At 48.4% G+C, this 115343-nt stretch carries 94 protein-coding genes and 1 pseudogene (1 of these 95 running past the window's edge); 50 read left to right on the top strand and 45 right to left on the bottom strand.

Annotated elements, in window-relative coordinates; translation table 11 throughout:
* Both hisF and FIM25_RS10060 read right to left on the bottom strand, forming a co-directional pair.
* Positions 1-411, bottom strand: the 5' portion of a protein-coding gene (gene hisF, locus FIM25_RS10065; protein WP_139448831.1) for an imidazole glycerol phosphate synthase subunit HisF. Its footprint begins 339 nt before the window's first position; 411 of the gene's 750 nt are visible here — the first part of the coding sequence; its start codon is at positions 409-411; the stop codon falls past the left edge of the window.
* Positions 412-474: 63 nt separating this feature from the next.
* On the bottom strand, positions 475-2592 hold the full coding sequence (locus FIM25_RS10060; RefSeq protein ID WP_179953295.1) for a PocR ligand-binding domain-containing protein: 2118 nt from the start codon (positions 2590-2592) through the stop codon (positions 475-477).
* A 257-nt stretch (positions 2593-2849) separates the two neighbouring features.
* Between FIM25_RS10060 and FIM25_RS10055 the strand changes: the two genes are divergently transcribed.
* From FIM25_RS10055 to FIM25_RS10000, 12 genes are all read left to right on the top strand, one after another.
* On the top strand, positions 2850-3902 hold the full coding sequence (locus FIM25_RS10055; protein WP_246052138.1) for a 3-oxoacyl-ACP synthase III: 1053 nt from the start codon (positions 2850-2852) through the stop codon (positions 3900-3902).
* A gap of 118 nt (positions 3903-4020) precedes the next feature.
* The gene (locus tag FIM25_RS10050; RefSeq protein ID WP_139448827.1) at positions 4021-4914 is read left to right on the top strand and encodes an alpha/beta fold hydrolase; all 894 of its coding nucleotides are present in this window, start codon (positions 4021-4023) and stop codon (positions 4912-4914) included.
* Between the two features lie 115 nt (positions 4915-5029).
* Complete coding sequence (locus FIM25_RS10045; RefSeq protein ID WP_139448825.1) at positions 5030-5689, top strand: hypothetical protein; 660 nt, start codon at positions 5030-5032, stop codon at positions 5687-5689.
* 46 nt (positions 5690-5735) lie between these two features.
* A complete protein-coding gene (locus FIM25_RS10040) occupies positions 5736-7382 on the top strand; it encodes a fatty acid CoA ligase family protein (protein ID WP_139448823.1) in 1647 nt (548 codons plus the stop codon).
* A gap of 337 nt (positions 7383-7719) precedes the next feature.
* The gene (locus FIM25_RS10035) at positions 7720-10845 is read left to right on the top strand and encodes an ATP-binding protein (protein ID WP_179953294.1); all 3126 of its coding nucleotides are present in this window, start codon (positions 7720-7722) and stop codon (positions 10843-10845) included.
* A 42-nt stretch (positions 10846-10887) separates the two neighbouring features.
* Positions 10888-11556, top strand: a complete 669-nt coding sequence (locus FIM25_RS10030) for a hypothetical protein (RefSeq protein WP_139448819.1) — start codon at positions 10888-10890, stop codon at positions 11554-11556.
* An 88-nt stretch (positions 11557-11644) separates the two neighbouring features.
* Positions 11645-12457: a hypothetical protein gene (locus FIM25_RS10025; protein WP_139448817.1), complete on the top strand. Its 813-nt coding sequence runs from the start codon at positions 11645-11647 to the stop codon at positions 12455-12457.
* Complete coding sequence (locus tag FIM25_RS10020; RefSeq protein WP_139448814.1) at positions 12450-13196, top strand: hypothetical protein; 747 nt, start codon at positions 12450-12452, stop codon at positions 13194-13196. The genes FIM25_RS10025 and FIM25_RS10020 overlap by 8 nt, the downstream gene beginning before the upstream one ends.
* A 196-nt stretch (positions 13197-13392) precedes the next feature.
* The gene (locus FIM25_RS10015; RefSeq protein ID WP_139448812.1) at positions 13393-16539 is read left to right on the top strand and encodes a hypothetical protein; all 3147 of its coding nucleotides are present in this window, start codon (positions 13393-13395) and stop codon (positions 16537-16539) included.
* 237 nt (positions 16540-16776) lie between these two features.
* Positions 16777-18129, top strand: coding sequence for an AAA family ATPase (locus FIM25_RS10010; protein WP_139448810.1), 1353 nt, complete (start codon positions 16777-16779; stop codon positions 18127-18129).
* Between the two features lie 268 nt (positions 18130-18397).
* Positions 18398-19405, top strand: a complete 1008-nt coding sequence (locus tag FIM25_RS10005; protein ID WP_139448808.1) for a helix-turn-helix transcriptional regulator — start codon at positions 18398-18400, stop codon at positions 19403-19405.
* A gap of 18 nt (positions 19406-19423) precedes the next feature.
* On the top strand, positions 19424-19675 hold the full coding sequence (locus tag FIM25_RS10000; protein WP_139448806.1) for a hypothetical protein: 252 nt from the start codon (positions 19424-19426) through the stop codon (positions 19673-19675).
* Between the two features lie 77 nt (positions 19676-19752).
* Here the strand turns inward: FIM25_RS10000 and FIM25_RS09995 are convergent, their stop codons facing one another.
* From FIM25_RS09995 to FIM25_RS09980, 3 genes are all read right to left on the bottom strand, one after another.
* Complete coding sequence (locus tag FIM25_RS09995; RefSeq protein ID WP_139448804.1) at positions 19753-20796, bottom strand: Lcl C-terminal domain-containing protein; 1044 nt, start codon at positions 20794-20796, stop codon at positions 19753-19755.
* Positions 20797-21314: 518 nt separating this feature from the next.
* Entirely contained in the window at positions 21315-21794 is a 480-nt protein-coding gene (locus FIM25_RS09985) for a hypothetical protein (protein ID WP_139448800.1), read from the bottom strand.
* 78 nt (positions 21795-21872) lie between these two features.
* Positions 21873-24002, bottom strand: coding sequence for a UvrD-helicase domain-containing protein (locus FIM25_RS09980; protein WP_139448798.1), 2130 nt, complete (start codon positions 24000-24002; stop codon positions 21873-21875).
* A 326-nt stretch (positions 24003-24328) separates the two neighbouring features.
* Here FIM25_RS09980 and FIM25_RS09975 point away from each other — a divergent pair, with 326 nt between their 5' ends.
* The 12 genes from FIM25_RS09975 (at position 24329) to FIM25_RS09920 (ending at position 42539) form a co-directional block, all read left to right on the top strand.
* A complete protein-coding gene (locus tag FIM25_RS09975) occupies positions 24329-26152 on the top strand; it encodes an AAA family ATPase (protein WP_139448796.1) in 1824 nt (607 codons plus the stop codon).
* A gap of 304 nt (positions 26153-26456) precedes the next feature.
* Positions 26457-27860 (top strand): dynamin family protein, encoded by a 1404-nt coding sequence (locus FIM25_RS09970; RefSeq protein ID WP_139448794.1) that lies wholly within the window; start codon positions 26457-26459, stop codon positions 27858-27860.
* A gap of 85 nt (positions 27861-27945) precedes the next feature.
* Positions 27946-29028, top strand: a complete 1083-nt coding sequence (locus FIM25_RS09965; protein ID WP_139448792.1) for an Lcl domain-containing protein — start codon at positions 27946-27948, stop codon at positions 29026-29028.
* Positions 29029-29345: 317 nt separating this feature from the next.
* Positions 29346-30323, top strand: coding sequence for an RpnC/YadD family protein (locus FIM25_RS09960; RefSeq protein ID WP_139448790.1), 978 nt, complete (start codon positions 29346-29348; stop codon positions 30321-30323).
* Positions 30324-30619: 296 nt separating this feature from the next.
* The gene (locus tag FIM25_RS09955) at positions 30620-32107 is read left to right on the top strand and encodes a dynamin family protein (protein ID WP_139448788.1); all 1488 of its coding nucleotides are present in this window, start codon (positions 30620-30622) and stop codon (positions 32105-32107) included.
* An 84-nt stretch (positions 32108-32191) separates the two neighbouring features.
* A complete protein-coding gene (locus FIM25_RS09950) occupies positions 32192-33265 on the top strand; it encodes an Lcl domain-containing protein (protein WP_139448786.1) in 1074 nt (357 codons plus the stop codon).
* A 131-nt stretch (positions 33266-33396) separates the two neighbouring features.
* Positions 33397-35523 (top strand): dynamin family protein, encoded by a 2127-nt coding sequence (locus tag FIM25_RS09945; RefSeq protein WP_139448784.1) that lies wholly within the window; start codon positions 33397-33399, stop codon positions 35521-35523.
* 359 nt (positions 35524-35882) lie between these two features.
* The gene (locus FIM25_RS09940) at positions 35883-37541 is read left to right on the top strand and encodes a dynamin family protein (RefSeq protein WP_139448782.1); all 1659 of its coding nucleotides are present in this window, start codon (positions 35883-35885) and stop codon (positions 37539-37541) included.
* On the top strand, positions 37538-39112 hold the full coding sequence (locus FIM25_RS09935; RefSeq protein ID WP_139448780.1) for a dynamin family protein: 1575 nt from the start codon (positions 37538-37540) through the stop codon (positions 39110-39112). The genes FIM25_RS09940 and FIM25_RS09935 overlap by 4 nt, the downstream gene beginning before the upstream one ends.
* A gap of 35 nt (positions 39113-39147) precedes the next feature.
* Entirely contained in the window at positions 39148-40599 is a 1452-nt protein-coding gene (locus FIM25_RS09930; protein ID WP_179953293.1) for a PD40 domain-containing protein, read from the top strand.
* A 657-nt stretch (positions 40600-41256) separates the two neighbouring features.
* A complete protein-coding gene (locus FIM25_RS09925) occupies positions 41257-42255 on the top strand; it encodes an NAD-dependent epimerase/dehydratase family protein (RefSeq protein WP_139448776.1) in 999 nt (332 codons plus the stop codon).
* On the top strand, positions 42252-42539 hold the full coding sequence (locus FIM25_RS09920) for a c-type cytochrome (protein ID WP_139448774.1): 288 nt from the start codon (positions 42252-42254) through the stop codon (positions 42537-42539). Before FIM25_RS09925 ends, FIM25_RS09920 begins: the two co-directional genes overlap by 4 nt.
* A gap of 6 nt (positions 42540-42545) precedes the next feature.
* On the opposite strand, the gene FIM25_RS09915 is transcribed toward FIM25_RS09920, so the two are convergent.
* Together FIM25_RS09915 and FIM25_RS09910 are read right to left on the bottom strand one after the other, a co-directional pair.
* Positions 42546-43124 carry a hypothetical protein gene (locus FIM25_RS09915; RefSeq protein ID WP_139448772.1) on the bottom strand — a complete coding sequence of 193 codons (579 nt, stop codon included), beginning with the start codon at positions 43122-43124 and terminating at the stop codon, positions 42546-42548.
* An 81-nt stretch (positions 43125-43205) separates the two neighbouring features.
* Positions 43206-43667: a hypothetical protein gene (locus FIM25_RS09910; RefSeq protein WP_179953292.1), complete on the bottom strand. Its 462-nt coding sequence runs from the start codon at positions 43665-43667 to the stop codon at positions 43206-43208.
* 290 nt (positions 43668-43957) lie between these two features.
* Between FIM25_RS09910 and FIM25_RS09905 the strand changes: the two genes are divergently transcribed.
* The 5 genes from FIM25_RS09905 to FIM25_RS09885 all read left to right on the top strand — a co-directional run bounded on the left by FIM25_RS09905 (position 43958) and on the right by FIM25_RS09885 (position 49399).
* A complete protein-coding gene (locus FIM25_RS09905) occupies positions 43958-44965 on the top strand; it encodes an alpha-hydroxy-acid oxidizing protein (protein ID WP_139448768.1) in 1008 nt (335 codons plus the stop codon).
* 164 nt (positions 44966-45129) lie between these two features.
* Positions 45130-45921 carry an exodeoxyribonuclease III gene (locus FIM25_RS09900; protein ID WP_139448766.1) on the top strand — a complete coding sequence of 264 codons (792 nt, stop codon included), beginning with the start codon at positions 45130-45132 and terminating at the stop codon, positions 45919-45921.
* A 57-nt stretch (positions 45922-45978) separates the two neighbouring features.
* Positions 45979-46941, top strand: coding sequence for an ATP-dependent zinc protease family protein (locus FIM25_RS09895; protein WP_139448764.1), 963 nt, complete (start codon positions 45979-45981; stop codon positions 46939-46941).
* Positions 46941-48452: a UUP1 family membrane protein gene (locus tag FIM25_RS09890; RefSeq protein WP_139448762.1), complete on the top strand. Its 1512-nt coding sequence runs from the start codon at positions 46941-46943 to the stop codon at positions 48450-48452. Before FIM25_RS09895 ends, FIM25_RS09890 begins: the two co-directional genes overlap by 1 nt.
* Positions 48449-49399, top strand: a complete 951-nt coding sequence (locus FIM25_RS09885) for an alpha-L-glutamate ligase-like protein (RefSeq protein WP_139448760.1) — start codon at positions 48449-48451, stop codon at positions 49397-49399. Before FIM25_RS09890 ends, FIM25_RS09885 begins: the two co-directional genes overlap by 4 nt.
* Before the next feature lie 5 nt (positions 49400-49404).
* Here FIM25_RS09885 and FIM25_RS09880 read toward each other — a convergent pair whose 3' ends face one another.
* The 5 genes and pseudogenes from FIM25_RS09880 to FIM25_RS17885 form a co-directional block, all read right to left on the bottom strand.
* A complete protein-coding gene (locus tag FIM25_RS09880; protein ID WP_139448758.1) occupies positions 49405-50097 on the bottom strand; it encodes a DUF554 domain-containing protein in 693 nt (230 codons plus the stop codon).
* A 107-nt stretch (positions 50098-50204) separates the two neighbouring features.
* Positions 50205-50393 carry a DUF362 domain-containing protein gene (locus FIM25_RS09875; protein WP_139448756.1) on the bottom strand — a complete coding sequence of 63 codons (189 nt, stop codon included), beginning with the start codon at positions 50391-50393 and terminating at the stop codon, positions 50205-50207.
* Positions 50394-50604: 211 nt separating this feature from the next.
* On the bottom strand, positions 50605-51288 hold the full coding sequence (locus FIM25_RS09870) for a hypothetical protein (RefSeq protein ID WP_139448754.1): 684 nt from the start codon (positions 51286-51288) through the stop codon (positions 50605-50607).
* A 5-nt stretch (positions 51289-51293) separates the two neighbouring features.
* Positions 51294-52118: a tRNA pseudouridine(38-40) synthase TruA gene (gene truA / locus FIM25_RS09865; protein ID WP_246052136.1), complete on the bottom strand. Its 825-nt coding sequence runs from the start codon at positions 52116-52118 to the stop codon at positions 51294-51296.
* Between the two features lie 17 nt (positions 52119-52135).
* Positions 52136-52243: pseudogene (locus FIM25_RS17885) on the bottom strand (dual CXXC motif small (seleno)protein); the annotation flags it as partial.
* A 216-nt stretch (positions 52244-52459) separates the two neighbouring features.
* Here FIM25_RS17885 and argJ point away from each other — a divergent pair.
* The 5 genes from argJ to FIM25_RS09840 are packed head-to-tail and all read left to right on the top strand — an operon-like array spanning position 52460 to position 57900.
* Complete coding sequence (argJ, locus tag FIM25_RS09860) at positions 52460-53641, top strand: bifunctional glutamate N-acetyltransferase/amino-acid acetyltransferase ArgJ (RefSeq protein ID WP_281279318.1); 1182 nt, start codon at positions 52460-52462, stop codon at positions 53639-53641.
* Positions 53592-54398 carry a pseudouridine synthase gene (locus tag FIM25_RS09855; RefSeq protein ID WP_246052134.1) on the top strand — a complete coding sequence of 269 codons (807 nt, stop codon included), beginning with the start codon at positions 53592-53594 and terminating at the stop codon, positions 54396-54398. The genes argJ and FIM25_RS09855 overlap by 50 nt, the downstream gene beginning before the upstream one ends.
* Positions 54398-54877 (top strand): SH3 domain-containing protein, encoded by a 480-nt coding sequence (locus FIM25_RS09850; protein ID WP_139448752.1) that lies wholly within the window; start codon positions 54398-54400, stop codon positions 54875-54877. Before FIM25_RS09855 ends, FIM25_RS09850 begins: the two co-directional genes overlap by 1 nt.
* On the top strand, positions 54874-55782 hold the full coding sequence (locus tag FIM25_RS09845) for a M48 family metalloprotease (protein ID WP_139448750.1): 909 nt from the start codon (positions 54874-54876) through the stop codon (positions 55780-55782). The genes FIM25_RS09850 and FIM25_RS09845 overlap by 4 nt, the downstream gene beginning before the upstream one ends.
* Positions 55783-55791: 9 nt before the next feature.
* Positions 55792-57900, top strand: coding sequence for a CHASE2 domain-containing protein (locus FIM25_RS09840; RefSeq protein ID WP_139448748.1), 2109 nt, complete (start codon positions 55792-55794; stop codon positions 57898-57900).
* 6 nt (positions 57901-57906) lie between these two features.
* Here FIM25_RS09840 and folE2 read toward each other — a convergent pair whose 3' ends face one another.
* The 14 genes from folE2 to FIM25_RS09770 all read right to left on the bottom strand — a co-directional run bounded on the left by folE2 (position 57907) and on the right by FIM25_RS09770 (position 72107).
* On the bottom strand, positions 57907-58692 hold the full coding sequence (folE2, locus tag FIM25_RS09835; protein WP_139448746.1) for a GTP cyclohydrolase FolE2: 786 nt from the start codon (positions 58690-58692) through the stop codon (positions 57907-57909).
* A complete protein-coding gene (locus FIM25_RS09830; protein ID WP_246052132.1) occupies positions 58689-59480 on the bottom strand; it encodes a tRNA lysidine(34) synthetase in 792 nt (263 codons plus the stop codon). Before FIM25_RS09830 ends, folE2 begins: the two co-directional genes overlap by 4 nt.
* Positions 59481-59482: 2 nt before the next feature.
* The gene (gene rpoZ / locus FIM25_RS09825) at positions 59483-59698 is read right to left on the bottom strand and encodes a DNA-directed RNA polymerase subunit omega (protein WP_139448744.1); all 216 of its coding nucleotides are present in this window, start codon (positions 59696-59698) and stop codon (positions 59483-59485) included.
* Positions 59699-59723: 25 nt separating this feature from the next.
* Positions 59724-60191, bottom strand: coding sequence for a transcription elongation factor GreA (greA, locus tag FIM25_RS09820; protein ID WP_139448742.1), 468 nt, complete (start codon positions 60189-60191; stop codon positions 59724-59726).
* Between the two features lie 177 nt (positions 60192-60368).
* Positions 60369-61391 carry an aspartate-semialdehyde dehydrogenase gene (locus FIM25_RS09815; protein WP_139448740.1) on the bottom strand — a complete coding sequence of 341 codons (1023 nt, stop codon included), beginning with the start codon at positions 61389-61391 and terminating at the stop codon, positions 60369-60371.
* A gap of 210 nt (positions 61392-61601) precedes the next feature.
* Positions 61602-62366: a CDP-diacylglycerol--serine O-phosphatidyltransferase gene (gene pssA, locus FIM25_RS09810; protein ID WP_139448738.1), complete on the bottom strand. Its 765-nt coding sequence runs from the start codon at positions 62364-62366 to the stop codon at positions 61602-61604.
* The gene (locus tag FIM25_RS09805) at positions 62363-63034 is read right to left on the bottom strand and encodes a phosphatidylserine decarboxylase family protein (RefSeq protein WP_139448735.1); all 672 of its coding nucleotides are present in this window, start codon (positions 63032-63034) and stop codon (positions 62363-62365) included. Before FIM25_RS09805 ends, pssA begins: the two co-directional genes overlap by 4 nt.
* Before the next feature lie 289 nt (positions 63035-63323).
* Positions 63324-63968: a class I SAM-dependent methyltransferase gene (locus FIM25_RS09800; protein ID WP_246052130.1), complete on the bottom strand. Its 645-nt coding sequence runs from the start codon at positions 63966-63968 to the stop codon at positions 63324-63326.
* Positions 63969-64065: 97 nt separating this feature from the next.
* Entirely contained in the window at positions 64066-66315 is a 2250-nt protein-coding gene (locus FIM25_RS09795; RefSeq protein ID WP_139448733.1) for a DNA translocase FtsK, read from the bottom strand.
* Positions 66316-66327: 12 nt separating this feature from the next.
* Positions 66328-67977: a ribonuclease J gene (locus FIM25_RS09790; protein WP_139448731.1), complete on the bottom strand. Its 1650-nt coding sequence runs from the start codon at positions 67975-67977 to the stop codon at positions 66328-66330.
* Positions 67978-68223: 246 nt separating this feature from the next.
* Positions 68224-68556, bottom strand: coding sequence for a hypothetical protein (locus FIM25_RS09785; RefSeq protein ID WP_139448729.1), 333 nt, complete (start codon positions 68554-68556; stop codon positions 68224-68226).
* 470 nt (positions 68557-69026) lie between these two features.
* A complete protein-coding gene (locus tag FIM25_RS09780) occupies positions 69027-70598 on the bottom strand; it encodes a Na+/H+ antiporter NhaC family protein (RefSeq protein WP_139448727.1) in 1572 nt (523 codons plus the stop codon).
* 18 nt (positions 70599-70616) lie between these two features.
* The gene (locus FIM25_RS09775; RefSeq protein ID WP_139448725.1) at positions 70617-71291 is read right to left on the bottom strand and encodes an amino acid ABC transporter permease; all 675 of its coding nucleotides are present in this window, start codon (positions 71289-71291) and stop codon (positions 70617-70619) included.
* 60 nt (positions 71292-71351) lie between these two features.
* Positions 71352-72107 carry a basic amino acid ABC transporter substrate-binding protein gene (locus tag FIM25_RS09770; protein ID WP_179953291.1) on the bottom strand — a complete coding sequence of 252 codons (756 nt, stop codon included), beginning with the start codon at positions 72105-72107 and terminating at the stop codon, positions 71352-71354.
* Between the two features lie 368 nt (positions 72108-72475).
* Here FIM25_RS09770 and FIM25_RS09765 point away from each other — a divergent pair, with 368 nt between their 5' ends.
* From FIM25_RS09765 to moaA, 4 genes are all read left to right on the top strand, one after another.
* Positions 72476-73027 (top strand): hypothetical protein, encoded by a 552-nt coding sequence (locus FIM25_RS09765; protein ID WP_139448721.1) that lies wholly within the window; start codon positions 72476-72478, stop codon positions 73025-73027.
* Positions 73028-73162: 135 nt separating this feature from the next.
* Positions 73163-73528: a molybdenum cofactor biosynthesis protein MoaE gene (locus tag FIM25_RS09760; RefSeq protein ID WP_246052128.1), complete on the top strand. Its 366-nt coding sequence runs from the start codon at positions 73163-73165 to the stop codon at positions 73526-73528.
* 61 nt (positions 73529-73589) lie between these two features.
* A complete protein-coding gene (gene moaC, locus FIM25_RS09755) occupies positions 73590-74072 on the top strand; it encodes a cyclic pyranopterin monophosphate synthase MoaC (RefSeq protein ID WP_139448719.1) in 483 nt (160 codons plus the stop codon).
* Positions 74069-75058 (top strand): GTP 3',8-cyclase MoaA, encoded by a 990-nt coding sequence (moaA, locus tag FIM25_RS09750; RefSeq protein ID WP_246052126.1) that lies wholly within the window; start codon positions 74069-74071, stop codon positions 75056-75058. Before moaC ends, moaA begins: the two co-directional genes overlap by 4 nt.
* A gap of 6 nt (positions 75059-75064) precedes the next feature.
* Here the strand turns inward: moaA and FIM25_RS09745 are convergent, their stop codons facing one another.
* From FIM25_RS09745 to murJ, 6 genes are read right to left on the bottom strand one after another with little or no spacing between them, the layout of a single operon-like run.
* A complete protein-coding gene (locus tag FIM25_RS09745) occupies positions 75065-75727 on the bottom strand; it encodes an endonuclease III domain-containing protein (protein WP_139448717.1) in 663 nt (220 codons plus the stop codon).
* A gap of 30 nt (positions 75728-75757) precedes the next feature.
* Positions 75758-76084 (bottom strand): AzlD domain-containing protein, encoded by a 327-nt coding sequence (locus tag FIM25_RS09740; RefSeq protein ID WP_139448715.1) that lies wholly within the window; start codon positions 76082-76084, stop codon positions 75758-75760.
* On the bottom strand, positions 76074-76967 hold the full coding sequence (locus FIM25_RS09735; protein ID WP_218961372.1) for an AzlC family ABC transporter permease: 894 nt from the start codon (positions 76965-76967) through the stop codon (positions 76074-76076). Before FIM25_RS09735 ends, FIM25_RS09740 begins: the two co-directional genes overlap by 11 nt.
* Positions 76948-77154 carry a hypothetical protein gene (locus FIM25_RS09730; RefSeq protein ID WP_139448713.1) on the bottom strand — a complete coding sequence of 69 codons (207 nt, stop codon included), beginning with the start codon at positions 77152-77154 and terminating at the stop codon, positions 76948-76950. The genes FIM25_RS09735 and FIM25_RS09730 overlap by 20 nt, the downstream gene beginning before the upstream one ends.
* A gap of 50 nt (positions 77155-77204) precedes the next feature.
* Positions 77205-77513, bottom strand: a complete 309-nt coding sequence (locus FIM25_RS09725; protein WP_139448711.1) for an FtsB family cell division protein — start codon at positions 77511-77513, stop codon at positions 77205-77207.
* Positions 77510-79078: a murein biosynthesis integral membrane protein MurJ gene (gene murJ / locus FIM25_RS09720; protein ID WP_139448709.1), complete on the bottom strand. Its 1569-nt coding sequence runs from the start codon at positions 79076-79078 to the stop codon at positions 77510-77512. Before murJ ends, FIM25_RS09725 begins: the two co-directional genes overlap by 4 nt.
* Before the next feature lie 281 nt (positions 79079-79359).
* Here murJ and rpsT point away from each other — a divergent pair, with 281 nt between their 5' ends.
* Entirely contained in the window at positions 79360-79623 is a 264-nt protein-coding gene (rpsT, locus tag FIM25_RS09715; RefSeq protein ID WP_139448707.1) for a 30S ribosomal protein S20, read from the top strand.
* Positions 79624-79734: 111 nt separating this feature from the next.
* Here rpsT and lptE read toward each other — a convergent pair whose 3' ends face one another.
* Both lptE and leuS read right to left on the bottom strand, forming a co-directional pair.
* Positions 79735-80256, bottom strand: a complete 522-nt coding sequence (lptE, locus tag FIM25_RS09710; RefSeq protein WP_139448705.1) for an LPS assembly lipoprotein LptE — start codon at positions 80254-80256, stop codon at positions 79735-79737.
* An 80-nt stretch (positions 80257-80336) separates the two neighbouring features.
* On the bottom strand, positions 80337-82925 hold the full coding sequence (gene leuS / locus FIM25_RS09705) for a leucine--tRNA ligase (protein ID WP_139448854.1): 2589 nt from the start codon (positions 82923-82925) through the stop codon (positions 80337-80339).
* 525 nt (positions 82926-83450) lie between these two features.
* On the opposite strand from leuS, the gene FIM25_RS09700 reads away from it, so the two are divergent.
* The 8 genes from FIM25_RS09700 to topA all read left to right on the top strand — a co-directional run bounded on the left by FIM25_RS09700 (position 83451) and on the right by topA (position 93397).
* A complete protein-coding gene (locus FIM25_RS09700; RefSeq protein ID WP_139448703.1) occupies positions 83451-84914 on the top strand; it encodes an Rne/Rng family ribonuclease in 1464 nt (487 codons plus the stop codon).
* A gap of 115 nt (positions 84915-85029) precedes the next feature.
* Positions 85030-85785 carry a hypothetical protein gene (locus tag FIM25_RS09695; protein ID WP_139448701.1) on the top strand — a complete coding sequence of 252 codons (756 nt, stop codon included), beginning with the start codon at positions 85030-85032 and terminating at the stop codon, positions 85783-85785.
* Positions 85786-85984: 199 nt separating this feature from the next.
* Positions 85985-86314, top strand: a complete 330-nt coding sequence (gene yajC / locus FIM25_RS09690) for a preprotein translocase subunit YajC (RefSeq protein WP_139448699.1) — start codon at positions 85985-85987, stop codon at positions 86312-86314.
* A gap of 111 nt (positions 86315-86425) precedes the next feature.
* Complete coding sequence (gene secD / locus FIM25_RS09685; protein WP_139448697.1) at positions 86426-88006, top strand: protein translocase subunit SecD; 1581 nt, start codon at positions 86426-86428, stop codon at positions 88004-88006.
* 110 nt (positions 88007-88116) lie between these two features.
* Positions 88117-89175, top strand: coding sequence for a protein translocase subunit SecF (gene secF, locus FIM25_RS09680; RefSeq protein ID WP_139448695.1), 1059 nt, complete (start codon positions 88117-88119; stop codon positions 89173-89175).
* Between the two features lie 61 nt (positions 89176-89236).
* Entirely contained in the window at positions 89237-89962 is a 726-nt protein-coding gene (gene ybgF / locus FIM25_RS09675; protein WP_139448693.1) for a tol-pal system protein YbgF, read from the top strand.
* A gap of 35 nt (positions 89963-89997) precedes the next feature.
* Entirely contained in the window at positions 89998-91089 is a 1092-nt protein-coding gene (gene dprA, locus FIM25_RS09670; protein WP_139448852.1) for a DNA-processing protein DprA, read from the top strand.
* Between the two features lie 10 nt (positions 91090-91099).
* Complete coding sequence (gene topA, locus FIM25_RS09665; protein ID WP_139448691.1) at positions 91100-93397, top strand: type I DNA topoisomerase; 2298 nt, start codon at positions 91100-91102, stop codon at positions 93395-93397.
* Positions 93398-93481: 84 nt separating this feature from the next.
* Here topA and FIM25_RS09660 read toward each other — a convergent pair whose 3' ends face one another.
* From FIM25_RS09660 to FIM25_RS09640, 5 genes are all read right to left on the bottom strand, one after another.
* On the bottom strand, positions 93482-94231 hold the full coding sequence (locus FIM25_RS09660) for a DUF4412 domain-containing protein (RefSeq protein WP_139448689.1): 750 nt from the start codon (positions 94229-94231) through the stop codon (positions 93482-93484).
* Between the two features lie 117 nt (positions 94232-94348).
* Complete coding sequence (locus tag FIM25_RS09655; RefSeq protein WP_246052121.1) at positions 94349-95734, bottom strand: FAD-binding oxidoreductase; 1386 nt, start codon at positions 95732-95734, stop codon at positions 94349-94351.
* Between the two features lie 104 nt (positions 95735-95838).
* A complete protein-coding gene (gene dnaA / locus FIM25_RS09650) occupies positions 95839-97212 on the bottom strand; it encodes a chromosomal replication initiator protein DnaA (RefSeq protein WP_139448687.1) in 1374 nt (457 codons plus the stop codon).
* A gap of 850 nt (positions 97213-98062) precedes the next feature.
* On the bottom strand, positions 98063-98416 hold the full coding sequence (locus FIM25_RS09645) for a type II toxin-antitoxin system PemK/MazF family toxin (RefSeq protein ID WP_139448686.1): 354 nt from the start codon (positions 98414-98416) through the stop codon (positions 98063-98065).
* Positions 98417-98671: an AbrB/MazE/SpoVT family DNA-binding domain-containing protein gene (locus FIM25_RS09640; protein ID WP_139448684.1), complete on the bottom strand. Its 255-nt coding sequence runs from the start codon at positions 98669-98671 to the stop codon at positions 98417-98419.
* A 169-nt stretch (positions 98672-98840) separates the two neighbouring features.
* Here FIM25_RS09640 and FIM25_RS09635 point away from each other — a divergent pair, with 169 nt between their 5' ends.
* Entirely contained in the window at positions 98841-99437 is a 597-nt protein-coding gene (locus tag FIM25_RS09635; protein ID WP_139448683.1) for a hypothetical protein, read from the top strand.
* Positions 99438-99454: 17 nt separating this feature from the next.
* Here FIM25_RS09635 and FIM25_RS09630 read toward each other — a convergent pair whose 3' ends face one another.
* Genes FIM25_RS09630 through FIM25_RS09615 form a run of 4 tightly spaced genes read right to left on the bottom strand, consistent with a single transcriptional unit; the run spans position 99455 to position 106879 of the window.
* Positions 99455-101116 (bottom strand): diguanylate cyclase, encoded by a 1662-nt coding sequence (locus tag FIM25_RS09630; protein ID WP_139448681.1) that lies wholly within the window; start codon positions 101114-101116, stop codon positions 99455-99457.
* The gene (locus tag FIM25_RS09625; RefSeq protein WP_139448680.1) at positions 101113-101496 is read right to left on the bottom strand and encodes a response regulator; all 384 of its coding nucleotides are present in this window, start codon (positions 101494-101496) and stop codon (positions 101113-101115) included. Before FIM25_RS09625 ends, FIM25_RS09630 begins: the two co-directional genes overlap by 4 nt.
* Positions 101493-103874: a PAS domain S-box protein gene (locus FIM25_RS09620; protein WP_139448678.1), complete on the bottom strand. Its 2382-nt coding sequence runs from the start codon at positions 103872-103874 to the stop codon at positions 101493-101495. Before FIM25_RS09620 ends, FIM25_RS09625 begins: the two co-directional genes overlap by 4 nt.
* On the bottom strand, positions 103871-106879 hold the full coding sequence (locus FIM25_RS09615; protein ID WP_139448677.1) for an ATP-binding protein: 3009 nt from the start codon (positions 106877-106879) through the stop codon (positions 103871-103873). The genes FIM25_RS09620 and FIM25_RS09615 overlap by 4 nt, the downstream gene beginning before the upstream one ends.
* A 413-nt stretch (positions 106880-107292) precedes the next feature.
* Here FIM25_RS09615 and FIM25_RS09610 point away from each other — a divergent pair, with 413 nt between their 5' ends.
* Positions 107293-113211 carry a beta-ketoacyl synthase N-terminal-like domain-containing protein gene (locus FIM25_RS09610; RefSeq protein WP_179953290.1) on the top strand — a complete coding sequence of 1973 codons (5919 nt, stop codon included), beginning with the start codon at positions 107293-107295 and terminating at the stop codon, positions 113209-113211.
* 69 nt (positions 113212-113280) lie between these two features.
* Here the strand turns inward: FIM25_RS09610 and FIM25_RS09605 are convergent, their stop codons facing one another.
* Positions 113281-113520 (bottom strand): hypothetical protein, encoded by a 240-nt coding sequence (locus FIM25_RS09605; protein ID WP_139448674.1) that lies wholly within the window; start codon positions 113518-113520, stop codon positions 113281-113283.
* A 241-nt stretch (positions 113521-113761) separates the two neighbouring features.
* Complete coding sequence (locus FIM25_RS09600) at positions 113762-114442, bottom strand: superoxide dismutase (RefSeq protein ID WP_246052120.1); 681 nt, start codon at positions 114440-114442, stop codon at positions 113762-113764.
* Positions 114443-114873: 431 nt separating this feature from the next.
* Here FIM25_RS09600 and FIM25_RS09595 point away from each other — a divergent pair.
* The coding region (locus FIM25_RS09595) for an enoyl-CoA hydratase-related protein (protein WP_179953289.1) at positions 114874-115343 on the top strand (470 nt) is incomplete at its 3' end.

Here is a 115343-nt window from a genome sequence, read left to right as displayed (position 1 = left end):
TGAAGGATTCTTATCCACGTCAATGGCAACTGTAAGTCTTTGAGCACCGATAGCCCGAATCAGATCCGGAATAAGGGCCGGGTTCTTAAAGGCTGCACTGCTTACAGAAATTCTGTCTGCTCCGGCCTTCAGTACGGCCTCTGCGGATGCAGCATCCGTTATACCCCCTCCCACGGTAAAGGGAACTGTGGTAACGGCGGCAACCCGGCTGACCACATCCAGCATGGTTTCCCTGCCCTCCACCGTGGCTGTGATATCCAGAAGCGCCAGCTCATCGGCACCATTTTCGCAGTAAGCTCTGGCACAGGCAACGGGATCGCCAGCATCTTTGATATCCACAAAATGAACCCCCTTCACCACACGGCCATTCTGCATGTCCAGACAGGGCATGATACGAATTTTCTTCGTCATTCTGATTTTTCTCCCATATTATTCAATATAATTAATTTTTTATAACTTATGCTATCACTACATTCATGAATCAAGGGCCTTCCTGACACTGACAGCCATTTCTTTCATGGAAAAGGGCTTCTGGATAAAATGAACACTCTCATCCAGCACACCATTTTCTGCAATATAGTTGGCTGTATAGCCGGACATGAACATGCACTTCATACCAGGGTATCGGGAACGAAGTTCCGCAGCCAGATCCCAGCCATTCATTTCCGGCATCACCACATCCGTCAACAGAAGGTCAATCCCTGAATGATGCTCCGCAGCAAGGCGCAGGGCCTCAACTGGCAAACCTGCCTCCAGTACCTTATATCCCTGACGCTCAAGCATGATCCGCGCCATTTTCAGCAAGGCGGGCTCATCCTCCACCAGAAGAATGGTTTCACCAACGCTGCCCTCTTCCCTGATCTTCATGCTTGCCGAAAGATCTTTCTCTTCATCAGAGTGGCGGGGGAGGTAAATACGAAAAGAGGTTCCATCGCCGGGTTCACTGTAAACATGGATAAAGCCCTTATTTTGTTTTACTATGCCATACACCATGGCAAGCCCCAGCCCGCAGCCTTTTGCCACATCTTTAGTTGTAAAAAAAGGTTCAAACAGATGTAAAAGCATATCCTGTTCCATGCCACAGCCATCATCACTGACCGCCAGCATGACATAGTCACCGGGAATAAAATCCGCATGCCTTGTACGAATATCCTCATCAAAAACCACACGACCCGTTTCAATGATTACCCTGCCTGCACTAGAGATGGCATCCCTTGCATTGGTACACAGATGCACCAGTATCTGATCAAGCTGGGATGGATCAACCTTTACCTTTACCGGTTTTTCAGCAGGACACCATGAAAGCTTGATATTTTCTCCCATAAGCCGTTGAAGCATATGAAACATATCCGACACAAAAGCATTCATGTCCAAAACCTTAGGGGATGCAGGCTGCCTCCGGGCAAAGGCCAGAAGCTGTTTTGTGATATCCGCCGAACGCCCTGCAGCCTTATGAATACTTTGCAGATGCGAATACAGAGAATCCGATGACCCAAGCTGATCCATGGCCAGCTCAGCATGACCTATAATCAGCCCCAGCATATTGTTATAATCATGGGCAACACCTCCTGCCATCCGTCCGATGGATTCCATTCTTTTGGACTGATGCAGTTGCTCCTGCAGAATTTCCCGCTCTTTCTGAGCCTTTACCTGTGCAGATATATCCCGGATAACACCAAAAAATCCCCAAAGTTCACCATCAGGGGTACGAAGGGATGCCACCCGTGTTTCCGAAGGAAAAATTTCTCCATTTTTTCTTACATGATTCAATACTTTTACAAAATGGAGCTTTTCTCCATTTTCTTCCATTACTTTACCCACATGCAGAAAATCTTCCTCATTCTCATAAAGGAATCTCGATTTTCTACCCTTTATATCTTCAGTGGAATACCCAAAAAGCCTTATAAATGCCTCATTTGCATCAATTATATTGCGTTGAGCATCCACCACAACGATGGCATCCTGTATGCACTCAAAAAGACCATGATATCTGGCCTCGCTTTCCTGCAGCTTTGTCAGCACGCTTTCCTGTTCAAAGAGAGCCTTGGAAAAACGTATACCTGAAAAACTCAAAGAGGCAATCATTTCTGCAAGCCGGACACAAAATCCCATGGCCCCATGGATAACTTCCTTTTTCCAGCGGGGAACCCTGTCAATGGCTTCCAAATATTGCTTTTCATCAAAACCGTACTTACGGGCCTGCTCCCGGAAAAAATCAAGGTCCACCAGATCATCTTCATAAAAGAACTGACCCAGATAAAGATTGCCAAGATGCCTTCCTTCAACTTCTATGGGTGTCACCATATCCCAAAGATGGTTTTTGCACCTGTAGGCTTTAAAACTGCCCGAAGAGACATTTCCCGCCAGAAAGAGGTCGCTTTCCTTACAGTTTTTCAGGGTTTCAGGATGCGCCCTGTGAAATTTCCGGCAGACATCCTGCCATCCGAAGGAAAGAAGGATCTTGCCTGATATATCGAGAATTGCGCCTCCGATACCCGTCACCCGATGGAATTCCTCCATCATGGTCTGCAAGGTCTTCTGATCAACCAGAATATCACTGAGGGTAAGGGTATCCATATCTTTTTTCTGCATGGTATTTTCCATGTTACATGACCTTAAATCAAGGCCGGATTCATTTTTAAATGGTCAGTAAATTACCAGTATCAGTTACCACAGGGTCATACCACTGGCAACAGTCAGACTTTAAAAAAAGGCTTTTCTTGCCAAAGAAAGAGTCAGAGGCTATAAAACCTCATCATTTAACAGGTTCTGGCAAGCGATGAAGTTTACTATAGCCCGGACAGACCTGATCCACCCGAATCCATGACACGGCCCTATACCGGGTATTTATGAGGATCTACTTGCATTACTCCCTTGTTGACATTAAAGCCATCGGCTATGAACTGCCTTCCCATGTGCTTACTTCCGAAGATATTGAAGAACGCCTTGCCCCCCTCTACAAAAAACTCCATATCCGGCCGGGTCAGCTAGAAGCACTGACGGGCGTAAAGGAGCGCAGGCAGTGGGGAAAGGGTATGCCCCTTTCAGAAGGCGCTATTGCCGCAGGCAGAAAAGCTCTGGATCTTGCTGCAATGGGACCTGAAGACATGGATATGCTCATTTACGGAGCCGTATGCAGGGAAAATCTGGAACCTGCCACGGCCTGCACCGTTGCCCACGGCCTCGGCCTGCCGGATCATGCCCATATATTTGACCTTTCCAATGCCTGCCTCGGCATGATGAATGGTCTTATCCTCATCGCGGATGCCATTGAGTCGGGCCGTATCCGAAGTGGCATGGTGGTGGCATGTGAGTCCTCAAGGCAGATCATGGATATCACCATGGATACCATGCTGGCCGATCCCACCATGGCAAGCTTCACAAAAGGTCTTGCCACCCTCACTGGCGGCTCCGGTGCCGCAGCCATTGTACTTGGCAGAAAAGATGAGGGTAACCGGGGTCATTCCCTGCTGGGCGGCATTTTAAAAAACAGAAGTGCCTGCCATGATCTCTGCGTCTGGGGACCGGACACGGGCATACCTGCATCCGCTCCTATGAAAATGCGGACAGATGCCGCAGCCGTGCTTCGCCACGGAGTGGAACTGGGCAGGGAAACCTTCCATGCTTTCCTTAAAGAAATGGACATGACAGGCAAAGATCTGGATCGCATCATCTGTCATCAGGTGGGAGCCGCCCACAGAGAAACCGTACTTTCTGCCATTGGCATTCCCATGGAAAAGGATTATGCCACCTTTCCTTTTCTGGGCAATATGGGCACCGTCTCCCTGCCCATCACCGCCGCCGCAGCCTCTGAACAGGGCTTTCTTCAGCCCGGCCACAAGGTGGGCTTTTTCGGCATAGGTTCCGGACTCAACTGTCTTCTGCTGGGTCTGGACTGGTAAATAAAATCTTACTCCTTTAGTTAGCCTGCCAGCTTACTTCAGGACAAAATGCTCCAATGATACCCTTAGAATGCTTACAACAAAAAATTTCAGCCATCCATCACACAAAGGAATTCTTATGCAAGACCTTCCTGCAGATATACGTGCCCTTTACCCCTTCACTTCCAATTATACAGAGATCAACAACCATTCCATGCATTATCTGGATGAGGGCAAAGGTCCCCTTGTCCTCTGCCTCCACGGCAACCCAACCTGGAGCTTTTACTTCAGAAATGTCGTAAAAACCCTGTCACCTGAATTCCGTGTTCTGGTTCCGGATCACATGGGCATGGGCCTTTCCACAAAACCCAGTCCTGATCAATACCCCCACACCCTCATGCAGAGGGTTTATGACATGGAAGCCTTCCTTGATGCCGTGGCACCGGGACAAGCCTTTCATCTCATCGTCCATGACTGGGGCGGGATGATCGGCACCCTTCTGGCCCTGCGCCAGCCGGAACGGATTTCAAGTTTTATCATTACCAACACCGCAGGCTTTTTAAAACCATCCCATAAAAAACTTCCCCTGCGCATACGCCTTGCAAGGGACATTCTACCCCTTGCCGCTGCTGCCATTTCAGGACTCAACCTCTTCTCCAGGGGCGCTCTTTTATTCTGTGCAAAAAAAAGGCTTTCCCCGGCCATTCGCAAAGGGTATCTTTTCCCCTATGGCAGCCCTGCAGAAAGGAAAGCCCAGCTTGCGTTTGTCCGGGATATTCCCCTTGAACCGAAGGATCCTGCCTTTGATGCAGTCAGCTGGGCGGAAAAAAATCTTCAAAGGCTTGGAGATATCCCGAAATGCATTCTATGGGGAGAAAAAGATTTTGTTTTTGATACAGACTACAGGGATCTTTGGAAAAAACATTTTCCTGCTACTCCCTGTCACAGTTTCCCCGAAGCAGGCCATTACCTTTTTGAAGACGAAACAAAAGCCTGCATGGAAATCATTCAGCGTTTCCTAAAGACCGGATAAACCATGCCTCCATGGCAGGCAGTAAATACAGTAGCTGTTCAACAAGGACTACCAGCCTTGCATTCTTACAGATAAAGGTCATGAATGGTTACTAAACACAAAAGAGGTATCTTCCTTGGAAAAAAATGATGCAGGGAAAAAACCAGCCCCTAAAAAAAAAGGTAAAAAAAATGAGCCTGAACCTCCACCTCCGCCACCGCCACCAAAAAAATCCAGAAAAAAAATCTTTCTGATGGTATTTATGGGCGGTGTCTTTGCCATTGGCGGAGCCTTTGCCCTTCTGTACCTGCTTAGCGGCGAAAAGGAGGAAAAACCAGCGGAGTACCCTGCCCTTGCACTTCCCTATATCCCCATGGAAGAAGAGCTTCTGAACTTCACCTGGCAGCACATCCCCCAAAGCTATGAGGCCCTGATAGGGCTGAATGCAGAAATATCTCTGATCACGGAAGAAATTGAACGCATTGAATCCATTGCCACACGTTTTCCTGAACAAAGACGCATCACCCAGGTGGAAATCCGGGAATGGGAAAGCCTTAAAAGGGAAATTGAAACCGGTCTTTCAAGGTCTGCGACGGCCCTTCAGGCCCTCCATGTAACCTTTCTAGTCAATCCGGAAAAAGGAAAAAGCTCCATAGCTGCAGAAGCCGGGGCCATAACATCCAACCTTCAGAGCATGCATCAAACGTCAAGGGAAAAAACCCTGCGCCTGAACCCCGATCCCCTTCGGCCAGACCCTTCATTCTTTAAAAAAATCACCAAATGGCTGCCCTGGTAAAATACCCGAGGGCTTTTTTAAACCAATCTTTTCCCAAGGTGCCACCATGGAAAATGCCAATATAGCCTGTCTTCTCACAAAAAATGCAGCTAGAACCCCTAACAAACGGGCCGTTGTAATGCCTGCGGGCAAAGATGCCATGGGACGCCTGAAAACCACCCAGCTTTCCTTTGCCCAGCTTGATGCCTCCAGCACAAAGGTTGCGGCGGGTTTTTCTGCCATGGGTATGACTCCGGGTACTCGGACTGTACTCATGGTGCCGCCGGGGATGGATTTTTTCATCCTGACCTTTGCCCTGTTCAAGGCGGGGCTCATTCCCGTTGTGGTGGACCCCGGCATGGGACTCAAGCGCATGGCGGACTGCCTGGCATCCACCCGTGCCGAAGCCCTGGTGGGCATACCCAAAGCCCATGTATTCAGAAAACTCTTTCCAAAGGCCTTTTCCCATGTGAGGCATACGGTAAGTACCCGGCCTGTGCCCCTTTTACGCACAAAAACCTTAAAAGAACTGCTGAAAAGCGATGTCACAGGTTTTGAAACCGTTTCCTGCGAATCTGAGACTACGGCGGCCATCCTCTTTACCACGGGCAGTACAGGCCCGGCCAAGGGAGTCATCTACACCCACGCCAATTTCCATGCCCAGATTCAGGCCATACGGGACCACTTTGAAATCAAAGAAGATGACAGGGATCTTCCCACCTTTCCCCTTTTTGCCCTCTTTGATCCGGCTTTGGGCATGACAGCCTTTATTCCGGAAATGGACCCCACAAAACCGGGCAAGGCAGACCCGCGCCCCATCCTTGAAGCCATTGACCAGCATGCCATCACCACCATGTTCTGCTCACCAGCCCTTCTGGACCGTCTCGGCCGTTACGGCAGCCGGGAAGGCATCCGCCTGCCGGGCCTCAGGCGGGTGGTCTCAGCAGGCGCTCCGGTAAGGCCGGATATTCTCCAGTCCTTTGTGCCGGTCATAGGCAATCCAGCCTTCATCCATACACCCTACGGGGCTACGGAAGCCGTACCCCTCATGAGCCTGACCGCTGGTGAAATCCTCTCGGAAACCCGCTCATTTACGGATCAGGGCATGGGAATCTGCGTGGGACGCCCCATAAAAGGCGTGGATATATCCATCATCCGTATCACGGATACAGCCATCAAAAGCATGGAAGAAGCCGATGAACTGCCCGAAGGAGAAATAGGAGAAATCATAGCAAAGGGCCCCATGGTAACATCCGCCTATTATGAAAACCCAGAAGCGGACAAAATGTCAAAAATAAAAGATAAAAAAGGTTTCTGGCATCGCATGGGTGATCTTGCATGGAAGGATAATTCCGGAAGGTTCTGGTTCTGTGGCAGAAAATCCCACAGGGTATGCACGGAAGAAGGCGAACTCTACACCCTGCCCTGTGAAGCCATTTTCAATACCCACAGGAAAGTCCGGCGAAGCGCCCTGGTGGGTATCGGCCCGGACAAAGAACAAACTCCTGTTATTATAATTGAAACTTCTGAAAAAATGAGCAAAGAAGAAAAAAATGAGCTTCGCAGCGAACTGCTGCAGCTTGCGGGAGCCTTTGACCACACATCGGGCATCCGCCATCTTCTCTTTCATAGGGAATTTCCCGTAGATATCCGCCATAACGCCAAAATCCACAGGGAATCTCTGGCTGCATGGGCGGGGGAAAAACTGCATTAAACAATCTGATCACTACCCTGACTCATCCATTTTTTGATGCCTTGGTTGCCATTATACCACATGGATGGACCTGAATTCCGGATACAGACAGACAACATACAAAATTAAAAACACCGGATTCAGGCCTCCTGTACAGGAATACATCACCAACCTGAAAGATTTTTTTCTGTGCCTGTTTTTAAGCGACTCAAACTGTCGCACAGATATTGTATGATGTCTCTGTGCTGAAAAGCATGCTGAACAGATACAAAATCTCAAAGCAATGCAAAATCAGTGGACAGCAGAACACATGTAATACTTATTCAAATATAAAACGGGGGGATATGGGATGCATCATATGAAAACCGATAAAAATATAACAAAAAATTTTGAAATGCCCGTCTTCGGTGAAAACCCGGGATTCAACTGGGATGCTCCGGATATTTTCAGCAGAAACAGTCTTTCCATAAGCTATGAAGAGAATATAAAGTATCGCCTGTTCAGGATTACGGAAGTAGGAAAAGAAAAGGCAGGGGCATATCGTCTCGCCATGGCCAATGTGCTTTCCATACTTAACGGCAGTGATGTTTCCGTTGTGTATATCCTTTCCGGTCACAGGGAAGGCGTAGAAATATACATGGGTGTAGCAGATGTAAACACAACAAATATTGCTGAACCGGGAGATCTGTTAAAAGGTGCGCTGGAAGGCAACTTTCCCGGTGTAAAACTTACGCCTGTTCCCCAGGATGATTTAAGGCTTCAAGAATGCATCAAAAACACAAAACACCTCGGCTGTGTCATGGGTGTACCCTCCTTCAATGAAGCCACTCAGGATGCAGAGCAGGAGGATTTTCAGGGTGTTGAACGCCTTGTTAACAGCCTGAACGGAGAAACATGGCAGCTTGTTCTTGTGGCTAAACCAGCTAAAGATCAGGAAATAAGAACTATTCTTCAATATCTTTACGAACTTTCCACAGAACTTTCCGTACATGCCAAACAGTCTGTCCAGGAATCCGAAAACCATGGCGACCAGAGAAACTACACAGCAGGCCAGCAGACAGGCAGCTCTGTGAGTAAAGGTGAAACCGATGGCATTACAAAAACAGAGGGCAGCAGCACAAATGAATCCAGAAGCGAATCAAAGGGAACAAGCCATGCGGAGGGAACTTCTTCCAATGAAGGCGGAAGTTCCAGCAGCAAAGGAAAAAGCACTACAAAATCAACAACAGATAATATCAATGATACAAAGGGAACCGGAACCAGCAATTCTGATGCTATCAGTAAAAACACAAGCAAAACAGAGAGCTGGAATAAAGGTGAAAATTTTTCCGCAAGCTATGGCACAACAGACAGTCGTGGCATTGCCCTTACACGGGAGAGAATCAATAAGCCCATAGAAGAAATGCAAAAGCATATCAGCGAAACCGTAATTGAGCGTTTCCAGCTGGGCAGAAGCAAGGGAATGTTCAGCACGGCTGTTTATCTCACGGCAGAAAACAAACTCACTTACCAGCGTCTTTCCCAGGGTTTTCTTTCTTTGTTTCAGGGCAATAAGGCGGCAGTTACCCCTTTGCGTATTCACAAAATACAAGGGGAAGCTGTCAGCCTCAGAAAACTCTTACAAATCAGGTCTTATACAGGAGGTGAATGGCTTGTAAAAAACCTGCCTTCCTTTCTTGCCCACGGCATTCCATTCAACAACAGCTTTGAATATGCCAGTGGGGCATGCTGGCTCAATACCAGTGAACTCTGCCTGCTTACCGGCCTTCCCAATCGGGAACTTCCGGGTATCAAGCTGCGTAAAAGCGTGGATTTTGCCGTCAACACCAGTGAAGATATATCAGATAATAATGGAAAAAAACTGGAGCTCGGTCACATGGTTCAATATGGCAGAGAGCTTAAAAATACGGTTAAACTGCCTGTCCGGGATCTTAACAAGCATGTTTTCATTACCGGCGTGACGGGCTCGGGAAAAACCACAAGCTGCATGAAGCTCCTGCTGGAATCAGGCCTGCCCTTCCTGGTGCTGGAACCTGCAAAAACGGAATACAGAGCCTTCTTTGCACAGGGATATGAAGATGTGGAATATTATATTCCCGGCCGCGAAGATATTACACCCTTCCGGCTGAACCCCTTTGAACTGGTGAGCAGCCGCCAGAACCTGTCCGGTCATATTTCCACCCTTACGGCAACCCTCACCGCTGTTTATCCCATGGAAGCAGCCATGCCCCAGCTTGTGGAAGAAGCCATCATACTGGCATACAGAAAACTGGGCTGGGACATTCAGGGTAACAGAAATTATCTGGAACGGGACCCATGGTCAAAATCAGCCGCTGGCAGGGTTTGGCCCACATTTACAGACATGCTGGGAGAGCTGGACGGTCTGATTCAGTCCAAGGGAATGGGTCGGGAGTTTGAGGAAAAATACAGAGGCTCCCTTGTGGCCCGGCTCAGCAATCTCACCGAGGGTATCAAGGGAAGGATGCTCAACACCCGCAGATCCATGAATTTTGATGCCCTTCTGGATCGCAGGGTGGTAATAGAACTGGAAGAACTGAAAAGTGAACAGGACAAGGCCTTGTTCATGGGCCTGATTATCAGTCGCCTTGGCGAGTGCATGAAGCAAAGACATAGGGAACAGCCTGATTTTCAGCACCTTACACTGGTGGAAGAGGCCCATCGTCTCCTTGCCCGACCTGAACCGGGTGAATCCGATGCCAAAAAAATGGGAGTTGAAATGTTTGCCAATCTCCTTTCTGAAGTACGAAAGTACGGAGAAGGCCTCATCATAGCGGATCAGATACCGAATAAACTGATTTCAGATGTCATTAAAAACACCCATACCAAAATTGTGCATCGCCTTTTTGCCGCAGATGACAGAAACAGCATGGGCGATGCCATGGGCCTTACAGATGATCAGAAGGATTTTCTTCCCCATCTGCAGACAGGCGAAACCATCATGTACTGCGGTGGCTGGCACGCCCCTGTCCGGGTGCAGATCATACCCGGTCCCTCAACGGATGAAGCGGACCTGCCTGAAGAAAGACTCAAAGAAAAGGGCTGGCAGCTTTTCTGGGAGCAGGGCAACCTGATGCTTCCCCAGGTTATGGATTCCAAAGCCATTGAAAATTCAGAAAATCTTTCTGTTTTCATGCCGGAAGGAGTGGCCCTTCTGAATCTTTTTTTGCAGATGCTGAAGGAAAAGGCCAGAGATCTCATAACAATACTGGAGCAACGATATAATGAAGATTTCCATAATCTGAAGGATAAGCTGAACTTCAGCGAAGAAAAGCTGGCAGAACTCCTTATCTGTCTTCTCTGGGATTCTGCCTGCATTCCCATGTCCTTTGCAATGGATGACCTTTTTCGGAAAAAAAGCCCTGAGCTTTTGATTGAAGGGCTGAAAGGACGCAAAGCCATTTCAGAAAAAAGTGCATTAAAAGAAATAGAAGACAGCTACAGGGACCATATCCCCTTTATATGAAACAAAAGTTGATATCATACCAAGTTGAAAGGAGAATAAAAAATGGGATTTTTTGCAGCAGCATTCAGCGCCGTATGCAGTGTTGCAAGCAGCATCGGCAGCGCCATCAGCTCCGCCTGCAGCCGGGTATGGCCATCCATAAGGTCTGCCATTGGCCTTGGTCTGGAGGTTTTTAACAAGGTGGTCAGCATAGCAGAAAACCTTATGCATGTTCTTGGTATTCTGAAACCCGAAGAAAAACTTGATGAGATGGGTGACAGGGCACTTCAGGCCGTAGAAAAAGGAATTGTGCCTGAAAAGTTTGAAAAATACGAAGAATATGTAAATGCCATCCGCAATTTTGAGCTGGACCCTGAAAAAAGCAAAAGCGTTGAACGGGAAGTGAAGGTGACCGTTGGTTTTGCCGTAGCAGGAAAAAGCATGGAAGAAAAATTCAATATGGCAAAGGGCGCATCAGAAGACCTGCTGAAGCTCATTGTATATTCACCGGAATTTTTTAATGAACACCGTTTGGAAAGGGTTGTGAAAACCGGTCACAACATCGGCCTGATAGTAGATTACTTTGATAACAGGCTATCCCCATCCCAGGCTGGTGAGCTGAAGGCTACCCTTTTCAACCTTGAAAAAGGCAGCAATCCCGGAGTACAGGAAAATGAATTTTATAAAGAAATACACGGGATCAAAGACAGCCATCCTTCCTTAAATGGCTGAGGCCTCCGTTTTCATCTGATACTGAGAAACAAAGTCTTTTTGCAGATCATGGAATTAACGGATATTTTAACCCCAACAGGAAAATATCATGACTCAGGACACCTTTGTTATTTTTTTGAACCACCAGAAACTCTCATGCTTCAGGTATAATCAGCAGAGCTGGCGGGTTTTCACCCTTAAAGGAGAAGAAAGCCTGCCCTGTAAAAATATAAATGATCTTGAAGGGGCCTTGAAAAAATTCAATGAAGACTACAATGCTTCCACACAGCTTGAAAATGTAAGCCTGCATATACTTCTGAAGGATGCGGAACCCGATGCTCCACAGACCATCTGCCGCATGGTGCAGCAGTTCCAATGCAAAAACTGGCAGCTTCTTCAGCTTTCCCTTTTTCTTGATGGTCTCAACCTGAAACCCTCCGATGAAGATCTTAATGATCACAACTGGCTCAATGACAATATTTTTTATCTTTTCAGCAACATATTGCCCTATGAAGACAAAAAAGCCAGAGCAGTGCATCAGAGCCAGGAAACTTCCCGTGAAAAACTTGAAAAAGAAATAAGACTTTTGCAGAAGGAAAAAAACAGGCTGGAGCAGGTGGTTTCTTCCTTAAACCGCATGGATATGGAGCAGCTTGTCACCTTTCTCCCTGCCATTTACCAGAATTTCTGGGGAAGCATACGGCCCGATGAACTGGCAGCCATGGCCCAGACCCTGCAGATTCCCACCATAGCATCACCTGTACAGGAGCCTTCCCCAGACACCCTTTTAATGCTGAAAAAAAGACTGTTTAACCTGCCCCCCAGAGAAAAGGAACGCTTGAAAAGTTTCTGTAAAGAACTACCCCACAAACTGCGCCTGAGACCGGAAATGCAATCCTTTCTGGAGGAAGAAAATGGATAGGGAAAAAAGACTTGCTGAAATTCTTGGAGACGACCAGCGTACCCATCCACGGGAAATGCTCAGCTACAGAGATTTACGGCTTCTCCTTCAATATGACCCCTGGATAAGGGAAGAGCTGAAAAGTCTGCTCTCAGTCCAAAACCTGACCGTAAAAACCACAGAAGAAGAAAAGCCAGAAGAAATTTCTGCTGAAAGCTTGAAAAGCCAATGCCCCCATGAAACAGTATACGATGAAACTGAGCCTGATCATTTTCATGAAGACCTTAAGGATACTGCCGATGCGCCGAAGCAGGAACCGGAACCCGACCCCCTTGTGCTAGAACTGGCCCCTGCCCTGATGCTGCTGCAAAGGATTCAAGAAGATGAAGGCCTTGCAAAATCATGGCTTAGACCGGATGAAAGCCGGGGCCAGAGCCTGATGCGGGTTATGGCCATTGCCTCCCAATGGGACAGGATTCTGCTTCTCTGGGATGATTTATGCGAGCGATGCAAAAAAAAGAAAAGACCCTGTACAGAAGGAGAGTCCCAGATTCTCGAAGGCTCCGTTGCCCTGCACAACCTGGGATGGAAAGACCGCAAAGCCGGGCTGGTTTATGTAAAAAACGGAGAAAAATATGATCATAAATCGCACATGGAAATAGCGTCATCAGGAAATAAAATTACAGCCTTGTTGCTGCCGGGACTTCAGAATGCATCCGGTGAGGTTCAGAAAAGACCACTGGTAAGCAAGGAGGCTTGATATGGGCTTCTGGAGTTCTGTTGGTTCTTTCGCTAGCAGTGTTGGTTCTGCCATTGAGTCTGCTACTGCATATGCGGAACAATACCAAGCAGATCAAGAAAAAAAAGAGCACATCCTTAGATTGATAAATATTATTAACAATTTGAAATCAAACAAGATTAAAAAGCAAGACCGCATTTTACAGGGAGCTGCCCATATGAATGATTCGGAAATAAAAAATCCCCATCCCCAAACGGCTGAAACAGAAATGGAAGAAACTGTTGAAAAACTATTGAAAAATTTTGTCCAGAAAGATCTGAATTTGGAAAATCCAGAAAAACTTTCGCCCTTTCTTCAGGATATTCTAAAAAATCATTTCAGAACGGCTTTAAATGAATCACAGAAAAAATTATCTTCTAAAGCCTTCTGGTGGATAGGTAAAGATGGAAGAAGAGAGATCCTTCTCGACACAAAAACCCTTTTCTTATGGGAAGGTAATATCAGAAGCGAAAAAACCTTCACAGTTCCTGAAGCAAAAGCGGATGCAAACCAAAAACAGATTTTGGGCCTTAACCCATGGCACCTTCCCGAAAGAGAAGAATTCTGGGGCTTTGTTTCCAATGAAAAAAACCCCATGCGTACGGGCACAAACAACGAGCTGACCGGTGGCTATTGCTATTTTTTAACCATTCAGGGAAGGGTGGATCTTGCTCATGTTAACCCAGAGCCTGTAGCAGACCAAAAATCAAAATATCTCGCAGTCAATCGGGATTTTAAAAAAAAGTCCCTGTCATCCCTTCTGTTTTATGCACTAGAAAATGGCTGGCAGGTCTGGCCGACAGAACTGGGCATTGAAGCAAGCAACGGGGATATTTTCAAAGATTTATACACCTTCTCTTTGAATACTGGCTCCCTGAAACGACTGGATTCCCAGAGCTGCCCCCTGCCGGAGCTGAAAGATGAGGACATTTGCGATGTGCACAAAGGGCTTTGGGAATTATGGGGAACAGATCCTGAAATCCTTAAAAAACTGGGTATCCGTGCAAAGAACCCCGCGGACGAGGTTAAAAAAGGCTATATTTCCATAGATTTCGGCACCAGCAGTACCGTAGTGGCCTATGAGGACAATACGCAGCACAAGCTTCTGCGCATCGGAGTCAGCGACCATTATGAAGCACCTAAGCCGGAACATTATGAAAACCCCACCATACTGGAAATAATTGATTTCAAAGCCTTCATAACACCCTGGCGGCAGCAGGCCTACAGGCCCGATGTAAAATGGAAGGATGTACGCTGTTCCCACGAAGCCCTTGCAACCCTGCGGGACAATGAAAGTGATCCCCGTGTAACAGCCAGTATTTTAAATAAACTGAAACAATGGGCACTCCGTGAAGATGAAAATACAAGAATCTTTCTTACGGATCGCAATAACGGTCATGAGCACAGACTGGAATCGCTGACCCTCAGGAATCCCGTAAAGGGGAAGGCTCTGGAAGTAGGGCCCGGAGATCCCTTTGACCCGCTGGAGCTGTATGCATGGTTTCTGGGGCTTTACATTAACTGGCGAAAATGGGGCATTCATTTAAAATATTTCATGACTTTTCCCGTAAGCTACCCCGCCCCTGTCAAAGAAAAAATTCAGTCTTCATTCCGCAGGGGGCTTCAGCGCAGCCTTCCCCAGAGTCTGATTTCCCATGACTGTTTTAACAGTTTCAGCGTTGATGAGCTTTATTCGGAACCCGCTGCCTTTGCAGCTTCTGCCTTTCCCTACTGGAAACTTGAAGCCACCAAAGAAGGCCTGGCCTACGGCGTGTTTGACTTTGGTGGGGGCACCACGGATTTTGATTTCGGGATTTACCGGGAACCCACGGAAAAGGAAGAGGATCAGGAAATAGAAGAGGTGTTTGAACATTTTGGTGCCGCCGGAGACAATTTTCTTGGTGGTGAAAATTTACTGGAAAACATGGCCTATATGGTTTTCCGCAACAATCTGGACCTCTGCCGCAAATATAAATTTGCCTTTACAAAACCTCTGGATGCCCATGATTTTCCCGGCTCAGAAATGCTTCTGGAAAAAACCCAGGCCGCCCATACCAACACCCAGATGATGATGGCAAGGCTCAGGCCTTTCTGGGAAACAGAAACAAGGAACAGTACGGGCGTAGAAAAAATAAAAATGGTAAACCGTGAGGGTGCAGAAACAGAATGTGACCTTGCCATACCCTATGAAGAGATGGAAGGCTATCTGAAACAGCGCCTCGCTCAGGGAATGAAAGAATTTTTCACGGCCATGCACAAGGCTTTTACGGATCAGGGCAAAACCCCAAAGCGCATTCACCTCTTTCTTGCGGGAAATGCCAGTCAGTCTTCAAGGCTGAAGGCCCTGCTCGATGGCAATGAAAACAGCCCCTGGATGCTGGGAGAAAAAAAGGCATCTGGCAAGGATGATCCCAAAAAAGATAGGGAAAACGCCGAAATTCTGGAGCAGGAAGTACAGGAATTTTTGAATAAAGTACCAACATCATTCGACAATGAGCTTATACTGTCAAAAATATATGATTTTTTTATATCGATAAGTGAAGTAAAAGTGGCCGACAATTTAGCATTATTAAAAACAGATGAAGACATCTTCGAATTTAATATAATGGGATTATTAAATACAAGTGCAGACATCCCCGATTTTAAAAAAGACATTATCAAACTGATGAAAGATGAGGCCATCGCCCCCAGAATCAGAAATGAACTTTACCCCCTTGTGGGCATGAATGCTCCCCAGACTGAAAGTGTTGCATCTGAAGCAACAGAAGAAAAAGCCCCCGTTTCTGAAATCATGGATTATCTGACTACTCTTTATGATGGCAATGCACCGGAAATTCTCATTTACCCGCCCATTCCAAAAAACATCAGCAATCCTGATCAGGCCACAGCTAAAACCGGTGTTGCCCTTGGGCTTTTGAGGCTTTCTCCGGGTAACAATATAAAGGTTATCAATTGCTCCACAGAAGAAAGCAAGGGCAATCCCCCCTTTGGATTTTATGTGGGACGCATCAGAAAAAAAATATTTTTCCCATCCATCCAAAACCATGCCCGTTACGGAGAATGGGAAGAAATGGGCACTGTTATGGATCGGGTATTCCGTATGGTTTACACCCGCTCCCCCAGCGCAGCAACCGGTGCAATGCCTTCATCAGACGCAGCACTGATTCAGGAAAGGCTTGAATTTGCAGGTGAATGCAATGGGCACAAGGTCTTTGCCCGGCCAGTTGATCCCCATAAACTTGAAATCTGCACAGCCCGCAATATGGAAGAACTCGAAGCAGGAAAGGCAGAAAACCTTCAAGAACTGCCCTTAAAAAAAGGGTAGCTTTTTAAGTTTTCATGTGTGCCGGGAGCTGCCCGGCACATTTAAATCCCGTCCAGCTCCGCTGATGGCTGCTGGTTTTTGGTGAGTTTGTTGAAGTTGAGTCTAAAAATGCATGGCTGTTTTTTGCCCATACCTGCACCAGCATAAAATGTTTTTTCTGTATGAAATAAAGACCATAAGTTTATTGTAAAAACACCTTTTACGGGTACAGATGGGCAGACCATCCGGGAGGAAAAAATGAAATATCCCTATGGAATTTCTGATTTTGAAGAAATCATATGCAATAATTATTTTTACTGTGACAGAACGGATAAAATCCTTGAGCTGGAAAAGGCCAAATCCCAGCTTTTCATCAGACCAAGGCGTTTTGGCAAAAGTCTTCTTCTGTCCATGCTTGAAAACTATTATGATATTGCCAGAAAAGATGATTTTCAAAAATTATTTGGCCATTTAAAAATTGGTCAAAGCCTGACCCCATTGAGAAACTCCTATTTCATTTTAAGATGGGATTTTTCCTGTGTGGATGCAGCCGGAGGCTATGAAGGGGTTAAAAAATCTTTATACAACCATATCAATGCCAGAATAGAGCGTTTTATATCCTATTATAATTTTAAGGGTTTCTCTCTGCCTGAAATTAAAATCAATCCCGATGATGCCATCTATACGATGGAGCGTCTTATTTCAGCGGTAGAGGTTTCTGAATACCCTCTCTATCTCCTGATTGATGAGTACGACAATTTCGCCAATACCATTCTCATGTCTTCTGCCGACAAAAAAGAAGATTATGAAAAGCTTGTTAAGGAAGAGGGCGTTTTAAGAACGGTTTTCAAGGCAGTAAAGGCCCTGACCTCCGGCACTATGATTGACAGGGTTTTCATTACAGGTGTTTCTCCCGTTGTTTTAAGTGATATTACAAGTGGTTATAATATTGCTGAGGCTGTTTATTCTGAAGCAGCTCTTAATRATCTCTGTGGTTTCAGTGAAATGGAGATAAGGGCCGAGATTGAGAACATTGTTAAAACCMAAAAATCAAAGGATTTAATTTCTGAAARTGAAGCAGCCATAGAAGATGCTGCCAATACCATGAGAAGTTTTTACAATGGCTATATGTTTTCCACTGAGGCAGATGAATTTATTTATAATCCAACCATGTGCCTTTATTTTTTCAAGCAGTTTGCTAACAAGGGCAAATACCCTAAAAGAATGCTGGACTCCAATCTTTCCACGGATCAGGCCAAGCTCAGCTACATTGCCAGCCTCAATGGGGGCCAGGCACTGATAATCAATCTCATGGAAAAGGAAGACAGTGCTGTCATTGAAAGTATAGAGCTATCCTTTGGGATAGAGGATATTCTTTTTGACAGCTCACAGGACAGGCAGTTTTTAACATCATTCCTTTATTATTTCGGGATTTTAACAATTGCCGAAGAAACGCCGGATCTGAAAACAAGGCTGAAAATCCCCAACATGGCAGTCAAGGGCCTGTATGCGGATAAACTATGTAATCTGCTGCTGCCCGATACAGAGGTAAGGGATGCGGGAAGGCTTGCAGCAGAAAAGGTTGGAGAAGCACCGCCTTTGCCGGAATAGGGTGTTGTAGGGGCAGGCCCCTGTGTCTGCCCCTACAACACCCTATTCCGCCACCCGGTAGGCAAGGGCCTTGCCCTGCACAGGTTACAAACCGGATTTGTTCCATACGCTGAAGCCTGTTGGCCTGAGTGCCGGGGTAAGGGAAGAAAACTGTAAAAAACACCTTGTCCATTGACTCTTGCTAAAGATTTTAAAAGTCGGCAAAAGTCAAAAAACCCATAAAGAACGCTGATACAGATTCATCATTTTAAAAAAGGCAGATATACCCATGAGCAGCACAATGCGCCAATGCCTGATGCTTCGCATGATTCCCTGGCATCCGAAAAAAATAGACACCGCCACCATTGAATACCGCCTGAAAGAAAATGACATCCATATTCACAGGCGAACCATACAGCGGGATCTGGAACATCTTTCCACCATTTTTCCTCTGGTATGCGATGACAGGGAAAAACCCTACGGCTGGTCATGGTCTGCGGAAGCTGAACTTTTTGACATCCCGCAGATGGACCCGCTGACGGCCTTTTCCTTCCGCATGATGGAAGAATTTCTTCTGTCTGCCATGCCGCCCGCATCCCTTAAAGCCTTAAAACCCCATTTCCGCCATGCATCCAAGGTTCTGGAAAGTATCCATGCAGATCAACTGAAATCCTGGCCGGACAAGGTGAAAATCCTGAGCCGATCCCAGCCCCTGACACCGCCTGCCATCAAAAGCTCCGTTCTGGATACTGTGTACGAATGCCTCATGGAAGGAAGAAAATTTTCTGCCTCTTACAGGCGCAGGGGCCAGAGTAATGCTGTGAGCTACACCATCAATCCCTTGGGCATTGTACTGCTGGACCGCATCATTTATCTGGTCTGCACCATGCGGGATTATAATCAGATGAAGGACATCCGCCAGCTCGCCCTGCACCGCTTTGTCTCAACGGAAAAAATGGAAGAAGCAGGCCTTGTTCCTGATGATTTTGAACTGCAGACCTACATTGACAGCGGAGCATTCAGCTATCTCAAGGGCGAAGAACCCATAGAGCTTGAAATTCTGCTGGATAACCCCGTGGCAGCTCACCTTTATGAAAGCCCCCTCTCATCGGATCAGATCATCACAGAATATGATGAACACCGGGTATGCATAAAAGCCACTGTGCTGGATACGGCACAGCTTCGCTGGTGGCTTTTGGGTTTTGGTGAGTTTGTGGAGGTAAGAAAGCCTGATAATCTGAGGGAGGAGTTTCGGCAAAAAAGTGCTAGAATGCATGCCATGTATCGGCTCATATAATCTGAAAAAGGAAAAAAGATGACCAGAGAAAAAGAACTGATCCTGTCCTTTCAACTGAACTTTGTCATGCCCCAACCCCTCAGCAAAGTTCAGAGCTTAGCAAAAGCCAGCGCATTGGAAACCCTGAAAGAAAAAGGTATAAAACCTGAGGATGCTGAAATTGTATTGATACCGTCAGGCTTTGAAAAACTTTCTACAATCATGGCCAAACTCCTGCCCCCATTTTTTCCCGTTGGCAGATGTACGGTGAATGTTTATTCCAAATCCTGATTTTGCTAAGGCCGCTAACGGGTCAGTTCTTGCACTGTTGTCAACTTATCTAGCCAATCACCCTAAAATACTAAAAATTACTGTCCGGCACGCACAAGGCGCACTTGGAGAGTGCAATTCTTGCTAACATTGTAGACATCGCCATAACCGAAATGAAAGTACCACGCACTGAGGCTACGGTTAGCATAAAGCGAGGAAGACCAAAAACCACCATTGGCGAAGTTAGGAAAAGCATCTGGATGTATTTGAGGTTTATATTTTTTATCAATCAAGGTCTTCAATTCCTCAATAATTGGAACCCGCCAATCTTTTTTTCTGGCAAAAGAACATGTTTTAGCTTCCTCCATGGCATCGTTCCAGGTAAACTCCTTTGCAACCCCATTACAGGTATTACCTTCCCATGTCTGTCCCAAGGCACAGCGCATCCACTGTAAACCTGTCTTTGTATCCAACACCGTACCATCTTTTAAATCCTTAAACCTGCCTTCTTTATCAATAAAAACAAATTTTTCAGCCTTTGCCAATTCTGTATCGTGATTTATTTCAATGACTGATACCTTAATATTTTTCATACTTACAGCAAGACTATCCGTCTCAAAAAGACAACCCAGTATTGCCTTGTCTGCACATACAACACCACTTGCCACCTCAATTTTTTCTTCAGTAACATTAAAACGCAATCCAATAATAAATTCTTTATCAGGTACATAAAGGCTGCGGGCTGCATCCCTTTCCAGGGTAAGAACTGGTACCCTTCCATCCATAAAAGGCTTTGCCCATTCAGCAGTTTCCACCCATTTCATATGAAAACGACCTGTTTTGATGTCATATTTTTCTTTTATCAAAACGGCCTTGCCAACCTTCCAAATCACATTTTTCAAACGACTAATCCGCTCTTCTTCGTACTCAAAGGGATCTCGCTCAAAATCAGGTTCATCATCCCGGTTCATCCACATTTCTGCCCATTTTTTACGGGCTTCTTCAAGTTTAGCCAGAACAGATTCGGGAAGATCCTCTTGATTACTTCCAGGAATCAAGGCAAATTCCCAGTCGCAGATTTTACAATGCTCAGATTCCTCATTTTGTTGCAGTCCACAGACAGGACAATTTTTTTCTTCCATAGACAAACTCCTTTACATATTCATCAGATAAAAAGGGAACTTAAACCCATAGCTTCCACCTTCAACTCCCCAATCTCGCCCGTGTCAGAGTTAAAATCTACACCAGCTAATCAGCCGCACGCATTTTGGGTAGGCTGCTTTAGTCTTGCTATGCTATCTTTCAAAAACCGCCCAAAGAGATAGAATCACATAGTCATCAGCATCAGAACGGCTTTTTCTTATTAATTCATCAACCTTTTCAGGAGATGTACCTATAAAATTTGTCTTTGCTAAAAATTGATATTCCTCTCTTTTGACACTCCTGCCTGCAATTTTAAAACAATCAATTGTTGCTTGGTATGATTGCCATATATTATCCAGAACATTATTACTCAATGTTCAAGTTTTTCGATTTTCCAATGGTTACATCAGGTAGTGCCAGCATCTAACCTATTGATTTTACAGTAGCGACACACTTGGCCTTCGTTGTTTTGCATGTAATCAAATCAGGGGCTTATAAAAAACTGGAACATCGAGTATTAGAACTCATAATCAGAAACCTCCGATAAGAGTTCAAAAAATAGTTCCTTGTCTAATAAATGAGCCTTTCCACGCCGTTTATCTTCAATCCAATACCATCCAGCTTGCTTTATTCCTTTATAAAATTGTTTTGTAGCAGTATCTTGATAATCTCCTGCTTTTACTGAAGGTGATTGCAGTAATCCATCTTTTTCTAAATTGACTATAATTACCTTATCAAGCTTACCTATTAAATCCACTCTCCCATTAGCAGCTATAACCCAAGCGCCAACAGGTATAATACTTGCGATTGTCTCATTTTTATCATCCTGAATTATAAACTTATTGGCTTTATATGTTCCAGAAGCTTCCTCAGCTATTTCAATTTCTTCTTGAAGTATGGATAATCCATAAGGGCTTAACCAGAAACGAATGTTATTATACAACGTATCTATACTTTTTAGAAATCTATCAAGGATAATGGTTCTGTCTTCATTCATCAATATTCCCTCATTTTATATTATTATGGTGGAGAGATTGAAAGAAAAGATTCTTCTCCATTCCTCTTAAGGATACACCTATGCCCGGCTCTCATTAAGCCAGGGGCTGATCTTGCCGTTTCCTGAAAGGAAAACGGATTTTTTAGCCCGTGTGACGGCCATAAAAAGAAGTGCCCTGTCCCTCATTTCCGCTTTTTTCCGAATCTCAGGATCTTCGGATTTCATGGCATGGCTCATCAGGGGCATGGCATCTTCGTTCATACCGCAGATCAGCATATGATCAAACTCAAGGCCTTTAACTCTGTGCATGGTGCCGATGCGCACACCCGGCTCATTCCTGTCATCGGGGCGGGAGGGGAGCAAGGGATAAAGTACCAGCCCCCGCTTTTCAAGTTCACTTGAATACAGTTGCAATAACCTGTGCGTCCGAAGCACCACACAGCAGGCATTGAGGGCACCATCATTTGTATTTATCATCTTCAGATGTGCTTCTATGGCATCGCACTCATCATCAAGATTTTCTGCGGCCAGTAAGTGCGGCTCTGTTCCGTGAATCAGGGAAATATAGCCATCTTCCAAATCCTCGCCTTCGTCCAGATCGTCCACAAAGACATCCTTCATTAAGGACATGGCCCATCGTCTTGTTTCTTCCGTGGTCCTGTAGTTGATGCGAAGTTTGGTGCTGCGCCCCACAATGCGGATACCGCACTGACTCAGTGCCCCATGAACACTGTAGATTCTCTGATGGGCATCGCCCACTATAAAAAGATCGTCAGGGCCTTCCGCAACCATGGCCCGTAAAAGCCTGAAGGCCTGCATGCCCATGTCCTGGGCCTCATCCACAATAATGTGCCTGAATACGAAATTGTTATCCTTTTCCAGATAAAATCTTGCATCCCGCATCATATCTGCGGGTTCCCTTATTTTTTCCTGATCCATCAGCGCCATGTAGCGTTCAAACACAGGCCAGAGCCCTTCCCTCTCCTGCCTGCCCAAGGCAATTCCCCGGCCCCGGCGTTCTGTCCGGACATAGGAAACAAGGTCAGAAATTTCAAAGGGCTGAATCACCTCTTCCCACTCTTCCCTTAAAAAACCCATGGAAAAATTCAATTCAGGGGGAAGAATTTCCAGAGCCTGCTGCCAGAGTTCTTTGGATTTTTCGCCATAATCAACGGTAAAACCATGACCCTGTTCCAAAAGAAAATCCACCACCCATTTGTCCAGATTAACAACCTCAATCCGGGCAAAATCTTCGGCTTCCATGATTTTTTCAAGGTTTGCCTGAATGTCTGCCGCAAGGTTTCTTGTAAAGGTGGTGAAAAGAATCCTGTCTTTGCTTTCTCTTTTCATGTTTTCCGCAAGCCATTTGGCCCTGTGCATGGCCACAACGGTTTTGCCTGTTCCGGCTCCTCCCAAAACCCGCACGGCTCCGCTCCAGCTTTTTTCCACAAGCCTGCGCTGGCTTGGATGAAGAAAGGTGCGCCAGTTTTCAAGGGGGGCATGGAGCATATCGAGGAGGGCTTTTTCCGTAGCAGCAATATAGAATTTGTGGCGTGAAACAGGATGATCCAAAGCGCTGGTAAAATCTTCCGTATCTACAACTTCTTTTTCCTGAATACCCTGCTCAGAAATTATGGAAAGAACATCCTCATAGCTTTCACCCTGACTCAGCCAGACAAGGGCTTCATACACATGCTCCGGGCAGCTTTCCTTAAAATCCTTCAGATCCTGCTGCGTCTCAAGGTTTCGCACTTCACCGAGTAGTTTTTCAGGAAGCCCCAGCCGCAAAAGGTCTTTGTCCCTAAGGCCTGAAAACATGGCAGAATCTTTTTTTTCTTCCGGTGTCTGGGGCGCTTCTTTTTCCGTTACCCTGTAAATCTGTACGGCCCCTAATTGCGGATTGATATCGCAGATGCGGTTTTTTGCCCATTCATAGGCCCTGTCGTGGTGATCCACCCATAAAAGCATATACACATTGCCTGATTTGGGCTGCAGCACAATCCCCCGGTAGGTCTGGTCGATGCGCACGGATCGGATGCGGGGATCTCTGCACTGATGAAGCTTTTCATAATTGATGCCACTTGCCGTAGGGTCCTGCTGGAATTTGGTTAAAAAATGCTGCACCTTGGTCTGCTGCTTCTGCGGGATACGGGCAAATGCGGAAAAAAAATCATCGGAGATGGCAACCTGAATGTCATTTATGGCCATAACAGTCCTTTCTGAAACAAAAAACTTCCAAAATCAGGTGGATGATAATGCAAAAAACCGGCCTGTTTATGCAAATGGCTTTTCTTAAAATCATATAGCATAAATGGATAAAAAAATGCAGTTACCAGACCGCAGCTATCCTCAAGCTCCTGCCTTTTTTCTCTGCCCATGATTAATTTGACCTCAGATGCTACAGCACTGTGCTACAATGGTTTCCTGGAAAAAACTGTTTGCAATGCTTGAAGAGGAAAAGCAATAAAAGGTATAAAGTTTTTCTAAAGACACCCTTTGCGGGTGCCTGATGGCAGACCATTCGGGAGGAAAAAATGAAATATCCCTATGGAATTTCTGATTTTGAAGAAATCATATGCAATAATTATTTTTACTGTGACAGAACGGATAAAATCCTTGAGCTGGAAAAGGCCAAATCCCAGCTTTTTATCAGACCAAGACGCTTTGGCAAAAGCCTTCTTCTCTCCATGCTGGAAAACTATTATGATCTTGCCAAAAAAGATACATTTGAAAAGCTGTTTGGTCACCTTGCCATAGGCAAGAATCCAACGGGGCTGAAAAACTCATACTTCATTTTAAGATGGGATTTTTCCTGTGTGGATGCTACTGGGAGTTATGCCGAAATAAAACAGTCCCTATACAATCACATCAATGGAACGATAGAAAATTTTATCAAATATTACAGGCAAAAGGGATTTACCTTTGAAGATGTCAATATAGATTATAAAGATGCTCTATATTCAATCAGTTCACTTTTAGGGTCAATCAGGGTCTATGAAAATGCAATGTATCTTCTGATCGACGAATACGACAACTTCGCCAACACCATTCTCATGTCTTCTGCCGACAAAAAAGAAGATTATGAAAGGCTTGTTAAGGAAGAAGGTATTTTAAGAACGGTTTTCAAGGCAGTAAAGGCCCTGACCTCCGGCACCATGATTGACAGGGTTTTCATTACAGGCGTTTCTCCCGTTGTTCTGAGTGATATTACAAGTGGTTATAATATTGCTGAGGCTGTTTATTCTGAAGCAGCTCTTAATGATCTCTGTGGTTTCAGTGAAATGGAGATAAGGGCCGAGATTGAGAACATTGTTAAAACCAAAAAATCAAAGGATTTAATTTCTGAAAATGAAGCAGCCATAGAAGATGCTGCCAATACCATGAGAAGTTTTTACAATGGCTATATGTTTTCCACTGAGGCAGATGAATTTATTTATAATCCAACCATGTGCCTTTATTTTTTCAAGCAGTTTGCTAACAAGGGCAAATACCCTAAAAGAATGCTGGACTCCAATCTTTCCACGGATCAGGCCAAGCTCAGCTACATTGCCAGCCTCAATGGGGGCCAGGCACTGATAATCAATCTGATGGAAAAGGAAGACAGTGCTGTCATTGAAAGTATAGAGCTATCCTTTGGGATAGAGGATATTCTTTTTGACAGCTCACAGGACAGGCAGTTTTTAACATCATTCCTTTATTATTTCGGAATTTTAACAATTGCTGAAGAAACCCATGAGCTGAAAACAAGGCTGAAAATCCCCAACATGGCAGTCAAGGGCCTGTATGCGAATAAGCTTTGTAATCTGCTGCTGCCAGATACAGAGGTAAGGGATGCTGGCAGGCTTGCGGCAGAAAAGGTTTTCCAGAAGGGGGATATGCAGCCCCTTTGTGACTTTGTGGAGAAAAAATATTTCAAGGTTTTCAGCAACCGGGATTACATCCTTGCCAATGAGCTGACCCTGAAAACCGCCTTTCTCACCCTTTTATACAATGACATCATTTTCCTGATGGATTCGGAATCAGAAATTTCCAGAAGATACTCGGACCTCACCATGATCATCCGTCCGGATAAGAGATACGGCAGGGTGTATGATGTTTTGATTGAATTCAAGTTTGTCAGCCTTAAAGAGGCGGGCCTGTCCGGCAAAGAAGCCCTGGCCTTAAGCGTGGATGAATTAAAAGTCCTTCCTCCTGTCCGGGAAAAGATAAAAGAAGGAATTGAACAGCTTGAGGATTATGGAGCAAGGCTTTGTAAAAAATATAAAAATTTAAGACTTCAGAAATTTGTGGTGACAGCCCTTGGGTTTGACAGAGTGTGTTTTGAAAAGGTTGGAGAAGCACCGCCTTTGCCGGAATAGGGTGTTGTAGGGGCAGGCCCTTTGTGCCTGCCCTGTTTTCGGGCAACCACGGGGGGTTGACCCTACACAAAAACCCATTTCTTGACAGCCCCGCAAACCCTCCTTGTCATCTCCCTCCCCTCTTTTTTTATCTCCCATGTTTTTAAGCGACCTGAACTGTCGCACACCTGTGCTACAAAGAGTTTCAGGGCAAAAAGTCAGAGCGGCCTTTGCCTTTTTCCACCTTTCAGGCCTATAATCCAAGCTTGCCAATATAAAAACCCACAGCCCGGCTGTAACCATAAATACCAGAGGGGAAAAAATCATGAACACACTGACTCCGGAACAAAGCCACAGCCTTATTTGCAGGGCSGTTTCCCAAAAGGGAGAWGAAAGCCCCATGGCAGCCACCCTGAGCAAGATGGAAAAAACCATCAATGAAGAAATGCACAAGGTRWSCCGCTACCACAGCCCTCCGGATCTTGTGCATTATTTCTTTGAGTTCAAAAAGGAGTTTGAGCGGTTCCGGGAGTTTTCAGAATTTCCTGAACTGGCCCGCAAGGTGATTGTGGGCTTTGGCGGAGCCTTTTCAGCAGGCAAGTCTTCCCTGCTCAACGCCATCCTTGGCCGTAAAATTCTTCCTGCSGAGGTGGACCCCACCACCACAGTGCCYGCCTTTATAATAAAGGGCAGTGAGGAAGCCATCAGCGCCTTCAATCTTTTCGGMAGAAAGATCAGCCTCAGTGCCCATGAATTTGTGGCCCTGACCCATGACTACGAAAAGGAGTACGGCACACCCATGGGCCATATCCTGAAGTCGGCCCACCTTGCCCTGCCGGAGTTTTCCTGGGAAAACCTCGCTCTTCTGGATACGCCSGGATATTCCAATGCCGATGATGAATCGGATACGGAATCAGCCGATGCCCGAACAGCCCGCACCCAGCTCAACACGGCYCAGTTYATTGTCTGGGTAATCCGGGCAGAGGCCGGAACCATTCCTGAAAAGGATCTGAAATTCCTTGCCAGCCTGCGCCCTGAAATTCCCAAACTGTTTATTCTCTCCCAGGCCGAYAAGCGGGACGAGCAGGACATMCGGGATATCATGGCCCTTATCCGCAACACCCTTGAAAAACGGGGGATCGGCTTCATTGATGTGCTGCCCTTTTCCGCAAGGAAAAAAAAGCTTTACCCCGCAGAAGCCATTACCGCCGTTCTGGATCAGTGGAACACAAARCCAAGGGAAGTKCTTTTTGCGAGAAACTTCAAGGTGCTTTTCATCCATTTTATCCGTTATCTGGATGAAAAAAAGCTGAGTGCGGAAAGAAGCCTCAACCGCCTGAACCGGGTGCTGGGCCTTGCCGATGATGAGGATATCCGGCAGGACATTGAGGAGCTTCAGAAAAAAACAAAACTGGAGATCAATCAACTGGACGGGGAAAGGGTGATACTCATGGGGCTTTCCAACACCTTTTTCCGGGAGTTGAAAAAGGAGGGGGATAAGGTTGGCATAGAAATGCCTGAGCCTTCGGAGATGGATCTTCTGGCACCGGATGGAGCCAATATTCTTGAGCTGCTGCGCTCTTATATGGAAAAGGAAAAAATCAGATCAAAGGGTTTGGAAAAACACCTCTTGCCCTTGATGCAAGCAGCAGAATGCAGGAATTATGACATCATCACAAGACAGGTAGGCGAAAAACTCAAAGACCTTCTCCTGAAAGCCTGTGCATAGAAAAACAAAGGGCTTCCGGGTTTCATTAAATTTGAAAAAACAAAACCCTCACCCAAAGGGAGAGGGAGCCAAAAGGAGAAAACTAATGACTACATCTACAAACCCCCAGCTATCCACCCTTCTGCAGCAGATTCACAACCTGAAAACAGAATTTCTGCCCCTGCCGGAGCACGCTGCCAAAGATTGCGACACCCACACCAAAGAACGTTACCTCACCCTTCTGGCCTCCCTTGCCATGGCGGATAAGGCCATTACGGAGGCTGAATCCCGCCTCATTTCCCTGCTTCGGGCATCCATGGGGCTGGAAGTAAGAAACTCTGCCCTTTATGAACAGGCAGGAAATCTTGATGAAGAAGGTTTGAGGGATTTTTTCAGGGCCATCAAAGAAGCAGACATTGCCAAAAGCTTTATCCTCGATGCCCTGATTCTTTGCAGGCTGGATGGCCCTTTGAACCCGGAAGCAGCAGAAGTTCTGGGGCATCTGGCTGAGCTGATGGGTATTGGGGAAGAAGATTTGAAAATTTTGGTGGGGCTGTCCTGCCATGTGTTGGGAATTCAAAATGAAACACTGAATCCTGTTAAATGGAATCCTGATTTTTACAGGCATTGGTATTTTTTATTGTTGAAGGGCAAGGGAAAGCTGACTTTGCAGGATATTGAGGCAGGTCAACGCTTGTCCTTTCCATTAAAAGACAGTGATATTATGGCTGCTGCAACGGTACTGGATGAAAAAACAGGCCTTGAGTGGATGCGCTGCTCTCTGGGCCAGACCTGGGACGGCAGCACCTGTGTTGGGGAAGCTAAGGCATATAATTTGGATAATGCCATGGCAGCCGCAGAAAAACTAAATAAAGAGGGTGGTTATTGTGGATACAGGGACTGGCGTTTGCCCACCATAGAAGAGCTGAATACCCTTGTCTATTGCAGTTCAGGTAAAAGAGCAGACTGGGAGCCTGGTAACGCGGGAGGAGAATGCGAAGGCGACTTTCAGAAACCAACCATAAACCTTGCAGCCTTTCCCAATACCCCGAAAAGCGGGTTCTCGTCTTCCTCGCCCCGTGCCGGCAACGGCGCCTATGCGTGGAGCCTCGCCTTCTCCAATGGTAGTGTCTACGGCGACTACAACAACCTGCTCCGCCTCGTGCGCCTCGTGCGCGGCGGACAGTGATTTTTTCCTTTGGCAACCATAGCCAATAAAAAAACTTTCACTTATTTTTTTTCAATCAGAACTGAATACAGAAATTTATATCAAGGGTACATAGCGCCCCGCCATATTTTTTTAAAAAAGGAACATCCCATGACCCACCCCCACCTTCAGCACCTTGAAACCCTCACCGCAGATCATGCACCAAGAAGACACTGGTACATTCCTTAATGTTATTTCTGACACCGTATTCATCCATCTTTCTTCTTTTTCTTTTCCAGTTTATGATGTTTCAAAGGAATCGCTCATTTCGACTTTTATCATCTGGGGAGGTATTTGATTTGGCGGCAAGGAAAAAGAAAAAAAATGACTATGACAGCCCCTGGAAAGAAATTCTGGAGAAGCGTTTTCCTGAATTTCTTGCCCTGCTCTTTCCTCAAATTTATGAAGAAATTGACTGGAGTCGGAAGCCGGAATTTATAGACAAGGAACTGCAGAAAATAGCCTGGGATTCAAATATCAAAAGGCGTTATGCAGACAAACTGGTAAAGGTCTGGACAAAAAAGAACCATGAAATTCTGGTCATCATACACATTGAGGTGCAGGGAGATCCCGAAGTTGATTTTTCAGAGCGCATGTATGTGTATAATTACCGTATTTTTGACCATCACAGAACAATGGTTGTAAGCCTTGGCGTTCTCACGGATAATCAGAAAAGCTTCAGGCCGGATTCCTATTCCAGAGAATTATGGGGATGCTCCCTTGACTTCCATTTTCCCATAGTAAAACTTATGGAGTGGGAAGACAGGTGGGATGAGCTTGAAAACAGTGAAAATGTGTTTTCCCTTGCGGTTATGGCCCAGATCAAGGCAAAATCAAGCAGCAGCAAGGATGAACTGAAAAGCTGGAAGATTCACCTTGTTCGTCTTATGTATAAACGCAATTATGACAAAACCACAATTCTTGAGTTTTTCAGGGTGATAGACTGGATGATGCGGCTTCCTGAAGTGCTTGATAAGGAATTTCTTCAGGAAATATATCAGATAGAGGAGGATAGAAAGATGCCATACATTACAAGCGCAGAGCGGTTCGGGATGGAAAGGGGTATGAAGCTGGGCATGGAAATGGCTATGGAAAAAAGCGTTGAGAAGCTCCGCAAAGAAAAATTTCAAACCATCATACGTTTAACCAAGCTGGATATAAAGCCGGAAATTATAGCTTCAGGTGTAGGTCTTAGTCCTGAAAAAGTAAAAGCTGTTCTTGCCGCAGGTGACAAAGGACTGGAACTGCTGACAGATAAAGAACTATTGGAAAACTGATTTTTCAGAATGCTGATAAAGGAAATTGGCCATTTCCGGGCTTGAATTTACCTTAAACCCCTTCCCCTTTTCCTGATATTTTGTCCTGCCCTCGCTGCATAAGGCTGCCAGGGCATTTTTTTTATCCCCATGTTTTTAAGCGACCTGAACTGTCGCACACCTGTGATACAAAGAGTTTCAGGGCAAAAAGTCAAAGCTGGCTTTGCCTTTTTCCACCTTTCAGGCCTATAATCCAAGCCTGCCCATATAAAACCCACAGCCCGGCTGTAACCATAAATACCAGAAGGGAAAAAATCATGAACACACTGACTCCGGAACAAAGCCACAGCCTTATTTGCAGGGCCGTTTCCCAAAAGGGAGAAGAAAGCCCCATGGCAGCCACCCTGAGCAAGATGGAAAAAACCATCAATGAAGAAATGCACAAGGTGTCCCGCTACCACAGCCCTCCGGATCTTGTGCATTATTTCTTTGAGTTCAAAAAGGAGTTTGAGCGGTTCCGGGAGTTTTCAGAATTTCCTGAACTGGCCCGCAAGGTGATTGTGGGCTTTGGCGGAGCCTTTTCAGCAGGCAAGTCTTCCCTGCTCAACGCCATCCTTGGCCGTAAAATTCTTCCTGCCGAGGTGGACCCCACCACCACAGTGCCTGCCTTTATAATAAAGGGCAGTGAGGAAGCCATCAGCGCCTTCAATCTTTTCGGAAGAAAGATCAGCCTCAGTGCCCATGAATTTGTGGCCCTGACCCATGACTACGAAAAGGAGTACGGCACACCCATGGGCCATATCCTGAAGTCGGCCCACCTTGCCCTGCCGGAGTTTTCCTGGGAAAACCTCGCTCTTCTGGATACGCCGGGATATTCCAATGCCGATGATGAATCGGATACGGAATCAGCCGATGCCCGAACAGCCCGCACCCAGCTCAACACGGCTCAGTTCATTGTCTGGGTAATCCGGGCAGAGGCCGGAACCATTCCTGAAAAGGATCTGAAATTCCTTGCCAGCCTGCGCCCTGAAATTCCCAAACTGTTTATTCTCTCCCAGGCCGATAAGCGGGACGAGCAGGACATACGGGATATCATGGCCCTTATCCGCAACACCCTTGAAAAACGGGGGATCGGCTTCATTGATGTGCTGCCCTTTTCCGCAAGGAAAAAAAAGCTTTACCCCGCAGAAGCCATTACCGCCGTTCTGGATCAGTGGAACACAAAACCAAGGGAAGTTCTTTTTGCGAGAAACTTCAAGGTGCTTTTCATCCACTTTATCCGTTATCTGGATGAAAAAAAGCTGAGTGCGGAAAGAAGCCTCAACCGCCTGAACCGGGTGCTGGGCCTTGCCGATGATGAGGATATCCGGCAGGACATTGAGGAGCTTCAGCAAAAAACCAAGCTGGAGATCGATCAACTGGACGGGGAAAGGGAGATACTCATGGGGCTTTCCAACACCTTTTTCCGGGAGCTGAAAAAGGTGGGGGATGAGGTTGGCATAGAAATGCCTGAGCCTTCTGAGATGGACCTTCTGGCACCGGACGGAGCGAACATTCTTGAGCTGCTGCGCTCTTATATGGAAAAGAAAAAAATCAGATCAAAGGGTCTGGAAAAACACCTCTTGCCCTTGATGCAAGCAGCAGATTGCAGGAATTATGACATCATTATAAGACAGGAAGGTAATCGTCTAAATGAAATTCTTATGGATACCATGCCAGCGGATGCCATCTGCCACAACTACACCATTATCACAAGGCAGGAAGGCGAAAAACTCAAAGACCTTCTCCTGAAAGCCTGTGCATAGAAAAACAAAGGATTTCCGGGTTTCATTAAATTTAAAAAACCAAAACCTCACCCAAAGGGAGAGGGAGCCAAAAGGAGAAAAATAATGACTACATCGGCAAATCCCCAACTTTCCACCCTTCTGCAGCAGATTCACAACCTGAAAACAGAATTTCTGCCCCTGCCGGAGCACGCTGCCAAAGATTGCGACACCCACACCAAAGAACGCTACCTCACCCTTCTGGCCTCCCTTGCCATGGCGGATAAGGCCATTACGGAGGCTGAATCCCGCCTCATTTCCCTGCTTCGGGCATCCATGGGGCTGGAAGTAAGAAACTCTGCCCTTTATGAACAGGCAGGAAATCTTGATGAAGGAGGCCTGAAGGATTTTTTCAGGGCCATCAAAGAGGCAGACATTGCCAAAAGCTTTATCCTCGATGCCCTGATTCTTTGCAGGCTGGATGGCCCTTTGAACCCGGAAACAGCAGAAGTGCTGGGGCATCTGACGGAGCTGATGGGTTTGGGGGAAGAAGATTTAAAAGCTTTGGTGGGGCTGTCCTGCCATGTATTGGGTATAAATAAAAAAAGCTTTATTCCTTTTTCATGGAAAACGGATTTTTATTGTCACTGGCACCCATTGCTGCTGAAAGACAATGTTATACTGACTATACAGGATATTGAGCAAAACTTACCTTCTCTTAAACCCAGCATAAATATGCAAAGAGCCACAGTTATGGATGAAAAAACAGGCCTTGAATGGATGCGCTGCTCTCTGGGCCAGACCTGGGACGGCAGCACCTGTGTTGGGGAAGCTAAGGCATATACCTGGGAGAATGCCATGGCAGCCGCAGAAAAACTCAATAAAGAAGGTGGTTATTGTGGACACAGGGACTGGCGTTTGCCCACCATAGAAGAGCTGAATACCCTTGTTTATTGTAGTTCCGGTAAAAGAGCAGACTGGAAGCCTGGTAGCCAGGGAGGAAAATGCGAAGACAACTTTCAGAAACCAACCATCAATCTTGTGACCTTTCCCAATACCCCAGAAAGCTGGTTCTGGTCTTCCTCGCCCAATGCCAACTACAGCAGCAGTGCGTGGGGCCTCCATTTCGGCAGTGGTGGTGTCGGCAGCAACTCCAAGCACTACAATGGCCAGGTGCGCCTTGTGCGTGGCGGACAGTGATTTTTTCCTTTTGGCAACCACAGCCAATAAAAGGTCTGTCACTGGTTTTTATTAAACAGAACTGAATACAGAAAGTTCCAATCAAGGGCGCGCAGCGCCCCTTCATATTTTTTTAAAAAAAGGAGCATCCCATGAACCACCCCCACCTTCAGCACCTTGAAACCCTTGCCGCAGACCTTAAGCCGTGGTCTGATTCCTTATCGAAGGAGTCTGATTCCTTATCGAAGGGGATCGAAAACCTGCAATCCCTTAAAGATGCATACCTCACCAAGCTTGATCGTTTTCAAAAAGAAGAGCAACGCTTAAGCATAGGCATCATGGGGCAGGTAAAGGCGGGGAAAAGCAGCTTTGTCAATGCCCTGCTCTTTGATGGTTTGCCCGTTCTGCCGGAAGCAGCCACCCCAAAAACCGCCAACCTCACGGCCATCACCTGGGGCGAAAGCCCCCTGCTGGAGCTGGAATACTATACAGAAATAGAATGGAAGGATCTGCAGGAAAGGGCCGCATCAAAGGACGGCAGCCCGGAAAGTAAAATGGCCTCTGAGCTTATGGCCATGGTGGAAGAAAACGGCCTTGATCCCCTGGAAAAAATCAGCCTTGGCAAAGAAAGCATTGAATTCACCAAGCCCGAAGACCTTGTTTCCATACTCAATGACTATGCCGGAGAAAATGGCCGTTACACCCCTGTCATCAAAACCATACATATTTTTCTGCCCCTGAATGAACTTAAAGGTTTAGAAATTGTGGATACACCGGGTATGAACGACCCGATTTTAAGCCGCACGGAAAAAACCAGAGAATACATGGCCCGCTGCGATGTGGTTTTTTTCCTCAGCCGTGCGGGTCAGTTTCTGGATGCTTCGGATACCAACCTTCTGGCCCGTCAGCTTCCGGGCAAGGGTGTCAAGCGCATGGTTCTGGTGGCAGGCCAGTTTGATGCCGCCATTCTGGACGATGGCTTTAACAGAAACAGTTTTCAGGAATGTGAAAAAAACCTCTGCACCCGTCTGAATCAAAGGGCAGAGGAAGAAATGGAAAAATTGGCCAAAGACTTTGAGAACAGGGGCAGGGCAAATATAGCAGAGCTGATGCGCAGCATGAAAACCCCTGTTTTATCCAGTACCTTTGCCCATGGCTTTGCCTCCTGGCCCGAAGATATGTGGGGAAAAACCATGAAGCACATCCACAATGAACTCACCGAGCTGGCGGAAGAAGAATGGAGCAGCAGCTTCAGCAAACAGGACTGGCAGCGCATCTCAGGTTTTGACCTTCTGCATGACCATTACAAAAAGGCCAGAGAAGATAAGGAAAAAATCCTTCAGCAGCAGATAAAAGGCATGATTCCCGAATCAAAGGAGCAGTTGATCCTGTATGTGGAAGAACTTACAGACATTGTGAATCAGCGGCTGGATTTTTTGAATCAAAACGATATTTCCGCCATAAAGGAACAAAAGAAGGCCTCTGAAAGCCGTATTCAGACCATTGCACTGGTTTTAAGCGAGGTGATAAGCCTTAACATCAACCAGATACAAAGGGCAAGGGCGCAAATTCTTGCGGATATTCAGCAGTCTTTGGCTGAATTTACCAAGCTCAGTACCCGCACCGGAACGGAAACCTACACCTCCTACACAACCGTCAGCACTTCCAAATGGTATAATCCCTTTTCATGGGGAAGCTCAACAACAGTCCCTACAACACGTAGCCGCTCTTACCAGTATGTTATGGCTTCCGATGCCGTAGAAAAGGTGACGGGCTACAGCAATGAAAGTGCCGCATCCATCAACCGTAAATTCAGTGAAAGCTTTAATCCCCAGAAAATTAAAACTGAGCTTCGCAAGGCCCTGTTAAAAGAAATGGAAACAGCCAGTGCGGATTTCAACCCAGGCTGGTTCCGCAGTGTGATAGATCATGGCATTCGCGAGCTTCAAATTCCAGTTTTTACAATGGATTACGGCAATGAGGCCGATGCCATTGTGCAGGAGTTTCAGGGTGAAATCCGTACAGACAAAATGGATAACCTGAACCTTATGCTGAGCAAGGCTTTACATAAAACCTTTGAACGCATCCAGAAAAATTTTATAGCTAAAGTAGAAGAATTATGCAGCCAGTTTGAAGATGCCCGAGAAAGCCTTACCCCAGTTCTTACGGAAAATCTGCACAAAGAACTGGCAGAGGTAGAAAAGGCCTTTGCGGATAAGACTGCACAGGTGGAATCTTACAAAAAACTCCTTGCAAGGCTGGAGGAAGAAAAAAAATGAGGGGCAACATCAAGGCTTTTTCCCCTCACCCCCGGCCCCTCTCCCTCTGGAGAGGTGAGAAAAACAGCCATCCTCAAGGCCCCTTCTGGCTCTGGAGAGGGGAGAAAAACAGCCATCCCCAAGGCCCCTCTCCCTCTGGAGAGGGGAGAAAAACAGTCATCCTCAAGGCCCCCTCTCCCTCTGGGAGAGGGCTGGGGTGAGGGTTACAAAGCCCTCGAAACGGTGGCTGACGCAAACCCGGTGGCTGAGGCTCTCGAAGCCATCGGGATAAAATGCCACCGAAATGAAGAAAAAACCACCGCCAAGGGCCAAAACCCAGCGGCAGAAAAATATACAACATCAAAAAAAGGAAACCACCCATGTTTACACAACAGGAATGGATTTTGAGCAGGCTCCCTGAAATCAAAAGCATCTTTGAAAAATATGAACGGCCTGCGGAAGAGCTTGATAACCTTGAAAAGGAAGTTCAGAACTTCAAGGTCAGGCTGCCCCTTATCGGCCCCTTCAGTGCAGGAAAAAGTACCCTCATCAACACCCTCTTAGGTCAGGATCTCCTTGCTATTGAAATAGACCCCACCACAGCCCTTCCCGCAGAAATCCATTACGCAGAGCAAAAGCGTTTCAGCCTCTGCCTTGAGGATGAAAGCCTTATTGACATTACAGAATCCGACTTAAAAGCCCCGCAAACAGAGCATCTCAATAAAAAACCCCTTTATGTCAAAGCTGAACTTACCAGCGAAAAACTGAAAAACTTTCCCCATCTCTGCCTTGTGGATATGCCGGGCTGGGATTCCGGAATCAAAGCCCATTCAACGGCCATAGACAATTACATCAGCCGCAGCCTTGCCTATGCCATTGTCATTCCTGCGGGAGACGGTACCCTTCGCGATAGTATTCGAGTCCTCCTTACGGAGCTGGATTTTTATTCCGTTCCGGTTTTTGTTTTCATTAGCAAATCCGAGAAAAGCCTTCCGGAAGACATCGCAGCCATAAAAGAGCAGATCCGCATTGAAATTGCGGGCATCATGAAAAATGCGCCTTTCCGTGTCGCCACTATCTCTTCCCGAAAAAAAGAAATAGCCCCTTTTCTGGAAAGCCTTCAGCAACTGGAAAATCAGTCTGAAGCCATTTTCAACACCAACTGCCACAGGCTTTTTGGTAAAAGGCTGCAAATGATGGATGATTATCTGAATACCCTTTTGAATGAAGAAAATCTGAGCGCAGAAGAGATCTCTTTAAAGCAGGAAGATATGAGAAATGAGATGGATGCCTTCAAGAAAGACATGAAAAGGCAAACCAGAGAACTTAATGATCAGATAGAGCCATCGGCCCGGCGGATTCTTGATCTGATAAAGGCAGATCTTCATAACAGTCTTGAAAGACTGACGGATGCCAGCCTTCACAACGGAGACATGGAAGGCATTGTGGGACAGATTGTAAGGAATGCCACAACAAAGGGTATGGAAACAGAATTTCATCCCAAGCTTAAAAAATACATTAAAAAGCTTGGAGACACCCTCTCCTCAACTATACCAAGCTCCTTCAAAGCAAACTTCGGTGAGATGGAAGAAGGGCATAACCTGGATTCCTTGCATACGGGTGTTCAAGGGTCTATGGCATTATTATTATTGGTTAAATCTTTACCAGTCATAAACATTATTGCTCCACTTCTTGTGGGGCTGGTTACTTTTCTTTTCGGTAAAACTTCCCGTGAAGAAAAATTAGCCATCAAAAGAGAAGAAGCAAAGCAGCAGATACTGCACAACCTCATCCCCGGTGTTCTCCAAAAACTGAACATTTCTCTGGTTCAAGCCCTTGAAGAGTTAACGGAAAAAGTGGAAAGGGACTTTAAAAAAAGGCTGGACGAGCAGCAGGAGAATATGAAATCCGCCTTTGAAGCCCTCAGCCGTGATCTTCAGCAGAGTGAAGAAGCTTTTAAAGCGAAGCAGAAGGCAATCATGCAGGACAGGGCCACCCTCCATGAAATCATGTCCCGCCTTGAAAGGGCCGCAGCATGAATGAGCTTTCCCTTGAAAAACGCTATGAACTTGTCTGCAATGCCATCACCCGACCTGAAACCGAAGGGAAAACGGCAGCCAGCCTGAGCAGCATGGAAAAAGCTCTGGATGAGGAAATGCTCAAAATAACCCGGCATCACAGCCCGCCGGATTTTGTGCATCTTTATTTCAATTTCAGAAAAGAGTTTGATCGCTTCCGGGAGTTTGCCCGTTTTCCTGAGCTTTCCACCAAAAATACCGTGGGTTTTGGCGGAGCCTTTTCCGCAGGAAAATCTACCCTCATTAATGCCCTTTTAGACAAAAAGGCCCTTTTGCCCGCAGAAACAGACCCAACCACAACGGTGCCGGTCTATCTTATGCAGGGCGAAGAGGAAAAGGTTCATGCCATAAACCTTTTCGGCCACAGCATGGATCTTTCCACCGATGATTTTGTGGTTCTTACCCATGATTTTGAAAAGGAATACGGCAGGCCCCTGGGCCACATGCTGAAATCCGCCCACATTGCCCTGCCGGAATTTGCCTGGGACAACCTGGCCCTGCTGGACACTCCGGGCTATTCCAATGCAGAAGATACCGCCAGCCAAGAAAGCACAGATGCTAAAGTTGCCCGCAGCCAGCTCAACGGAGCATCCTTTATTGTATGGGTGGTTTCCGCTAAGGCCGGAACCATACCGGAAAACGATCTTCGTTTCATCGCTACCCTAAGGCCGGAAACCCCAAAGCTCTTTGTTGTGTCCAGGGCTGATTATGTTCCGGAAGAAGACATTCAGGCCATTGTGGATCTGGTCAGAAAAACCCTACAAAGCCGGGGCATTGCCTTTGTGGATGTGGTTCCCTACTCTTCCAAGAAAAAAAAGCGATACCCAAAGGAAGCCATCACCACACATTTTGATCGCTGGAACCAAAGCCCTGCGGAAGTTCTCTTTGCAAGAAACTTCAAGGTGCTCTTTGCCCACTTCATCCGTTACCTCGATGAACGCAGGCGGGACACGGAAAGAAGCCTCAACCGCTTAAACCGCATCCTTGCCATCTCGGAAGAAAGCGACATTACAGAAGATGTTAAAGAGCTTAAAACCCGCACCATTGATGCACATAAAATGCTGGTGGATGAAAAGAAAACCCTGCTGGAACTTTCTGCGAGATTCTTCCGGGAACTTAAAGATGTGGGGGATCTTGTGGGCATCAAAATGCCCGAACCTTCGGAGATGGATCTGCTGGAGGGGGAAGGTATAATCCTGCTGGACATGCTGCTTGAAATCAAAAAGGAACGGGGGAAAAAAGACAGGGATATGGCAAGGTTTTTTCTGCCTTTGCAGGCAGATGCGGAATCCGAGGAAATTCCCTACATGATACACCGCAGGGCCAGAACCCTGCAAAGCACCCTGAAAGATACCCTTCCCGATGGCAGAATTGTTTATATGGAAGATCTGTTGCAACGCAGGGGCAAAAGCCTGCAAGGTATTTTTAAAGAAAGCATTCCGACCAAGGGCCTGCCGGAAAAACTCCCCGGTCTGACACTGCGCAGAGGCCCGGAGTACAGGGCGTTGATACAAGAGTTCAACAACCTTTAAATTCTGAATAATTCCGACAAATAAGGAGTATGTATATGAGTTCCGATGTACCTGCCATAAGAGATGCCAAGCTACCCGCAAAGGGCATGGACAATGCCGCAGTACAATTGCTGTTGCAGCAGCTTGACCAGCTAAAACCAGACCTTCTGCCCATGCCTGCCCATTGCATAAGTCGTCTGGATGAACACACGAAAAATATTTACATCACCATGCTGGCAGCCATGGCCATGGCAGACAAAAGCGTAACGGACAACGAAGCCCGGCTTCTGCACCTGCTTCAGAAAAGCCTTGGCATGGACCCTGCCGCCACAAGGATTTTTGAGCAGGCCCATCAGTGGGAAAGCTCAGACCTTAAGGATTTTTTCAGGGCCATCAGGGAAGCAGAACTGGATAAAACCTTCATGCTGGATGCGATAATTCTTCTCCGTCTGGACGGACCCATTAATGATGCGGCCACTGCCCTTCTCGGTGAAATGGCAGAACTCATGGAAATGGAAGAAAGTGATATCCGGGGTCTTACCGGCCTTGCCTGTAAAATTCTGGGGCTGCCGGGAAAAACAGATATGCCCTTTGCCTGGAATCCCTATTTTTTCGGGCACTGGCATCCTTTTCTCTATAAACGCAAAAAAATTGAGGCAAGTCTTGTTCATACCTTCACTGGGCATAGCGATAGTGTAAATTCTGTGGCCTTCAGCCCGGATGGAAAAAACATTCTTTCGGGAAGTGCGGATCAAAGACTCATGCTCTGGGATTTGGTCTCAAATGCCAATACTAAAACTTTCACAGGACATAGCGGGCAGATTTATTCCGTAACCTTCAGCCCGGACGGAAAAAGTATTCTGTCAGGAAGTTGGGATGATACCATCAAGCTTTGGGATCTTGCTTCCGGGAAAGCAATAAAAAGCATTGCTATTGGAAGCGATGTAAATGATGCTGCTTTTAGCCCTGATGGGAAAAGCATCCTGTCAGGAAGTGATAACTCTTTAAAATTATGGGATAGTGCATCAGGTAAGAATGTCAGCAATTTTAGTGGGCATAGCGGATACATTTTTTCTGTTACCTTCAGCCCGGACGGAAAAAACATTCTTTCGGGAAGCCAAGACAATAGTATCAAACTCTGGGATACGGCTTCGGGAAAGGAAATAAAAAGCTTCACAGGCCATGGAGGATATGTACAAACCGTTACCTTCAGTCCGGATGGCAAAAGAGTTCTTTCTTCAAGCAATGACGGCAGCATCAGGCTCTGGGATATTGACTCAGGAAACGAGCTGGGTAACATCATAAGTAATGGCAGCAAAATCGCTTTTAATGGTATTCTTATTCTATCCTTCACAGATAAAATATTAAAAGTATGGGATATTCAAAGTAAAAAGCTGCTGCATAGTTTTGAAAGTGATAATCCTGTAAACTCCGTATCCCTCAGCCCTTTAGGAGATTATGCTCTTTCCGGCCATCATAATGGAGAGGTCAAGCTCTGGAAACTCTGATCCTAAGCAGATAATCCGATAAACATGCCCCGGCACCATCCCCATGGTTCCGGGGCAAGGAATCATGCTTTCCATGGATGTGAGGCTCTTTTTCATCTAACCTGATGCTGTCCCAAGGCCTTGCCCGGAAAGAAAAGAAACCTTATTCCAGACAGGTAAAAACCATGAAAAAACGCATCCTCTACGGCGAAGCCAATTACCCGGCCCTTGTCCGTGAAAACGGCTACTTTGTTGACAAGACCGCCTATATCCAAAAGCTGGAATTGATGGAAAAAATGTAATTATTCAGCACAATTTATTTCGAACTACCAATGCTGTAATTGCAGCAGCTTCGTACTGTTGCAAGGCTCCGAGGCTATTTGCAAGTGACATTGCAATCGTTTCGGATCAGAGCTTCGCAGGCCTGTGCGAAAGAAGCGGCAAACTGTCTGAGCCGCCACAAAGGCAGCATGTTCAAGCCTGCTATGGAAATCATAAAGCTTATCCTGCCTGTGGCGGGGAGTTTTTGCCGCTTCCGCACAGGGCAAGAAGCTCCCGAATAAGATTGCGTCACGGGCAAATAGCCTGGAGCCTGTGCATCTGTCTGGAAGTTATGGTATCTGGAAAACTGTTCTGAATAATTACAAATAAAATATGTTTCAAAGTTACGGAGAAAACATGGAAAAGAAAAAAGCACTGGTAACGGGCGGCAACGGCTTTCTTGGTTCAGCCATCACCCGAAAACTCCTTGAGACCGGATGGGAAGTCCGTATTCTGGCCAGAGGACAGACAGGCATACCGGAAAAAAAGGAAAACCTTTCCTGGATTCAGGCAGATATTCGGGACAAAGAGAAGGTCATGCAGGCAGTGGCAGGCGTTGAAACCGTCTTTCATACGGCAGCTCTGGCCGGTGTCTGGGGGCCTGAAGAAAATTACCGCAGCATCAATGTGGAAGGAACAGAAAATGTCCTTAACGCATGCATATCCGAAGGCTGCCGTTTGATCCACAGCAGCTCGCCTTCAGTTATCTTTGACGGCAGTGACATGGAAGGAGTGGATGCAGGGCACCCCTACCCGGATACCTACAGCGCCGCCTACCCGAAAACCAAGGCGGAAGCGGAAAAAAAAGTAAAAAAAGCCGCAGGAGACGGGCTTTCCTGCATCATACTGAGGCCCCACCTTATATGGGGACCGGGTGACAACCACCTTGTACCGAGAATCCTTGCCCGCTCAAAAAAACTGGCCCGCATCGGCAGCAAAAATCCCCTCATTGATACCGTTTATATTGACAATGCAGCCCATGCCCACATCCTTGCGGATGCAGCCCTTGCCGCCAAACCTGAGCTTTCCGGCAAAATTTATTTTATTTCAGATAAAGATCCGGTTCCCCTCTGGGATATGGTGGATGCCATCCTTGCAGCCGGTGGAAAAGCTCCCGTATCAAGGCAGGTCCCCCTGCAACTTGCCATGGGACTGGCAGTTTTCCTTGAAAAAATCTATACTTTTTTCAATCTTCCCGGCGAACCAATGCTGACTGGCTTCACCGTTAAAGAACTCAGCACGGCCCACTGGTTTGACATTGAAGATCTCTGCCGGGATACCGGGTATGAGCCTCTGGTTTCCAGAGAAGAAGGCCTTAACCAACTTGAACGCTATCTGAAAGGAGATTCATTATGAAAAAGAAAAAAGCCTTGTTTCTTTCCTTTGTCATGGCTGTTGCCATGGCCTTTTCCCTTGCCCTGTCTTCTCCTGCCACATCTTCCGATGCAATGGCCGAAGGGGAAAGCCTGCTCCAGAACCGCTGCACTTCCTGCCATGGGGCAGGCAAAATTACCCGTGCTAAAAAAGACAGAAACGGATGGGAACGCACGGTTCGGCGAATGGAACAGAAAGGAGTTCAACTGACGGATGCCGAAAGAACCCTTCTCTTAAACTATCTTGCCACAAGCTACGGCAAATAATTTTCTTCAGTACTTTTTTTCAAGCTTTGCAAGCTGCCCGTGCAGCCGCTGCTGACGGGCAGCATCCATGAAGGGCAGGTGGGCCTGAACCTCCGTCAGAACCTCCCTCAAAGCCCCCTTTTTCTGAACAGGATGGGGCATCCAGCTTCCATCCACCGGATGCTGCATTTCCACACTCTCCCAGATAAGAGCATCCAGCGGACTAAAAGCAACCCGCCAGAATCGTGGATCTGCGCCACAGGCTTCGGCAAACTGCTGCAGAACCCTCAAATGGCGGTTGGAAATTTTACTGATACGCTTATACTGCTCAAAGGTAAAAAGCTTTGCTTCACCTGCTATCCGGATACGGCCCAGCCCCCCTTCATTCCTTCGGATTTCTTCCTGTGTTCTGCGGATGACTCTGCCATCGGGAAGGGTGTGAACGCAGGATGCACTGGGTTCCCAGTCTTCCAGAGTGGAACACCAGACCACAGCCTTTTCCCTTGGGGAAAAAGACGGCGAGGTGCGGATCACTCCGGACCGGAGAATCTCTGCAAGGGCTTTTCCCGTTGTATAATGATAGACGGCTTCCGAAGCTGCTGCCATGGCATATTCCTTAAGGTAAGTCGGCTTAAAAAATCTTTTGCTGTCCTGACCCACATTGGCAGTAAAGCATCCTCTCTGTTACTACTGAGGGCTTTTCTGTAAAAATTTCCTGGCAAACTTGATAAAAGCCTTGGGCTCGGAAAGCTCCTTCACTTCCGCCATCAACCCCATCTTCATCAGATTATCCAGAGGCCTGTTAATGGCAGTTCCCGAAGCCTTGCCCTGATCCACCAGTGTAAAAAGAAGCTTCTGTCTGTGACGAAGGGATACCGTAACGGCATAAAGAATCTCATCGTTACCCTTAAGTGCCTCAGTTGCCTTTCTCACCCTGCCCTCATGTTCGGAAAGGAAAAGGCGACCATCCTCACTGGCTGGCGGCACGGAAAAAAGTCTGTTGGTTACAGCCGCCGCAAGTAGTCCGGCCTTTTCCCTATCCATAGCCTCAAGGTATTCTTCCAGCAGTCTTCGGTATACACCATGCTTGATCTGGTCAAAGGCCTTATCCATACTTTTATAAAACTGCTTTTTAGTAAAAAAGAACACGTTTTGCCCCATATATTAGAGAAAGTCACAGGTTTGGAGAAACAACCCCATACCGTTTTCCATATCGCTTCAAAAACAAGGGTTATTTCTTACAACTTTTCTTTCTAACCGAAAAAACACCGCGCCTCAAGCAATGATCCATTATAAAAAATCATATTTTTTCAAATTTGATTTTTATGCACAGCAATGATAGCAGATACCTTCCAGAAAGATCATGTATGGGAAAAAAGCCTTAAAAGCTTTTTTACCTGCCATGTTCACCATCCATATCATCAGCAAGGAGGCTCTCCATGAAAAGCATTCGGGATACGGCAAGGGAAAAAATGACCGGCTACTGCCGGGTCTGCCCCATCTGCAACGGGAAAAACTGCGCTTCCGGTGTTCCGGGAATGGGCGGAATCGGCACAGGAGAAGCTTTCCGGGCCAATGGCGAAGCCCTTGCTGATCTCCGGCTCAACATGCGCCTGATCCATGAGATCACGGAGCCGGATACCAGCACTGAACTCTTTGGTACAAGCCTTGACTTTCCCCTGCTGGCCGCACCCATCGGCGGTGTTTCCTATAATATGGGCGGTGCCATTCCCGAGGCCGATTATATAAACGCCATTGTAGAGGGCTGTCTGAAAGAAGGCCTGATCGGATGTACAGGAGATGGTGTTCCACCGGAAATATCCCAGTGTGGATTTGAAGCCATTAAAGCAGCAGAAGGCCGGGCCATCCCCTTCATCAAGCCATGGGAAGACAAGGAGCTTTTTGAAAAACTCGATAAGGCTCTGGCATGTAACCCCATGGCCATCGGCATGGACATTGATGCCGCAGGTCTCATTACCCTGAGGCTGCAGGGCCGGCCCGTTTCTCCAAAATCCATCTCAAAACTCAGGGAAATAAGAAAATATATCCAGAGACCCTTTATTATTAAAGGCATCATGACACCGGATCAGGCGGAACTGGCCATGGATGCCGGGGCCGATGCCATAGTGGTTTCCAACCATGGCGGTCGTGTTCTGGATATGACTCCGGGAACGGCAGATGTGCTTCCGGAAATCGTTGAAACCGTAGGCGGAAAAATCCGCGTACTGGTGGACGGTGGCATCCGGAGTGGGGTGGACATACTGAAAATGCTGGCTCTGGGAGCGGATGCCGTCCTCATTGGAAGGCCCTTTTCCATTGCCGCCTGCGGCGGAGAAACCGAAGGTGTATGCACCTATATCCGCCAGTTGCGTACCGAACTGAAACAGGCCATGGTAATGACCGGCTGCGCCAGCATTGCTGACGTGGATGAAACCATCCTGTACTGATACCTTAAACCGGGGAAGATGGTCAGCCCTCCCCGGTTTTAATTGCCCTGCAGAAATTCATTCATCTCATCTTAAAATCTGATTGCCATGCTCTTTTATCCATAAATGATCTGAATCAAAAAAAATACTGGGCAGGGTGCCCCTTAAGACTTGAAGGAGAAAGCGTGACAGACACATTCCGTATCGTATCCTGGAACGTGAACGGTCTTCGTGCCATCTGGAAAAAAGACTTTGAAGCTTCTGTCAAAGCCCTTGATGCGGATATTCTCATGCTGCAGGAGACCAAACTGCAGGAAGATCAGAGAAGTGATGAGATGCTTCATCTGAATGGATATCCCTTCCAGACATGGAGTTATGCCCAAACAAAAAAAGGCTACTCCGGCGTCATGGCCTACTCCCGCAGAGCACCCGTAAGCTATTCATCAAATATTGGTGTTCAGGAATTTGATGATGAAGGACGTGTCAACCAGCTGGATTTTGAAGATTTCACCCTTTTTAATGTGTATTTTCCCAATGGTCAGATGAACGAGGAACGCCTTGACTACAAGCTTCGTTTTTATGAGGCCTTCTTCCTTCATGCAGATGAGCTGCGCAAAAAAGGACGGCCTGTTATTGTCTGCGGAGACTATAACACAGCCCACAATGAGATTGACCTGAGACATCCCAAAGCCAATGCAGACCGTTCCGGCTTCCTGCGCATCGAACGTGACTGGCTGGACCGCCTCATGACCGGTGGATGGACCGATACCTTCAGACACCTCTACCCGGACACCGTGAAATACTCATGGTGGTCCTACCGGTCCAATGCAAGAAAGACCAATGCCGGATGGCGCATTGACCTTTGCCTTATCTCACAGGATATCGTAGAAAAAGGCTGGCTGAAAAATGCCTTCATCGACAATGATATCATGGGCTCAGATCACTGCCCCGTGGGGCTGGTACTGGAAATCACTTAAGAATCGGGACAACAAGAAAATACGGTTCACAGCAATACCCACACAAAAGGTTGATTTATGGTATATTTTCTATCCGGCTTCTCCCGTACACACAACCCTATGCTGCCCGTATCCATACTCTTCCACAAGAAAAAAAACTGCTCCGGCAAAGACAGCAGAAGTATGCATACAACCACTTCAATAAATGGGCTTATATGTCTGTTGCTGCTCCTTTTTCTTTTCTCGGGCTGCACCTCCGGCAGCATGCTGATACAGGAAGCCGATCTTGACCGGTTAGACCAGCGTCTGGCCGATCAGGCACTCATGACCAGCAAAATGCTGGAACTTCAGAACCAGAACAAGGATCTGCTTGCCAACCTTCTGCATATAACCCAAACGAAACAGGACTGTGGCGAGCTAATCCCCCTGAACATTGAAATTCTTGAAAAGCAGGCAAAAAACATCCTCCTGCTGGAAAAAATACCCGCCCGGCTGAACGCAGCAAAGGCCTGCAGTACTTCTGAAGAAAAAAAACCTGCCGTACTCCCGCCACCCCGTACAACGGAAACCCTGCCAACACAAAAAATAATCGTTGGAGCCGAAGAAAAAGTACGCATCACTCCTCCGGGCCTGGTTTTGCCAGCCCGTATGGATACAGGAGCAGAAACGGCCTCTCTGGATGCCCGAAATATTGAGCGTTTCGAACGGGATGGTGAACGATGGGTCCGTTTTGAAATACCCCATCCCAAAACAGGAAAAATGATCCCCATGGAACAGAAACTCCAGCGGAAAGCACGCATTCTACAGTCCAGCACAGATGAGAGTGAGCGGCGTCCTGTTGTTGAACTATCCCTCACCATAGGGGGAACCACCCAGCTTACGGAATTTACCCTGACGGATCGCAGCCATTTGACTTTTCCAATACTCATTGGCAGGAATGTTCTAAAAGATGTCATGGTTGTGGATGTCAGCCTGTCCAATACCATCCCTCTGACAAAAGATCCGGTTGAATCAACATCAAACAAAACGGATATGCCCTGATGCAGCGAGTCAGCCTTTACTGGATTGTCGGTCTTCTGATCATATCAGGTATCAGCCTTGCCTGGCTCCGCCACACCCAGATGCAGATCCCCTTCAAACCCGGCAGTGATACCGGTGTCTGGCTGATTGAGGCCAGAGTAACCTTCACTGCCTCCCAGCGCCCCGTCCTTGCCAGTCTGAGCATTCCCAAAAAACCACCCGGATTCCGGCTTTTCAATGAGCAGGCCGCATCTCCTGGATATGGATTTTCCATTGTGGATCAGGGAGAAAACCGCCGGGCAGAATGGTCCCGCCGCACGGCCGAAGGCACCCAGACACTTTATTATAAGATCCAGCTCACCCGTAATCCTGAAAAACAGCAGATCCCGGAACATCCACCTGCTTCTCCGGATTCTGTCAACTGGCGCCCTCCTGAAGCTACGGCCGCCCACGCTCTGATTGAAGCGGCAGGTGCCACATCCAGCACACCGGAAAGTCTTACCCGGGAGATCATAAAAATTCTCAATGCCAGCGAGAAAGAACAGAATGCAGCCCTGCTGCTTGCGGACTACAGACAGGAAATTCTGCTGACCCGTCTTCTGGCAGAAGCAGGTATCCCCAGCCGTGTGGTGCAGGGTATTTTTCTTGAAGACGGCAGAAGAAACCAGAGTCTTGTTCCCATGGTTGAAGTCTTTGCCAGGGATCAGTGGATTCTGTTCAATCCTGCAACGGGCGAACAGGGTGTTCCGGAGCATTTTCTTTTGTGGCACAGGAGCGGCCCATCGCTTCTGGATCTTTCCGGGGGCAGCTCTGCCAGAGTCAGTTTTTCCATGATTTACCAAAGTATTCCTGCCCTTGAAATGGCAAGGGTTCAATCCAGCAACAATGGCTTTTCCTTTTTAAGCATGCATCATCTCCCCCTGGATCAGCAGGGCGTTTTCAAGCTGCTGCTGCTGATTCCCATGGGTGCCCTGGTGGTTACTTTCATGCGTATTCTTATCGGTGTCAGCACATCCGGCACCTTCATGCCAGTACTCATCGGCATGGCCTTTCTCCAGACATCCCTTATTCCAGGGCTGATTTATTTTCTGACCATTGTAGGGACCGGACTGCTTCTGCGTAGCTATCTTTCCTATCTGAATCTTCTGCTGGTGGCCCGAATTGCCACCATCGTCATCATTGTCATCACCCTGATCACCCTGGCAAGCCTTATGTCCATCCGTCTCGGCTTCCACACAGGCATGCCCGTCACCGCCTTTCCCCTTATCATTATTGCCTGGACCATCGAACGCATGTCCATTCTCTGGGAAGAAGAAGGCATGCGGGAAGTCATGGTACAGGGAACGGGCAGTCTTGTGGTGGCACTCTGTGCCTATGCCTTCATGCGTCATCCAACCGTTGCTCATTTAAGTTTTAATTTTCCTGAGCTTAACCTTGTAATAGCCGCACTGATTCTCCTGATGGGTCAGTACACCGGCTACAGACTCTTTGAACTTCACCGCTTTGCGGCCATGAAAGACAGAACACCATGAGCTGGATTTCACCCTTTGCCTTGAAAGACATGGGAATTTTAGGTATGAACCGCCGCAATCATGCCTTTGTAGCCCGCTACAATCCCCGTCGCTACTACCCCCTTGTGGACAACAAACTCAAAACCAAACAGCTTGCCAATGCCTGCGGCATTCCCACCCCAACCCTTCAGTTCATCGTCAGTGCCCAGCATGAAGTCAGGCATGTGAGAAAACAGCTTCAGGATTGTAATAATGGCTTTGCCATCAAACCTGCCAAGGGATCGGGTGGAAAAGGCATTCTTGTTATTTCCGGAAACCGTGGAAACAGCTTTATCAAATCTTCCGGCAAACGGCTGGATGAAAGGGACATACAAAGACATATTTCCAATATTCTTGCGGGTCTTTACTCGCTGGGAGGTGCCCCGGATACAGCCCTTATCGAAGACATCATTCAGATGGATCCCCTTTTTGAAGGGTTCTCCTATCAGGGTATTCCCGATATCCGTGTGATTGTTTTTCAGGGTTATCCTGTTATGGCCATGCTGCGGCTGGCTACAGAAGCTTCCGACGGCAAAGCCAACCTGCATCAGGGAGCTGTGGGAGTAGGCCTGGATATGGCCACAGGCAAAGGACTGAGGGCACTGCAGTTCGGTAAACCCGTATCCCTGCACCCGGATACAGGAAAAAAGCTTGACTCTATTGAAATCCCAGACTGGAAACACCTGCTCACCCTTGCCAGCAGATGCTATGAAATGACTGGCCTCGGCTATATAGGAGCAGATATAGTACTGGACAGAAACCGCGGTCCTTTAATGCTGGAACTAAATGCAAGGCCAGGACTTGCCATTCAAATGACCAACGGAGAAGGCCTTCTGGGCCGTCTTAAGGCAATTGAAGCCCTGCCCCATTCACCCGGAGGCGTTGAAGAAAGGGTCAGCTGGGCCATGGACTTCTTTGCAAAAAAATGAATGCCTTATCCTACAAGAAGTGTCAGGGCATAAAACAGGACAGGGGCAAAGATAGCAGGCAGCATATTACCCAGCCGGATACGGGTGATTTCCATCAGATTCATGCCGATAGCCAGAATGAGAAGCCCGCCTGTCCCGGACATCTGGGCAACCACTTCCGGTACAAGAAAGGGTTTAATGGCCACCGCTGCAAGGGTGATACTCCCCTGATACACCAGCACCGCCATAGCCGAGAACAGCACACCAGCACCCATGGAAGCAGCAAAAATGACAGAAGCCACACCATCCAGTGCGGATTTGGCAAAAAGGGTCTGGTGATTCCCCGTAAGACCACTTTCCAGTGAACCAACGATAGCCATGGAACCCACGCAGAAAATAAGACTTGAGGTGACAAAGGCCTGTGCCATACTGCCCTTATCTCCTTTCCCGGCAAATTTTTTCTCAAGCATTCTGCCCAGTCCTGCAAGCTTTTCCTCTATGCCCAGCCACTCTCCCAGAAGGGTTCCCAGCACAAGGCTCCCGATGATGATCAGAATATCATCACAGGCAAGAGCCGTTTTCAGACCAATGAGCATCACAGCCAGAGCCAGTGCCTGCATAACGGTCTGCTTATAGCGCTCAGGGATACCCTTACCGAAAAGAAGCCCCAGAAGAGCACCAGCGAATATTGCCGCAACATTGACAAGGGTTCCCAGCATATAAAAATCTTTCTTTTTTCATATGAAAAGGGCGAAAGCCTTACTGTTTCCGGCATCCGCCCCTTCGGTACTGAATTTAAAAAACTGACTTTAAAAAACTTTTCAGATTAAAGACCGTTTATTACAATGGCAGCTGGCTCACACACTTCAAGGCAGGACTCACAGCCAAGGCACTCATCGGCATTTGCTACTTCGGATTTACCATCCTTCATTTCAAATACATCCGTAGGACATACATCAACGCATTCTTCACAACCAACACACTTATCCTGATCTACAATGGGCTCGTAAGACATTCTGCTTCTCCTTAAAAAATATTATTTTAAAACTAAAAACGGGAAAATCCCCACATCCACTCCCAAAGGTCATCCTGCGTTTCAGGATACTGCCTACCCTTAAAGCCTGACCTTTCTTTCGGGTACAGTGAAACGGCAGCCCTGTCAACACATCTGACAAGGAAAAATCCATTAATTCCCAAAAAACAGCCCTCTTACGGAAAATTTTCTGTCAGGGCCATGGATGCAGCTCCTGCATCAGAATATATAAAACCCCCCGGAAGCCATGATCTGTTATCCATGGGCTTAGCAAAAGTAAAAAGATGCAGATACCACCAAAAAACAGACAGGCACGATCACCAAAAGTCCATGGTTCAGCTCCATCAGCATTTCTTTCAGAAAAACTTCCCCTGCCTTCTGAAACTTCACAGGGCTTTTCTTCAAGCATCCGGCTGTCTCTACCTGACTTCAGTTCAGGCCCCCTGCGCAGCAAAGCCCGCAGCACCTGAGCGAGATCATCCAGGGAAAGCAAAACCGCCCGGAGTGCTTTTTCCCAGGCCACAAACCTTGCCCCGGTTTTCACACCCTGCGCCCCTGCCCTTGCAGCAGATCCAAGACCCGCTACACCCATTATTATTTCCATGTAAACGCCAAGGACCAAAGCAAAAATCACAAGACTTAAATCCAGTTTGATGGACCAGCAGGATCTTGCAAAAATCAGAGAGAATGAAGCTTCACCATCTTCGGCTTTCTGGCGGATTCCTTCAAAAAGCCCATGGACAGCCACCACGGCAACCAGCCAGAAAAGACTGATCCAAATGCTTAAGACCACGGCAAGCCCCAGATATATGAGGATAAAGGACCATCGTTCGTCATGGTTCAAAATCCAGCTGTACATAATGCTTTTAAATTTCATTACCTTCAGCCTGCCCCATCTCCTCCCAGACCAATACCCGGAGGCGGCTTGATTTCCATGGCTGGTTTCCTGAAATCATTGCATAAATCATAATGAACCGCCTTCAGAAAAAGACCCTGTGGCGGTGCCGTAACACCTGCCAGTTCCCGTTTTTTCCCTTCAAGTATCTGAGGTATTGCCTCAGACTTTATTTTACCCCGCCCCACCAGAATAAGGGTTCCTGCAAGATTTCTTACCATATATCGCAGAAAACCATTCCCCGTAACCTCAAAGGCAAAAACATCCGGGATTCCCGGTTCATCGGCAAAAAATGCACTGTACAGGGTCCGCACCGTATGGCTTCTCGGACTGCCTGCCGCCTCAAAACTTTTAAAATCATGGGTTCCCACCAGATATGCTGCTGCATCATCCATGGCTTTTCTGTCCAGGGGCTGCCATACATGCCAGAGATAGTCCCTGCCCAGAACAGGACGCAGAGGCCGGTTAAGGATACGGTATCTATAGGTTTTTGCCCTTGCAGCAAAACGGGCATGAAAGGCGGGCCCTGTCTCCATACAATGATGAATCACAAGACCTGCCGGCAGAAGACAGTTCAGGGCCTTTTTCATGGCAGGGCCGTTCATGCGGGTATTCATATCAAAGTGGGCCACCTGGGCAAGGGCATGAACACCGGCATCGGTCCTGCCGGATCCATGCACCGTGACAGGTGTGTTGGCAATCGTGGAAAGGGCCTTTTCCAGCTCTCCCTGAACGGTTTTAATTTTTGGCTGACACTGCCAGCCATGGAAACATGAGCCATCATATTCCATGACAATTCTGAATCGACGCACCTTTTTCTCAATCCTTTTCAAAGACGATCTACGGGAATCCAGGCAAGCCGCTCTTCCATGGCCTCATCCATAAGCTCCTGTACCCTGGATTCCGGGCATTCATGACCGCACACCGTGCAGCGGAAAGTAACCCTGCGTCAGCTGCGTCTTACCAGAATTCTGCCCTTACTGCATACGGGACAAAGTAAACTTGTTTCCACCATGACACCCTCTTTACCCAGGTTAATAAAAATCTGTATAATATGCCTTGATCCTATGAAAAGATAAAGTACAATGGAAAAAGGTCTTAAGGGAGAAAAGACACCCTTACTCTTAAAAAAACTTCTTTTCAGGAATACACCATGAGCGCCATGCAATGCAGAGGTTTTTCCGCCGGATCCATTTGTGCCGGAATTAAATACAAAGACAGGCCGGATCTGGCCATGCTGATCTGCGATCATCCCGCAGCTGCAGCAGCCGTTTTCACCAAAAACAGGGTCACTGCCGCACCGGTGAGGCTAAGCAGGGATAACATAATCTCCGGCCGCTGTCAGGCCCTGATCGTCAATTCCGGAAATGCCAACTGCGCCACCGGAGAAAAGGGGATGGAGAATGCAAAGGCCATGGCAGAGGCCGCAGCCAGCGCCCTGCAAATTGCACCGGAACTGGTGCAGGTGGCCTCCACGGGTGTTATCGGCCAGCAGCTTCCCATGGACCGTATCCTCCCCAAAATACCGGAACTGGCCGCATCCCTTCACCCCCAAGGCCTTGATGATCTCGCCTCTGCCATCATGACCACGGATCTTGTGAAAAAAACCGCCTCCCGCACCCTGAAGATCCGGGGAAAGGAAATCACCCTCTGCGGTGTTGCCAAAGGTTCCGGTATGATCCAGCCGGACATGGCCACCATGCTGGCCTTCCTTGTCACGGATGCTGATATTCTCCCGGAAAGGCTGTCTGCCCTTTTAAAAGAAGCCGTAAATAAAAGCTTCAACCGCATTTCCGTGGACGGAGACACCAGCACCAACGATACCGTACTGCTTATGGCTTCCGGTGCTTCCGGCATACAGCCCTCAGGAGAGGAAGAAGAAATCTTTGCTGCCGTACTGAAAGACATCTGTCTGGACCTTGCAACCCAGGTGGTTCAGGACGGAGAAGGAGCCACAAAACTTGTAAAAATTGTGGTTGAAGGAGCAAAAAACAGGGAAGATGCCCTGAAGGCCGCAGATACGGTGGCCAACTCACCTTTGGTAAAAACCGCCATCTTCGGAGAAGATGCCAACTGGGGACGGCTGGCCATGGCTGTGGGACGCTCCGGTGCGGATCTTGATCCGGACCGCATCACCCTTTCCTTTGATGACGCCCTGCTGGTTAAAGACGGCGTATGGTTAGGGCAAGATGCGGAAAGCCGTGCTTCTGCCGTCATGAAGCAGAAAACCTTCACCATCCTCATTGATCTGGGTATAGGTGATGGAAAGGATTTCATGCTGACCTGTGACTTCTCCTATGATTATGTGCGCATCAATGCAGACTACAGATCCTGAACACCTGCCTTCGGTATCCGAAGGAGTCCGTCTGCAGAAGTATCTGGCAGATGCGGGCCTGTGCTCCCGCAGGGAAGCAGAACGACGCATAGAAAAGGGCCGGGTGCGCATCAATGGAAAAACCGTGCTGGAAATGGGCGTCCGGGTAAAACCCGGAGACCTTGTTGAAATGGACGGTAAAAAAGCCGAGGCTAATGAGCCTCTCATCTATGTGATGCTGCACAAACCCGCAGATGTGGTCACTTCCTGCAAGCACAGGGGAGAAAGGGTGGTAACAGACCTTGTGAATCTTCCTTTCCGGATTTTCCCCGTGGGCAGACTGGATAAGGACTCCACCGGCCTTCTCCTTTTAACCAATGACGGGCCCCTGCACCACAGACTGTCCCATCCATCCTTTGACCATGAAAAGGAGTATCTGGTGCAGACGCAACCTGCCCTTGATGATAATGCCCTTGCACAGATGGCCGGCGGCATTGTCATTGAAGGCAGAAAAACCAGACCCGCAAAGGTATACCGCCAGAACCGGGAAACCTTCCGGATTGTTCTGCTGGAGGGCCGTAATCGTCAGATCCGTAAAATGGTTGCCGCCTGCAGCGCAGAAGTTGTGAAGCTGCATCGTATCCGCATGACCTTCCTTAATCTTGGCAGGCTCCCATCCGGAGAATGGAGGCATCTCACCCCTGAGGAGGTGACAAAACTCAAAGCCTTAAAAGAAAACCACCCCGCATACAAAAAACAGTTTAAAGGGAGGAAATAATGCGCACTTACATTACTGTTCTTTTTTTGTGTCTGCTGCTGGCCGGAACAACGGCCATGGCAGGCACCCTGCAGGTACAGACAGGCAGTACTCCGCTACGGGAAATGCCCTCTTTTCTTGCAGGCACCATCACAAATCTTTCCTACGGACAGACCGTCGAAATCCTTTCGAAGCAGGGAGACTGGCGCAGGGTCAAAATTGCAGGATCAAAAACCATGGGATGGGTACATACCTCGGCCCTTACGGACCGGAAAATTGAGCTTGCTTCCGGCGATGCCCTCTCCGGCGGAGTGAGTTCCGATGAGCTGGCTCTGGCGGGCAAAGGTTTCAGCCCTGAGGTTGAGGCAGCCTTCCGTGCAGAAAACAGCACGCTTAATTATGCAGATATCAACCGCATGGAAACCTTCCGTATTTCTCCTGAAACATCCATACGCTTTCTCCGGGAAGGTGGCCTGAGGCCCGAAGGAGGTCTTCAATGAAAAACACAGCTTTTCTCCTTCTCTGCCTTTCCATGGTAATTCTGACAGCTTGTAAAACCATGGGGGTGGTTTCTGAAGTAGGAACCACCGTGGGTGTTGCTTCCGGAGCCATCAGTGAATCCCAGGCGGAAGCCATCAAAAGAAGCAGTGCGGCACTGGCCAAAAGCTTTGAGGATATAACACCAGAACAGGAATACTATATCGGCCGCAGTGTGGGTGCGACCATACTTTCTTCCTACAAAATATGGGATAATGAAAAAGCAACGGATTACCTAAACATTCTGGGGCAAACCCTTGCCCTCTACTCCCGGGCCCCTGAAACCTACAAAGGCTACGCTTTTCTCATTCTCGATTCCGATGAAATAAACGCATTTGCAGCACCCAGCGGTTTTATTTTCATCACAAGGGGAATGCTGCGCCTCTGCACCAATGAGACAGAGCTTGCCGCCGTACTGGCCCATGAAATCGCCCATGTCTCAGAAAAACACGGCCTGAAAGCCATCAAAAGATCCCGCCTTACCACAGCCCTCACCACCATTGCCGTGGAAGGAGCCGGAGCCTTTGCCGGAGGCCATCTGGCAGAGCTCACCGAAGCCTTTGGCGGTTCCGTTGCGGATATCACCGGCACCCTCATGACCAACGGCTATTCCAGAGCCTTTGAGCGGGAAGCCGACGCCCAGGCCATAGCCATACTGAGGGCTACGGGCTATGACCCTGCAGGACTTCCCAATATGCTGTCTATTATGGAAAAACACCTGAAACCCGGAGCTCCGGACTTTGCCAGCACCCATCCAGCACCCCGCAGCAGAATAGCAGAACTCCGTCAGATGGGTGTTCAGGGCAGAACCATACAGGCCCACCATATCCGTGATGCCCGGTTCAGAAATGCCTTTGGTAATGTGTAGGAGATAATAATGACATCCGGCAGCCCCCTGATTCGAATCCTGTATCGTACGGGTCTGGCAACAAGCCTTGCCATGATCTTTGTCATGATACTGTCTTTCACCGGTCTGCTGGACAGGATGGAATGGAAGACCTTTGATATCCGTGCACAAATGATGGCAAAACCATCAGCCAGTACAAAAAATGTGGTCTTAATTCTTGTGGACCAGAACAGCCTGGACTGGGCACGGGAAACAAACCATCTTTCCTGGCCCTGGCCCAGAGAAATCTGGGCCTACATCCTGGATTTCTGCCAGTCCCGGGGGGCAAAGGCCGTAGGTCTTGATATTCTTTTTACTGAACCATCCATCTACGGGGAATACGATGATGCGGCCCTTGCTGCCGCTTCCCGCCGCTTTGGTTCCGTTGCAGGTGCCATATTTCTGGGCGACAGCACGGGTGCGGCCACAGTCTATCCTGAAACGCATCCCCAGCCCCCTCCATTTCTTGGTACACAACCACCGGAGCGCAAACGGGCCAGTCTGGCCCATGGAGATATAGCTGCAAGCTGGGGGATGCCCGGCAATGTGGGGCTAAATCCAGATCCCGACGGTATTTACAGAAATGTACGGCTTTTTACCACCTTTGATGGAAAAGTCTTCCCCAGTCTGGGACTGGCCACATGGATGGCAGCCCATCCCCATATCCGTCCCCTGCAGGACGAAAACACAATTTATCTTGACCACCGCACCATTCCCCTGAACAGCGACCATGAAGCAAGGCTGCGCTTCCGGGGTCCATCACGCAGCCATCCTTCCATACCCGCTGCTGCCATTCTCCGGGCTGCCATTCTGGAAATGCAGGGCAAAGATCCTGAACTGCCTGAAGCTGATTTATTAAAAAATGCCTATGTTCTTGTGGGCTACTCCGCCCCCGGTCTCCATGATCTTACCCCCGTTCCCGTAGGCGGTGCCTATCCCGGTGTGGAAGTCCACGCCACCCTGCTGGATAATTTTCTGGAAGGGGATTTCTTAAGGGACATTTCCCATAGCGCTTTTTATAGCATTACCATACTGCTCACTGGATTCTGTGCCTTTATACCTGCAGCCCTTCCAGCCATGACCGCAGCCCTTGCAGCCCTTTCACTGGCCCTGCTTCTGCCAGTAACCTTAAGTTTCAGCCTGTATGGAGCAGGCGTGGTGCTTCCCCTGCTTACCCTGATGGCAGGGACTATCCTGGCATCCGTCACGGTTATTTTCATCAATTACACCACAGAAGGAAAACAGAAGCGCTTCATCAAAAATGCCTTTTCACAATACCTCAGCCCTGCTGTCATTGACGAACTGCTTATCAATCCGGAGAAACTTAAACTCGGGGGAGAAAAAAGGGAAATCACAATCTTTTTCTCCGATCTTGAAGGTTTCACCAGCATATCCGAAGGCATGGACCCCGAACATCTCACCTCCTTTCTCAACCACTATCTCTCTGCCATGACGGACATCATCCTGGAAAGTGGCGGAACCGTGGACAAATATGAAGGGGATGCCATCATTGCCTTCTGGAATGCCCCTCTGGCCCTTAAAGACCATGCGGACAGAGCTGTGCAGGCAGCCCTGCGCTGTCAGGATGCCTTGAGAGATATGGCTGACGAGTTAAGGAAATGGACACACAAAAAAGTTCGCATGCGCATCGGCATCAATACAGGGGATGCTGTGGTGGGCAACCTTGGTTCCAGCAAACGCTTTGACTACACCATGCTGGGGGATTCGGTGAACCTTGCGGCCCGGCTGGAAGGAGTGAACAAAATATTCGGTACCTATACCCTGATATCCGAAAGTACGGCATCAGCCATGGGACCATCTGTTCTACTGAGGGAAATTGCAAGGGTAAGGGTTGTGGGAAAGGAAAAACCCATCCGGATTTATGAACCCGGATGGGCTGAGGCAGATAATGAACTGATTCCCCTATTTAACGAAGCAAGGGAAGCCTTTGCCAGGGGAAAATTCAGGGAAGCTGCGGAAAAATTTCAGGCTCTGGCAGAAAAGGATGCCCCCTCACTATCCTATACAAAAAAGTGCCGGGAACTCATAGACCATCCCCCCGCAGAGTGGCAGGGTATATGGGTGATGGATCAGAAATAAACAGGCTTACATCCCATCCAGAGATTCACTGGATATCTGGGCAAAGGCACTGTGATTGTGAATGGACTCATAATTTTCCGCACTCACGGAAAACCATGTGATGTTGCCGTCTTCTTTAAGGGACAAGGCCACATCCCTTACAATGTCCTCCACAAACTTGGGATTCCTGAAGGCCTGCTCCGTAACAGCCTTTTCATCCACCCGCTTTAAAACCGAAAAAACATCGCTGGAAGCACATTTTTCAATGCGCTGAATCAGGGCTTCTATCCAGAAAAATTTCCTGAAACGGACAGATACTGTCACCATTCCCCTCTGGGTATGGGCTCCGATCTCACTGATCTCAAGGGAACAGGGGCAAACAGACATGACTGGAACACGCACCGTGGAAAGAAGGTCTGTCCTGCCCTCCGGAGAGATGGAGCCTGAAATGGTACAGGTATAATCCATAAGCCCCGGTTCTGCACTGACGGGTGCTTTTTTTTCCACAAAATAGGGAAAAGTCACATCAATGTGTGCCCTTTCCGCTTCCAGCAGGGTGCGCATTTCCTGTAATATGGTTGAAAATGACCTTAAGGAAACTTCCTGTCTGAAAAGATGCAGCATTTCCACAAAACGACTCATGTGGGTTCCCTTGGCATCGTGGGGAAGATCCACATACATGGAAATATCTGCAACAGTCTGCTGGCGACCCTGCTCCCGGTCCAGAACCGTGATGGGATACCTCAGATTTTTTATACCCACCTTGTCTATGGGCAGATTGCGCTCATCACGCTGGCTTTGCACGTCTTTCATTCAAAATCCTCGCCCGTGTCTGAATCATTGCCTGCTTCCCTCACGGGCGGATAAAGCATATATTCCAGCCGAACATTTCCCATAGATCTGAAAATATTGCTTTTTATTTTCCTGTCCTGACGGTAGAGGGTCTGAAGAAGTTCTTTTATTTCCCTGCGTTTGGTCTGCCCGGCAGAGGGGCAGGGATTGGTAAAAACCGGGAAATATTCCGGGAAATTCCCTGTTAACTTTATAATACGCTGCTCATCCACAAGGCTTAAAGGCCGGATGATGTGAAAGGTATCCTTAAAAAGACCCTGGCGGGGCACCATAGTGCCTATTTTTCCGGCATAACACATATTCATGAAAAGCGTTTCTATAATGTCATCTTTGGTATGCCCCAGAGCCAGAGTTTTGCACCCCAGATCCCTGGATATGGAAAAAAGACGTTTGCGCCGGAGCATGGCACATAGAAAGCAGGGACTTTTTTTCCGGTTCTCTGGGCCATGGGCCATGGGTCCATGATCTGTTTTTTCAACAGTCAGATGCAACCCCAGCTCCCCGCACCAGTGGAACAGCTCTTCACTGAATCCTCCGTCAAAACCGGGATCCACATAGATGGGATGCAGGGTGTAAGGAATGGCTGAAATACGCTGGCGATCTTTTAGAATCCGAAGGAGTGTCAGGCTGTCCTTGCCGCCGGAAAGACCTACAGCAATCCGCTCTCCGGATTCAAACATCTGATACCGGAAAGCAGCTTTGCCTACTGACTTAAAAATTTTATTATAGTTTTTGTTCTTTTCAAGCAAACTTATTTATCACCTTTTTTACTGCCTGCATCCTTTACAGTAACCACACGACCGGCAGCAATTTCACGCAAAGCCATCACCACATCTTCGTTCTTTGCACGCTGTACAAGATACTCGGAACCTTCCCGAAGCTGACGCACCCTTTTGGCTGCCATATGTACAAGCTGAAAACGATTGGGTACCTTGCTCAGACAGTCCTCAACGGTAACACGTGCCATAACACGACCCCTTTATTTAAAAAATTTATAGGATATCAACCAGTTCATAGCAACGTTTGCCACCCGGTGCATCAACTACGACTTCATCACCGGGAACTTTTCCAAGAATAGCCCGCCCCAGGGGGGATGAGACGGAAATTTTCCCCTTGCTGATGTCAGATTCGTCCGGACCCACCAGCTGATAGGTGACCTCATCACCGGAATCCACATTCTCAAGGAGAATACGGCACCCGAACACCACTTTGTCGCTGGCAACCTTGGATGTATCAATCACATCAGCATTGGCAAGTTTATAGGAGAGTTCAGAGATTCTACCCTCCAAAAAAGACTGCCGTTCCTTTGCGGCATCATACTCAGCATTTTCAGAAAGATCGCCATGGGCACGGGCCACCTCTATGGCCTCAATATTTCTGGGCCTTTCCACGCTTTTCAGATGCTCAAGCTCCTTTTTCAGGTGCTCGTAACCTTCCTTGGTGATGGGAATGCGTTCCAATGAAAAAACTCCTGTTTTCTTTGTTCAATGACATAAGTAAAAGAAGATGAAACTTCCAACCATAAAGAGAAGAAGTCTCATCTTCCTGTATATTTTACACAAGCCTTAAAATAGGCATCCATGTAATGTAAGGGCCATCCTGTTGAATATTTAGAATAACTACAGGACAGTATTCAATCAGAGATATTTTTCCGCAAGTATTTCTGCAATCTGAATGGTGTTAGTGGCAGCACCTTTACGGATATTGTCCGCAACAATCCAGAGATTCAATCCGTTTTCTATGGACTCATCTCTTCGGATACGCCCCACCAGTGTATCATCCTGCCCCGCGGCATCAATGGCAAGGGGATACCCATTTCCTACAGGATCATCCACTACCCGGATACCGGGTGAAGATGCCAGCAAAGACCGGACGTCCTGAATATCAAAGGGTATTTTTGTTTCAATATTCACTGCTTCGGAATGCCCGTAAAAAACGGGAACACGCACCGTTGTTGCCGTAACTCCGATGGTGGAATCCTCAAGAATTTTCCTTGTCTCATTCACCATTTTCATTTCTTCTTTAGTATAACCATTTTCAAGAAAAACATCAATATGGGGCAGGCAGTTAAAAGCAATGCGATGGGGATAAACATTGGCGGCAACAGGCTCATCATGCATGATGGCCCTTGTCTGATCAGACAGCTCATCTATGGCTTTTTTCCCTGAACCGGATACCGCCTGATAGGTGGAAACAACAATGCGGCGCAATCCGTATTTACGGTATATGGGATTTAAGGCCACCAGCATCTGTATGGTAGAACAGTTAGGATTGGCAATAATACCTTTTTTGACATATCCTGCAACGGCATGGAAGTTGGCTTCCGGAACCACCAGAGGAACATCCGGATCCATACGCCAGGCACTGGAATTATCCACCACAACACATCCGGCAGCTGCAGCCTGAGGGGCAAACTCAAGGCTTGGTCCACCACCTGCGGAAAAAAGGGCAATGTCCACCCCTTTAAAAGCATCTCCTGTCAGCTCCTCCACAGCTATATCTTCCCCCCTGAATTTCAGAGTACGCCCCACAGAGCGCTTAGATGCCAGAAGCTTCAGGCTTTTAACGGGAAAATTTCGGGATTCCAAGCCCCGTATCATTTCGTTTCCAACGGCACCGGTTGCACCGGCAACGGCAACGCTAAACAGTTTTCGGGCCATGTGTTTCAAACTCCTTTAAAACATTGAATAAGCTGCAAATGCAAAAACAATCATTTTTTAGATCTTATCGATAAGCATGCACACAGCTGCACGGATATCGAGTAAAGATAAATTTTCCTGCCACACGATCAGATAAAAATAAAGATCCATTCCCAATGCCTTCCGTATTGAAGAATGGATCCAAAAATATCTCTAATGGTTTTTATATAATCATGCGTCCAGTTTTTCTTCCTCCATGGGCGTTTTCAGAACCTCTTCTTTATTTTTTCTAAAAATTCCAAGAGGGCCGGAAATCACGTAAACAAGAGAAATCAGAAAGAGGGCTGCAGGAGGCTCTGCTGCAATAAAGACAAAAATCAATATACAGGCTACCAGCATATGAAAGTTGAAACGACGGAACAGGCTGTGCTTTTTGAAGCTGCTGTATCTGACATTACTGACCATCAGAAAAGAAAGCACGTAAAGCATGACCATGGGAATCACCGGCCACTGCTCCAGGCTGACCATGGTACGTTCACACAGAAGCAGGGTTGTGGCAACCATGGCAGCAGCACCCGGAATGGGGAGTCCTGTGAAATCACTGCCCGGTACCGAATCCGCAACGGAATTGAAACGTGCCAGACGAAGGGCTCCGCATACGGTAAAAAGAAAAGCTGCCAGCCATCCCAGCCGACCCATGGGCTGCAATGCCCACATATAGATAAGAAGTCCCGGTGCCAGACCAAAAGAAATCAGATCAGCCAGAGAGTCATACTCCACACCAAATCGGCTGGTAGTATTGGTAGCCCGGGCCACTTTTCCATCGAGAACATCAAAGACAATGGCCACAAAAATTGAAATGGCTGCCGTCTCAAACTGACCATTTATGGCCGAAATAATCGCATAAAATCCACAAAAAAGATTCATGGAGGTCAAAAGATTGGGAAGTACATAGACTCCCCTGCGGGGCCTGGACATGCCTTTTACTTTTTTCATTTCATGCTCCCCAGTGTTGTTGTTCCGGCCTGAGTCTTTTCCCCCACCTTAACGGCACACTCAAAATCCGCAGGCAGATAAAGATCAAGACGTGAACCAAAACAGATTACACCAAAACGCACCCCCCTTGATACACTGTCTCCTTCACGGACACGACAGATAATCCTGCGGGCCACAAGGCCTGCAACCTGTACAGTCCAGAATTTTACAGAAGAAGGAGTTTCTATCAGAAGGGCATTGCGCTCATTGTCCTTTGACGCCTTATCCAGGCTGGCATTCAGAAAGCGCCCCGGCTGATAACGGATTTCCCGCACCACGCCATCAAAGGGAATACGGTTTACATGCACATTGAAAACCGACATGAAAATACTGATCTGAAATGCCGGGCCTTCGCCATAGGGATGGGTTTCCACCCTTTTTGCAACAATCACTTTACCATCTGCAGGAGAAACAAGGGCAGAAGGATCTGAAGGAATTACCCTGTCCGGATCACGAAAAAACCAGAAACAGAAAAGGCTGAAGCAAAGCCCTAAACCAGTCAGCCAGCTCCATCCCAGAATGGCAGCAATGGCAGTCACAAAAACCGAAATAAAAATAAAAGGGTAGCCTGCCCTTGCAATGGGAAAACCGCTTTCTGAAGGAAGATCAGGTCTTGAAAAAGCATTCATAATATATGTTTACTATCCATTTTGGAGGACAAATCCTGAAAAGAATTCCATATTCCATAAGAGTATATGATTCCAATCCAGATATTTTCAGGAAACGTCATGTTTAAGGAAAAGTTCAATAATTGAGACCAAAAAGCCGTCATGATTCTTTCTCATTAGACTTTTATGAATACCAAAAAACATTTCTATTGTCAATAATGTGTATATTCAAGCCTGAGTATACAGTTCTGAAAACCACTTACTTAAAAAAAGCATGCTCAGCCCAATGCTTATATATACACCTGCACTCTCAGGACGGCAGATCCTGAGGCAACTCCCCCGGATGATAGCGACGCAGTACGCCTAATGTTTTTGTACGGGGCAGTTCTTCGAAAAGCCCGGATTTTTTTGCCGTTTCATAGACATACCAGGGTGCCTGCCCTCCATCTTCGGGTTTTTCAAAAATATCATGAACCACAAGAAAGCCTCCGGGCTGAACATGGGAAAACCAGCTCACGTAATCCGTATAAGCAGCTATAAAGGTATGTCCTCCGTCAATAAAAACAAGGGACAAAGGTGTGGTCCAGAAACGCGCTATATGCGCCGAACCACCCACCAGCGGCACTACGGTATCCTCAAGCCCTGCGTCTGCAAGGGCCGTTCTAAAGAAAAAGAGGGTATCCATAAAACCTGTTCTTGGATCCACAAGATCCGGATCATGGTAAAACTCACCCGGCTGCTGCTCTTCATTGCCCCTGTGGTGGTCAATGGAGTAAAGAATTCCAGCCTTGGCCCTGCAGGCAGGTCCCATATACAGGGCAGATTTTCCGCAGTAACTCCCAATTTCAAGGCAAGCCCCTCTGCTGCTGGCTTCAAGGGCCAGCTGAAAGAGACGCTCCCCTTCTTCGGGATCCATGAAACCTTTGGTTTTTTCAATCAGTTCTCTGTTATACACAAATTCCCCCTTCAATTTTTACCCGTCAAGGCCGCAAGCAGGCCATACAATACTTTCCCTCTTAAAGATCAGTGTAACCGTTCCGCACAATTACAAGTCAAGCAACATTCCCCGTATCAGATACAAGTACCTCCCTTGGCTTTGCCCCGTCCGCAGGACCGATAACCCCTTCCTGTTCCATGGACTCAATAATCCTTGCGGCCCGGTTGTATCCTATGCGCAGATGCCGCTGTACCATGGAAATGGAAGCCTGCCGGTTTCGTGCCACCAAGGCTACAGCCTCGTCATAACGGGGATCAAAATCCTCGGCATCACCGCCTGAATCGTCTTCATTACCCGCAACTGCTTCTGTCACTTCCGCCACATAATCCGGAGTTCCCTGTTCCTTCAAAAAGGAAATCACCCGCATCAGGGCATCTTCACCAATATAGGCACCATGTATACGCTGCAGCCTTGCCGTTCCGGGTGGTACAAAAAGCATATCCCCGTTTCCAAGCAGGGCCTCGGCACCCGAAGAATCAAGGATAGTTCTGGAATCAATGCGTGAAGAAACCTGAAAAGCCATGCGTGTGGGAAAGTTTGCCTTAATGACACCGGTCAGTACATCCACCGAAGGCCGCTGGGTGGCCAGAATAATATGAATCCCTGCAGCTCTGGCCATCTGGGCAAGGCGGGCCAGAGCCACTTCCACGTCCTTGGATGCCACCATCATCAGATCCGCAAGCTCATCAATGATAACAACAATATATGGAAGTTTTTCCGGGGCTTCAGCCCCTTCATCCTCATCTTCAACCGATGCCCCTTCCTTTTCCTGAAAAAGAGCACATTTTTCATTGTACTGGGTGATATTGCGACATCTTAAACCCGCCAAAAGCTCATAGCGCCTTTCCATTTCCTTTACGGCCCAGAACAGGGCTGCGGTAGCCTTCTTCATATCCGTCACCACCGGAGTGATAAGGTGAGGAATACCATCATAAACGGAAAGTTCAATGCGCTTGGGATCAATCATGATCAGCTTGACCTCCTCAGGAGAAGCCTTGAATAAAAGGCTTGTGATCATGACATTCAGCCCCACACTCTTACCCGCACCCGTAGCACCCGCAATGAGAAGATGGGGCATACGGTCCATTTCAACAGCCACAGGAAGACCAACAATATCCTTTCCAAGACAGACCGTGAGGGCAGATTTGCTTTTCCGGAAGGATTCCGAAGCCACAATCTCCCGGAAGTGCACCATTTCCCGGACGGCATTGGGGACTTCTATGCCAATGGCTGCCTTACCGGGTATGGGAGCTATGATACGTATACTTAAAGCCTTGAGGGCAAGGGCAAGATCATCGGCGAGGTTGGTTACCTTACTGATTTTTACTCCGGGTGCCGGCTGATATTCAAAGGTTGTAATGACAGGCCCCGGTGTTACCGTCACCACCCTTCCGTTCACACCAAAATCAGCGAGTTTCTTTTCCAGTATCTCAGATTGATCCCTTAAAAATCCTTCATCCACAGCCTGAATATTTTCAGGAACCTTTTCCAGAAGATCCAGTGACGGAAGCTGAAACCCGCCTTCGGGCCTTGTAACGGGCAACTCTTCCTGTACAGGACAGGGCCTGCTTTTCAGCCTGACGGGCATTCGTGAGGCAATCAGAGGTGTACTTTTATTTATATTCTCTGTTTTTTCCTCACTAAAGGGTAATTCCACCTGAGACTCAGGCTCCTGATATATTTCTTTTTTTCCAACCAGCCTGATCTTATAAAAAAATGAAAAAAGAAAACGAAGACCGGAAAAAAAGACCTGAATGCCCTTCCATATAGCGGATATAATAGCAGGAAGCAGTCTTTTCCAGAAATCAACAAAAATCCGCAGCACACGACCCAGAGAAAGGCCCGTTGCCAGCATAAAACCTGAAACCACAAGAAAGGAAAGGACCAGAAGGGCTCCCTGAAGCTTTACATAGTGTTCCAGAAAATCCCTGAAGAGTCCTGCCACCAGACTGTTTAAATCAAAACGGCCATCGGACATACCTGTTCCCGATGCCATGGCACCCGTTGCCAGAACAAGAAGCAGTCCTCCCATGGCCCGGACTCCCGGAGTAAAAGGGTGTGCTTTTTTTCTCAACACCCTCAAGGTGCTTTCTCCCATGAGAACGGGCAGCCAGAATGCACCTATCCCAAAACAGCCAATGAAAAAACCTGCAATCCATGCACCCACAATACCAAATCGGTTATGTACGGAAGCATCCCCTACGGAACGCACAATGGAAGGATCATCTGGGTGAAAGCTGATGAGACTGCCAAAAAGCAGAACTGCCATAAAAATCAGAAAAAGTGCCGTAAACTCCCGCCGCATGGGGCTATCCCCCTATACTTCAAAAATCTGGGCAAGAATAATGGGCCGTCTCCGGATGGTGAAATAAAAGTACTGCCTCAGGGCTTTTTGCAACCTTGCCCTGATAATCTCCACCCTGTTCGATACTTCAGGACCCACATCCTCCACAATTTCAAGAATCACGCACTGGGCATCATCCAGTACATGGCCGGTTTCCGTCCAGAAAACAAAACCCCTTGAAATCAGCTCAGGACCATAAAGAATAACACCTGTCTCCTGATCAATCACCATGGTGACAACGGCAATACCGTCTTCGGAAAGAATCCGCCGTTCCCTCAGGACACTGCGACCCACATCGCCGATACCCTTGCCATCAATAAGTATCCTGCCCGACTGCACCACACCTCCCATGCGACCGCCTTCTTCATCAAAAATAACGGTCTGCCCGTTCTCCGCCAGCAGCACCCTTTCTTTAGGGATACCCGTTTCCACGGCCAGACGGGCATGATGCACAAGATGCCGGTATTCTCCATGAATGGGAATAAAATACCTTGGCTTTGTCAGGTTCATCATGAGCTTGAGTTCTTCCTGAAAGGCATGGCCTGACACATGGACATCGGCCATTTTATTATAAATAACATTGGCCCCGCGCCGGTACAGGCTGTTTATAATAGCTGTAATGGCCTTTTCATTACCCGGAATGGATTTGGAAGAAAGAATCACCGTATCCCCTTCACGGATACGTATCTGTTTATGGGAACCTTCTGCCATGCGGGAAAGGGCACTCATGGGTTCTCCCTGACTGCCCGTTGTAATCATGATGATCTTTTCATCAGAGGCCTGGCCCATCTCCCCAAGCCCCATTTCCATCCCTTCAGGAAAAGAAAGGTATCCAAGTTCCCTGGCCACCCTCACACTTAGCTCCATGCTACGGCCATTGATCACCACACGGGCATTTATTTTCCTTGCTATATTAACAATTTGCTGAATTCTAGCCACATTGGAGGCAAAAAGGGCTACAATTACACGCCCCGGTGCATCATTGATAAGCTTCTCCAGGGTCTGCCCCACCGATTCATCGGAAATAGTATAACCTTTACTCTCAACATTGGTAGAATCCGAAAGCAGGGCCAGCACCCCTTCTTTACCACAAAGGGCAAAGGCATTGACATCCGTGACCATACCATCAATGGAATTATGGTTAATACGGAAATCCCCAGTGTGTACCACAAGGCCTAAGGGTGTGCGGATTGCAAGCCCAACACCATCAACGGTACTGTGACTGACACGAATGAACTGGATGGAAAAAACACCAATGTCCAGCATATCTCCGGGACATATGATTCTCAGATCCGCATCTATGGGATAATCAAAATCACTGAGCTTATGACGGATCATTCCAGCACTGAAAGCCGTTCCATACACCGGCACGGAAATCTCCCTCAAAAGATAAGGGAGTGCACCAATGTGATCTTCGTGGGAATGGGTAATCACAACGGCCTTTATCCTGTGGGCATTACCCCTTAGGTACTCCATGTCCGGGATGACAATATCTACCCCCAGCATGTAATCTTCCGGAAACATCAGGCCAGCATCCACCACAAACACATCGTCTCCGTATTCAAAGACCATCATGTTCAGGCCAATTTCTCCAAGTCCACCCAGAGGTATGATTTTAAGCATAGCGATACATCTCCAGCAGTTGTGAGCGTTCAGATCCCGGCGTCTGTGAGTTTTTGAAAAATCAGGGACTAGAATTCAATGAGCCGGTTATTACCACAATAACCGGAAGAAAAAATCTTCATGCCGGGCAGAACCGGCCCTCTTCCATAAAGAGAGGGGATCAAAAGGTATTTCTATTTGCAGGAAATCACCTTGAGGAGATGCATGGATGGCAGAGACAAAGATTATCCGTTCAAGAAAGAATCATCAGGCAGTCACGCCCGCATCTTCCAGAAGCGTATCCACCATATCCATAATCCACCCGCGCTGTTCCCTGCCTGCATATCCCATACAGATACAATGCATGGCCTTCCTGGTACGCACCAGAAACTCACAGCTTAAGCGGGTTTCTTCAAGATCCAGGGCCATTACATGGGGGCTGCAGGCCTTATGCTCCGCCTGCATTGGCGTACACAGTGTTTCCGGCAGCTCTACCCAGTAAACTCCTCCCACAAGGGGAAGACCAAAACGGGCATCCAGTACCTCTTTGAGCCTCCGGTAGTCCTCGGGCTGCAGGGTATCAACAACATACTGTCTCATAAAACAGATATCCAGACATATGAAATTATTGGCTTTCAGAATAATAAGAATAAACCTTCAGGAGGAGGTTTCCCGGAATGAAGTCATTAACAGCGTTTCAAAATGCGGCCTTGCAGCAGAAAAGACACAGCCCGGCACTCTTTTTTAACTATCATGCTTTTAATTTGCAGGCAAGGTTTGTGCAAAACCCAGTATAAAGCCGCCATACGCAAAAAGGGGGCAGCATATGCCAGCCCCCTGTTCATCAGATATAGAAACTAAGACCCTAAACAATTCTGATTTCCAAAACCTTTCAACCAAACTTAAGCTGAGTCATGGAAAGTGCAAAGCCAGATCTCAGACCTGCAGCGGGAACCCGTAAAGGGTGCCCCTGCACAAAACAGAGCCGTAAAAACCATTCGCAGGGGCAGGCCTTGCACCTGCACATATTAAAGCCGCACCATGGACCTGACACCTCATGTCAGGAAAACTCAATACTCGCTAACTGCTCCCAGATTCTTTTTAAGCACCACAAAGGCACTGAAAACAAAAAGCACCCCTCCGGCAGCAAAACCCGCCCATACACTGCCCGTAAAACCGAGAACAAGATAGGCAATGGCCGCAAGACCAGCGGTAAAAAGGGCATAGGGCAACTGGGTCAGCACATGATCCATGTGGTGGCAGGAAGCCCCGGTTGAGCTTAAAATGGTGGTATCGGAAATGGGCGAACAATGATCCCCCAGCACAGCACCAGCCAGAACCGCAGCCAGTACTGGCAGCAGCAGCTCAGGGGCTACCCTTGCGGCAATGTCACCGGCAATGGGAAGCATGATCCCAAAGGTGCCCCAACTGGTTCCAGTGGCAAAGGCCATGAGCCCTGAGATCAGAAAAATCAGTACGGGAATAAGGGCAAGTGGGATGGTTCCGTCTATCATACCCGCAAGGTAAGTTCCCGTCTGAATTGCCTTGATCACAATAATAATTGTCCAGGCAAAAAGAAGAATCCAGATGGCTGGCAGCATGGCTCTGGTGCCGTCCAGAATGGAAGAAACATAGGTTTTTGCAGAATGTCCTGCCAGGACCATGCGGCCAAAGGTTACAGCAAGACCGGCAAGCCCCCCGTAAACCAGGGCTTTGGCCACATCGGTATTCTCAAAAGCTCCCAGCAGACTGAAGGGTTCCTCCCCCAGCTCCTGCGCTCCTGTCCAGATCATGGCTGCCGTAGTAGCAACAATCAGCACAAGAATTGGCTGAATAAGATCCTGAACCGAGCCCTTGCCATGATCTTCCACGGCTTCAATATTTCCTGCAATGGGAAGCCGTTCAGGGTCATACAGCATCCCGGCCAAAGCCCTTTCCTCATGCACCTTCATGGGACCGAAGGCCCGGCCCGTCCATGCAGTAAAAAAAACCAGTCCAATGGCAAAAATGGCGTAATAATTCATGGGAATCATAGCCATAAATGTTCCAAGGGGAGTATGGGGCACCACAAAGGCATGGGCCGTCAGCACCCCACCGATCAGGGCTATAATATAAGCACCCCAACTGGAAACCGGAGAAATCACGCAAACAGGTGCTGCCGTTGAATCCAAGATGTAAGCCAGCTTGGCTCTGGATACCCTGTGCCTGTCCGTAACCGGCCGACTGATGGAACCAACGGCCAGACTGTTGAAATAATCGTCAATAAAAATAAAAACGCCCAGAAAAGCAGTCAGCAGACGAGCGCCCCTGCGGGAAGCCACCCGCTTCATGGCCCACTCACCAAAGGCACGGCTGCCTCCGGAAAGGGCAATGGCACGGGTCATGATACCCAAAAGAATCAGAAAGAGAATAATAAAAACATTCCAGGTGTTAACACCGCCATCTTCCCAGACCAGAGAAAGAATAATCTCAGACAGATAGACAAGGGTAGCTACAGGGGAGAATCCCCAGAGCATCATAGCTCCCACAAGGATACCAACACCCAGAGAAATCAGAACCTTACGGGTCAGAATTGCCAGAACAATGGCAATGGCAGGTGGCAAGAGAGACCATGCCGAGGTATCATAGGCTATCATTTCCATCTAAAAACCCCTTCCATGTCAGGATACCTTAAGTCTTCGCTCCAGCATGGCAAGGAGCTGGGAAATCACAAAGGTCAGGAAAAGATAAATCAGCGCCGCTCCCGCAAGAAACTGAACATAGTCATAATAACGGGCACCCATAACCCTTGCGGAATACATAAGCTCACCGGCACCAATAACAGACACCAGAGAAGAATCCTTCAGAAGAATAATAATCTCATTGCCAAGGGGAGGAATCACTCTCCGGAAAGCCTGAGGCAGAATAATATGCCTCATGGCCTGTCCATGGGTCATACCCAGAGACCGTGCCGCTTCCATCTGCCCTTTGGCAACCCCTTCAATACCGGAACGCACAATCTCCGCCACATAGGCACCTGAATTGAATCCAAGGGCAATTACCCCGGCCGTGAGGGGATCAGGGGTCATGCTGTTACCCGTCAGCGCCATGTAAATCTGGGGGATCCCAAAGTACACGAAAAAAATCTGCAACAGCATGGGAGTGCCCCGAAGAACGTAGACATAAATCCCGCTGATACTGCGAAAAATAGTATTTCTGGAAACCCTGCCTATACCGGCAACACAACCCAGAATAAACCCGAGAATAATGGCTCCGAAGGTCAGCTGAATGGTTACCACTGCCCCTTTAACCATAAACATGCGATGCTGCCAGAGCAGCGAAAAATCCAGCTCCATACCCTGTCCTGCCCCTTTTTAATACCGGAAAAAGCAAATCTTTTTCCGGTATTATTCAATCTATACGTCCCACTTCTGACGGAGTTCATCCAGCTTGCCGGAAGTCTTAACTTTCTTGAAAGCCTCATTCAGGGCATCAAGAAACTCAGGACAACCTTTGCGGATAACCGCAGCCACTTCCTCGTAATTTAAAGGCTCATCCATCTGAACGAAACCAAATCTCTGCACATAATTTTCTGCAATGGCCACATCCAGAACCACACCATCGGCAGCCTTATTCCTGAGCATCATGACAGCGGTGCTGGCATCATCCACAATACGGGCAGTGGCCCCCTCAATGGCCTGAGCAGCATCTGCGCTGGTGGAACCAATCTGGGCGGAAACCACCTTTCCCTTGAGATCTTCAACGGTACGGATATCAGAATCAGCATTAACCAGAACCACCTGTCCGCTGCTATAGTAAGGAATGGTGAAATCCACACTTCGCTTGCGTTCTTCAGTAACGGAAAAACTGGACATGCCCAAATGCACCTGTCCACTGCGTACGGCAATGAGGATGGAATCAAAACCCATTCCCCGAAGCCTCACCTCCAGACCCATCTCAGCCGCAACGGCCCGGATCAGATCAATATCAAAACCAACAATATTGCCATTATCATCAATGCTTTCAAAGGGAGGATAATCCGGGCTGGTTCCAACGGTAAAAAAACCGGAAGATTGAATCTGCTGCCATAAACGGCATTCAGCCATGGCCATGGATGTCCATGCCAGGGCCAGCAGGGCCAGAACAAAAACTTTACAGGTTTGCCTTATCATTTCTACCTCCATCCATTTTCAAAATTAAAAAAAGCTGCCACAGGTATAAAAAAACAGATGTTAAATAAGCCCCTTTCAATCATCGTGTAAAGGGTTTTTACTAAGCGTCAGTCTCCATCTTGTCAAGCAACTTTCTTCTTGGTATCCGATGGGTTGACCAAAAAGGTCCGACCCTTTAAACAGAAAAATCCAGTTCCTTTGTCTAAAATTTTTCCCTTATTTTTTCTTTCATATCATTTGATTCTTGATTTTTTCTCCCCTGCCCGTACACTTTCAAGTGAAATGTCTGATCCCGGCCCACAGGAGGACATACACCACCAGGGCCAGACAGCCCAGACAACCTTCCTTTTTACATTATTGGAGGCTCAATGCAGACACAATCCCAAAGTACCCTTTACACCAGCGGCCACCAGGGCACCGAAAGCGAATTTGGCCGACTTGCCGAAAGCTGCGGCATTAAAGAAGTTCATTATTCCTGGACAGGCCGGGATATTGAGCGCAGCCACGCCATGGAAGTTCTTGATGCTGCAACCCTTTCAAAGGGGGATGTAAGCATGGAAATTGTTTCCAAACGTATGGGCAGAAGCTATTCCAAAGTAGATACCATCCGCAAGGTCATGCAACTGCTTTTCCACACCATCAACCACGGACACCAGATCTTTGCCGTGGGCTGGATTCAGGAAGACGGCACCGTGAAAGGCGGTACGGGCTGGGGCGTTGAACTGGCAAAATTCTTTAACCGCCCCCTTTCCGTTTATGATCAAAAAGCCATGGAATGGTTTACCTGGCAGCAAAACCAGTGGGTTAAAGACACCCCTGTCATTACCCACAGCACCTTTGCCGCCACAGGCACCCGTCACCTGACAGAAGAAGGCAAAACTGCCATAGGCGATCTTTTTGCACGATCCTTTAAAAAATAAACTGTTAATCAGGATCTTTCAACTATGGAAAGCCTGAGCCAGAAAAAATGCAACGGGCCTTGAGCCTGTCCAGGGGCACCCACAAAGGGTGCCCCTGCAACACAAGTATATGATGAACACGAAAGAAGAATAAAAATGACCATATCCCTTCAGGATCTGATTCTAAGAGTAAAAAATCACCCGGAATTTCCCGGTGCAGGAATGCTTCTCTGCCACAATGGTGTTGTCCGTGAAACCAGCCGTGACGGAAGAAAGGTTAGAGGCCTCCGGGTCTCCGTAAACCAGCCTGTGCTTGCAGCCATTCTTGAAAAAACCAGAAGAATGCCGGGGATCGTGGATGTGCAGGTACACATATTCGGGGATCAGGATCTCAAAACCGGGGATGATGTCATGTATATCGTTGTGGCAGGGGATATAAGGGAGCATGTGATCAGCGCCCTCACGGAAACCCTTGAAGCAATCAAGGGACAGGCAACAAATAAGACGGAGTTTTTTGCCTGACCGACTTTTATTCAAAACAAAAATAATCAGATACCGTTCTGCGGTATACGAAGGAACACAGATGGCAGAACTTACACACCTGGACCCCGAAGGCCGGGTCCGCATGGTTGATGTATCGGATAAAGAATCAACCCTGCGAAGGGCACTGGCCACAGGCTGCATATACATGCAGCCCGAAACCCTGCAGCATATTCTTTCCGGGCAGGGAAAAAAGGGCAATGTCCTTGAAACCGCAAGAATTGCAGGCATCATGGCTGCCAAACGAACTGCCGATATAATTCCCCTCTGCCACCCCCTCATGCTTACGGGCATCCGTGTTGACTTCCAGCCGGACACAAAGAACAGCTGTATTCACCTTGAAGCCGAAGTCCGGACCTTAAGCCCCACAGGCGTTGAAATGGAAGCCCTCACGGCGGTGTCCGCAGCGGCCCTCACCCTTTACGACATGGCCAAAGCCGTGGACAAAAGCATGGAAATATCCAGTATACGCCTTGAAGAAAAAGAGGGCGGCAAATCCGGCACCTTTATCCGGAGATCCCTGTGAAGGCCCCACTGCAGGATGCATGCGCCAGACCCGTTAATTATCTCCGTATTTCCGTGACGGACCGCTGCAACCTTGCCTGCATCTACTGCAACCCCATCAGCCCCAGTCCCAGACTTCGCCATGAAGACATACTCCGTTTTGAAGAAATACTTGTCATTGCCCGTGCAGCCCTTGAAATCGGTATCAGAAAAATTCGTATCACCGGTGGAGAACCTCTTGTCCGCAAAGGTATTTTCCCCTTTTTAAAGAAGCTTGGCAGCCTGCCAGGTCTTGAAAGGCTGGCCATAACCACCAATGGCATCCTGCTCCCCTCCTCCCTTGACCGCTTACAGGATGCCGGTGTTCATCAGATCAACATCAGCCTTGACACCCTTGATCCTGAAACCTTTTTCAGAATAACCGGAAAAGATGCCTTCCATGAAGTATGGACAGGGATAGAAGAGGCTCTGGCAAGAAAAAGCTTTATCATCAAACTAAATGCAGTGGCATTAAGAAATGTAAATGAAAAAGATTTTTCAGCCCTTGCTTCCCTTGCCTTAAATAACAATATATCCGTCCGTTTCATTGAAGAAATGCCCATAGGACATCATCACCACGCAGATCACAGACCTGTCCTGGTACAGGAAATTCAGGATTCTATCGGAGCCTTAGGTTCGCTGACTCCTCTGCCTAGCGATCAGCTGGACGGACCGGCAAGAAAGTTCACTTTTCCGGGTGCCAAGGGAGAAATCGGCTTCATACCGGCCTTGAGCCGTCACTTCTGCCATACATGCAACCGCCTTCGGCTCACGGCTGATGGCCGCCTCAGACCATGTCTGCTTTCGGACATCAGCCATGACATTAAAGGCCCCCTGCGTCACGGAGCAGGCAAAAAAGAAATTCAGAACATATTCATTTCATGCCTGCGCCACAAAGGTGCCGAACACATCTTTCATCCGGACAGTGAAGGTCAGGTGGATACGGCCATGGCAAGGATAGGAGGATAAAAAACTTCAGCGGGAACGTTCAACGCCTTTGCGGGGACAGAGAGCTGCAACGGGACAGCGGCTGCACCATGGAGAAAGGGGGCGGCAGAGAGTCTGGCCAAAGGCCACTAGAATTTCATTGTATGAAATCCAGTACTCAGATGGAAGAATTCTGCGCAGTACCATCTCCGTCTGCTCCGGTGTTTTTGTTGAAACATAAGCAAGGCGGTTTGAAATGCGATGCACATGGGTATCCACACAGATACCCGGAAGACCGAAACCTTCAATCAGCACAAGATTAGCGGTTTTACGACCCACCCCCGGAAGTGCCAGAAGTTCTTCCATGGTCCGGGGCACTTTTCCGGCATACTGACGGATCAGAATTGAACATATTTCCACAAGCCGCATGGCCTTGGTGGGATAAAAACCCACTGGAAAAATAAGCTCCCGAATACGCTCTTCCCCCAGAGACAAGACAGCCTCCGGCGTATCCGCTTCATGAAGAAGCCGAAGAGCTGCGGCTTCCGTAACCTCATCCTTTGTTCTCAAGCTAAGCAGGGTGGCCACAAGAACAGCAAAGGGAGTTGCACCCGTTGCCGCCATGAGGCTTATCACCGGAGCATTCCATTCCTTATATGCCTTTGATAGAATCTCCATGAAACGATGAATACAAAAAGCTTTCTCAGCCATACCTTGCCTGCTTTCATTCTGCCGGATTGCCTAAAACCATCCCGTCTTTCCCGCCAGCCAGAACATGCCCATACCCGCCAACAGGGTCAGCCCCAGAGACCTGGTCCACAGAGCCACCAGCAGCGTAGGAAAAGCAACGGCCAGCTCTGGTTGTGTGAAGCTGAGCACCCTTGGCTCCCCTGCAGTGATAAGATAAGGAACCAGAAGGGCTGCAAGGATGGATACGGGAATCAGATCCAGCCATTCTTCCAGCAAGGGTGGCATTTTTTTCCGACTCAGAAAAAAAAGGGGAATCCATCTGGGGATAAAACTCACCAGCCCCATCCCCATAACCAGAATCATGTATTCAGAACTCATCTTTACCCTTCACCCATTCCCCCTGCATCCGGGCCATTCGTTTAAGCAAAAGCCCCACACTTGCCCCCGCAACGGCACCCACGACAATAAAGGCATTCCCCGGAATCCAGAGGGCTGCAATTGTACCAGCCACCGCTGCAGCAAGACCTGAAATTATATAAATCAGGCCATTCAACTGAAAAACCAGAAGACAGATGAACATGGCAATCATGGCATAATCAATGCCAAAGGCCGACGGTGCAATGAACCGCCCGAAAATCCCCCCCAGTACCGTACTGCCCACCCATGCGGCATAGGCCAGAAAGCTGGCCACAATGGCTGCACCCAGAGGCCAGTCACCTGACTTCAGACGGCTGGTATTCACCGCAAAGGTTTCATCCACTATAAAACAGGCCAGAAGACTAAGCCGCCTCCGGGACTGCCCCCTGTACCAGACGGCAAGGGATGAGGACATGAGCAGATGCCGCAGATTAACCATAAAGGTGGTCATCATAACAGCAAGCACTGACGCTCCAGCATCAATCATGGATACGGCTATGAACTGGCCTGATCCTGCAAAAACAAGGGAAGACATAAAAAAAATATGCATTCCGGAAAGACCAGCCTTTTCCGCCAGTACACCAAAAGCAAGCCCCAGTGGAAAATATCCCACACATATGGGCCATATGGCCTTTGCACCCCTAACCCAGATTCCCTTCTCTATGGAATCCCTCATATTTTTCCCCAGGTTTAAAATAAAAAAATCTTCCTCGTTTCCCGGTTCTTTTATCTTCCCGGGCAGACAGGCAAGCATCTGTATCACAACGCAAATCCAGCGTTTCTGAATACCGGGATAAAATCTGCTGAGCATCCCATTATGCCCTTCAGGGCTGATCCAGAACATTTTTTTTCTTTTTATATTTATCACGGATACACCGGATTTTCTTTGCTGGCAGAGGTGATAGCATCTCCTCAAGCCAGCCATCCAGACGGCCTACCACAGGATCATCCGGCTCCGGCAACGGCGGCAACCCCTGCTCCAGTCTCAGTTTTTCAAGGGTGCAGCGACCCCTTTTTTCATCCGGAAACATATTCATATCACCTTTAAAAAACTATTATGAATCATTACAAAATGATCAGCTCATGGAAAAAAAGAAGCTTCCTCCTCAATGCTTCCTGTTTCCCTGAAATGGTACACCATGGCATGTTCAGGAACCATCAGTAACTGCTCCCGAGCCACAGCTTCTATATATTTCCAGTCATTCTGAAGACGGTGCACCCTGCGCAGAAGATCCGCCCGTTCTGCTTCCAGTACTCTTTTATCTTCTTTAATACCAGCATGCTGGCTCATAAGCTGCCTGTAGTCAAAATAGCCGTCGGTCCCCAACAGGGCATAGGCTCCAAACACACAAATAAAAAGCCAGAGACCATAGAATATCATCAATTTCATTTTTTCCGCCTCCGGAGCCAGTTAAGGGCCATGCCCAGCTCAGGACTTTTCATCAATAAAGCCAGCCCGCCGTAGATTCCTACTCCCAGAGCAATGCCCGCCAGCACACGCACTCCCATCCCAAGGCTACCCTCTGTAAGTCGGGATGCCAGAAAAAAATCCGCCCCGTAAACACATACGCCCATGATGAGGGCACTGGAAAGGGAAAGCAGGGCACTTTTTAAAATATTTAATGAAAAAAGACCCGGTATTTTTCTGTTAAGAACCCAGGCCAGAAGTACAAAGTTCACCATGGAACCAAGGCTTGTGGCAAGGGCAAGCCCTCCATAGGACATGGGATGCATAAGTATCAGGGAAAACACAACAGCCGAGCCTAAGGAAATGCTGCCCATGATCACCGGTGTTCTTGTATCCTCCATGGCATAAAATACAGAGACCACAATACGAACACAGGCAAAGGCCCACAATCCTGCGCTATAATACACAAGTGCCGTTGCCGTACCTGCCACACTCACCGCATCAAAGGCCCCCCGCTGAAAAAGCAGAGCCACAAGGGGATGGGCCAGGGCAATCAGACCTGCCATGGCAGGAAGATTGATAAAAAGCATCCAGCGCAGAGCTTCCCCAAAGGTATCCCCCAGATCACCCATGCGACCGCTGCTCACCTGTCTGGAAAGTGTAGGCAGGACCGCTGTAGCTGCGGAAATACCGAATATTGCCAGAGGAAACTGCACCAGGCGATCGGCATAATACAGATAGGAAACACTGCCCGCCTCCAGAAAAGAAGCCAGAATGGTACCGATAACAATGCTCAGCTGATACACAGCGGCACCAAAAATCGTGGGAAGCATGAGACGCCCCACTCGACGGACCCCCGGATGCAGCCAGGGCGTCTTTCCCCTGAACCGGAAGCCCTTTTTCCACAGCACGGGAAGCTGCATGAAAAGCTGAAAAACTCCTCCCCCCAGCACACCGATGGCTAATGCCGTTACCGCAGGGTCCATATGGGCGGCAAGCAGCCACACACTTAAAATCATGGAGAGGCTCAAAACAACGGGGGAAAGGGCCGGCACCGCAAAGTGCCCCAGACTGTTAAGCATGCCCATGGCCAAAGCCACAAGACATATAAAAAACACATAGGGAAAGGTAATGCGTGTCAGAAAAACCGTCAGCCCCATTTTTTCAGGTGTATCGGCAAAGCCCGGAGCAATAACCTGAACAATAAAGGGAGCCGTCAGTACCCCCAGCACTGTAATGAACAAAAGCAGAAGGGCCAGAATTCTGAGTGCCGATCTTGCAAAGGCAAAAGCCCCGGCACGCCCCTCCTTTTCCATGACCGAATTGAAAACTGGAACAAAGGCCATGGACAGGGAACCCTCGGCCAGCAGCCGACGCATGAGATTGGGAATGCGGAATGCTACAAAAAAGGCATCTGCAGCCGTTGATGCACCGAAAAATGCGGCTATCACCATATCCCGGACAAAGCCCAGTATGCGACTGAAAAGGGTTGCAACACCCACCACGCCCACAGCCCTTGCCACCTGCCGGTTTTCCGATCTTCTCATACTTTTTCCTGTTCCCCCTGCCTGTGCAAGCCCCTGCTTTCTTCTCCGCTTTTGGTCTGCACAATAATCAGATTTCAGCCTTATGCAAACCCAAAAAAAAAGGACAAGATTTCCATCACCTGATTTTTTTTTTAAAGAACAGAGCTTTTCATCCCTAATGAGGGAAAAAAGAATTGACACTTTTCCAAATTCAGTTTAATTTTTGTTTTTTAGATAATGTAAAACCTTGTGGTTTTTGATCACCTTAAATAATCTTAAAAAATGTAAAAAGGAGTATCGCGTTGGCAAACCATAAATCTGCAAAAAAACGGGCCAAACAGAATGAAGTCCGCAGAATGAGAAACCGCAGCATAAAAAGCCAGATAAAAACAGCAATCACCCGCCTCCGTTCCATTGTGGAAAAAGAGCCCGAAGCAGCTGGCAAGGCTCTCCAGGAAACCACAGCGGTTATTGATAAAGCAGCCAAAAAAGGTGTTCTCCACCGGAATACCGCCAGCCGCAAAGTATCCCGTCTGGCCCAGATGATAAACAAAGTATCCGCCTGAAAAAAGCATCCGGCCCAGGCCGGTCATGTATTTAAAAAGGGAATCTCCCCCCGGTATTCGGGTGGAACTTCCCTTTTTTTTATATTCATCAGCGGGAAAAAAGAGCAAAACTTAAAAATCATCACCCAGGCGGTTCACAAGCTGTTCTGCCATACGCAGGGAAAGGGCTTCCAATGCCTCCCGCCGCCTGCTTTCCGTTGCAGCATTGTCTGCACCAACGGCATACACCTCATCCTCCCGCAATTCCCTCTGCCAGATAACACGTCCCTCACCATCCTTGAGCACAAAAAAAGCCGTCATATAAAGACGTCTTTCTATATCAGTATCCGCAACGGTCCGGGAAAGGGTGGCTTGAGTAATGGAACGCACCTCACTTTCCAGAAAGGCATCCGCCCCAAGGGGATCATCCACAGCCATTCCCTGGGGACTGCGGGTAATCACATAAACGAGATCATCGGTCATGCGGGTAGCAAGGCCTGCCTCGCCCACACGGTCCGTAACCTGCAAAACAAAAATACGCTGCACATTACCGGCAAAGGTTCCAGAGCCTGAAAAGCCATAACCGCAGGCCCCGAGAGCAAGGCATGAAAACAAGAATACAGGCAAAGATCTTAAAAATAGCATTTGTTTCATCCACTGGCTCCGACTCTGGCTTCCGTTAAAATCTGGAGCAGGGCAGGCTTGAAGGCCTGCCCCTTACATCTCCCGGCAAATTATCCCACAACAATATTCACAAGCTTACCCTTCACCACAATGACCTTTTTCACTTCCTTGCCTTCCATAAAGCGCACAGCACCTTCGGTGGCAAGGGCCGCCGCCTTAATGCTTTCTTCATCGGCATCCGCAGGAAGGGTAACACGATCCCTGAGCTTACCATTCACCTGTACCACCACAAGAATACTGTCTTCCTGAAGGGCATCTTCACGCCACTGGGGCCAGGCCTTCTCCGGCAAAGCCCCTTCACCGCCAAGGGAAGTCCAGATTTCCTGAGTAAAATGGGGCACCACAGGGGAGAGCATAAGACAGATGGATTCAATCAGATGACGGGCCACGCCTGCATTCTGAATATCCTCCCCCTTTTCTCCTGCGGCAAAGACGGCATTTACAAGCTCCATGACGGCACTGATGGCCGTGTTGAAGTGAAAGCGGTCCACATCTTCAGCAACCTTTTTAATGGTCTGATGGGTTTTTCTGAACACATCCCTGTCCCCTTCGGACAGAGCGGCAAGCTCGCCATTATAGGCAAGGACATTCCGGGCTGCGTCCTGATAGCGCAGAGCCAGCCGCCATACACGGTTGAGAAAGCGGAAAGATCCCTCCACGCCCGTGTCACTCCATTCCAGATCCCTTTCCGGCGGTGCTGCAAAAAGACAGAACAGCCTTGTGGTATCCGCCCCGTAACGGTCCAGAAGAATGGTCGGATCCACCACATTACGCTTGGACTTGCTCATTTTTTCCACACGGCCAATGGCCACAGGATTGCCGCACTTTGTACAGGTGGGCGTATCCTTTGAAAAATCAACTTCCTCGGGATAAAGGAAACCATGCTCTTTACAGGTGGTGGTTTCCTTGCACACCATGCCCTGGGTGAGAAGATTGGTGAAAGGCTCCTTGAAATCCACCAGACCTTCAGCTTCCAGCACACGGGTAAAATACCTTGAGTACAAGAGATGCATCACCGCATGTTCCACACCTCCGATGTACTGATCCACAGGCATCCAGTAGGCAACGGCCTCCCTGTCAAAAATTGCAGCTTCTTCCTTAGGGCTGCAATACCTCAAAAAATACCAGCTGGACTCCACAAAGGTATCCATGGTGTCCGTATCTCTGCGGGCATTTTCCCCGCATTTAGGACAGATGACCTCATAAAAAGAAGCCAGACTTCCCAGAGGAGACCCACCGTTTTCAAGCAGACCTGCATCCTCGGGAAGGCGTACGGGAAGATCCTTTTCCGGTACGGATACAATACCGCAGGTATCACAATGGATCATGGGTATGGGCGTACCCCAGTAACGCTGCCTTGAAATTCCCCAGTCCCGCAGGCGGAAACGCTCGGCCTTTTCTCCTGCATTTTTGGCCTGCAGCCAGTCTGCAATGGCTGTCTGGGCTACAACATTATCCATACCGCTGAATTCTTCAGAGTTCACAAGGGTGCCAGGCCCGGTCCATGCCTCCTGCATGGTGGCCTCATCCAGCTTTTCACCTGCAGGCTGCACCACCACAGGACGTGGAAGACAATAGCGGGCCGCAAAATCAAAATCCCTTTGATCATGGGCCGGCACCCCCATCACAGCCCCTGTGCCATATTCCATGAGAACAAAGTTTCCAGCATAGATGGGCACACGCCCTCCGCTCACAGGGTTGATGGCATAAGCGCCAGTAAAAACCCCTTCCTTTTCCGCCGTTTCTATGGCTTTGGCCGTACGCTCCTGCCGGGCCATCTTAGCAAGAAAAACTTCCACTTCCGAGGTCTGGGAGCTGCCTTTGGCAAGACCGGTCACCAGAGGGTGTTCCGGAGCCAGACAGACAAAACTAGCACCACATATGGTATCCGGCCTTGTGGTAAAAACATCAATGCCCTCTTCCCTGCCTTCAATACCGAAACGAATACGGGCTCCTGTGGATTTACCTATCCAGTTTTTCTGCATGGTGGTGACCTTTTCAGGCCAACCGGGAAGTTTATCACAATAGTCCAGCAGATCCTGAGCATAATCCGTAATGCGGAAATACCACTGCCAGAGTTTTTTCTGGCGGACTTCCCTGCCGCATCGCCAGCAGGCACCATCCTCCACCTGTTCATTGGCAAGCACCGTCTGGCAGGGATCACAGAAATTGACAAAGGATTCTTTTCTGTAAACCATCCCCTTTTCAAACATACGGATAAAAAGCCACTGCTCCCAACGGTAATATTCCGGCGTACAGGTTGCCAGTTCCCGGTCCCAATCATAACTGAAACCCAGACGCTTGAGCTGTTTTCTCATGGAATCAATATTTTCATAGGTCCAGGCCGCAGGATGGGTATTGTTCTGTATGGCGGCATTTTCCGCAGGCATGCCAAAGGCATCCCAACCCATGGGGTGCAGAACATTAAAACCACGCATGCGCTTATAACGGGCCACCACATCCCCGATGGTATAATTACGGACATGACCCATATGGATTTTTCCAGAAGGGTAGGGAAACATTTCAAGGAGATAATATTTGGGTTTTTCCCGGTCTTCATGAACCTGAAAGACCCCGTCACTGTCCCAGCTTTTCTGCCATTTATTTTCAATTTCAAGGGGATTATAACTATCTGGCAACATGCACTATCTCCTCTGATTCAATATGATTGGGCGGCATGACCGCTTTGAAGGATCTGACAAACGATCTGACTCTTTTATAAAGCTTACGGATCTTGAACAACAGTTTTTGTGAATGCCACAACGGAATGAAAATGGCAAGAAAGTCCATGAAAAAGCACTTGCACCAGAGAGATGGAATATAAAAAAAGATTGACGCATAAAAAACAATTGCATAAAAGCAGAGAAAAGTGTTCTGATCCAGCCTGTAAATCCATTTACAATGGATACACCCGCCGATTTTTCCATTCTCTGACAAGATTGAGCCTGATGCTATGGAATGTGCAGGGATTCTTAAAAAATTATCCGGATGCAGGTCAAATCCTACCCCCCTGAATCCGAATTTCTCTGCCATCCATCTGAAACCCGGGAAATCTCGCCAGAATATCCATAAGGCTCTCGGCGCACTTTTCAAACCACAACCTCAGTAGAAAGGTTTTTGTTTCTCCCGGCAAGTTATCTGCGGGACGAACCACCATCAAACTTATGAGCACAAAAATTCTGATCAATGCCGTCGATGCCGAAGAGTGTCGCATTGCCACCATCATCGACAACAGACTCGAAGATTTTGTCCTTGAAACGGCAGCCCGTGAAATCACACAGGGAAATATTTACAAAGCCACCGTCAGCCACGTAGAACCCAGTCTTCAGGCTGCGTTTATTGATTATGGGGCTGAGCGCAACGGCTTTCTGCAGTTTCAGGAAATCCACACCGACTACTTCCAGGAGTGCCCCTCCGGTAAACACCACATCAAAAATCTGATAAAAAAAGGTCAGGAAATTATTGTTCAGGTTACCAAAGATCCTGTGATGAAAAAAGGAGCCATGCTCACAACCTTTCTCTCCCTTCCCGGACGCCACCTCGTTCTCATGCCCGGCTCCACCAACAAGGGTATCTCCCGGAAAATAGAGGAAGAAGAAGAAAGAAAACGCCTCAAAGATCTTCTGGACAAACTCACACTGCCCGAAGGTTTTGGCGCCATCATCCGCACAGCCGGAAAAAGCTGCACCAAGGCCATGCTGACCAAAGATCTCAATTACCTTTTGCGTCTGTGGAAAAACATCAACCAGAAGGCCATGGAAGCGGAAACGCCTGCGCCTTTATACCGGGAACAGAACCTTGCCATGCGCGCCATCCGGGATTCCCTGACCCCTGAGGTCAGTGAGGTTCTCATTGATAATGCCGAAGCCTACAAAGAAATAAAAAAATTTGTTGAACTCATCGCCCCCAAACAAAGCAGCTGCATCAAGCATTACAAGGGTGAAAAACCCATTTTCACAAAATACCAGCTGGAAGAACAGATCAATACCATATTCGAGTCCAGGGTTCCCCTTAAGTCCGGAGGCTCCATAATTATAGATCAGACCGAAGCCCTGGTCTCCATTGACGTAAACTCCGGCAAAGCCACCCAGAAGGGCTCCATAGAGGAAACAGCCTTCCAGAGCAACCTTGAGGCAGCCGAGGAAGTGGCAAGACAGCTCCGAATCCGGGACATGGGCGGACTTCTGGTCATTGATTTCATAGACATGCGGGACGCCAAACACCGGGCAGCGGTGGAAAAAAAGCTCAAAGAAGAACTGAAAAAAGACAAAGCCAGAACCAAGGTGGGTAAAATTTCCCAGTTCGGCCTTATGGAAATGAGCCGTCAGCGCCTGCGCCCGGCCATAAGCTTTGGCAGCCTTGTCCCCTGCCCCCACTGCTCTGGCCGTGGCCTTACCTTTTCAACGGAAAGTCTGGTTCTGACCTTTTTACGCAAACTCAGACTTGAAACCTTAAAGCCGGACATCAAAACCGTACGTGCCCTGCTGCCACCGGAAGTAGCACTCTATGTATTAAACCGCAAACGCTCTGAACTGCTTGAAATTGAACAAAAAAGATGCTTAAGCATCCAGATTGAGGCAGATGCGGGAATGATTCCCGGAAAATCGGAAATTCTCTGCCAGCCGTAATAAACAGCATCTCAGGCTGGACTTTTAACCCGGCTCCTGTTTATGATAAGGGATATTTAAAAGCGCAGAAAAGACCCTGAACTCTGACATCTCCTAAATAGGTAAGGAAAACCAGATGTTCCGTAACCGATTCCCCGCATTATCCCAGCGCATGCGTCTTTCCCTGCTCATGCTTTTTATGACCCTGACCCTTATCGTGGTTTATGTGGCAACACGCCAGCCTGCGGTACTTGAAGAACCAGAGACAGATGAAAGCATAAGCATGAGGGAAACCATAGATACTGGAAAGGTCATCGACTTTTCAGATCTGGATGAAGGCAACAGGTATACCATAAGCCAGCGGAAGGAAAGATACGGTATCCATGACAGCATGGATATGATGGTTACATCGGAAGAAAGCATCCGTGTTGGTGATGAAACCCTTGATATGCGGGAATATGAGGAAAAAGATGCCATAAGCAGAGGAGAAATCATCACCCGCCCCCTGGATGGCGGTGAAGAAAAAAGCCCTGTACAGGATTATGGTATCCATGTGGTCCGGCCCGGCGACAATATCTGGAAAATCCATTTCCGGCTTCTGGAAGAATCTCTGGCATCAAGGGGCATAACCCTCCCCCCTGAAGCGGACAGACCCGATGCCCAAGGTTACAGTACCGGCGTGGGCAGAGTATTGAAATTTTCTGAACGCATGGTCCGGGTATACAATATGAAAGAAAAACAGTTTGCTGAAAACATTCACATCATTCAGCCCTTTGAAAAAATCATCGTTTATAATATGCAGGAAATCAGCGGACTTCTTAATTCCCTGAACGAGGAGAATGTGAACCGTATCCGTTTTGACGGGGAACACCTCTGGATCATGGCACCCTGAAAACACACAGGCCAGCACTTTAAGATAAAAGCCCGGAATGATTTGACGCAGCCCTTGATTTCTTTTATATGCTTTTTGTTGATCCGTTTGCTGTAAGGGTGCATACTGTTTCCAAAACCATCTTAACGGTGCAGGGAAACCATCCACGCAGCTAAATATTTTTATATGAAAAATAACGCTTTATGCTAAGGAGGAAGCCTTGATCGGAGTTGCTTACGCCATGGGAGATGCCGGAGCGCAGGGTGGAGGAGGAGGCGGTTTTATCCAGCTTGTTCCCCTGATCCTGATGTTTGTCATTTTTTATTTTCTTCTCATCCGGCCCCAGCAGAAAAAAGCCAAAGAGCACCGGGAACTGATCGGTAATCTTAAAAAAGGAGACCGCGTCATCACATCCGGAGGTATCTATGGTACGGTCACCTCTCTGGATGACAATACCCTGACCATTGAAATTGCTGACAAAGTCCGCGTGAAAATGGTTCGAGCCAATGTTGCCGGTCTTTCCGGAAAAAGCGGCGGAGAAAAAGAATAAATTTCCTTCCGCCATCCCCATCAAAAACCTGACAGAAATCCAATGGTGGCACCACATGGAAAAGTGTTGGTGCCACCCTGATTTTTCCTGCCACTGGAAAGGATTTGGGCCTTGAAAATACGTTCCTGGAGATTCTATGCCGTCTGCGTGGCACTGATCCTGGCCATCATCTACATACTGCCGACCTTCAATCCCGGCCTGTGGCCAAATAAAACCATCAATCTAGGACTGGACCTGCAGGGTGGTATGCACCTTGTACTGGATGTGGAAGTTGAAAAAGCCCTGGAAAGCACCATGGAACGCCGGACCTATGAGCTGCGGGATCAGATGCGCAGGGAGCGGATACGATATACTTCCGTACGCAGACTCCCCGATGGCAATATTGGTGTCCGCCTTGCAGATGCATCCGATGCAGATATCTTTTCCGCTTTTCATCAAAAAGAATTCCCGGATATGGATGTCCGCAGACATACCGTGGACGAAGGTCTGGAGTTCCGTTTTTCAATTCCAATCGAAGAAAAAAACCATATCACAAAAATGGCGACGGAACAGGCTCTGGAAACCATCCGTAACCGCATTGACGAATTCGGTGTCAATGAACCGGATATACGGATTCAGGGAGAAAGAAGAATCATCATCCAGCTTCCCGGTATAGAAGAACCGGAACGGGCCAAACAACTCATAGGTAAAACCGCCCTTCTGGAATTTAAAATTGTCGAAGATTCCCATGATGTACAGGATGCCCTCACAGGGTCCATGCCGCCGGGAACTGAAATTCTCTATGAAATCAGGAGAGATGCTTCAGGACAGGAAACGGGTCGTGTACCCTACCTTGTAAGCAGAAGGGCCGTTCTTACCGGCGCTTCCCTGACGGATGCCAGGGTACAGGTGGACTCCCAGTTTAATGAACCCTATGTTTCCATCAGTTTTGACAGACAGGGTGCCCGTCAGTTTGAGCGTATTACCGGAGAAAACATCCACAAACGCATGGCCATTGTTCTGGACAACAATATCTATTCCGCACCCGTGATTCAGGATCGCATATCCGGCGGAAATGCCCGCATTACAGGCAACTTCACCATGGAAGGTGCCAGGGATCTGGCCATTGTCCTCAGGGCCGGTGCCCTGCCTGCTCCCGTTAAAATCATTGAAGAACGTACGGTAGGACCCACCTTAGGTGCTGAATCCATACGAAAAGGGCTCATATCCATGCTGGTGGGCGGTGGTTTTGTCCTGCTCTTCATGGCTGTATATTACAAAGGAGCCGGTCTCGTAGCCAACTGCGCCCTGGTGCTGAACATCCTTTTCATAGGAGCCGCCCTTGCGGCCTTCGGTGCCACCCTGACCCTGCCGGGTATTGCGGGCATGGTGCTCACCCTTGGCATGGCCGTGGATGCCAATGTACTGATCTTTGAGCGCATACGGGAAGAACTGCGTTTGGGAAGATCACCCATCGCTGCCATTCATGCGGGTTTTGACAGGGCCACCCTCACAATTCTGGACGCCAATGTCACCACCCTCATTGCCGCACTGGTTCTTTTCCAGTTCGGATCAGGGCCGGTAAAGGGCTTTGCCGTCACCCTCTGCCTCGGGGTGCTTTCCAGTATGTTCACAGCCCTTGTTATGGTGCGCCTTGTATTTGACATAATTTATGATGGTCAGAATAAAAAGGTGGCCCAACTCAGCATCTAGCGCCTGGCGGAAAGTCTTAAAGATTTTAAGATCCGGAACAGGAACATGCCTCCTGCGCTGGAAAAAAAGACTTTCCGTTTAATTTACCCAAGACAGGAGACGGCATTTCCATGCAGATCATCAAACCCGGAACCAATATCGATTTTATTGGCAAACGGAAAGCGGCCATGATTCTTTCCGCAGCCATGATCCTTTTCAGCATATTTTCCCTTATATTACACAAAGGCCCCAGATACGGCGTGGACTTTGCCGGTGGTACACAGATACTTGTTTCCTTTCAGGAAGCCGTGGATATGGGCCAGGTACACAGCACGCTGGATCAGATGGGACTTGGCAATGCAACGGTTCAGGAATCCAGAGAAGGCAGGAGCTATCTTCTCCAGATCCGTACCATCCAGACCTTTGATGCCGATTCCGGCATACTCATGGAGCTGCCCCGAAGACTCCATGAAACAACGGGACTGGGTGCAGAAATCCTGAGTATTGATATGGTCGGTCCCCAGATCAGCAAAGACCTCAGGTCCCAGGCACTGTATGCCCTTTTTTACGCCCTTCTTTTCATCACGGTATATATATCCGGGCGCTTTGAAATGAAGTGGATGCTCAGTGCGGCAGTGGCAGGTGTTTTTGTTTCCGTTGTCTATCTTTTTCCCCAGATCATGGAAAATCTATTCAGAATATCCCTGCCCATTCCCCTTCTGATTCTCACGGCCCTCATCCTCAGCTTCCTTGTATTCTGGAAGCTGGGACTGGCCTATGCTCTGGGAGCCGGTATTGCCCTGCTGCATGATGTCATCATCACCATAGGTCTTTTTTCCGTTCTGGATATTGAGTTCAACCTGCCCATTATCGCAGCCATTCTGACCATCATGGGCTACTCCCTCAACGATACCATCATCATCTTTGACAGAGTCCGGGAGAACCTTGCTTCCAGAGGAAAAAAAACCTTTGCTGCCATTTTAAACCAGAGCATCAATGAAACCCTGAGCCGTACCATCATCACCTCAGGTACAACACTCCTTGTGCTGATAACCCTCTTTATTCTTGGTGGAGGCATCATCCACGACTTTTCCAGAGCACTGCTGGTAGGGGTGGTTGTGGGTACCTACTCATCCATCTTTGTTGCCTGCCCCATCCTCTTGTTTCTGCACAAAAAACAGGGGATCTGATGATCCTTGCATAAAAGTCGTCGGGAATTTCCCCGGCGACTCCATTTTCAGGAGGTTTTCCATGCGTACCCGGCCAGAGTCCATAAGTTTCAGAACGCTGTGTACACTGATTCTGCCTGCAGCATTTCTCTGTGCCTGTGCCTCCACCAGACAACCGGATGCAACACAGACACGCATCAGCACCATGGAACAGCAGATCTCCCGCAATGAAGAAGTGATATCGGATCTTTCCCAGAGACTTTCTGTTATGCAGTTCATGGTGGACAGCCATGAAAGGATGCTGAGAAATCCTTCCGGCCCTTCTGCTGCTACAACTCCTGCGAGCTCTGCAATACAGCAGCCGGAAAAAACTAAAACAGGAGCATCTTCTCCGGCTCCTGCGTCTCATGTGTCATCTCCTGCTGAACAGATACAGGATCCTAACCGGCTTTACGAAAAAGCCTTTGCCACCATGCAGAACCGTGAATATGAAAAAGCTGCTGATCTTTTCCAGCAGCTTGCCACCCGCTTTCCGGATCACAGCCTTGCAGACAATGCCCTTTACTGGCTTGCGGAATGCCATTATGCCCGCAGGGATTACAGGCAAGCCATAACTGCCTTTGAAGAAGTTCCCAAACGCTATCCTCAGGGCGGTAAAGTTCCCGATGCCATGCTGAAAAATGCTTTTTCAAGGATTCAGATCGGAGACAAAGAAAATGCCCGTGAAATTCTCCGCCAGCTGATACGGGAGTACCCCTTTACCGATGCCGCTGCCAAGGCTGAAACCCGGCTGAAAAATCTTTTCTGATGAGAAATCAAGTACTGCCAGAGACAAACCATGGAATGTCATCCCTTCTTCCATGGCTGAAACTTCAGGCCACACCCGGCATCGGTGCCCTGCGCTTTGCCCGTCTCATGGAAAAATTCAAACATCCGGCAAAGGTGCTGAATACATCCGAAGAAACCCTTTCCGCCGTATCCGGCATTTCTTCCCGCATGGCTGCAGCCATAAAAAATACAGCCCGGATGTCCGATGAACCCTTTCTCCGGGAAATCCGCATGGCGGAAGAAACGGGAGTCCGAATACTGGGTCTTGGCATGGAGGGTTATCCGGAGCTGCTCTCAAAAATCCCTGATCCACCGCCTGTTCTTTATATCCGCGGACAGCTTCCGGCAGATGCCGTGGCTGTAGCCATCGTAGGTTCGCGGAATGCGACTCGCTACGGACGGGATCATGCCTTTAAAATTGCCTCGGAGCTGGCAGCATCGGGGATTGTTGTTGTAAGCGGACTTGCAAGGGGCATTGATGCGGCAGCCCATGAAGGTGCGCTGGCCTCAGGTGGTATCACCATTGCCGTTCTGGGCTCAGGACTCAATCAGATCTATCCCAGAGAACATCAGAGGCTGGCCCAAAGCATTGCATCCTCCGGGGCCGTAATATCCTCCTTTACCATGAACACTCTTCCCGATGCACCAAATTTTCCTGCGCGCAACCGTATCATCTCAGGGCTTTGCCTTGGTACCGCCGTCATGGAGGCAGCAGACCGGAGCGGCTCCCTCATCACTGCCCGACTGGCAGGGGAACAGGGCCGGGAGGTTTTTGCCCTTCCCGGCAATGTCCGCTCCATGAAAAGCGCCGGCACCCACAGACTCCTGCGGGAAGGAGCCTGTCTTATTGAAAATGCAAGGGATATTATGGATGAGCTGGGTATTAAAAAGGTCCATATTCCCGCCAGGGCCTGTGAAAAAAAAGAAAATCTTCTTGCAATGGATCAATCAGGCGTGCTTAAAGTGTTGGAAGCCGATCCCATTCACATCGATGAACTGGCACAGAGAACCGGGATGGCAGCAGGGCCCCTTTCCGCCCTTCTTTTTACCCTAGAACTCCAGGGGAAAATTCTGCAGTATCCTGGAAAATATTTCGCAAAATCATGAAGGATGCACCGTGAGTAAACCTCTTGTCATTGTCGAATCACCCACAAAAGTCAGAACCCTTAAAAAATATATCGGAGATACCTTCAATGTCACAGCCACTTCAGGCCATATCCGGGATCTGCCTCCAAAAGAAATAGGTATTGACATTGAAAACGGCTTTACGCCTCAGTACCAGAACATCAAGGGAAAACAGAACATCATTAAATCCCTGAAGGCGGCCGCAGAAAACGCCAGTGACATCTATCTGGCCCCTGACCCGGACCGTGAAGGGGAAGCCATTGCCTTTCATACGGCAGATATCCTGAAAAAAAAGGGACGGCGTTTTCATCGGGTTCTCTTCCATGAGCTGACGAAAAACGGCATTGAAGAAGCATTAAAAAATACCAGTGAACTGAATGTAAGCCGCTATGATGCCCAGCAGGCCCGCCGTATTCTGGATCGGCTTGTGGGATATCAGATATCACCTCTCTTATGGAAAAAAGTCCAGGGCGGACTTTCCGCAGGCCGGGTCCAGTCCGTTGCCGTACGCATCATCTGCGACCGTGAACGCCAGATTCAGATCTTTGAACCCAAAGAATACTGGAGTATCACAGCAGGCCTTGAGAGCACGGGAAATCCCCCGCCCTTTGAGGCGAAACTAAGCCGTAAAAACGATGAAAAACACACCATACCAGATGAATCAGCATCGCAAGCCATATTAAAGGATCTGGAAAAGGCCACCTTTACCGTGGAAAAGGTGGTGAAAAAAACCACAAAACGCAATCCACTGCCTCCCTTCACCACATCAAAGCTTCAGCAGGAAGCCATCCGTAAACTGCGCTTTTCTGCCCAAAAAACCATGATTGTGGCCCAGCAGCTTTATGAAGGTCTGGATCTCGGCCCCGGCGAACCCGTGGGCCTTATCACCTACATGCGTACGGACTCCACCCGCATAGCCAATGAAGCCGCCCATGAGGCCTTGGATTATGTCCGTTCTACCCTGGGAGAAAAATTTGCAGCCAAAGGACCAAGGGCCTTTGAAAACCGGAAAAAGGTGCAGGATGCCCATGAAGCCATCCGACCCACCTCCGTTGCTCACACCCCTGAAAGTATACGCCGTTTTCTGGATAAGGATCAGTTTACCCTCTATGAGCTGATCTGGAAACGCTTTGTGGCCTCACAGATGAGTGAAGCCCTTATCAACCAGGTCAGTGTCAGCATTGGTGCAGACATCTACACTTTTTCCGTATCCGGCTCCACCATAGCCTTTCCCGGCTTTATGCAATTATACACAGCGTCTGAGGAAGCAGGGGAAAAGGAAGAAAAAAAACAGAACCTCCCGGACCTCAAGGAGGGGGAAAAACTTGACTGCAGGTCACTGATCCCCAAGCAGCATTTCACCCAGCCGCCGCCCCGCTTTTCAGAAGCTTCCCTTGTGAAGGAACTGGAAGAAAACGGAATCGGCCGCCCCAGTACCTATGCCACCATCCTTTCCACCATCCGCAACAAAGGCTATGTGGAAATGGTAAACCGCTACTTTAAACCCAGTGAACTGGGCTTTATCGTCAACGATCTGCTGGTGGAGAATTTCCCGGAAGTTCTGGATGTGGATTTCACAGCAAAACTGGAAAATGACCTCGACCGCATCGAAGGTGCAGAAGTGGCAACACTTCAACTGCTGCAGGACTTTTACATCCCCTTCAGCGAAAAACTGGAAGCTGCCAAAAACGGCATGCAGAGCATAAAGGGTGTTGGGATTCCCACGGATATGGAATGTCCTGAATGCAAAAAGGGCAAGCTCCATGTCAAGGTAGGAAAAAACGGTCCTTTCATTGCCTGCAGTGCCTATCCTGACTGTCATTTTTCCAGAAATTATGAGCGCAATGATAAGGGCGAAATCCAGCTGGTTGAATTTGAGGCGGATATAGCCGAAGGACAGGTCTGTGACAAATGCCAGCGCCCCATGGTGGTGAAACAGGGCCGTTTCGGAACCTTTCTGGCCTGCAGCGGCTACCCCGAATGTAAGAATACCAGCAGCATCAATGCAGGCCAGCCCCAGGGCGGCGGAGAAGGAACCGGAGTTTCATGCCCCGAAGATGGCTGCGGTGGTGAGCTGGTGGAAAGAAAATCCCGAAGGGGCAAAGTCTTCTACGGATGCAAAAAATATCCTGACTGCACCTTTGCCATATGGGATAAACCAGTAGCCGAAAAATGCCCGGACTGCGGTCACCCTTATCTTGTGGAAAAAACCACCAAGAAACAGGGAACCCATCTGCGATGCCCCGCTGAAGGCTGCAGCTTCACCCGCAGTCTGGACGAGGCCCAATAAAATAGCTTCTAACCAGACAAAAAGGCCTGCAGGCATAAGCTGCGGGCCTTTTTACAAAAGCTTTTTTTATCTTCAACCCCTGATTTACTCGCCGTAAAGCCCCATCATGGATACCTTATTATAACCGGCAGGAATTTCAAAAACACTTGCGGGGATTGACTTTTTTTCAATGGAGAGAATAAGGTTCGTGGCAATGGCTTCTCCGTCTTCAAACTCAATGCTTCGAACTGGAAAACCCCTTTTCTCCATTTCCTTCCAGTCCTTTTCTTCGTCTTTAGACATTTTATCCAAGGCTTCAAAATCTTTTTTTGTCACACCAAGGGTGGCAAGGGGGACCGTACAGATTTCCTCAACTTTTTCTCCATTACGCATCCCGTGATATATGGTGCAATTCCATTTCCCCACCTTGTCCTGTCCTTTTTTAACATATTTCAAAGGAGTATCATCTTCCCCGTCAAGCCCCATGAATTCACGGTACTGTGCCTTTTCCTCTTCACTCATATTTTTAAGCTGTTCTTCCATCATGGACCGGGCAGAAGCTTCATATTCCATGGCCTGCTCTTCCATACGCCGCATTTCAGCCATGGACATTTCAGCATAAACTTTTTTATCCGGACGTATAATCCACATAACATCCTTATCCATACGTCCTATACTGGCAAAGCCTATGCCTTCCACCTTGTTTTCAGAACGAACCTTATCCTTTGAAAGATAAGTAACAAATCTCTGCTTTTCCCCTGATTCATGGTCTTCATACACATGGGTCATGGTCAGATCCGCAAAAACAATGGAAGTGATCCCCATAAAGATCAACATTAAAAAGATTTTTTTCATAGGATTCTCCTTTGGGTAATATGCATGAAATAAAAAAACGCTGTTTCGCAACAAGGCCAGACAAATTAAAAGCAGAATGAGTATTCTGCCTGTTCTTACGTCAGTTTATGAAAAAATTCAAAATATTTTATGGGGATTTAAAATCCCTGCGGGATCAAAGGCTTTTTTAAGACGCAGCATCAATGCCTTTTCCTCAGGACCGATCTCCATATCAAAATAAGCCTGCTTGGAAAGCCCTACACCATGTTCTCCGGAAAGGGTCCCTCCCAAGGCCAGGGTAAAGCGGAACAGCTCCTCCACCGCCCAGTGGGCACGGCGCAGGGCCGATGCATCCTTTTTATCCAGCATGATATTAAAATGAATATTCCCGTCTCCGGCATGTCCGAAACTGACCATCATCAGCCGGGTTTTTTCTTTTAGCTCCCGGATTTTTTCCACAACATCGGGTATTTTGGAACGGGGCACCACAATGTCTTCATTGATCTTATGGGGACCATAGCGAAAAAGGGCAGGAGAAATGGCCTTTCTCGCTGCCCACAGGCGTGCAGCCTCGTCTTCGGAAGCCGCCACCTTCACCTCTCTGGCCCCCATAGACTGACAGAGCAGAGCCACATCCTCTGCCATGGCAATGGCTTCCGCCTTTCTCCCATCCACCTCTATAATCAGCATGGCCCCTGCATCCACGGGCAGCTCTCCGGGCATACGGGTTTCGGCACAGACTATGGCCGCCTGATCCATATATTCAATGGTTCTGGGTATCAGACCCCGACGGATAATTTCAGAGACGGTTTCTGCCGCTCGGGCCATCTCGTCAAAAACCACAGTAAGGGTTTTAACGGACTCCGGCAGTGGAAGCAGCTTAAGGTTCATGGAGGTAATAACGGCAAGGGTGCCTTCGGAACCAACAATCAGTCGGGTGAGATCATAGCCCACAACCCCCTTGGCAGTCTGCACGCCGGTACGGATAAGCTCCCCTGTGGGCAGCACCGCCTCAAGGCCCAGCACATAGTCACGGGTTACACCATACTTAACTGCCCTGGGACCTCCGGCGCATTCTGCGAGATTCCCGCCTAAGGTACAAAATGCTGAACTGGCTGGATCGGGAGGATAAAAAAGACCCTTTGCCTCCACAGCCCTGTGAAAATCTCCTGTGATCACCCCCGGCTCTGCCCTGGCCACAAGATTATCCATATCGACAGATAAGATACGGTTCATACCGGACATAACAAGCACCACACCGCCATCTACAGGCACAGACCCGCCCGTTGTGCCGGAACCGCCACCCCTTGGTGTTACGGGAATGCCATGGCGGGTTGCCACAGCCATCAGAGCTGCAATCTGCTCAGCATTTTCTGCCCGCACCACAGCATCGGGCAGCACTTTGCGGGAGCTGGTATCATAACTGTAGAGAAAGCGATCCGCTTCGGAATCAAAAAAAGCTTTTTCACCCACAGCCCTGCGAAGACTTTCCCGCACCTGCCGCCCCAGTTTCCTTTCACCCACAAAAGACTCCTTCCCGATTAATCATAACAAAAAAAACGGAACACTACCTTCTATATAAGGTATCATTCCGTTTATCTACCTGCTTTATGAAAAAAAACTAAACCCTACAAATCCCCGGATTCAATTTTTTTCTGCAGAACCTCGCACTGCCTTCCCACAGCTGTTTTTTCCCGAATTCCCTTTTCAACGGCATTGATGGCATGGATGGCAGTGGCATGATAACGGTTAAAGCTGCGGCCTATGGCCTGTATGGACTGATCCGTATACTTGCGGGAAAGGTAAATACCCATCTGACGGCTACGAACAAAATTCTGTTTACGGGATTTGGATACAATATCTTCGGGAGAAACACCGAACTCTTTGCATACCATAAGTTTGATACCCTCAACGGTTATCTGGCGCTTGCGGCAGACAATATTTTTTACAACACTCTCTGCCAGCTCAATGTCCATGGGCGTTCCCAGAAGGGAGTGTTTTGCTGTGACACCTATCAGTCCGGATTCCAGCTGACGGACATTGTCTTCCAGCTCCCCTGCCAGAAACTCCATAACCCGCATGGGCATGTCCACAGAATTCTCACGGCACCTTGACTTTAAAATCCGAAGCCTTGTCTGAAAATCCGGCTTTTCAATGGGGGATACAAGGCCCGATGAAAGCCTTGAGCGGAGCTGATCATTGAGCTTGGGAATATCTGCAGGAAGGGCAGCTCCTGAAAAAATAATTTTTTTATCCGCCTCAAAAAGATAATCCAGGGTCATGGCCAGTTCCTGCTGGGTTCTGTCCTTACCCGTAAGAAAATGAACATCCTCCATCAGAAGAACATCACACTGAGTTCTGTACTTTTCCTTGAAGGTATCCATACCACCTGAACGAAGGGCCCCCACCATCTCATTGGTAAAATCCTCGGCAGTCACATAATAGATGCGTTCTCCCGGTGATTTATGCAGAATATGATGCCCCACAGCCTGGGAAAGATGGCTTTTACCCATGCCCGTATGGGAAGAAAGAAAAAGTGTTTTAAGGGAGCCGCCTTTTTTGGCCGCCAGGGAGAGGGCCGCCGAATAGGCAAAATCACTGTTCTGGCCCACCACAAAACGGTCAAAGGTGTAATCCTTCCTGAGCATCCGTCCACTGAGCAGGCGGGTAGCTACCTGGGGCAGCTCCATCTGTCTTTCCCTAGCAAACACCGAAGGTTTCGGCGTTCTGGTACGGGCAACTGGCGTTACAGTGGATTGTTTTTCTGAAACAGCAAAACGGATATCAAGGGGATGACCCGTCTGCTTTTCTATTTCACTGCGGATAAGGCTGCCGTAGTGTTCCTGTATCCGTTTCTGGGAAAAGGCATTGGCGCAGGTCAGCTCCACCTGGTTGTCCTGACAGCCACCAAGGCCGATGGGCTCTATCCACATGCGGTAACTGTGTGCCGGCACATGGTTTTTAATACCTGATTTGATCGTATCCCAGAGATTCGCATCCATAAAAAGCTATTCCTGCTTTCCCGTTTTTTAAACTTAAAATATATATTTTTTTGAACAAAGATTTCCTTATCCGTCACTGGTATTTTTTCAGCGACAGAGTCACAAACACAGGAAATTCAAAAAAGCCTGAATGTAAAATATGAAAACAACAGCCGACAGCCTCAAAAAACCTTAATTCGAAAATTTTGGACTGTGGTCCTTGAAAAGTCAGACTGTAGATAAAGCACCTGCCCTTTTCCGTCAAACCCGGCTCAGGAGTACTGCAGGCTTTTTGGGCGGATCAGAGACTAAAATACAAGGCCTTTAATTTAAAGGGTTTTTCCCGTACAATAAGCCAATCTCCTCAAAATCACAGCCTTTTCAAAAATCGGCTTCTTTTTATAAGAATTTTAAGAGGATTCCTTATGTCCGGAAAAAAATACAAAATACCTTTTCTCTGATTTTCACGCTTTTACTTCGATTTTCTCTTATTTGTTTTTTTATGAACAGTCAAATCCTTGTTTATGCGCCCCTTTTTATCATAAAACCAATAACGGTAAGGAGACCACGATCTGAAAAAAATGATGGACTGTCCCTGTATAAAAACATATAAAAAACTGTCTACAACCTAAATAAAACGCTAAAAATAAAGTAAAAAACCACATCGACACCGGCAGAATACAGAAAATCGTTTTGGGATGCCGGGAGGAGACACCCGTTAGGCATGCCTAAACTTTTTTAATAATATACCAGCTTTTCATATCTGATTATTTCCAGTTTTTAGGATTCAGGGCAGAAAATTCATTTTTTACATAGCTGTCAGACCCTTAAAAGAAAACCTGCCTGCAGAGGGGAAGGTATGGCCACAACATCAATCTTCAAACAATATTTCTGCACCCATCAAAGGAAGCAGGCGAGTTAAAACTTCTTTCATAAGGCCATCCTCAGCCCTTGTAATTTTCTTTACGCTCCGGTCTTTCCAGGACAATGTCTGAATCAGACTGCAAGCCACAACGGAAGGCTTTTCCAGATTTTTTACAAAAACTTCCGTAAGACCACCACGGATACTGGTGCTTACAGGGCAGCATATCAAAAGGCCTGTCTGCTGATTGTAGTCTTTGTCTGATAAGACCAGAGCAGGTCTGTATTTTCCAATTTCACGTCCTTTAACCGGATCAAAATCCAGCCAGACAATATCACCTCGCTGGGGAATATATTGTACCATTTAGCAACCCATCTCCTTTTCTGATACTGCTGCCAGTTCATCTGCATGTGCTGTGTGGGCATCCAGTCCCTTCAAAAGAACCTTCTCGCTGAATGGAAAAGGTTTTTGGGACCCTTTGACAGGCTCAAGAATAATTCTGCCTCCATCTTCTTTCATGTCAATTTCTGATCCCTCCCTGAGGTTCAGTTGACGGATTAAAGAAGCAGGGATGATGCTGCCTAAGCTGTTCCCGATTTTTCTTACCTGAGTGCGCATAAATCACCTTCCTTCATCAATAAATGTATCAATATGTAGCAACATTATTATTACATACATCCGGGTTGTCAATAAAAGAAAATTCCTTTATCTTATGAAAATATAACCATGAAAATCCCACTGAATGCACCTCCATTAAGCAATTTTTCCCCGATGAAAGGAAAACCCCATGCTTGAAGCCATAGCCATCAAACTTGTTTCCGTATTTGCAGGTTTTCTCTTTGAGCAGGCCCTTATGGCAGGGGACAAAATACAGATTGAAGGTGCCCCTGCCTGGTATTATGAAGAAAAAAATCCCGGTTACCTCTATGTCTTTACCTACAGAGATGGAGGTCTTGAAATGCTGGAGCCGCTGCAAGGGGATCTTTGCGTAAAGATGGAAGAAAGGATTCAGGAAATTGTTGACAATGTTGTTTATAAAAACTTCAGGCACTTAAGTGATCCTGCGGAAAAAGAACTGGTCCGTCAGTTCCGCCATGACAGGGACCTGAATCTTTTTGTCAAAAGCCATATACGCATAGACCGCATCACCCAGGAAGACGAAAGGGATGCGGGATTCATACGTCAGGCCAGAAAGGCAAGGGTTTTCGGAGCCGCCATTCTGCCCAAAAAAGCCCTGCTGGAATACCAGACAGAAAGGGTGAACCGCTTGCAGCAGAGTATTTCAAAGGAGAGGGCAAGGAAGGGCTTTGAGGCCCTGGACAGGGCCTTTGAAGATGATGAAATGGATGATGTGGCAAGGGAACTTGAGGCCCTTTCCCCCTGAGGAAAACAAAGCCTCCTTCAACTAATACAGATCCTGTCCCTGCCCTCTTCCTTGGCCCTGTAAAGGGCCTGATCCGCAGCCTGCAGAACCTCTTCCGGAGAGCTGCCTAAAGAAGAGCAGGCAATGCCGATGCTGCAGGTAACATTAAAAACTTCTTCCTTTGCATGGAATTCAATGGTTTTTAAATTCTTGCGTATTTCTTCCATTAGTATTTCGGCCTTTTCCGGGGTGCATCCGGGAAGAACGGCCATGAACTCTTCGCCACCATAACGTCCTATGCTGTCACTGCGCCTCAGCCGCCGTGTAAGCAGATGGGCAAGGGCTTTGATGACCCTGTCTCCGGTAGCGTGCCCCCAGGTGTCATTCACCCTTTTAAAATGATCCAGATCCAGCATGACCACACAGAGGGTGGAACCGTCCCGGTTGCTGCGACTCATTTCCACTTCCAGAGCTTCCTTGATGCGAATATGCTTTAAAAGCCCCGTCAGGCTGTCCTTTGCCATCAGCTCCGAAAGGCGGCGGGCACGGGACACATGGGCGGAAACCGAGGCCACAAGATAGGCATCATCCACAGGTTTGGTGATAAAATCATCTCCGCCGCTGTTCAAGGCCCGTATCTGCTCCTCCATCTTGCTTTCTGCGGAAAGGTAGAGAATGGGAATACCCACCCACTCCTCCTCCATACGGATGATTCCGGCAAGCTCCGTTCCCGAGCAATCCTCCATATGAACATCCATCAGTATCAGCTCCGGCCTGAAGGTGGAAAGCATATCCAGTGCCCTGGCCGCATCTTCTTCTCTGTGAACCTCCATGCCCGCCGCCCGCAGCACAAGGCAGAAATGCTCCGCCACCATGGGTTCGTCATCCACAATCAGCACACGGTAGGGTGCCATTTCCCTTCTGCCTATGAGCTGTTCCAGCCGGTCCACAACCTTTGGTACATCTAAAGGCCGAATGAAAAAACCCTGCCCTCCGGCTCTGGCCACGGCAAGGCGGGTGGAAAAATCCAGGCTGTCCGAAAGTACAAGGAGTGGAGGCAGCTCCGGAAAAAGATCCTTTATTTCTTCTGCCAGCGTAGTGACTGAAAAAGGATTCTCACTGGACGAAAGGGAAAGAAGTATGGCCTGGGGAGCCTTATGGGGAAAAAGGGATGCTGCGGAGGAAAGCCTGCTGCAATGCCTTGGGATATAGCCGAAATAACGAAGGGCAAGCACAAGCTCCCGGCCCCTTTTGTCATCAGGGTCAATAATGAGAAGCCTCGGCTCTTCAACATCCAAATCTCCGGCACTCCCAAAAGACTTCTCCGGTACCATAGAAGATGCAGATTCCCCTTTGTCTGGTAAAGATTCCGGAACATGCAGCGCCATAATGGCCGCCAGTATTTCGGAAACAGGCACCTCTTTTCCCAAAGCCGCGCGTTCCCTTATACCCTTCATCTGAATTTCAAGGGTTCTGGCCTTTTTACCCAGCTCCGGCATACCAAAAATACCGGCTCCGCCTGCAATCTTATGCAGCTCTTGACGCAGGGTTTCCAGAGCAGGAAGGGGGTCCAGACTTTTTTCAAGATTTTTAAGCAGCTTTACCATTTCACTCAGCTGATGCTCAAGCTTTTCCCTGTAACCCTCCCGCAGAAGCTCCATCTGGCTTTCAAAAAGCTTTTGATCTTCTTTAGCTGTCATGGCAGATTCTCCCAGATTCCTTTCAATTGGTCCGCAAGGGTCATGGGGTCAAAGGGCTTGGCAATAACACTGACAGCCCCCAGTTCTTTATACCGGGCCACCTCATGGGTCTGCACCTTGGCCGTCATAAAAACGGCTGGAACATCCTTAAGACTCTCCTGCTCCCGCAGCCGGATCAGGGTTGCAGGCCCGTCAAGGCCGGGCATCATGACATCCAGAAGAATCAGCTGGGGTGAAAAGGCGGCCATCTTGTCCACAGCCTCATGCCCTGAGGAAAAAACAGCCACGGAAAACCCGCCCACCAGCTCCAGGGCCATTTTTGCAACTTCCTGAATATCCGTTTCATCTTCAACATAGGCAATGCGTTTCAGTGTACTCACAGATCCTCCCCTGATTCCTTTGCCACCGGCAGATAAAAATAAAAGGTGGCTCCCTTTCCCTCTTCGGAGAGAAAACCGATTTCGCCCCCCATATGTGACATGATTTCACGGCTGATGGCAAGACCAAGGCCAGTTCCACCTTTTTGCCTCTGGTCCGTTCCATCGGCCTGGGAGAATTTTTCAAAAACCCTGTCCTTAAAATCTTCAGATATACCGGGACCCTCATCCTGTACATAAATCCTTACCCGTGCCCCTTCCACAGAAACCCCCACCTTTACAGAAGACTCTGCCGGAGAAAATTTGGCTGCATTGGAAAGGAGATTGGCCAGCACCTGCTGGAAGCGAAGGGTATCTGCCAGCACAAGTAAACCCTCATCCACCTGAAAGTCCAGAACAAAGTCTACCCCATAATTGTCAGCATAAGCCTGATTCTCTTCCATGGACCTTAAGACAAGGGGAAGAAGGGGCTGCTTCTTCATATTAAAATGCATTTCTCCGGCAATGAGCTTTTCCATATCCAGAAGATCATTGATGATAATTGTCAAACGATCCGTATTTCTGTAGGCAATCATTAAGAGGTGCTGTATTTTTTCAGATACAGGTCCCAGCGCTCCTCCGGTCACAAGGCCAAGGCCTCCCCTTATGGAAGTCAGAGGGGTACGCAGCTCATGGCTGACCGTGGACACAAAGGCATCCTTCATGTTTTCCACACGCTTTCTTTCGGTGATATCCCGCACAATGCCTATAAAAAGGGTATGATTCTCCCTTTCCAGCCGGGATACGGCAAGCTCCAAGGGAAAAACATCTCCGTTTTTCCGTCTTCCTGAAACCTCCCGGCCAATGCCAATCACCCGTGGAATTCCCGTTTCCCTGTAACGGGCAAGATAACCATCATGTTCACTGTGGTAGGGTTCCGGCATGAGCATACGGATATTTTTTCCCACCACCTCAAAGCTTTCATAGCCAAATATTCTGCTGGCCGCATGATTAAAGGAAGCCACGGTTCCAACGGGATCTATGGTGATGATGCCATCCAGCACATTGTCCAGAATGGCCTGCAAATGACGGGAATTTTGCTTCTGGACAGTTTCCGCTTCTTTACGCTCACGCACTTCACGGGCAAGATCCTTCATGGAGCGGCGAAGGGAGGTGTCCATATGGAGAAAAGTCACCATGAGTTCCCGGATTTCCTTTGGTGTCCTCTTGAATGATATGGCTTTGGGATCCAGCCCAACGGCAAGGCGCTGGGCTGCGGTATGGAGCTGAAGAATGGGGCTGGCCACCCTTTCTATAATGGCAAGGGCCGATATAAAAGCGGCAAAAAGGATCAGACAAAGGAAAAGAAGGGTTTTCTTTCTGGCTTCCCGGATTTCCCCCATGAAATCCCTTTCGGGAATAACCACAAAGATCAGCCAGTCTATACCCCATTCATCCTGAAGGGGGGTCAGCGAAACCAGATACTTTTCGTTCCCAACCCTTACTTCAGCTTTTTTAAGATCATAGTTTACAAAACCGTCTTCTTTTTTTGACAGAAAAACTTCTGCCACACTGCGGGTAATGGCGCAGGAACTCTTAAAGGCAGAAACCCTCACAGCCAAACAGCTTTCTTCCAGCGTGCAATCTCTTTCATGGTGGGAGCTTGCCACCATAAAACCGCTTCGCTCCATGATAAAGGCATGGCCGTTTTCAGCAATTTTTAAATTTTTGAGAAATACATGGATATGGAAAAGAAAAATATCCACAGAAGTCACACCCAGCAGCTCTCCTTTTTCATCCCAAACGGGTCTGCTGGCGGAAATGGCCATTTTATCCGTGTTAAAAAGAAAATAGATATCACTCCACACGGGTCTTTGCTTTTCCAAAGCCTTTGTGTACCAGGGCCGCACCCTGCTGTCGAATCCGGGAAGGTGCAAAAGCACTTCCCCCCGTTGATTCGCTTTTGTAACGGCCACCTTAGAAAAAAATCCTGCCTCAAAATTATCCGTTCCAATAAAATAAAGAGAATCACTTGCATGCTCCCTGCCAGAATTGGCAAGGCCTCCTCTGGTGTTACCAAAATAAATGCTGCTGATCTCGGGATTTTCCCGGATCTGCCCCAGAAAATGATTCTCCAGTGCTTCCTGATCCTCCGGATTCAGAATCCCCTTTGTCATGAAACGGGCATTGGCGGCATTGATCCTCTGGGGATGATCCAGAAGGTGCTCCAGATGATCTGCAATCCTTGAGGATATTTCTGCCTGCAGACTGTCCACAGCCCCATGGATAACTTTTGATGCCGTAAAATGATAAAGGGGCCATGAGCCAGCCACGGCAAGGAAGGTCAGAAAAAGAATGGGAACCATAAAGGTTGCCCTAAGGGAAAAGCCCTCACTTTTCATGGGGTTGCCTCCCCCTGAGCCAGAATATTTTTCAGGGTTTCAAGAATAATGTCATTGGGAACTTTTCCCTTGGTAAGGGCCCCATGAACCCTTGCCATATCAGCATGACTAAGCTCCGAAGAGGAAAGCACAAGAACGGGCGGAGGAGGCATCAGGGCATGTATGGCAGGCAAAAGCTCCCAGCCAGAGCCATCGGGAAGACCGATATCCAGAATCACAAGGTCATAGTGGTACTGATCCAGTTTTAAGAAAGCCTCCCCGAGACTTCCGGCAAGATCAAAACGGGCCAGATCCCCACCAATGGCCGCCAGAATTTCTCCAAGATCCTCATCGTCCTCCACATGGAGTATGTAAGGTTTTTCACCCTTTGATTTTTTAAGCATTTTTCTGATGGTATCCAGCAAATTATGCGGTTCAATGGGTTTTTCCAGCCAGTCTATTGCATTGAAAGCCCCCTTAACAGCAAGGCGCCCTTCCTCAACTAAGGCAGAAACTACAATTATGGGCAGATCCTTTGTTTCAGCACGGGACCTGAGATTTTTTATGAGATCCACACCGTTGCCATCGGGCAGTATTAAGTCAAGGCAAATGGCCGTATATTTTACTCTGTCTATTTTTTCCAGGGCCTCGCCAATATCCACAGCAACATCCGCTCCAAAACCGCCGCAGGTCAAAAGAGCCTGCAGCATCAGGGCAGTATCCGGGTCATCTTCCACCACAAGAACCTGCTGCGCCAATGGACCTGCTCCAGCCACAGCCCCCTCTGAAGCAGTAAAAACGGCCTGAGGGGATAAAAAATCCGGTAAGTCTGACAGCATGCAATCCATGGTATTGATTTCACCATGGGCAAGGGGCAGGTCAAGATAGAAAAAGCTTCCCCTTCCTTCTTCAGAAACAAAATCAATGCAACCACCCATTTTTTCCACAAGGGCTTTAGTGATGGCAAGGCCAAGGCCTGTTCCGTCCTTGCTGCGGTTATCCGTTGCCTCTGACTGGGTGAATTTTTCAAAGATACGAAGCCTGAAATCATCGGAGATCCCCGGCCCCTGATCCTGCACACCTATGCGCACCCTTTTATCATCGGGAAAATGCATACGCACACAGACCATTCCACCTTCCGGGGAAAACTTGGCTGCATTGGATAAAAGATTGGCCAGAACCTGTATGAAACGCTGGGCGTCCACATTTACCCTGACCGAAGGCAAAGGTTTCTCCAGAACATAAGAAACCTTATATTTTTCCGCATACACCTGATTTTCCTGTACGGCCCTCTTCACAAGGCTTGTAATATCCTGAATCTGAAAGTCAAAACGCATTTTATCCGTGCTGAGCTTTTCCATATCCAGCAGATCATTTATGAGCATGGAAAGCCTGCGGCAGTTATTGCTGGCAATTTCCAGCATGGGCATTGATTTTTCCGGCATCTCTCCCATGGCACCCCCCATAATTAACCCAAGGGCACCACTGATGGCCGTAAGGGGTGTTCTCAGCTCATGGCTCACCGTAGAAACAAATTCATTTTTTATCCTTATATTCTGCTTAAGCTCCGTAATATCCCTGACATTGGCCATGATGCAGGTATCCGGCCCCTTATGCACCAGCGTTGCACTGACCATGGTATGAATGCTGTGGCCTTCGGCATGGAGCAGAGTATACTCCCTTGCCCTGCGGTCGGGATTTTCCGTGATACCGGAAAAGGCTTTTTTCAGATCTTCTCCGTCTGTCTCCAAAAGAGCCAAAAGGGACTGGCCTTCAAGATCCTGAAGACCGAAGCCCAATATTTCCGAAAGCCTCGGATTGGCTTCCATGATGGTGAGATTGTCCCTGTCCAAAAGCACAATACCATCGGAAGACTGGAGAAACTGACTTTTTAGAAAATCCCTTTCTTCCCGCAGAACCTTTTCCTGATCTTCCCGCATTTCATGGAGACGGTTGAAAGCACGGCAGATTTTTTCAATTTCATTGACGGAAACAGATTCTAAGGGTTGGACAGGGATTTTTCCCGTGGCCATGGCATTGATGGTTTCCGCCAGCTCCTGCAAAGGAAAAAGCTCCCGGCGCAGCAGAAAAACAATGACAAGGGAAGTGGCTGCCATGAGACAGATAATGAAAAAAGAAATATTTATGATTAAAGACGCTCCTGCCCCCCTTACCATGGCAGCGGGAAGCACATGGATTACCTCCCAGCCCATTTTTTCAAGGACAGCGGAGCTGTATACCACCTCTTTTCCCTGAAGATCCCTTGACCTTCCCGAAGGCTTGCCGGACAGCACGGCATCCAGCACAGTAGGAAAATTCTTTTCTGGCACAGGCTGCATGGCAAGACTGAAATCCGAAGCCGTCACAAGCATACCCAGCAGAGGATCAAGTACAAATATCCGTCCCTGATGCCCAAGGGTTTCTTCACTGATTTCCTTAAAAAGATTATCCTCTGCCAGAAGGGTATTACCGAAAAGAAAGCCGATGACACGGCCTGAATCGGACAGGACGGGAACGGTAATGGTACTTAAGGGAACCCCTGTGGCCCTTCCCATATAGGGCCTTGTAAAAACAACTTCTTTTGTTTTCGTTGCAGTGATCACATGGGGCCTGTCCGGGTAGGCGGTGCCAATACGTCCCTGCACAAAGATGGTTTCTGCTATGGCTACGGCCCCTTCATCGGCCACCAGAATGCCACCGTTGAAATATTCCAGCAGCCGAACCCTTGTGGAAAGAAGCTTTTCAATTTTTTCAACTTCCAAAAGCTTTTCCCCGTCATGGATGAAACTGGCAAAGCCCTGAAGGGTCTGACTCCGGGCCTCCAGCTCGTTTTCCATACGTTTCACCAGCATATCCACCAGCTCCTGCTGATGACCCACCACCGTTCTTTCTGCCTCCACAAAAAGCAGCCTTGAAATGAGAAGGGTAAGAAGAAGAATACTTATAAAAAGACAGCCCGTTGTAATCAGTACAATCCGCCGGGTAAGCCCTCTGGTGAAATGCTGTCTGAATATGGAAAACATCATGGCCCCTGCCCCGTAAATTTTGAAGTTGCACCATTATATATAAAAGAGATGAAAGGATATCATAAATCAGGATGCAGCGGAATGAAAGAATCATATGCTGAAAGCCCTTAAGGCCTGCTCCTGCGAATGTATTCTGCGCCCCCTGCTTTGTAAGGGCACCTTTACGGGTGCCCGACGACAAGTGTAAAATCTGGTCTTTTAATTTCTACGGTTTAAAGTTTCTATGGCTGAAAGATAGTGATAATCAGAATAGTTTTTACGGCCCTGTGCTGCAAGAGCATCCTTTAGAGGTAGCCGACTGACAAGCAAAAAGACTGCCTTGCCTTCAAATGGCAAAGCATGGCAGTATGGCAGGGTTTTTTTCAAGTTTCAGCACTAGCTCCCAATCATACAAACAAAAAAGCCCGGAAGCCATGACATCCTTTATGCCCATTGCCATAATCGCCCAGAGCTGTACCTTTCCCGACTCACCGGATATTGCCACCTTCGGCCGTAATATTCTTAAGGGTCATGTGGCCATCAGAAAAATTCCCGAAGAACGCTGGCCGGATCAGGCCAGCTTTTTTTCGGAAAGCCATCTTGCCGACAAAACCATCAGCACCATGGCGGCACTGGCTCCCCTTCCCGAAACCCTGCCCCCCTTTGTTGAAAGCACCATCGGCAAGGAATGGTTTTCCGACCCCCTGCCATGGATTCTTGCCCACAACACCGCAAGGCTTCTACAGGACTGCGGGGTGACAGAAGATCTTAAAAGACGCACGGGACTGATTACGGGCCTTCTCGGACTTCCCACGGACAGCATCACCCGGCTTGCCCGCACATCCTTTGGGCAACAGCCATCATTTAGGGACAATGGGACAAAGGCAGGCTTCGGGGTGACGGGCAGCCCTGCCCTTCTTACGGCCCGTGCCGCAAATCTTGGCGGGCCTGTCTTTACTTTGGATGCGGCCTGCGCCTCTTCCCTTGTGGCACTCCGTCTGGCCTGTGATATCTTAGGGGAAAAACGCGCGGACCTCATGCTGGCCGGAGGCATTTCCAGAGCAGACATTTCCTTTCTTCAGATCGGCTTCACCCAGCTCAAAGCCCTTTCTCCTTCGGGATACTGCCGCCCCTTTGATGAAAGGGCCGATGGCCTTGTGGTGGGGGAAGGCTGCGGACTCTTTGCCTTAAAACGACTGGAAGATGCCCTAAAACATCAGGACCCCATCATAGGCGTCATCCGGGGTATTGGCCTGTCCAACGACATCGGCGGCAATGTGCTGGCCCCCAGATCCGAAGGACAGATCCGGGCCATGACACAGGCCCTGTCCATGGCGGGCATGGGGCCTCAGGATCTGGATGCCGTGGAATGCCACGGCACCGGCACACCCACGGGTGATCCCGTGGAAATTCTCAGCCTTAAAGAAATTTTCAGCAAGAACAGAAAACAGGGACCAGTCCTGGCCTCGGTCAAGTCCATGACCGGGCATCTGCTGACGGCCGCCGGAGCCGCAGGGCTCAGCCGCATGTTGATCTGCCTTGAAAAAGGCACTCTTCCCATCACCCCATCATTTAATAAGGCAGCCCATGGAAGCCCCCTTGAAAAAAGCTCCTTTTGCATCCTCAACTCGGCTGAGCCATGGGAGAAAAAAGGCGTAAAGCCCAGAGCCTTCGGAGTCAATGCCTTTGGATTTGGGGGTATCAATGCCCACATGATAGTGGAAGAAATGCCACCGGCACCGGAACCCGGACCCTTTATCCCTTCCTCACGCAGGAAAAGCTCCCTTGTCATCGTGGGTGCAGCACGCTACGACAAAAAAGAAGCTCCCATTCCCCCCGGCCTCTTCCCCATCCCCCCTAAAGAAAGCGAAGCCATGCTGGCCGATCACAGGGCCCTGCTCCTCTGCGTAAAAAAAGCCCTGCGGGATCTGGACTGGGACAAAAGCACACGGGCAGCCACGGGCCTTGGGGTGCTGGTTGATTTTGATCCTGCGGCAACGGACTTCAGCCTGAGATGGGCCTTTCCCAAAGATAAACAAGCCCTTGCCCTTCCCCCTCTGGATGCGGACCACGTTACAGGCTCCCTCACCAGCATGGCGGCCAGCCGGGTGGCCAAGATTTTCGGGCTGGGCGGCCCCTGCATCACCCTCTCCGGCGATGGAAAAGCCACCATAGAAGCCCTGCACATGGCGGAGCAAAGCCTTGAAACAGGGGAAAGCAAGGCCTTTATCCTTGCCGCCTCGGATATGCGCAGCCATTACCTGTCTCCCCTTTGCCGGGGCCTTGAAGGCATGGCAGATGCGCCCTTCTCCGGTGCCATCTGCCTCATTCTCCGCAGAAAAGAAGATGCCATTCAATGCGGTGAAACCATCCTTGGAGATATCTCTCCGGAAAAATGGGAAAAAGAGTTGGAAAAGGCTACGGGAAAAAAGCCTTGGGAAACATCCGGCCAAGGCCTGCTCCGAATGGCAGAAGAAAGCCTTTCTTCCCCTATCCCCCGGCAGGAAACAAAGCAGGCATCACCCAATGCTCCGAAAAGTCCAGCAGCAGCTCCATCCCCTCCCGTACAGGTTTATCCTTTATGCGCAGATTCAAAAGAAGAACTGATCCGGGCCTGCCGCCTTCTCCGTGAAGAAGTGAAAAACCTTCCCCTTCTGCCCGAGGCTTCAAGTCTTGCAGCCTGTCGGTCATCGGAAGGAGAGTTCAGGGCGGCCCTTCTGGCCTGTGATGTAAAACGGATTGGCTCCTGGTGTGCCATCCTTGAAGATGCCATCGCCGAAGACCGGACCCTCCTGCCTGCTGGCCGGGAAGGAGCCGCCTTCCTTGCGCCCTCCCTGCAAAAAGGCCTCCGGGGAGAAGCGGCCTTTGTCTATCCGGGCTCGGGCAATCATTTCCATGGCATGGGAGAAAGCCTTGAGCAGTTCTGGCCCCACATCATAAGGGCCGATGAAGAAAGCTTTTCCGACAAAAAAACCATCCCCCCCCTTTCCCCGGACCATAATGATGACCCCAGCCCTGCCATTTTCGCCCAGGTACGCTATGGCCGCATCATGACCCGCATTGCCGAAGAAGAAGGCTTTGCGGCCCAGGCGGTGATGGGCTATTCCCTGGGAGAAACAGCAGGCTTTTTTGCCACGGGTCTCTGGGAAAACCCTGAAATCATGCAGCAACGCCTGAAAGGCTCCGATCTTTTCACCAAAGAGCTTTCCGGTCCATGCAGGGCTTTAAGGAAACAATGGGGCATCGGAGATAAAGAAGCCTTTTGCTGGGCTGCCGCCCTCATTCCCGTGGAAATGGAGACACTGGACAGCCAGCTGCCCGCCTATCCCAGACTGCGTCGCCTCATTGTGAACACCTTCAAAGAATGTGTGGTGGGAGGAGAAAAAAAGGACATTGAAAAGCTGGCAGGGGATATGGGCCTTCGCCCCATCTTCCTTGAAGGGGTCATTTCCGTACACTGCGATGCTTTAAAACCCGCACGCAATGCCTATGAAACCCTGCACACCTTTCCAGTTCATCCACAACCCTACCGCTATTATTCCTGTGCCAGCGAAAAAGCCTTTACTCCGGATACAAAGAGCTGCTGCAATGCCATTCTGGAACAAAATCTCCGGGGCTTTCATTTCCCATCACTGGTTCTCAAAGCATGGGAAGATGGAGTGCGGATATTCGTGGAGATGGGACCATCGGACTCCTGCACCCGCATGATCCGCAGTATCTTAGGAGACCGCCCCCATCTGGCCTTCAGCCTTTCCAAAAAAGACGAGGCGGAAGTCATCAGCATTGCCAGAGCCAGAGCCATCTGGCATGTGGCAGAGCCTTGGATCAAAAAAGGTGGCATGGCAAAAAACCCTTTGCATAAAATGGCCTTCAGCCAGTTTTCCTCCATACAGAAGGAGACCTGCCGCCTGCATCAAATCTACCTTGATGGCTGTGCCCAGCGCATAAATACTCTGGATACCCTGCTGGGAAACAAGGAAAGCGGCATGGACTGGCCTGCACCCCCTTTACCTGTACCTCTGCCCCCTTTACCTGCGGCTCCACCGACCCCTGCCTTTGACCATGAAGCCTGCCTTGAATTTGCCATCGGCAAGGCAGAAAAGGTTCTGGGCAAAGACTTTGCTGCGGTGGACAGCTATCCTGTGCGGGTACGGCTTCCTGCCCCGCCCCTGCTGCTGGTGGACCAAATCCTCTCCATTGATGCCGTAAAGGGCCGCACCGGACCCGGAACCATAGTAACGGAGCATGAGGTAAAAGAAGACGCCTGGTATCTGGACGGAGGCCGTACCCCCTTTTCCATTGCCATTGAATCCGGTCAGGCCGATCTCTTCCTCTGCGCCTACATGGGCATAGATCTTCAGGTGAAAGGCACAAGGGCCTACCGTCTTCTGGATGCGGTGGCATCCTTCCACAGAAGACTGCCAAGGCCCGGTGAAACTGTTCGCTATGAAATCGAAATCCAGCGTTTTGTGCAGCAGGGAGAAACCCACATCTTTTTCTTCCGCTTTACGGGATTCATCGGAAAGGAAAAACTCATCACCATGGAAAAGGGCTGTGCCGGATTCTTCACACCCGAAGAAATCCGTGATTCCGGAGGCGTAATCCCAAAGGAGAGATTCCCGGCCATCATGAAGGACAGGGGCATCGCCCCCGGTGCCATTCCCATACACAGCTTTCCTGCCTCGACCCTTTCCGAAGAAAAAATGGAAGCCCTGCGAAAAGGAGATGGTGAAAAGGCCTTTGGTCCCCTTTTCAAAGGAAAAACCATAGGAGAAAAGATCCGTCTGCCCGGCGGCATGCTGGCGCTGGTTCACCGCATGAGGGAAATGGACCCCAAGGGCGGTCATTATGGCTGCGGCCTTGCCATCGGCGAGGCGGATATCCACCCGGACGACTGGTTTCTCACCTGTCACTTTTCCGATGATCCTGTCATGCCCGGCACCCTGATGTATGAATGCTGCATGCAGACCTTAAGGGTGTACGTCATGGCCGCAGGATGGATACCTGAAGACAGGGCCTGCTCCTGGGAGCCCCTGCCCGGTGCCGAAAGCCGCCTCAAATGCCGGGGACCGGTAACGCCGGAAACATCACAGGTGCGCTATGAAATCCATATCCGCAAAATGGATTTTGCTCCCCAGCCCTTTGTGCTGGCCGATGCCCTCATGTACGCCGATGGCAAATGCATTGTCCGCTTTGAGGGCATGAGCCTCATGCTGGAGGGAACTGACAGGGAAGGTCTTGCCGCCATCTGGTCAGAAACAAAAGAAGAAAAACCCCTGTGGGACAAAAAAAGACTCCTTGCCTTCTGCGATGGCCGTGCCGAAGAAGCCCTAGGAAAGACCTACGCCCCCTTTGATCAGGGACGCTTTCTCGCCCGACTTCCACGGCCTCCCTATCTCACGGTGGACGCCGTAAGCCATGCCCATCTCACGCCGGGCCACATTGCGGAAAAAAGCCAGATCACCGCCATCTGGCATCCGAAAGCTGCAAACCCTGAGTTCGGGCATGAAAAAAGCCATCTCCCCTATGCCCTGCTTCTGGAGGCCGCCCTGCAGCCCTGCGGTCTCATGGCAGCCTGGATGGGGTGTTCCCTGAAAAGCGAAAGGGATCTTTTCTTCAGAAACCTCGGAGGAGATGCAACAATCCTTGGCCCTGTTTTCCATGGAGAAGAAATTGAAACCCAAGCCACCCTGACCCGCTATGTTAAAAACGGCGATCTGCAAATTCTCTTTTTCGAGATTGCATGCTTTCAGGGGAAAAAGCCCGTTTTACAATGCACAACCCACTTTGGTTTTTTCACAAAAGAAGCCCTGTCAGATCAAAAGGGAATGACCGCACCTCTGGGCCTTGATCTTCCGGAAAACCTGAAAGGAATGGAAGCCATCCACGATTTCGGGATAAAGAGCCCCCTGCCCCATCCGGACAACAATCCGGAACAGGCCTTCAGCATGGTCCACCGCATCCTTTCCTTTGACGAAAGGGGCGGAAGCGAAGGCCTTGGTAAAACCCTTGCCGTCATGGATATTTCCGATCAGGACTGGTATTTCCACGCCCATTTCAAGGACGATCCCGTATGCCCCGGCTCCCTCGGGCTTCAGGCAGTTTTCACCACCCTTTGCTGGACAGCCTCCCGGATACTGAAAAGGCCCATGGAGGATTTTCTTGTCACCCCCCAGAGCCACAGCTGGACCTACAGGGGGCAGATCCGGCCCGGCAGTGCGGCCATGCACTGTGTTATCAATGTGAAGGAAATTTTTAAGGATAAAAAGGAAGGGCTGAGCTGTCAGGCTGCCGTATTCTGCGACGGTCTCTGCATCTATACGGCAGAGAATTTTCAGGTCAGCCTGACGTGACTGAGGAGACAAAAAAAGCCTGCAACACAGAGGCCTGCAGGATTCATCGAACTCTTTTTCAATCTGTTTTTAAACTGTTTTGAGAGTTTTACCGGCACCCATGGACCGGAGCAGCTCATCATACTCACGGGTTCTGGTCCTCAACTGCTCTGCAAGTCTGTCCCGCTCCCGCCGCAGGACAGACAGAGCATCCCGATCATTGGCTCCCTGATCCGACTCTCCATGTCTCTGGAGGAATATGCCAGGAGAATCCGTAAAATGGACACTTCCAAGCTGGATCAAAATGGCTTTAACTTCTTCCCTTTTCATTTTTTTCTCCTTTTTCAATAAAAAATAAACAATAAAACAAAACAGTTAAATCTAAAAAACAAAAAAAAGACCCAAGCACAAACAAAAACACCCGCACCAGCCCTTAGGCTGAATGCGGACGTAAAAATAAGACAGGATCAAAAAACGGATCATTCTTACAAAAAAACAACAATAACTATAATAAAACAAATATTTTTGTCAATCCTTATTTTAAAATATAATTACCCGCCCTTTTTCTGCTTTACAGAGTGGCTTCAAAAAAAGATACCACCGCATCCCAGTTAACCACATTCCAGAAGGCATCAATGTAGCTGCCCCTTTTGTTCTGGTAACTCAGGTAATAGGCATGCTCCCAGACATCCAGTGCCAGAATGGGTTTCCCCTGTTTTTCAACGGTATCCATCAGGGGATTGTCCTGATTGGGTGTGGATGTGATGAAAAGGGAACCGTCCTTTGCAACACAGAGCCAGATCCATCCGCTGCCAAAACGGGATAACGCCGCCTGAGTGAAGGCTTCTTTAAACGCATCAAAGGAGCCAAAGGAAGCATCAATTTTTTCCCCAAGCTTTCCCTCTGGCACACCACCACCATCGGGAGACATCACCTTCCAGAAAAAGGCATGGTTATAATGGCCTCCCGCATTGTTGCGCACGGCATCGGGCAGGCGGCTGGCCTGAGCCAGCAGAGCTTCCAGAGGCTGACGGGCAAAAGATGTACCTTTTATAGCTGCCACCAGATTATCAAAATAGGCTTTGTGGTGACGACTGTAATGCAGCTCCATGGTTTCCGCATCAATATATGGCTCAAGGGCATCATAGGCATAGGGCAGGGGCTCAAAGCGCAGATCAGATACGCCTCCGCTCTGCGAGCAGGAAAGGGACAGAAGAGCAGGCAAAACCATCAATAAGATCCATTTTTTCATCACACATACCTCCCTCGTTAAAAAATAATCAGATTATTTGTAACTGTTCAGCACAGTTTATTCTGAACTGACAATGCTGTAATTACAGCAGCATCGTACTGTTACAAGGCTCCGTGGCTATTTGCAAGTGACATTGCAATCGTTTCGGATCAGAGCTTTGAAGGCCTGTGCGAAAGAAGCGGCAAACTGTCTGAGCCGCCACAAARGCAGCGTGCTTAAGCCTGCCATGGTAATCAAAAAGCTTATCCTGCCTGTGGCGGGGAGTTTTTGCCGCTTCCRCACAGGGCAAGAAGCTCCCGAATAAGATTGCGTCACGGGCAAATAGCCGGGGCCTGTGCATCTGTCTTGCAGGTATGGTACTTGGAAAACGGTGCTGAATAATTACCAGATCTTAAACCTTTACATTAAAAATAAAGAAAAGAGGATGAAGCATGACGGAGAGCAGCTATTATCTTGTGGAAAAAAAAGGTGAAGTGGCATGGGTTTATCTGAACAGACCGGAAAAGAAAAATGCCATGCATATGCCTGCATGGCAGGATGCTCCGGCAATTTATGCGGATCTGGATGCAGATCCTGATATCCGTGTCATTGTTGTGGCAGCCAAGGGGCCTTCCTTCTGTGCTGGTATTGATCTCATGGGAATGATGGGGGCCATGCCCGAGCTGATGGAAGAGCAGAAGGGCGGAGTGAAGTGGCGCTTTATTCCTAAGATCAAGATGCTGCAGGAGACCATGAGCTGCATAGAAAAATGCCGTAAGCCTGTGATTGCTGCGGTGCATGGTCACTGCATCGGTGCCGGGCTTGACATGATCAGTGCCTGTGACATCCGTCTCTGTTCCGCAGATGCTGTTTTCTGCCTCAAGGAGGCTGCCGTGGGATTTGTGGCGGATGTGGGGTCATT

The sequence above is a fragment of the Desulfobotulus mexicanus genome (assembly GCF_006175995.1).
GTDB lineage: Bacteria > Desulfobacterota > Desulfobacteria > Desulfobacterales > ASO4-4 > Desulfobotulus > Desulfobotulus mexicanus.
The sequence above is the reverse complement of the archived record's forward strand: the minus strand, read 5'-3'. Positions and strand labels throughout refer to the sequence as shown.

Bases quoted from the DNA above. Each gene is read 5' to 3' on its own strand.
- FIM25_RS10060 (WP_179953295.1), bottom strand. From the start codon at position 2,592: ATGCAGAAAAAAGATATGGATACCCTTACCCTCAGTGATATTCTGGTT.
- FIM25_RS10055 (WP_246052138.1), top strand. From the start codon at position 2,850: ATGAGGATCTACTTGCATTACTCCCTTGTTGACATTAAAGCCATCGGC.
- FIM25_RS10050 (WP_139448827.1), top strand. From the start codon at position 4,021: ATGCAAGACCTTCCTGCAGATATACGTGCCCTTTACCCCTTCACTTCC.
- FIM25_RS10040 (WP_139448823.1), top strand. From the start codon at position 5,736: ATGGAAAATGCCAATATAGCCTGTCTTCTCACAAAAAATGCAGCTAGA.
- FIM25_RS10035 (WP_179953294.1), top strand. From the start codon at position 7,720: ATGAAAACCGATAAAAATATAACAAAAAATTTTGAAATGCCCGTCTTC.
- FIM25_RS10030 (WP_139448819.1), top strand. From the start codon at position 10,888: ATGGGATTTTTTGCAGCAGCATTCAGCGCCGTATGCAGTGTTGCAAGC.
- FIM25_RS10025 (WP_139448817.1), top strand. From the start codon at position 11,645: ATGACTCAGGACACCTTTGTTATTTTTTTGAACCACCAGAAACTCTCA.
- FIM25_RS10020 (WP_139448814.1), top strand. From the start codon at position 12,450: ATGGATAGGGAAAAAAGACTTGCTGAAATTCTTGGAGACGACCAGCGT.
- FIM25_RS10015 (WP_139448812.1), top strand. From the start codon at position 13,393: ATGAATGATTCGGAAATAAAAAATCCCCATCCCCAAACGGCTGAAACA.
- FIM25_RS10005 (WP_139448808.1), top strand. From the start codon at position 18,398: ATGAGCAGCACAATGCGCCAATGCCTGATGCTTCGCATGATTCCCTGG.
- FIM25_RS10000 (WP_139448806.1), top strand. From the start codon at position 19,424: ATGACCAGAGAAAAAGAACTGATCCTGTCCTTTCAACTGAACTTTGTC.
- FIM25_RS09995 (WP_139448804.1), bottom strand. From the start codon at position 20,796: ATGGAAGAAAAAAATTGTCCTGTCTGTGGACTGCAACAAAATGAGGAA.
- FIM25_RS09985 (WP_139448800.1), bottom strand. From the start codon at position 21,794: ATGAATGAAGACAGAACCATTATCCTTGATAGATTTCTAAAAAGTATA.
- FIM25_RS09980 (WP_139448798.1), bottom strand. From the start codon at position 24,002: ATGGCCATAAATGACATTCAGGTTGCCATCTCCGATGATTTTTTTTCC.
- FIM25_RS09975 (WP_139448796.1), top strand. From the start codon at position 24,329: ATGAAATATCCCTATGGAATTTCTGATTTTGAAGAAATCATATGCAAT.
- FIM25_RS09965 (WP_139448792.1), top strand. From the start codon at position 27,946: ATGACTACATCTACAAACCCCCAGCTATCCACCCTTCTGCAGCAGATT.
- FIM25_RS09955 (WP_139448788.1), top strand. From the start codon at position 30,620: ATGAACACACTGACTCCGGAACAAAGCCACAGCCTTATTTGCAGGGCC.
- FIM25_RS09950 (WP_139448786.1), top strand. From the start codon at position 32,192: ATGACTACATCGGCAAATCCCCAACTTTCCACCCTTCTGCAGCAGATT.
- FIM25_RS09945 (WP_139448784.1), top strand. From the start codon at position 33,397: ATGAACCACCCCCACCTTCAGCACCTTGAAACCCTTGCCGCAGACCTT.
- FIM25_RS09940 (WP_139448782.1), top strand. From the start codon at position 35,883: ATGTTTACACAACAGGAATGGATTTTGAGCAGGCTCCCTGAAATCAAA.
- FIM25_RS09935 (WP_139448780.1), top strand. From the start codon at position 37,538: ATGAATGAGCTTTCCCTTGAAAAACGCTATGAACTTGTCTGCAATGCC.
- FIM25_RS09930 (WP_179953293.1), top strand. From the start codon at position 39,148: ATGAGTTCCGATGTACCTGCCATAAGAGATGCCAAGCTACCCGCAAAG.
- FIM25_RS09925 (WP_139448776.1), top strand. From the start codon at position 41,257: ATGGAAAAGAAAAAAGCACTGGTAACGGGCGGCAACGGCTTTCTTGGT.
- FIM25_RS09920 (WP_139448774.1), top strand. From the start codon at position 42,252: ATGAAAAAGAAAAAAGCCTTGTTTCTTTCCTTTGTCATGGCTGTTGCC.
- FIM25_RS09915 (WP_139448772.1), bottom strand. From the start codon at position 43,124: ATGGCAGCAGCTTCGGAAGCCGTCTATCATTATACAACGGGAAAAGCC.
- FIM25_RS09905 (WP_139448768.1), top strand. From the start codon at position 43,958: ATGAAAAGCATTCGGGATACGGCAAGGGAAAAAATGACCGGCTACTGC.
- FIM25_RS09895 (WP_139448764.1), top strand. From the start codon at position 45,979: ATGGTATATTTTCTATCCGGCTTCTCCCGTACACACAACCCTATGCTG.
- FIM25_RS09890 (WP_139448762.1), top strand. From the start codon at position 46,941: ATGCAGCGAGTCAGCCTTTACTGGATTGTCGGTCTTCTGATCATATCA.
- FIM25_RS09885 (WP_139448760.1), top strand. From the start codon at position 48,449: ATGAGCTGGATTTCACCCTTTGCCTTGAAAGACATGGGAATTTTAGGT.
- FIM25_RS09880 (WP_139448758.1), bottom strand. From the start codon at position 50,097: ATGCTGGGAACCCTTGTCAATGTTGCGGCAATATTCGCTGGTGCTCTT.
- FIM25_RS09875 (WP_139448756.1), bottom strand. From the start codon at position 50,393: ATGTCTTACGAGCCCATTGTAGATCAGGATAAGTGTGTTGGTTGTGAA.
- FIM25_RS09870 (WP_139448754.1), bottom strand. From the start codon at position 51,288: ATGAAATTTAAAAGCATTATGTACAGCTGGATTTTGAACCATGACGAA.
- argJ (WP_281279318.1), top strand. From the start codon at position 52,460: ATGAGCGCCATGCAATGCAGAGGTTTTTCCGCCGGATCCATTTGTGCC.
- FIM25_RS09850 (WP_139448752.1), top strand. From the start codon at position 54,398: ATGCGCACTTACATTACTGTTCTTTTTTTGTGTCTGCTGCTGGCCGGA.
- FIM25_RS09845 (WP_139448750.1), top strand. From the start codon at position 54,874: ATGAAAAACACAGCTTTTCTCCTTCTCTGCCTTTCCATGGTAATTCTG.
- FIM25_RS09840 (WP_139448748.1), top strand. From the start codon at position 55,792: ATGACATCCGGCAGCCCCCTGATTCGAATCCTGTATCGTACGGGTCTG.
- folE2 (WP_139448746.1), bottom strand. From the start codon at position 58,692: ATGAAAGACGTGCAAAGCCAGCGTGATGAGCGCAATCTGCCCATAGAC.
- rpoZ (WP_139448744.1), bottom strand. From the start codon at position 59,698: ATGGCACGTGTTACCGTTGAGGACTGTCTGAGCAAGGTACCCAATCGT.
- FIM25_RS09815 (WP_139448740.1), bottom strand. From the start codon at position 61,391: ATGGCCCGAAAACTGTTTAGCGTTGCCGTTGCCGGTGCAACCGGTGCC.
- pssA (WP_139448738.1), bottom strand. From the start codon at position 62,366: ATGAAAAAAGTAAAAGGCATGTCCAGGCCCCGCAGGGGAGTCTATGTA.
- FIM25_RS09805 (WP_139448735.1), bottom strand. From the start codon at position 63,034: ATGAATGCTTTTTCAAGACCTGATCTTCCTTCAGAAAGCGGTTTTCCC.
- FIM25_RS09795 (WP_139448733.1), bottom strand. From the start codon at position 66,315: ATGCGGCGGGAGTTTACGGCACTTTTTCTGATTTTTATGGCAGTTCTG.
- FIM25_RS09790 (WP_139448731.1), bottom strand. From the start codon at position 67,977: ATGCTTAAAATCATACCTCTGGGTGGACTTGGAGAAATTGGCCTGAAC.
- FIM25_RS09785 (WP_139448729.1), bottom strand. From the start codon at position 68,556: ATGAGACAGTATGTTGTTGATACCCTGCAGCCCGAGGACTACCGGAGG.
- FIM25_RS09780 (WP_139448727.1), bottom strand. From the start codon at position 70,598: ATGGAAATGATAGCCTATGATACCTCGGCATGGTCTCTCTTGCCACCT.
- FIM25_RS09775 (WP_139448725.1), bottom strand. From the start codon at position 71,291: ATGGAGCTGGATTTTTCGCTGCTCTGGCAGCATCGCATGTTTATGGTT.
- FIM25_RS09770 (WP_179953291.1), bottom strand. From the start codon at position 72,107: ATGATAAGGCAAACCTGTAAAGTTTTTGTTCTGGCCCTGCTGGCCCTG.
- FIM25_RS09765 (WP_139448721.1), top strand. From the start codon at position 72,476: ATGCAGACACAATCCCAAAGTACCCTTTACACCAGCGGCCACCAGGGC.
- FIM25_RS09760 (WP_246052128.1), top strand. From the start codon at position 73,163: ATGACCATATCCCTTCAGGATCTGATTCTAAGAGTAAAAAATCACCCG.
- moaC (WP_139448719.1), top strand. From the start codon at position 73,590: ATGGCAGAACTTACACACCTGGACCCCGAAGGCCGGGTCCGCATGGTT.
- FIM25_RS09745 (WP_139448717.1), bottom strand. From the start codon at position 75,727: ATGGCTGAGAAAGCTTTTTGTATTCATCGTTTCATGGAGATTCTATCA.
- FIM25_RS09740 (WP_139448715.1), bottom strand. From the start codon at position 76,084: ATGAGTTCTGAATACATGATTCTGGTTATGGGGATGGGGCTGGTGAGT.
- FIM25_RS09735 (WP_218961372.1), bottom strand. From the start codon at position 76,967: ATGTTCTGGATCAGCCCTGAAGGGCATAATGGGATGCTCAGCAGATTT.
- FIM25_RS09730 (WP_139448713.1), bottom strand. From the start codon at position 77,154: ATGTTTCCGGATGAAAAAAGGGGTCGCTGCACCCTTGAAAAACTGAGA.
- FIM25_RS09725 (WP_139448711.1), bottom strand. From the start codon at position 77,513: ATGAAATTGATGATATTCTATGGTCTCTGGCTTTTTATTTGTGTGTTT.
- murJ (WP_139448709.1), bottom strand. From the start codon at position 79,078: ATGAGAAGATCGGAAAACCGGCAGGTGGCAAGGGCTGTGGGCGTGGTG.
- lptE (WP_139448705.1), bottom strand. From the start codon at position 80,256: ATGAAACAAATGCTATTTTTAAGATCTTTGCCTGTATTCTTGTTTTCA.
- FIM25_RS09700 (WP_139448703.1), top strand. From the start codon at position 83,451: ATGAGCACAAAAATTCTGATCAATGCCGTCGATGCCGAAGAGTGTCGC.
- FIM25_RS09695 (WP_139448701.1), top strand. From the start codon at position 85,030: ATGTTCCGTAACCGATTCCCCGCATTATCCCAGCGCATGCGTCTTTCC.
- secF (WP_139448695.1), top strand. From the start codon at position 88,117: ATGCAGATCATCAAACCCGGAACCAATATCGATTTTATTGGCAAACGG.
- ybgF (WP_139448693.1), top strand. From the start codon at position 89,237: ATGCGTACCCGGCCAGAGTCCATAAGTTTCAGAACGCTGTGTACACTG.
- dprA (WP_139448852.1), top strand. From the start codon at position 89,998: ATGTCATCCCTTCTTCCATGGCTGAAACTTCAGGCCACACCCGGCATC.
- FIM25_RS09660 (WP_139448689.1), bottom strand. From the start codon at position 94,231: ATGAAAAAAATCTTTTTAATGTTGATCTTTATGGGGATCACTTCCATT.
- dnaA (WP_139448687.1), bottom strand. From the start codon at position 97,212: ATGGATGCGAATCTCTGGGATACGATCAAATCAGGTATTAAAAACCAT.
- FIM25_RS09645 (WP_139448686.1), bottom strand. From the start codon at position 98,416: ATGGTACAATATATTCCCCAGCGAGGTGATATTGTCTGGCTGGATTTT.
- FIM25_RS09640 (WP_139448684.1), bottom strand. From the start codon at position 98,671: ATGCGCACTCAGGTAAGAAAAATCGGGAACAGCTTAGGCAGCATCATC.
- FIM25_RS09635 (WP_139448683.1), top strand. From the start codon at position 98,841: ATGCTTGAAGCCATAGCCATCAAACTTGTTTCCGTATTTGCAGGTTTT.
- FIM25_RS09630 (WP_139448681.1), bottom strand. From the start codon at position 101,116: ATGACAGCTAAAGAAGATCAAAAGCTTTTTGAAAGCCAGATGGAGCTT.
- FIM25_RS09620 (WP_139448678.1), bottom strand. From the start codon at position 103,874: ATGAAAAGTGAGGGCTTTTCCCTTAGGGCAACCTTTATGGTTCCCATT.
- FIM25_RS09615 (WP_139448677.1), bottom strand. From the start codon at position 106,879: ATGATGTTTTCCATATTCAGACAGCATTTCACCAGAGGGCTTACCCGG.
- FIM25_RS09610 (WP_179953290.1), top strand. From the start codon at position 107,293: ATGACATCCTTTATGCCCATTGCCATAATCGCCCAGAGCTGTACCTTT.
- FIM25_RS09605 (WP_139448674.1), bottom strand. From the start codon at position 113,520: ATGAAAAGGGAAGAAGTTAAAGCCATTTTGATCCAGCTTGGAAGTGTC.
- FIM25_RS09600 (WP_246052120.1), bottom strand. From the start codon at position 114,442: ATGAAAAAATGGATCTTATTGATGGTTTTGCCTGCTCTTCTGTCCCTT.